This is a genomic window from Brevibacillus sp. LEMMJ03, from assembly GCF_007197875.1.
Classification (GTDB): domain Bacteria; phylum Bacillota; class Bacilli; order Brevibacillales; family Brevibacillaceae; genus Brevibacillus; species Brevibacillus thermoruber.
The window spans coordinates 1-115343 of the sequence record NZ_VKJN01000007.1; the positions used below are offsets into that span (position 1 = coordinate 1).

At 58.3% G+C, this 115343-nt stretch carries 108 protein-coding genes and 2 pseudogenes (1 of these 110 running past the window's edge); 12 read left to right on the forward strand and 98 right to left on the reverse strand.

The window, feature by feature from the left end; all coding sequences use genetic code 11:
• Positions 1 to 297: 297 nt before the first annotated feature.
• Genes FOI68_RS10485 through FOI68_RS24355 form a run of 3 tightly spaced genes read right to left on the reverse strand, consistent with a single transcriptional unit; the run spans position 298 to position 1312 of the window.
• A complete protein-coding gene (locus tag FOI68_RS10485) occupies positions 298 to 825 on the reverse strand; it encodes a Holliday junction resolvase RecU (RefSeq protein WP_370512119.1) in 528 nt (175 codons plus the stop codon).
• Positions 815 to 1132, reverse strand: coding sequence for a hypothetical protein (locus tag FOI68_RS10490; protein ID WP_143863133.1), 318 nt, complete (start codon positions 1130 to 1132; stop codon positions 815 to 817). The genes FOI68_RS10485 and FOI68_RS10490 overlap by 11 nt, the downstream gene beginning before the upstream one ends.
• A gap of 3 nt (positions 1133 to 1135) precedes the next feature.
• Complete coding sequence (locus tag FOI68_RS24355; protein WP_483296166.1) at positions 1136 to 1312, reverse strand: DUF6906 family protein; 177 nt, start codon at positions 1310 to 1312, stop codon at positions 1136 to 1138.
• A gap of 28 nt (positions 1313 to 1340) precedes the next feature.
• Between FOI68_RS24355 and FOI68_RS10495 the strand changes: the two are divergent.
• From FOI68_RS10495 to FOI68_RS10510, 4 genes and pseudogenes are all read left to right on the forward strand, one after another.
• A pseudogene (locus FOI68_RS10495) lies at positions 1341 to 1467 on the forward strand (BRO-N domain-containing protein); the annotation flags it as partial.
• Positions 1468 to 1531: 64 nt separating this feature from the next.
• Positions 1532 to 1738, forward strand: a pseudogene (locus FOI68_RS10500) (ATP-binding protein); the annotation flags it as partial.
• A 103-nt stretch (positions 1739 to 1841) separates the two neighbouring features.
• Positions 1842 to 2687, forward strand: coding sequence for a site-specific tyrosine recombinase/integron integrase (xerA, locus tag FOI68_RS10505; RefSeq protein WP_255433440.1), 846 nt, complete (start codon positions 1842 to 1844; stop codon positions 2685 to 2687).
• Between the two features lie 18 nt (positions 2688 to 2705).
• Positions 2706 to 3386, forward strand: a complete 681-nt coding sequence (locus FOI68_RS10510) for a helix-turn-helix domain-containing protein (RefSeq protein WP_143863137.1) — start codon at positions 2706 to 2708, stop codon at positions 3384 to 3386.
• A 109-nt stretch (positions 3387 to 3495) separates the two neighbouring features.
• Here FOI68_RS10510 and FOI68_RS10515 read toward each other — a convergent pair whose 3' ends face one another.
• The 4 genes from FOI68_RS10515 to FOI68_RS10530 all read right to left on the reverse strand — a co-directional run bounded on the left by FOI68_RS10515 (position 3496) and on the right by FOI68_RS10530 (position 11493).
• Positions 3496 to 3975 (reverse strand): hypothetical protein, encoded by a 480-nt coding sequence (locus tag FOI68_RS10515; RefSeq protein ID WP_143863139.1) that lies wholly within the window; start codon positions 3973 to 3975, stop codon positions 3496 to 3498.
• Positions 3947 to 6460, reverse strand: coding sequence for an Ig-like domain-containing protein (locus FOI68_RS10520; protein ID WP_143863141.1), 2514 nt, complete (start codon positions 6458 to 6460; stop codon positions 3947 to 3949). Before FOI68_RS10520 ends, FOI68_RS10515 begins: the two co-directional genes overlap by 29 nt.
• 201 nt (positions 6461 to 6661) lie before the next feature.
• Positions 6662 to 9838 (reverse strand): S-layer homology domain-containing protein, encoded by a 3177-nt coding sequence (locus FOI68_RS10525; protein WP_143863143.1) that lies wholly within the window; start codon positions 9836 to 9838, stop codon positions 6662 to 6664.
• A gap of 440 nt (positions 9839 to 10278) precedes the next feature.
• Positions 10279 to 11493, reverse strand: coding sequence for a TolC family protein (locus FOI68_RS10530; RefSeq protein ID WP_143863145.1), 1215 nt, complete (start codon positions 11491 to 11493; stop codon positions 10279 to 10281).
• 280 nt (positions 11494 to 11773) lie between these two features.
• On the opposite strand from FOI68_RS10530, the gene FOI68_RS10535 reads away from it, so the two are divergent.
• From FOI68_RS10535 to FOI68_RS24245, 3 genes are all read left to right on the forward strand, one after another.
• Complete coding sequence (locus FOI68_RS10535; protein WP_143863147.1) at positions 11774 to 12427, forward strand: YigZ family protein; 654 nt, start codon at positions 11774 to 11776, stop codon at positions 12425 to 12427.
• A 184-nt stretch (positions 12428 to 12611) separates the two neighbouring features.
• A complete protein-coding gene (locus FOI68_RS24240; RefSeq protein WP_370512120.1) occupies positions 12612 to 12806 on the forward strand; it encodes a hypothetical protein in 195 nt (64 codons plus the stop codon).
• 71 nt (positions 12807 to 12877) lie between these two features.
• Positions 12878 to 13123, forward strand: coding sequence for a hypothetical protein (locus FOI68_RS24245; protein WP_185973922.1), 246 nt, complete (start codon positions 12878 to 12880; stop codon positions 13121 to 13123).
• A gap of 31 nt (positions 13124 to 13154) precedes the next feature.
• Here the strand turns inward: FOI68_RS24245 and FOI68_RS10545 are convergent, their stop codons facing one another.
• From FOI68_RS10545 to FOI68_RS10875, 67 genes are all read right to left on the reverse strand, one after another.
• The gene (locus FOI68_RS10545) at positions 13155 to 17684 is read right to left on the reverse strand and encodes an S-layer homology domain-containing protein (RefSeq protein WP_143863150.1); all 4530 of its coding nucleotides are present in this window, start codon (positions 17682 to 17684) and stop codon (positions 13155 to 13157) included.
• A gap of 170 nt (positions 17685 to 17854) precedes the next feature.
• Positions 17855 to 18955: a glycosyltransferase family 4 protein gene (locus FOI68_RS10550; RefSeq protein ID WP_143863152.1), complete on the reverse strand. Its 1101-nt coding sequence runs from the start codon at positions 18953 to 18955 to the stop codon at positions 17855 to 17857.
• A gap of 16 nt (positions 18956 to 18971) precedes the next feature.
• On the reverse strand, positions 18972 to 19721 hold the full coding sequence (locus FOI68_RS10555; RefSeq protein WP_185973923.1) for a WecB/TagA/CpsF family glycosyltransferase: 750 nt from the start codon (positions 19719 to 19721) through the stop codon (positions 18972 to 18974).
• Between the two features lie 90 nt (positions 19722 to 19811).
• Positions 19812 to 20267, reverse strand: coding sequence for a 3-hydroxyacyl-ACP dehydratase FabZ (gene fabZ, locus FOI68_RS10560; protein WP_029100342.1), 456 nt, complete (start codon positions 20265 to 20267; stop codon positions 19812 to 19814).
• Positions 20268 to 20430: 163 nt separating this feature from the next.
• On the reverse strand, positions 20431 to 20949 hold the full coding sequence (locus FOI68_RS10565; protein ID WP_029100343.1) for a CDP-alcohol phosphatidyltransferase family protein: 519 nt from the start codon (positions 20947 to 20949) through the stop codon (positions 20431 to 20433).
• A 188-nt stretch (positions 20950 to 21137) separates the two neighbouring features.
• On the reverse strand, positions 21138 to 21386 hold the full coding sequence (locus tag FOI68_RS10570; RefSeq protein ID WP_035296066.1) for a DNA-directed RNA polymerase subunit beta: 249 nt from the start codon (positions 21384 to 21386) through the stop codon (positions 21138 to 21140).
• A gap of 28 nt (positions 21387 to 21414) precedes the next feature.
• On the reverse strand, positions 21415 to 22236 hold the full coding sequence (locus FOI68_RS10575) for a flagellar hook-basal body protein (RefSeq protein ID WP_143863156.1): 822 nt from the start codon (positions 22234 to 22236) through the stop codon (positions 21415 to 21417).
• Between the two features lie 17 nt (positions 22237 to 22253).
• On the reverse strand, positions 22254 to 23225 hold the full coding sequence (locus FOI68_RS10580) for a flagellar hook-basal body protein (protein ID WP_143863157.1): 972 nt from the start codon (positions 23223 to 23225) through the stop codon (positions 22254 to 22256).
• Between the two features lie 6 nt (positions 23226 to 23231).
• On the reverse strand, positions 23232 to 24248 hold the full coding sequence (mreB, locus tag FOI68_RS10585) for a rod shape-determining protein (protein WP_029100347.1): 1017 nt from the start codon (positions 24246 to 24248) through the stop codon (positions 23232 to 23234).
• A 115-nt stretch (positions 24249 to 24363) separates the two neighbouring features.
• Positions 24364 to 24648: a sporulation transcriptional regulator SpoIIID gene (gene spoIIID / locus FOI68_RS10590; protein WP_003388385.1), complete on the reverse strand. Its 285-nt coding sequence runs from the start codon at positions 24646 to 24648 to the stop codon at positions 24364 to 24366.
• A gap of 242 nt (positions 24649 to 24890) precedes the next feature.
• Entirely contained in the window at positions 24891 to 25631 is a 741-nt protein-coding gene (locus FOI68_RS10595; RefSeq protein ID WP_029100348.1) for a M23 family metallopeptidase, read from the reverse strand.
• A 94-nt stretch (positions 25632 to 25725) separates the two neighbouring features.
• On the reverse strand, positions 25726 to 26730 hold the full coding sequence (spoIID, locus tag FOI68_RS10600; RefSeq protein WP_143863159.1) for a stage II sporulation protein D: 1005 nt from the start codon (positions 26728 to 26730) through the stop codon (positions 25726 to 25728).
• A 169-nt stretch (positions 26731 to 26899) separates the two neighbouring features.
• Positions 26900 to 28225 (reverse strand): UDP-N-acetylglucosamine 1-carboxyvinyltransferase, encoded by a 1326-nt coding sequence (gene murA / locus FOI68_RS10605; protein ID WP_029100350.1) that lies wholly within the window; start codon positions 28223 to 28225, stop codon positions 26900 to 26902.
• A gap of 18 nt (positions 28226 to 28243) precedes the next feature.
• Positions 28244 to 28990: a YwmB family TATA-box binding protein gene (locus FOI68_RS10610; RefSeq protein WP_143863162.1), complete on the reverse strand. Its 747-nt coding sequence runs from the start codon at positions 28988 to 28990 to the stop codon at positions 28244 to 28246.
• Positions 28991 to 29129: 139 nt separating this feature from the next.
• A complete protein-coding gene (locus tag FOI68_RS10615) occupies positions 29130 to 29360 on the reverse strand; it encodes a DUF1146 family protein (protein ID WP_029100352.1) in 231 nt (76 codons plus the stop codon).
• 123 nt (positions 29361 to 29483) lie between these two features.
• Entirely contained in the window at positions 29484 to 31010 is a 1527-nt protein-coding gene (nuoN, locus tag FOI68_RS10620) for an NADH-quinone oxidoreductase subunit NuoN (protein ID WP_143863164.1), read from the reverse strand.
• A 3-nt stretch (positions 31011 to 31013) separates the two neighbouring features.
• The gene (locus FOI68_RS10625) at positions 31014 to 32549 is read right to left on the reverse strand and encodes a complex I subunit 4 family protein (protein WP_035296084.1); all 1536 of its coding nucleotides are present in this window, start codon (positions 32547 to 32549) and stop codon (positions 31014 to 31016) included.
• Positions 32539 to 34455 carry an NADH-quinone oxidoreductase subunit L gene (gene nuoL / locus FOI68_RS10630; protein WP_143863165.1) on the reverse strand — a complete coding sequence of 639 codons (1917 nt, stop codon included), beginning with the start codon at positions 34453 to 34455 and terminating at the stop codon, positions 32539 to 32541. Before nuoL ends, FOI68_RS10625 begins: the two co-directional genes overlap by 11 nt.
• 18 nt (positions 34456 to 34473) lie before the next feature.
• On the reverse strand, positions 34474 to 34785 hold the full coding sequence (gene nuoK / locus FOI68_RS10635; protein ID WP_029100356.1) for an NADH-quinone oxidoreductase subunit NuoK: 312 nt from the start codon (positions 34783 to 34785) through the stop codon (positions 34474 to 34476).
• Positions 34782 to 35291 carry an NADH-quinone oxidoreductase subunit J gene (locus tag FOI68_RS10640; RefSeq protein WP_035296089.1) on the reverse strand — a complete coding sequence of 170 codons (510 nt, stop codon included), beginning with the start codon at positions 35289 to 35291 and terminating at the stop codon, positions 34782 to 34784. The genes nuoK and FOI68_RS10640 overlap by 4 nt, the downstream gene beginning before the upstream one ends.
• A gap of 2 nt (positions 35292 to 35293) precedes the next feature.
• Complete coding sequence (nuoI, locus tag FOI68_RS10645; protein ID WP_029100358.1) at positions 35294 to 35707, reverse strand: NADH-quinone oxidoreductase subunit NuoI; 414 nt, start codon at positions 35705 to 35707, stop codon at positions 35294 to 35296.
• A 42-nt stretch (positions 35708 to 35749) separates the two neighbouring features.
• Positions 35750 to 36763, reverse strand: coding sequence for an NADH-quinone oxidoreductase subunit NuoH (gene nuoH, locus FOI68_RS10650; RefSeq protein WP_176703311.1), 1014 nt, complete (start codon positions 36761 to 36763; stop codon positions 35750 to 35752).
• Positions 36760 to 37908, reverse strand: a complete 1149-nt coding sequence (locus FOI68_RS10655; RefSeq protein WP_044898615.1) for an NADH-quinone oxidoreductase subunit D — start codon at positions 37906 to 37908, stop codon at positions 36760 to 36762. The genes nuoH and FOI68_RS10655 overlap by 4 nt, the downstream gene beginning before the upstream one ends.
• 3 nt (positions 37909 to 37911) lie before the next feature.
• Complete coding sequence (locus FOI68_RS10660) at positions 37912 to 38844, reverse strand: NADH-quinone oxidoreductase subunit C (protein ID WP_143863166.1); 933 nt, start codon at positions 38842 to 38844, stop codon at positions 37912 to 37914.
• Positions 38841 to 39359, reverse strand: coding sequence for a NuoB/complex I 20 kDa subunit family protein (locus tag FOI68_RS10665; RefSeq protein ID WP_029100362.1), 519 nt, complete (start codon positions 39357 to 39359; stop codon positions 38841 to 38843). The genes FOI68_RS10660 and FOI68_RS10665 overlap by 4 nt, the downstream gene beginning before the upstream one ends.
• Positions 39350 to 39721, reverse strand: coding sequence for an NADH-quinone oxidoreductase subunit A (locus tag FOI68_RS10670; RefSeq protein ID WP_029100363.1), 372 nt, complete (start codon positions 39719 to 39721; stop codon positions 39350 to 39352). The genes FOI68_RS10665 and FOI68_RS10670 overlap by 10 nt, the downstream gene beginning before the upstream one ends.
• A 256-nt stretch (positions 39722 to 39977) precedes the next feature.
• Positions 39978 to 40718 (reverse strand): DUF6042 family protein, encoded by a 741-nt coding sequence (locus FOI68_RS10675; RefSeq protein ID WP_143863167.1) that lies wholly within the window; start codon positions 40716 to 40718, stop codon positions 39978 to 39980.
• A 184-nt stretch (positions 40719 to 40902) separates the two neighbouring features.
• Entirely contained in the window at positions 40903 to 41307 is a 405-nt protein-coding gene (locus FOI68_RS10680) for a F0F1 ATP synthase subunit epsilon (RefSeq protein WP_029100365.1), read from the reverse strand.
• 27 nt (positions 41308 to 41334) lie between these two features.
• Complete coding sequence (gene atpD / locus FOI68_RS10685) at positions 41335 to 42744, reverse strand: F0F1 ATP synthase subunit beta (protein WP_029100366.1); 1410 nt, start codon at positions 42742 to 42744, stop codon at positions 41335 to 41337.
• Between the two features lie 47 nt (positions 42745 to 42791).
• Positions 42792 to 43655, reverse strand: a complete 864-nt coding sequence (atpG, locus tag FOI68_RS10690; protein ID WP_029100367.1) for an ATP synthase F1 subunit gamma — start codon at positions 43653 to 43655, stop codon at positions 42792 to 42794.
• Positions 43656 to 43730: 75 nt separating this feature from the next.
• Positions 43731 to 45242, reverse strand: a complete 1512-nt coding sequence (atpA, locus tag FOI68_RS10695; RefSeq protein ID WP_143863168.1) for a F0F1 ATP synthase subunit alpha — start codon at positions 45240 to 45242, stop codon at positions 43731 to 43733.
• A gap of 29 nt (positions 45243 to 45271) precedes the next feature.
• Positions 45272 to 45799: a F0F1 ATP synthase subunit delta gene (locus FOI68_RS10700; protein ID WP_143863169.1), complete on the reverse strand. Its 528-nt coding sequence runs from the start codon at positions 45797 to 45799 to the stop codon at positions 45272 to 45274.
• A complete protein-coding gene (gene atpF / locus FOI68_RS10705) occupies positions 45796 to 46299 on the reverse strand; it encodes a F0F1 ATP synthase subunit B (RefSeq protein WP_035296097.1) in 504 nt (167 codons plus the stop codon). Before atpF ends, FOI68_RS10700 begins: the two co-directional genes overlap by 4 nt.
• 260 nt (positions 46300 to 46559) lie before the next feature.
• Positions 46560 to 46781, reverse strand: a complete 222-nt coding sequence (atpE, locus tag FOI68_RS10710; protein WP_029100371.1) for a F0F1 ATP synthase subunit C — start codon at positions 46779 to 46781, stop codon at positions 46560 to 46562.
• Between the two features lie 48 nt (positions 46782 to 46829).
• Complete coding sequence (gene atpB, locus FOI68_RS10715) at positions 46830 to 47645, reverse strand: F0F1 ATP synthase subunit A (RefSeq protein ID WP_143863170.1); 816 nt, start codon at positions 47643 to 47645, stop codon at positions 46830 to 46832.
• Between the two features lie 73 nt (positions 47646 to 47718).
• Positions 47719 to 48087: an ATP synthase subunit I gene (locus FOI68_RS10720; protein ID WP_029100373.1), complete on the reverse strand. Its 369-nt coding sequence runs from the start codon at positions 48085 to 48087 to the stop codon at positions 47719 to 47721.
• Between the two features lie 11 nt (positions 48088 to 48098).
• The gene (locus FOI68_RS10725) at positions 48099 to 48308 is read right to left on the reverse strand and encodes an AtpZ/AtpI family protein (RefSeq protein WP_029100374.1); all 210 of its coding nucleotides are present in this window, start codon (positions 48306 to 48308) and stop codon (positions 48099 to 48101) included.
• A gap of 204 nt (positions 48309 to 48512) precedes the next feature.
• On the reverse strand, positions 48513 to 49703 hold the full coding sequence (locus FOI68_RS10730) for an acetyl-CoA C-acetyltransferase (RefSeq protein WP_035296101.1): 1191 nt from the start codon (positions 49701 to 49703) through the stop codon (positions 48513 to 48515).
• Between the two features lie 91 nt (positions 49704 to 49794).
• Positions 49795 to 50625 carry a malonyl-ACP O-methyltransferase BioC gene (gene bioC / locus FOI68_RS10735; RefSeq protein ID WP_143863171.1) on the reverse strand — a complete coding sequence of 277 codons (831 nt, stop codon included), beginning with the start codon at positions 50623 to 50625 and terminating at the stop codon, positions 49795 to 49797.
• Positions 50606 to 51334 carry an alpha/beta fold hydrolase gene (locus FOI68_RS10740; RefSeq protein ID WP_143863172.1) on the reverse strand — a complete coding sequence of 243 codons (729 nt, stop codon included), beginning with the start codon at positions 51332 to 51334 and terminating at the stop codon, positions 50606 to 50608. The genes bioC and FOI68_RS10740 overlap by 20 nt, the downstream gene beginning before the upstream one ends.
• Positions 51331 to 52530: an 8-amino-7-oxononanoate synthase gene (gene bioF, locus FOI68_RS10745; RefSeq protein ID WP_143863173.1), complete on the reverse strand. Its 1200-nt coding sequence runs from the start codon at positions 52528 to 52530 to the stop codon at positions 51331 to 51333. Before bioF ends, FOI68_RS10740 begins: the two co-directional genes overlap by 4 nt.
• Positions 52531 to 52535: 5 nt before the next feature.
• Positions 52536 to 53540 carry a biotin synthase BioB gene (bioB, locus tag FOI68_RS10750; protein WP_143863174.1) on the reverse strand — a complete coding sequence of 335 codons (1005 nt, stop codon included), beginning with the start codon at positions 53538 to 53540 and terminating at the stop codon, positions 52536 to 52538.
• A complete protein-coding gene (gene bioD, locus FOI68_RS10755; RefSeq protein ID WP_143863175.1) occupies positions 53537 to 54280 on the reverse strand; it encodes a dethiobiotin synthase in 744 nt (247 codons plus the stop codon). The genes bioB and bioD overlap by 4 nt, the downstream gene beginning before the upstream one ends.
• Positions 54281 to 54285: 5 nt before the next feature.
• Positions 54286 to 55656, reverse strand: coding sequence for an adenosylmethionine--8-amino-7-oxononanoate transaminase (gene bioA / locus FOI68_RS10760; RefSeq protein ID WP_035296108.1), 1371 nt, complete (start codon positions 55654 to 55656; stop codon positions 54286 to 54288).
• Between the two features lie 168 nt (positions 55657 to 55824).
• The gene (locus tag FOI68_RS10765; protein ID WP_035296110.1) at positions 55825 to 58974 is read right to left on the reverse strand and encodes a phosphodiester glycosidase family protein; all 3150 of its coding nucleotides are present in this window, start codon (positions 58972 to 58974) and stop codon (positions 55825 to 55827) included.
• 227 nt (positions 58975 to 59201) lie between these two features.
• A complete protein-coding gene (gene wecB, locus FOI68_RS10770; protein ID WP_143863176.1) occupies positions 59202 to 60350 on the reverse strand; it encodes a non-hydrolyzing UDP-N-acetylglucosamine 2-epimerase in 1149 nt (382 codons plus the stop codon).
• A 13-nt stretch (positions 60351 to 60363) separates the two neighbouring features.
• On the reverse strand, positions 60364 to 60993 hold the full coding sequence (gene upp / locus FOI68_RS10775) for a uracil phosphoribosyltransferase (protein WP_143863177.1): 630 nt from the start codon (positions 60991 to 60993) through the stop codon (positions 60364 to 60366).
• Between the two features lie 210 nt (positions 60994 to 61203).
• Complete coding sequence (locus FOI68_RS10780) at positions 61204 to 62454, reverse strand: serine hydroxymethyltransferase (RefSeq protein ID WP_029100385.1); 1251 nt, start codon at positions 62452 to 62454, stop codon at positions 61204 to 61206.
• A gap of 56 nt (positions 62455 to 62510) precedes the next feature.
• Positions 62511 to 63080 carry a TIGR01440 family protein gene (locus tag FOI68_RS10785; protein WP_035296113.1) on the reverse strand — a complete coding sequence of 190 codons (570 nt, stop codon included), beginning with the start codon at positions 63078 to 63080 and terminating at the stop codon, positions 62511 to 62513.
• A gap of 1 nt (position 63081) precedes the next feature.
• Positions 63082 to 63537, reverse strand: coding sequence for a ribose 5-phosphate isomerase B (rpiB, locus tag FOI68_RS10790; RefSeq protein ID WP_035296115.1), 456 nt, complete (start codon positions 63535 to 63537; stop codon positions 63082 to 63084).
• 168 nt (positions 63538 to 63705) lie between these two features.
• Positions 63706 to 64149: a low molecular weight protein arginine phosphatase gene (locus tag FOI68_RS10795; protein WP_143863178.1), complete on the reverse strand. Its 444-nt coding sequence runs from the start codon at positions 64147 to 64149 to the stop codon at positions 63706 to 63708.
• Positions 64150 to 64268: 119 nt separating this feature from the next.
• On the reverse strand, positions 64269 to 64829 hold the full coding sequence (locus tag FOI68_RS10800) for a manganese efflux pump MntP (protein WP_029100389.1): 561 nt from the start codon (positions 64827 to 64829) through the stop codon (positions 64269 to 64271).
• 54 nt (positions 64830 to 64883) lie between these two features.
• Positions 64884 to 65975 (reverse strand): L-threonylcarbamoyladenylate synthase, encoded by a 1092-nt coding sequence (locus FOI68_RS10805; RefSeq protein WP_143863179.1) that lies wholly within the window; start codon positions 65973 to 65975, stop codon positions 64884 to 64886.
• Positions 65976 to 66157: 182 nt separating this feature from the next.
• Positions 66158 to 67033: a stage II sporulation protein R gene (gene spoIIR, locus FOI68_RS10810; protein ID WP_143863180.1), complete on the reverse strand. Its 876-nt coding sequence runs from the start codon at positions 67031 to 67033 to the stop codon at positions 66158 to 66160.
• Between the two features lie 168 nt (positions 67034 to 67201).
• Positions 67202 to 68110: a peptide chain release factor N(5)-glutamine methyltransferase gene (gene prmC, locus FOI68_RS10815; protein ID WP_143863181.1), complete on the reverse strand. Its 909-nt coding sequence runs from the start codon at positions 68108 to 68110 to the stop codon at positions 67202 to 67204.
• Positions 68094 to 69170, reverse strand: coding sequence for a peptide chain release factor 1 (gene prfA / locus FOI68_RS10820; RefSeq protein ID WP_029100393.1), 1077 nt, complete (start codon positions 69168 to 69170; stop codon positions 68094 to 68096). The genes prmC and prfA overlap by 17 nt, the downstream gene beginning before the upstream one ends.
• A 278-nt stretch (positions 69171 to 69448) precedes the next feature.
• The gene (locus FOI68_RS10825) at positions 69449 to 69946 is read right to left on the reverse strand and encodes a sporulation protein (RefSeq protein ID WP_029100394.1); all 498 of its coding nucleotides are present in this window, start codon (positions 69944 to 69946) and stop codon (positions 69449 to 69451) included.
• Between the two features lie 104 nt (positions 69947 to 70050).
• On the reverse strand, positions 70051 to 70626 hold the full coding sequence (locus FOI68_RS10830) for a thymidine kinase (RefSeq protein WP_035296124.1): 576 nt from the start codon (positions 70624 to 70626) through the stop codon (positions 70051 to 70053).
• 175 nt (positions 70627 to 70801) lie between these two features.
• Positions 70802 to 71002, reverse strand: a complete 201-nt coding sequence (rpmE, locus tag FOI68_RS10835) for a 50S ribosomal protein L31 (RefSeq protein WP_029100396.1) — start codon at positions 71000 to 71002, stop codon at positions 70802 to 70804.
• Between the two features lie 109 nt (positions 71003 to 71111).
• Positions 71112 to 72377 (reverse strand): radical SAM family protein, encoded by a 1266-nt coding sequence (locus FOI68_RS10840; RefSeq protein ID WP_143863182.1) that lies wholly within the window; start codon positions 72375 to 72377, stop codon positions 71112 to 71114.
• Between the two features lie 70 nt (positions 72378 to 72447).
• Complete coding sequence (locus FOI68_RS10845) at positions 72448 to 73344, reverse strand: peptidoglycan DD-metalloendopeptidase family protein (RefSeq protein WP_143863183.1); 897 nt, start codon at positions 73342 to 73344, stop codon at positions 72448 to 72450.
• A gap of 116 nt (positions 73345 to 73460) precedes the next feature.
• Positions 73461 to 74735 (reverse strand): transcription termination factor Rho, encoded by a 1275-nt coding sequence (gene rho, locus FOI68_RS10850; RefSeq protein WP_029100399.1) that lies wholly within the window; start codon positions 74733 to 74735, stop codon positions 73461 to 73463.
• Between the two features lie 51 nt (positions 74736 to 74786).
• On the reverse strand, positions 74787 to 75749 hold the full coding sequence (gene glpX / locus FOI68_RS10855; protein WP_029100400.1) for a class II fructose-bisphosphatase: 963 nt from the start codon (positions 75747 to 75749) through the stop codon (positions 74787 to 74789).
• Between the two features lie 39 nt (positions 75750 to 75788).
• Positions 75789 to 77072 carry a UDP-N-acetylglucosamine 1-carboxyvinyltransferase gene (locus FOI68_RS10860; protein WP_029100401.1) on the reverse strand — a complete coding sequence of 428 codons (1284 nt, stop codon included), beginning with the start codon at positions 77070 to 77072 and terminating at the stop codon, positions 75789 to 75791.
• An 81-nt stretch (positions 77073 to 77153) separates the two neighbouring features.
• The gene (gene fsa, locus FOI68_RS10865; protein WP_029100402.1) at positions 77154 to 77798 is read right to left on the reverse strand and encodes a fructose-6-phosphate aldolase; all 645 of its coding nucleotides are present in this window, start codon (positions 77796 to 77798) and stop codon (positions 77154 to 77156) included.
• Between the two features lie 17 nt (positions 77799 to 77815).
• Complete coding sequence (gene fba / locus FOI68_RS10870; protein ID WP_035296127.1) at positions 77816 to 78670, reverse strand: class II fructose-1,6-bisphosphate aldolase; 855 nt, start codon at positions 78668 to 78670, stop codon at positions 77816 to 77818.
• A gap of 100 nt (positions 78671 to 78770) precedes the next feature.
• Positions 78771 to 79145 carry a response regulator gene (locus tag FOI68_RS10875; protein ID WP_029100404.1) on the reverse strand — a complete coding sequence of 125 codons (375 nt, stop codon included), beginning with the start codon at positions 79143 to 79145 and terminating at the stop codon, positions 78771 to 78773.
• Positions 79146 to 79306: 161 nt separating this feature from the next.
• On the opposite strand from FOI68_RS10875, the gene FOI68_RS10880 reads away from it, so the two are divergent.
• Complete coding sequence (locus FOI68_RS10880) at positions 79307 to 80101, forward strand: lipid II flippase Amj family protein (protein WP_143863184.1); 795 nt, start codon at positions 79307 to 79309, stop codon at positions 80099 to 80101.
• Positions 80102 to 80273: 172 nt separating this feature from the next.
• Here the strand turns inward: FOI68_RS10880 and FOI68_RS10885 are convergent, their stop codons facing one another.
• Positions 80274 to 81875, reverse strand: coding sequence for a CTP synthase (locus FOI68_RS10885; protein ID WP_029100406.1), 1602 nt, complete (start codon positions 81873 to 81875; stop codon positions 80274 to 80276).
• 210 nt (positions 81876 to 82085) lie between these two features.
• Complete coding sequence (gene rpoE, locus FOI68_RS10890) at positions 82086 to 82634, reverse strand: DNA-directed RNA polymerase subunit delta (protein WP_035296132.1); 549 nt, start codon at positions 82632 to 82634, stop codon at positions 82086 to 82088.
• A 399-nt stretch (positions 82635 to 83033) separates the two neighbouring features.
• Between rpoE and FOI68_RS10895 the strand changes: the two genes are divergently transcribed.
• A complete protein-coding gene (locus FOI68_RS10895; protein ID WP_370512121.1) occupies positions 83034 to 83513 on the forward strand; it encodes a cytochrome c oxidase subunit II in 480 nt (159 codons plus the stop codon).
• A gap of 22 nt (positions 83514 to 83535) precedes the next feature.
• Positions 83536 to 85233, forward strand: coding sequence for a b(o/a)3-type cytochrome-c oxidase subunit 1 (locus FOI68_RS10900; protein WP_143863185.1), 1698 nt, complete (start codon positions 83536 to 83538; stop codon positions 85231 to 85233).
• A 117-nt stretch (positions 85234 to 85350) separates the two neighbouring features.
• Here FOI68_RS10900 and icmF read toward each other — a convergent pair whose 3' ends face one another.
• From icmF to speE, 17 genes are all read right to left on the reverse strand, one after another.
• A complete protein-coding gene (gene icmF / locus FOI68_RS10905) occupies positions 85351 to 88602 on the reverse strand; it encodes a fused isobutyryl-CoA mutase/GTPase IcmF (protein WP_143863186.1) in 3252 nt (1083 codons plus the stop codon).
• A 39-nt stretch (positions 88603 to 88641) separates the two neighbouring features.
• Entirely contained in the window at positions 88642 to 89274 is a 633-nt protein-coding gene (locus FOI68_RS10910; protein WP_029100411.1) for a TetR/AcrR family transcriptional regulator, read from the reverse strand.
• 142 nt (positions 89275 to 89416) lie between these two features.
• Positions 89417 to 90364, reverse strand: a complete 948-nt coding sequence (gene meaB / locus FOI68_RS10915; RefSeq protein ID WP_035296138.1) for a methylmalonyl Co-A mutase-associated GTPase MeaB — start codon at positions 90362 to 90364, stop codon at positions 89417 to 89419.
• Positions 90365 to 90400: 36 nt separating this feature from the next.
• Positions 90401 to 91543, reverse strand: a complete 1143-nt coding sequence (locus FOI68_RS10920) for an acyl-CoA dehydrogenase (protein ID WP_035296139.1) — start codon at positions 91541 to 91543, stop codon at positions 90401 to 90403.
• A gap of 44 nt (positions 91544 to 91587) precedes the next feature.
• Complete coding sequence (locus FOI68_RS10925; protein ID WP_143863187.1) at positions 91588 to 92730, reverse strand: acyl-CoA dehydrogenase; 1143 nt, start codon at positions 92728 to 92730, stop codon at positions 91588 to 91590.
• Positions 92731 to 92761: 31 nt separating this feature from the next.
• Complete coding sequence (locus FOI68_RS10930) at positions 92762 to 93613, reverse strand: 3-hydroxybutyryl-CoA dehydrogenase (RefSeq protein WP_143863188.1); 852 nt, start codon at positions 93611 to 93613, stop codon at positions 92762 to 92764.
• Between the two features lie 78 nt (positions 93614 to 93691).
• Positions 93692 to 94870 carry an acetyl-CoA C-acetyltransferase gene (locus FOI68_RS10935; RefSeq protein WP_044898648.1) on the reverse strand — a complete coding sequence of 393 codons (1179 nt, stop codon included), beginning with the start codon at positions 94868 to 94870 and terminating at the stop codon, positions 93692 to 93694.
• A gap of 176 nt (positions 94871 to 95046) precedes the next feature.
• Entirely contained in the window at positions 95047 to 96303 is a 1257-nt protein-coding gene (ltrA, locus tag FOI68_RS10940; RefSeq protein ID WP_255433441.1) for a group II intron reverse transcriptase/maturase, read from the reverse strand.
• A 774-nt stretch (positions 96304 to 97077) separates the two neighbouring features.
• Complete coding sequence (locus FOI68_RS24250; RefSeq protein WP_143863259.1) at positions 97078 to 97269, reverse strand: sigma factor-like helix-turn-helix DNA-binding protein; 192 nt, start codon at positions 97267 to 97269, stop codon at positions 97078 to 97080.
• A gap of 327 nt (positions 97270 to 97596) precedes the next feature.
• The gene (locus FOI68_RS10955) at positions 97597 to 99669 is read right to left on the reverse strand and encodes a heterodisulfide reductase-related iron-sulfur binding cluster (RefSeq protein WP_143863191.1); all 2073 of its coding nucleotides are present in this window, start codon (positions 99667 to 99669) and stop codon (positions 97597 to 97599) included.
• A 290-nt stretch (positions 99670 to 99959) separates the two neighbouring features.
• Positions 99960 to 101318: a lysine 2,3-aminomutase gene (kamA, locus tag FOI68_RS10960; protein WP_029100420.1), complete on the reverse strand. Its 1359-nt coding sequence runs from the start codon at positions 101316 to 101318 to the stop codon at positions 99960 to 99962.
• 169 nt (positions 101319 to 101487) lie between these two features.
• Complete coding sequence (locus FOI68_RS10965; protein ID WP_143863192.1) at positions 101488 to 102960, reverse strand: sigma-54 interaction domain-containing protein; 1473 nt, start codon at positions 102958 to 102960, stop codon at positions 101488 to 101490.
• Between the two features lie 65 nt (positions 102961 to 103025).
• On the reverse strand, positions 103026 to 103421 hold the full coding sequence (locus FOI68_RS10970) for a hypothetical protein (RefSeq protein WP_255433430.1): 396 nt from the start codon (positions 103419 to 103421) through the stop codon (positions 103026 to 103028).
• 206 nt (positions 103422 to 103627) lie between these two features.
• On the reverse strand, positions 103628 to 104056 hold the full coding sequence (locus tag FOI68_RS10975) for a YwiB family protein (protein WP_029100423.1): 429 nt from the start codon (positions 104054 to 104056) through the stop codon (positions 103628 to 103630).
• A gap of 47 nt (positions 104057 to 104103) precedes the next feature.
• Complete coding sequence (locus FOI68_RS10980) at positions 104104 to 105348, reverse strand: MFS transporter (protein ID WP_044898643.1); 1245 nt, start codon at positions 105346 to 105348, stop codon at positions 104104 to 104106.
• A gap of 185 nt (positions 105349 to 105533) precedes the next feature.
• Positions 105534 to 106406, reverse strand: coding sequence for an agmatinase (gene speB / locus FOI68_RS10985; RefSeq protein ID WP_029100425.1), 873 nt, complete (start codon positions 106404 to 106406; stop codon positions 105534 to 105536).
• A gap of 21 nt (positions 106407 to 106427) precedes the next feature.
• Complete coding sequence (speE, locus tag FOI68_RS10990; RefSeq protein WP_029100426.1) at positions 106428 to 107261, reverse strand: polyamine aminopropyltransferase; 834 nt, start codon at positions 107259 to 107261, stop codon at positions 106428 to 106430.
• 300 nt (positions 107262 to 107561) lie between these two features.
• On the opposite strand from speE, the gene FOI68_RS10995 reads away from it, so the two are divergent.
• Positions 107562 to 109613 carry a transglycosylase domain-containing protein gene (locus FOI68_RS10995; protein WP_029100427.1) on the forward strand — a complete coding sequence of 684 codons (2052 nt, stop codon included), beginning with the start codon at positions 107562 to 107564 and terminating at the stop codon, positions 109611 to 109613.
• A 62-nt stretch (positions 109614 to 109675) separates the two neighbouring features.
• Here FOI68_RS10995 and FOI68_RS11000 read toward each other — a convergent pair whose 3' ends face one another.
• Positions 109676 to 109948, reverse strand: coding sequence for a hypothetical protein (locus FOI68_RS11000; protein ID WP_143863193.1), 273 nt, complete (start codon positions 109946 to 109948; stop codon positions 109676 to 109678).
• Between the two features lie 353 nt (positions 109949 to 110301).
• Positions 110302 to 110799: a YwhD family protein gene (locus FOI68_RS11005; protein WP_143863194.1), complete on the reverse strand. Its 498-nt coding sequence runs from the start codon at positions 110797 to 110799 to the stop codon at positions 110302 to 110304.
• A 258-nt stretch (positions 110800 to 111057) separates the two neighbouring features.
• Here FOI68_RS11005 and FOI68_RS11010 point away from each other — a divergent pair, with 258 nt between their 5' ends.
• A complete protein-coding gene (locus FOI68_RS11010) occupies positions 111058 to 111321 on the forward strand; it encodes a hypothetical protein (protein WP_029100430.1) in 264 nt (87 codons plus the stop codon).
• A gap of 66 nt (positions 111322 to 111387) precedes the next feature.
• Here FOI68_RS11010 and FOI68_RS11015 read toward each other — a convergent pair whose 3' ends face one another.
• The 3 genes from FOI68_RS11015 to FOI68_RS11025 form a co-directional block, all read right to left on the reverse strand.
• Positions 111388 to 111705 carry a hypothetical protein gene (locus FOI68_RS11015; protein WP_143863195.1) on the reverse strand — a complete coding sequence of 106 codons (318 nt, stop codon included), beginning with the start codon at positions 111703 to 111705 and terminating at the stop codon, positions 111388 to 111390.
• Complete coding sequence (locus FOI68_RS11020; RefSeq protein WP_143863196.1) at positions 111692 to 114271, reverse strand: lipase/acyltransferase domain-containing protein; 2580 nt, start codon at positions 114269 to 114271, stop codon at positions 111692 to 111694. Before FOI68_RS11020 ends, FOI68_RS11015 begins: the two co-directional genes overlap by 14 nt.
• A 66-nt stretch (positions 114272 to 114337) precedes the next feature.
• A protein-coding gene (locus tag FOI68_RS11025) for a hypothetical protein (RefSeq protein WP_185973925.1) crosses the window boundary here: on the reverse strand, positions 114338 to 115343 show its 3' end. It continues 1721 nt past the right edge of the window; only the last 1006 of its 2727 coding nucleotides appear in the window; its start codon lies off the right edge, out of view — the gene reads right to left on this strand; its stop codon occupies positions 114338 to 114340.

A 115343-nucleotide genomic window follows, 5' to 3' on the forward strand; every position in this document is an offset into this window, starting at 1 on the left:
TCTGTTACTGCAGAGTAGAGTTTGTACTGCGGTCCTTCGTCTATCACTTTTCGGACCGAGTGCCCGCGCCCTTCTTTGCCATTGGAGTAATGACCGCCGAGTACGATTTCCGATTTCTTCATGACTACTTCCTCCCGTTCCACGCCGGTCGGCCACCACCGACTTTGTAGTTGTTCACTCCTGCAGCCGTGCTGTTTTGCCGAATCCACTTATATACTTCCGTCCGAATGAATGGGAACGGCGTTGGTTTGCGTTTTGATTGTGGGTTGCTCATCTTCCACACTCTCCCTGACACTTTTATGCCGCGCCTTCGCCGATCAGCTTGTCCACATGGACCAGATAGTCCAAGGCTGACCGTTTGGTTTTCTCCACGGCGTAGGCGTAGTAGTCGAAGTGTTCCCGTGGGATACTCTTCCGACCGCCGTTCTGTGCATGCAGCAGGTAGTACCGAACGGTCGATAGTGGTACGAAAAGCACTTCATGCGACTTGGCAAACTCGATCAGAAAGAAGCAGACTGCCCCTTGTTTCTCGGCTTTCTCCAGATGTTCGATCTGGTGCTGCTCGATATTGTCCAACGGGAACCGGGTTTCCTCCCTGGTACTCTTCGCCTCGAAGTAGATGGCCTGGCCGCGGTAAACCCCGTCGTAATCGACCGTCGACTTCTTCTCAAAAGTCGCAAGGAAGTGGAAGCCCTGCCGGCGCAATGGCTTCATAGGCGTCGACCGCTTGTGTATCAACGCAATTCCGGCTTTCTCGTACTGAAGATTCGTGAAGTTCAGCAGGTCCTCAAAGGCTTGGCCGCGGTTGGCTTGGCTAACTTTCATCCTCATGATCTTCTGCCGGCCCTCCTTCTCCTGTTCCTCGTTTTAACCGCATTTGCTGCGCTCGTTCCCGTAGTGCCTGGCGTTGTTCATCGGTCAATTGCCGCGGCGCCGCGAAGCGAATCTGTTTCTCGGTCAATTCCGCCCGTACAGCCACGACCTCGCCGTCCTCCCCGGTCTCTACCGGTTGAATATCGACGATGGACGCCAGCCGCCGGATGTGCTTCGGAACGTTAGAGTATGCCGTCCATACGTCAGTCTCGCGGTTATAGACCAGTACGGTCTCCTGTTCCGCCATCGTGTACCTCACGCTCTACGCTCCTTTCTGAAACACTCGCACCGAGCCTGTTTGCCGGTGAACGATGACCATCTCTGCAGGAGTGTCCCTCTCAACAAACCAGTTGCTTGGATTCAGTTTGTGTTGCTCGATTACTTTCTTCTGGGCCCGTGTCGGGCGTTTTTTGGCTGCTTCATGATCGCTCCAAACAATGTTTGTATCAGGTCAAAACAGGGAGGTTTGGCTGGTTAACGAGCCGGGCCTGTACTCACTCATCTTGACCAGCCGTAAACCAGAGGCAAAAGCCTTCAAGCGCTGGATTACTCACGAGGTTATACCGGCGATCAGGAAGACCGGGGCATACGCTGTCGATCAAAGCAAAGTAGTCCCCCTCAGCGAACGCCAGGCGCTGATACAATCCCTCAAGCTGACGAGACAGGCTCCATCATCCTGACTTCCAACAAGTCGTATGGTTCGTGGGGAGAGATCTTCGGGGACTCTGTACTGGCCACAGCCATCCTGGATCGTTTCCTGCATCATTCCACCACAATCAATATCAAAGGGGAAAGTTACCGCATCAAGGAAAAGAAAAAGGCGGGGTTCTTCCGACCAGAAGGGCATGAAGACCCGAAGGAGTAGTTCATGTTTCCGCCCCCTAAGGGGCGTATAATAATTCTCTTACTGGGGAATTTTCGATTGTTTTTTTGAGGAGCTTTCTTTTGATCTTGACACATACTTGAAAGTGGAGGTGAATCGCAGCGGCGAAACCATAAAAGGATACGAGAAGGATTTATCTCAATTCCATCGCTACTACCTTTCCCAATGGAAGGTAGAACCCTTCGTCGATGAAATCGAAACGCATCATTTACGCACGTTTCTTCGCTTCTTATCCGAGGAGAAAAACTACAAGACCAACAGCATCATTCGGATGATCGCGACGTTTCGCTCCTTCTTCCGGTTCCTCGAACGGGAGGAGTACATTCAGAAAAACCCGAGCAACCGCCTCCAGGCCCCCAAGAAGCCGGAGAGCATTCCCAAATACCTGACCAAAGAAGAAATCGAGCGGCTTTTGTCCGTCATTAATCAAGACAAAGACAAAGGGAAGCGAATCTACACCATCATCCAGACTCTCCGATATACCGGCCTGAGCATTTCCGAACTGACCAACCTCAAGATTGAGGATGTCAATTTTGAGGAAGCGTCGATTACCGTATGGCACGGAAAGGGAGACAAATACAGGATCATTCCGCTGCATCCGGAACTGGCGCCGATTCTTCAAGAATACCTGGAGAATGCGCGGCCCAAGGTCAGCTCCCCCTATTTCTTTGTCACCAAGAAGATGGGGACAAAAATGACACCCGGCTATATTCGCCTGACGATTCATAAGATCGCCGAAGAAGCCGGGATTACCAAAAACGTCACGCCGCACGTCCTTCGCCATTCCTTTGCGACTTCACTCTATAAAGATCACGGCGTGGACTTGCTGCGGATCGGGAAGCTGCTCGGCCATGCTTCGCCGCGGGCGACCTCGATCTACACCCACACCACCCCGGACCATCTGCGGGAAGCATTGGAGAAATTATCGTAGGATGAGGAGGAAAAACATATGGAATCCAATGAACGTGTGGAAGTGATCATCGAATTGTTTCGGGAAGGACATTCAGCGGAAGAGATCGCCGATTTGCTGGGGTACAAAGGAAAAGGCGGTGTCAGCGGCTACATGCGGCGGCATGGCTACCGCTGGGATTGGACGATCAAAAACTACGTCCCTGATCCTTTGGCGAAGCGCGAAACATCTGAGAATGTAGCCGAAACCCCCATACTATTAGACCCCACTATAAGCAATTTGCAAAAAAGTGTAATAAATAGCCAGACCTTACCGGCAAGTAATGATTTACAGGCCAGCAAGGAACAGCATCTTGGAAATGGAAATATCTTTACAGAATCAAGCAAACCTTTGCAAGTAAATGACGAAAGCAACGTCATCGCGTTCCCGAATCAGACGGATCAAAGTTCCACTGCTACAGCGGCTCCCATCCTGCCGCCGGAGCTGGTGGAAGCATTGAAGGAGATTCTTCAAAACAAGGACCAATTGCTGAATATGATCACTGATCGACCGCAACCGCTACATATGAAACGGTACAGAGGGCCGGCTGTAACCAAAACCGTACAGATTCAGGCGCAGTTGTCGGAACGATTGACGGGATTCGTGAACAATACCGGTTACACGGTGAAAGACGTGGTGAATAAGGCAGTGGAGGAGTTTTTGGAGAGGTATGGGGGATAAGAGTCCACGTTCGGTCTCTTAATTTTATAGAGAAAAGAAAGAGCCCACCTCTTTCGAGGTAGACCCTTTCGAACATTCTCAAATGGAGACTAGCACCAACTTTGAGAATTTAGTTCAACGTAATAGTAACTGTTTTATCAGCAGCTGCACTATTTGCGGTGAAAATTACATCCGCGCTAGAAGCTGTGATTGTGTAACCAGCAACACCTGCACCGCTGTTCAGTGCATTGAATGCATCTGCAATGGCAGTTGCTACTTGTGCAGGAGTTTCCGTACCGTTCAAGGTAACAGTTGCTGTTGCAGTTACACTACCATCGGTGAAAGTAACAGTGTTTGTACCAGCAGCAGTTGCACCAGCTGTTACAGTCAACTTGTTAACTTCAGGTGTGCCAGCACTAGGAGCTACACCAGCTGTTACTTCGGAAGCAGTTCCGGCAGTACCAGTTGTATCAGTGTCAGTCAGACTGATGGTTACAGCTTGGTCAGCTGCGGCGGTATCAGCTGTAAATGTTACATCTGCACCAGAAGCTTCAATGGTGTATCCAGCAACACCTGCACCGCTATTCAGTGCATTGAATGCATCTTGCAATGGCAGTTGCTACATCATCAACAGTCTCAGTACCGGCCAAAGTCACGGTTACCGTTTCATTTACTACACCATCAGTGAAAGTAACATCAATGTTACCACCAGTAGATGGAGCAGTATCAACTGTCAGTTTATTCACTTCGGCAGTACCAGCAGAAGGAGCTACACCAGCTGTTACTTCAGAATCATCAGCGCTTACTCCTGTTCCGGAGTTGTCAGCGATCTTCCAAACTGCTTCAACTTTTTGCAGTGTTTTACCGAAGTTACGGTTAGCGTCATGACCATCGAACTCTGCGGCAGTCTCAACTTCAACCTTAGCAGTTGTGCTGGTCAGTGCATCTTTCAGGTCGATAACAGCAGTGTTTCCGGAGAAGGAAGCAGAATCAAGCGCAACCTTAGTTCCGTTTACGTATACGTTCAGATCGTTCTCATCCAGGGAAGCTGGAGAAGTAGCAGAAATCGCTTCGTTGAACGTTACTTTAACTGCTTCCAGACCAGTTACTTCTGCTTTCGCGATGTACGGTTTCACGTTCTCAGCAAACTTGATCAGCTTGCTGTACGCTTTAACATCTTTACCGTTTTTGTCCTTAATTCCGCTGATAGCAAATTCATAGTTGCCATCGTATTTAATCGCATCGTCATTCAGGGTCAAGCGAACAGTTTGCTTGTCACCATAGAACTCAGCGGATTTAAATACGTGTTGTCCTTCAACGGTATAGTTGTTTACATCTTTAGCGCTATCGCTTACTTCTGCAGAGAACTTCACGATCACTTGGTCTACAGTTTCACCTGTAGTGTCACCGTTGATTGCAGCTCCCGCAGCTGGTTCTGTAGCAGCAAGTACTTGAGTTTGTGCACTAGCAGCACCTACGGAGAAGGTAACTTTAGTTGCTACGTTGGTGTCACCGTATACGTCTGTAACTGCGCCAGCTGGCAGAGTCAAGGTGTAGGAACCTGCGCTCAGGCCAGTGATGTCGATAGCAAGTTCATCATCAGCAAGTCCACTAACACCAGACTGGATTGCGAATGCTGCAGCAGGAATCGTAGTGTCAAATGTTACACCATCAGTTACACGTTGAGCAGCTACAGCACCGGAGATAGACTTAGACGCAATCGGGTTAGCAAACTTAAACACGATATAGTTGGTACCAGCGATATTTTTCAGAGCCCCTGTAGTGGTAGCAAATGTCGGAGCTGCATCTTGGAAATCAATGTACTGAGTAAAGCTGGAATCAGTTTTCGGATTCGGGTTACCAGCTACGTCCTGGAAGTTCTTAATTGTTACTTTGTGCAAGCCTTTAGTTTGAGCACCGGACAACTGAACAATGAACTCAGTGTCATTGGAATCAGTTACAGGTGTTACAGCAGCAGGAGTTACGTTCGTATCATCAATAGCAACATTGAAGTATACTCCTGCACCTTGATTCTTAATCTTTTCGTTAAATTTAACTTTGAAGTAAGTACGGTTAACTGCAGTGATGCTATCAACAACTGGAGCTACAGTATCAGCTGCCGGTTTAAAGGTAGTTTCATACGGGTTTGGAGTAATAGCATTTCCAGCAAAGTCAACGATTTGGCTGTTAACAACCAGTTTGTATTCTTTTTTGTTGTCCAAACCAGCTACATCTACAGTGAAAGAAGTGTTAGTAGTGTTATCTGGAGTCAAAGAAACAGAAACTGGTGTCAAACCATCGTACACTTTAACTGCATTGTTAAGGTTAGTAAGGTCTACCGGCTCAGTGAATTCCACTTTGAAAGTGTTAGTGTCAACAAAGCTAGTAGCTTTCACTTGTGGGCGTACGGTGTCGGACAAGGAGATTACTTTAGAAAACTCTTCGATTTCATCTCCATTAGTGTCCAGAACATCATGAACATATACAGTATAGTTTGTTGCTACTTTTGTCAATGCAGTACCAGGTGCCAGCGTAAGGCGTACTGTTACACCATCTGCTTGCAATTTCGCAGAAGCGATGTTCAGAGCGCCACCACCAACAGCTGTGATGCTATAGTTACCCGTGTTTTCTGCAGTAGATTTGTCTACAGCAGTTCCATATTTAACATCAACAGTAATGCTGTTAATAGCACTTACGCTCTCAACTTTCAGCTCGCCAGGTTCCGGAGCCAGCAGGTCTTCATCCTCTTCAGGATTGTAGGAACCCGTACCATCTACGATGGTGTAAGGATTATTTTCAAAGTGATCCAGACGAGCCGGTTCCGTAACAGCGCTCAGTTCTTCTTCCGTTTGTGCGTTCAGAGCGCTCAGGAACGGTGCGGCTTTGCCATTCTCGTCAACAAAGGTAGTGCTGTCGAGATTGTCGATGATTTCATCCAGAGCCGTATCCAGGTGATTGAGGAAAGCATCGATGGAATAGTATTTATCTACATTGCCGCCAACGTAAAAACCAGCGTTCGGCTTAGCCATAGCGGAAGCGGCCATGCTAGCTACTACTGCTGTCGAGAGTACAGAAAGCACCAGCTTTTTATTCACGTACTACCCCTCCAGATTTTGATAGGAATTTTTGTCTTATATATTGAGAAACACTCTACGCTGGTAATCCTGATGCGTGTGTTTCTCCTTATCTGAGCATCTGTGTACGATCAACAGGCATTGAATCAGGGAGCAGAGGGGAATCCCTCTGCCCCTGGTCATTCCATGCCATCAACCGTAATTACGTGAAGCGGATCCGAATTACTCGGTAATTTCAATGGTGTGAGGTCCTTCGGATTTACCGTCTTTGGATGCTTCGATGACTGCTTCAGTCTCACCAGGTTTGCCCAGTACGGTTACTTCGAAGTCACCATTGCTATTTGCTGTAGCTTCGCCGGTACGAGTACCGATTGTCACCTTCACAGTTGCGCCTGCTGCGGCTTTACCGGTTACTTTGTACTCAGCCAGCATACCGCCGAGTTTCGGAGTTACAACCACGTCTACGGAATCTTCGTCAATCAGGTCGACGATCGGATCATTAGGACCAACTTTACCGGAAGCGAACTGCTTGAAGAAGTTCGTGGTGTATTCTTCTACCTCGTCATCATCGTAGTCTCTCTTCGCGTCATCTACGGAAGAAACTTTGATGACGTAATCCCATACGTTACCATCGTCGTCGGTTTCTACGAGGATTACGTAGTCGCCTTCGTCGATGCCGTCGCCTGCTTCCATATCATATGCGTTGATGAAAGCAGTTTTGGAGTTCAGGGTGAAGGTAGCTTTTTGGGTTTTACCATCTTGATCTTTGTACTCGAAGTAGAACTTGTTGCTGCCATCTTTCTTGTCGACGCGAGCAACCGTCAGAGCATGCAGAGATGCTTCTTCCAGCTCATCTTCAGTTGCCGGTGCGTATTTGCCGTCGCCGAAGAAGTCTGCGACATCGATGTCTTGAGCACCGTCAACTACTTCGACAACATCCTTGACGATGACTTCTTCACTGGAGTTCAGGCTGAACGCGATGAAGTCGCCGCGGTCGATGTTGCGATCCAGCAGATCTTCGAGATCGTCGTCCAGTTTGAAGGTTTTGGTCGTTACCTGACCGCTTTCGCCGTCTTTGGTAATAACCTCGATTTCGTCGTTGTCGCTGCGGCCGCCCAGTTGGGTAACCAGACCGTAGAGCGTTTTGCTGCCCAGGCCTTTACCTTCGACAACGAAGATTGCGTCTACTTCTTCTTCGTCTTCATTTACGGCATAGTATACATCCAGGTCGTTTTTGTCAGCGATGTCGGCAAACTTCGCTACGCCCGGATTTTTCAGCTCGTAACGTTTGCCGGTGATTTCGCCGGTCATGTCGAAGATGGCCGTGTCGGAAGTAACGGTGTAGAGACCGTCTTTATCCTTGATGGTTTCATCATCTTCGTCGGCAGCGTCATTCCAAGCTTTGTCTTGCAGGTGTTTCAGCTTGGTCGGGAGAACCTTGACTTTCTCTGCATCGCCTTTGGAATCCAGCGTTACTTCCAGCAGCAGGATGTCTTCTTTATCCGGGATGAAGTCTTTTTCGATGTCATCCGGATTGTTTTCGTACGTTTTGCCGTCTGCACGGTACACGTCTTCCGGTTTGATTGCGATATCCAGCTCTTTGCCTTTTTCGGTGATGATGCCGAATTCGTATTTGCCTTTATCGTACTCGGCTTTGCGGGTCAGGATAGCTTTGAAGCGGCGATCGTCCACGCTGTCCTTGGTTTCGATGTGGCGGATACGGCCGGATGCATCCAGGTACAGTTTTACTTCTTCGCCTTTCAGGTCGCGAACCAGATCCCAGTTGCTGGAGTTCAGTTCTTTCACATCTTTGTTCGCGTTGTCGGAGTAAGTGGAGCCCGGACGGAAACGATAGGACTTGCCGTCGATTTCCAGACGGTTGTCGCCGTCGTTGCGAACGATTACGCGTTCCACTTTACCTTCAACTTGCGTGCTGTTCGCGAATACCAGCAGCTTCTTCTTGTTGCCGCTTGCGTAGTAAACGCTGTACACGTCCATTTCTTTCAGGTCGGCCAGTTTCGCCGGTTTGTTGTCGCGGAATACCAGGAAGTCTACGCCCTCTTCCAGGTCTTTCAGCGCGGTGAAGTTGCCGCCATCCAGGTTCTCGATACGCTTCTTCTCGGCGTCGATTTTCTTGATGACTTCGGAACCGTATTTGTAACCTTCTTTGGTTTGGTTCAGCGTTTGGTCGTCGATTACGTGGATGTAGCTGATTTTGTTGTCCTTGTCCAGAACGACTTTGGCGGAGAAGGTGTAACCATCGTTCGCCTTGATGATTTCCTTGATACCTTTTACGTTGCTGTCATACGGCTGGAAGTTGAAGGTAACTTTGGTATCTTCGGTGAAACGATAGGTTTTGCCGCTGCCGTCCAGTTCGATTTCCAGATCGCTCAGATCGGAGGATTTGCTGATGTCATCCACATTGAACTTGGACTTGTCGTTCAGGTAGAAGGTACCCAGACGGTCCATAACCACTTCTTCGTCCTCGGAACCTTCCATCCACACAACGGTGTTTTCCTTGTCGTCCTTGATCCACACTTGTACGTGTTGACCAGCGTACTCGTTCGGGTTGATGCCGTCAGCCACTTTGAACGTGGTGCCTTTGGTGCCCATGCCGGCGTCTTTGCCGCTCAGGGTGATTTCGTTGGCTTTCATCGAACCCAGACCGATTACCGGTACGTTGGATACGATCGGCAGTTCGCCTTTGCTGTCGCGAGCCCACTCCATGTCGTATACGTCAACGTCCAGGTACTTGGTCAGCAGCGTATCGTCTTTCACTTCAAAGCGGATGTCGGTACCGAACTCAACTTGCTCCATCAGTTTCACGCGGAGCGCGTTGTCCATCATTTTGAAGATGTCGCCGCGAGTAGCCGCGTTGTTCGGAGCAGAGATGTTTTTCGCAATGTTCAGCTTGGCAGCTTCTGCGATCATGTTGTTCGGCCATACGCCTTTAACAGCCGGCTCGTAACCCAGAACGCGAACGATCATGGTTACGGCTTCCGCGTAAGTAACGTTGTTAGCAGGACGGAAGGTCTTGTCCGGGTAACCTTTTACGATTTCTTGACCGGATGCTACGTTAACGAAGCCCGCAAACCAGTCGCTCGGTTTCACGTCAGTGAAGTTGGACTGGAATTGAGCCAGTTTTGCACCTTCCGTCATGTTTTTCAGACGAACCATCAGGGTAGCGAACTCAGCGCGGTTGATGGTACGGTCTACACCGAAGTCACCGTTGCCGTAACCAGCAACCAGGTTCAGTGCTGCCAGGCGTCCTACTACTTTCTGAAGATCCGCATCCATTTTAGGAGCTTCGGTGTTGTTTGTTTCCTCGGCAGCGAATGCCATCGGTGCTACAGTAAGTGCGAGTGCACTTGCCAGTACGCTGTTAACAACCTTTTTCATAACCTTGGGTTCTCCTCCTCTGGAATAAACAAATTGTTCTTGGGGAATATTTGTTTTCGATCTATCTTTCTGTTTAAAGCCCGAATCCTGCAAGCGCGTGTCACCTCCTTTCGCAGGACTGCATTGACTTTTTTGCCCGAATAAATCTCTAGTATATTCAGTATTGTGTAAATGCGGCAATCCCTAGTGTAACACAGTTGCTAGAATTCGTGAATCTTTTTTACACAATTCCCCGTTTTTCGTGTGACATCCTATTAAACGCCTCAGATTTGAAAAAGTTGCGGTGCCTCCGAAAAAGTTTTTAAAAATTTTTGTGGCCGTTTTCCTCACTGGTTATGTATGTGGTGACATCCGCCACAACTCGTATTATAGGGCAGGTCGGACGGACTGTCACCCATGAATCTTTTTCCAATTTGTCCGGGAAGTTTACAACTCTACACTTACTTTCCTGTAGCTGTCTCGAAGTTCACGACAGCCAGGTTGTAGTCGCGCACGGCCTGTTCGTACTGGTTTTCCTGATCGGCGAGTGCTTCTTCGGCCTGAATGACTTCCAGCGTGGTCGCCAGACCGTTTTCATAGCGCAGGCTGGTCAGGCGATAGCTCTCCGCCGCCGCTTCCTTCGCCTTTTTCTTGAATTCGATGCCCAGCTTCGCCGCATTCAGGCTGTAGTAGGCTTCCGCCACTTCGCGGGAGATGGTGCGCTTCTGTTCCTCGATCGCCAGTTTTGCCTTTTCCACGTTGTTGCGGGCGATCTTGCCCGGGTAAGTGGACAGCGCGGAATACTCCTCGATCAGCTTTACATTCAGTTCGGCCAGATTTAATTCTTCCTGCTTTTGCGTGATTTCGATACGCTGCTGCAGCGCCTTCTCCTGTGCCTGCTGCAGTGTCATCGACGGGGCGGCCACCTGTTTGTTGTCGTTGGACAGCTTCCATTTCTTGTTCAAATCCACCCCGAGGAATTCGTTCAACTTCATGCGGGCGATCTCCACGTTGTTTTCCGCCGCCGCCAGCGCTGCCTGTGCGCCAGCTACGCCCATCTCCGCCTGCAGGATGTCCGTTTTCGCCTTGGTGCCAACGTCAAAATGAGCTTTGGCCACTTTGAGCTGGGTCTGGGCGCGCTCCAGGCTTTGTTTCTTCAACTCCAGGTCAGCTTGTGCATGCAGCAGGGCGTAATACAATTGTTGAGCGCCCAGCTTGATCTGGTTTTCCGTTGTCTGTACCGCCAGCTTGTTCAGCTTTTCCGTCATTTTCGCCTGCGCGCTGGACACGTATTTTTGCTTGGCGGCGTCCAGCGAACGGACGAATTCGGACGGGATCTCCGCCACCGTATCGTATGTAAGCTCGGCGTTGACGCTCGCGTTTTTCTCATCCAGGCGGGCCTGCTGCAGCTTGGGATTCGTCTTCAGCGCCTGTTCCACTGCTTTTTCCAGCGTCAGTTCCTCTGCGGCATCTTGCGCGGTTGGTTGAGTGGTTGTGTCGGCTTTATCGGTCTGGTTCGATGGAGTGGTTTGTGTCTGTGTCTGTGTCTGATTTGTCGTCTGAGACGCTGTCCCGTCGTTGGAGGACTGGGCCATGGCCCCTGCGCCGATCGACGTAGCTACAATCGCAGCCAGCGAGATGGTCAGCCATTTCTTCGGCGAATATGGAAAGTTCATGGTTCTACACTCCTTTTCGCTTTATTGTCGGTTCCGACAGTACGGAATCTTTCAGTTTGTCCCAAGATCACTATATCATAGTTGAATGTTTCGTACACGAAGAATATTCCGCATCCAGTTTTTTCCCCTTACAATTCACACTTTACCATGTATACACCTCCGCTCTTCCCGTTAGCACATGAAAACTGTCCCGTGTTAGTACGAATGAGCGGCGAAAAAATTTCACCATTCGCGAAGCGCGCGGGAACGTGCTATGCTAACCCTTGAGGTGATGTGTAAGATGCTGCGGCAGTACAAAACAGTCGCCGGGTACGGTGAAGGCGAAATCGTCATCGAGCGTTCCCGGTTTATCGGATATGCCCAACGCGTCACAACGGAAGAAGAGGCGGCCGCGTTTATCGCCATGATTAAAAAGAAGCACTGGGACGCGACGCACAACTGTTCCGCCTTTGTCATCGGCGAAAACGACCAGATTCAGCGCTCCAGCGACGACGGAGAGCCGAGCGGCACGGCCGGCAAGCCGATTCTGGAGTGCATCAAAAAGAACGGCGTCAAGGACACCGTGGTCGTGGTCACCCGTTATTTCGGCGGGATCAAGCTGGGGGCGGGCGGCCTGGTGCGCGCCTACACGGCCGGCTGCGTCACGGCGCTCAAGGCTGCGGGCATCGTCGTCCACACCCTGCACCAGCAGGTATCGGTTACCGTCGACTATCACTGGTGGGGCAAGGTGGAAAACGAACTGCGCCTCGGCCAGCACCGGGTCACCGCCACCGACTACACGGACAGGGTAACGGTTCATCTGCTGATTCCGGAAGGGGACCAGGACGCCTTTGTGGAACGGATGACCGATTTGACCAACGGACAGGCCGACATTGTGTTGGGGGAAAACGAGTACGTGGAAGTGCCGGTGGAGGCCGTTGGCAGCGACGACTAACCCGAATCAAAAAAGCTTGTGTGCCGCACTGACATTGTCTACGATGAGAGGGAAGCAAGAAACCAACAATTCGTAAAGGCGGGGAGCGCGGTGGGGAAAACGCTGGACGAGCTGTTTGACAAGCTGGATGCTGTTGCCGAGCGGATGGAGCAGGGGTTTCGGGCGATCGACAAGCGGTTTCAGGATGTGGACAGGCGGTTTGAGCAGATTGACGAGCGGTTCGAACAAATTGACAAGCGGTTTGAGCAGATTGACGAACGGTTCGAACAAATTGACAAACGGTTTGAGCAGATTGACGAACGGTTCGAACAAATTGACAAACGGTTTGAGCAGATTGACGAACGCTTTGAACAGATTGACAAGCGATTTGAGCAGGTAGACAAGCGGTTCGAACAGATTGACAAGCGATTCGAACAGGTTGACAAACGGTTTGAGCGGATCGAGGAGCGCTTGGACAAACACGAGCGCCGTATGATCAGCGTGGAGGAGATGACGGCCTCTCTCATCCAGATGGTCGGTCATACGAACGCCCGATTGGAAGAGGTGCAGGCGGACGTCCACGATCTCCACGCGGCGTTCAAACAAACCAACGAAACCGTGACCTTTCTGGACAAGAAGGTATGGGAGCAGGAAAAGCAGTTGTTCCTGCTGCGCGAGAGGCTGGACAAGTATCTGGACGACAAAAACAGAAGCTGAAGAGGGAGCTCCTCTTCAGCTTCTGTTGTTTTTACTGCTTCGGCAGTTTTTTCAGTTGGACCATGACGCGGATGGTGATGACCGCCATCTCGGCGCGGGTCAGGTTGGACTTCGGCAGGAAGCGGTACGTCGGCTTCTTGGCAGCCGGATCGTTCGGTTCGCCGGCCATAATCTTCGCTTTGGCCACCGCCAGTACGGCAGGCTGCGCATAGTAGCCCACGTCCTTGGCATCGGTAAACATTTTCGCCAGGGCCACTTTCGCAGCATCCGGCGTGCCCAACTTCAGGTTGAGCGCGCGGGCGATCATAATCGCCGCTTCTTCGCGGGTCAGCGGATCGTCCGGACGGAAGTAGCCCGGTTCCTTGCCGCGGACGATGCCGGCGCGGGCCGCCGTTTCAATGTATTTGTACTGGTAGTCCCAGGTGTCCCGTACCGGACGCACGTCGTTGAACGTCGGCGCGGATGGCGTGCGGCTGTCGACGTACGGACCGTCATTGATTGGCAGGTCGAGCGCCTTCACCAGCATGGTGGCAAACTCGCCGCGCGTGATGTCGCGGTTGGCCCCAAACGAGATGGCACTGTAGTTCGGCATGATCCCTTTGGCGTACAGCGTCTCCATCGCGTCACGCGCAAAGTCGTGATTGACCACGTCGTCAAACGACTCTTTGGTCTTCATGACCATGTAGTACCCAAATCCGGCAAACGGCACCGTGATGGTTTTCTTGCTCGTATTGACGACCCCGCCAAGGTTTTGCCATTCATCCCCATTGTGATAGTACACCGTCAGGATGTTGTTGGCCGCATTAACGATGGACGGGTCGTACTGGATCGTCAATGTACCCGGCTTGCTCGGAACCAGGTTGTCCTCGTAGCGATCCTTGAAGGTATCGATGTCGTCCCCGTCGCTGTAGTACGGATCGCGTCCGCCCGGCGCGTTTTTGTCACCGGCATCGATGTAGTAGAGCGGGCTGGCGTAGTTGAAGTTTTCATTCAGCGTCAGCTTGGACTTCATGTCATCGTCCGGAATCGCCACCTGGCCGGTCGTCCGGTCGGCAATGCCGAAGTACAGCTCCACATCGACAAAGATGTCCTTGGTCGGATTGGTGACTTCTTCGCCCTCCAGCTTGTTGGGCGGCGAAACCAGTACGGTGCCGGTCGGGAACTTCAGCTCCAGCTTCTTGTCAAAGACGCTGAACGACGTTTTCTTGCCCAGCACGTCGCGGTACTCGGCACCGTTTACGGACGAGTTGGCGTTGAAAATCTGAACCTCGTCGTTGTAGGACGTGCTGCCTACGAAGACGGTGTACTTGATCTTGTTCAGGCCCGCTTTCAACGGAACGGTAGCGGTAAACACGTAGTAGGATTTCGGGACCGGTTTGCCAAGGTCTTCATTGTACTCGAAATCCCGCTGCGTGGTGTTGGTTACCTTCGCTTCCGTTTTGCCGAACATCACCTTGGTCGCATTTTCGGCAAAGACCTTGATCGGCACGCTGTTGGCGTTTACGACGATGTACGGATCGCTCTCCTTGGCTTTGACCGGGGAGATAATCTCCCAACTGTTGGTGGTCTGGTCAATTTTCACCTCGTATCGGACCACCGCGCCATTGCCGTCCTCGGCCACGATCGTGTAGGTGGTGGTGCCGTTCTTTTTCAGGGTAAGCGGGAAGAGCGCCAGTTTTTGCTCCTGCTCGTCGCTTTTGGTTACCTCATCCTGAATTTGTTCCAGCAGGTCGCCGTAGTCGCTGCTGCGCATCTTGGCCCGGAACGACGTCTTGCTTTCCGCGTCGAAGTTGTACTCCTGGAAATCACGGCGAAGCCCGGAAGGAATCTGGTTCAGCGTGTCGTTGTAGTCCTGGTTGTCTTCCTTTTGTTCCCAGTCGCCGTTTTCATAGCGGAAATCGGCAATGCGCTTGCCGTTTTTCTCAATATAGACATGCTCCGCGTCCTTTACCGTAAACGAAAACTCGCTCAGGAACTTGGCGCCCGTCCTGTAAGCCGTATCCGTCGGTTGTTTGACCAGTTCGTTGTCCTTGCCGTTTTCACTGATTTTCAGCTTGACGTCTTCAATCGTCGGCGCTTTGGACGTGATGAACAGGATCTTGTACGTGAAGCTGACGGACGGCTCGGTGGTCAGCGTGATTTCCAGCGTGTGTTCGCCTTTGGACTTGATGTTGTTCTGCAGGGATGCCTTGCTGATCGTAAAGCTGTTGTTGGTCCCCAACGTCGGGGTAATCGGTGTTCCGTTCAGCTTGACTACAATGTTGCTGGACGTCAGGTCGTAGTTGTACACCTTCCCGCTCAGCGAAACGAAGTCGTCGTCACTCTTGATCTGATACCCGCTCTCAAAGCTGCGGACCTGTCCGGAACCGTCGATGTACGTCAGTTGGAGATACGGCGCAATCTGGATGTTCAGTTTGTACGTGACGGAAAGCGCCGTTGAGCCGTTGGTGTACCTGATCTCCAGATCCCCTGTACCCGCCGGCATGTTGGACAGGGTAAACTTGAACTGCGTAGCATTCAGCGCGTCCAGATTATAGCTGATCGGGCTGCCGTTGTACGTTACGGTGTAATCGGTCTGATTACCGCTCATGTTCACCGTCTTCAGGTCTACCGTAAAGGTGGCTTTCCCCAGCGGGTTGACCGTGTACTCGGATAGCTTGGTCGAGTCGATGTACGCTTCGACAAATCGCGGTTTGGTATCGTCCACATAGGTAAACCTGTACTCGTACCCGTTTACCTGATAGAACCCGGAATCCGTCTGTACGCCGGTTGTCGGATCGGTGGTGGTGTACTCGTAGCTCAGGGTAACCCGATAGGTGACGCCGTCTTCCAGAATGCCGGTGTCCGCACCGCCGCTCGCGATCGCGCCGGTGATGGCGTACTCGGTAAAGCCGCTACCCTTGTACGTTCGGGAAGCAGGCGTAATGTTGTCAACCGAGAACGTCCCCCCGGTTTTTTCGTTTTTGTACTCCAGCTTGAACTGCTTGATCGTTTGCTTGTCGGTCTCTTCAAATTGCAGCAGGGCCGTACCGCTGATTTGATACTTGTCGGTGTTCGGAGTGCCCGTTCCCGGCAGCGCAGCCACCTGGCCCAGCACCAGATTGGTCACAGGTGTCGGCGGTGTTCCCTGCTTTTGAATGGTTACGTTGTAGAACTGGTTGGCGGTATCCTGTGAACGGGACACCACATGGATCGTCCGGCTGATGACGCCCACTTTTTTGTTGTCGTTGTAGACGGTAAATTCCAGCCGGTTTTCTCCCAACTGCGAAGGCAGGTTGGCGGCGAATGCGCCGGACGTGACCCTCGCCTCCACTTCGTCGCCGGTGGTCACGTTTTTCACGACGACCTTCTCGGCGTTCTTCACCTTACCGTCCACATTCAGGGTCAAACGGTTGGTCGACGCCACCGTAATCAGCGTGGTGGCCGACGTGAGCGGCGTGTCGTTCACGCTGATGCTGTCGATATACGGCGTGTTGTTGTACTGCACGTAGAATTGATAGTGTTCCTTGGTGACGCTTCCCACCCGTTCATAGAACGAGATGACGTTCAATCCCGGCTTCAGGGGAACGTCCCAGAACGTAAAGTTGTTGGTGCCGCTCAGGGTCGGCGACGTGGAGCTGAGATCTTCCACGGTTTGTCCGTTGTTGGTGGTAATTTTCAGACGCAGGTTGGCGCCTGTCACACCCGCTCCGTAGATCCCGCGGAGCGTAATTTTGTTTTCCGCGTGCAGCACCGGATTGGTGACGCTTGTCCCCTGGTTCGGGTAATCGAGCAGGACAATCGGGCTGTTCTGCGGTCGATAATCGTAATACTGCAGGCTTTCATAGCCGGTGTTGACCGACACCACCTTGATGACGTTGATGCCGTTTTTCAGATCGATGGTGCCGACGGGAATCTCGGAGCCGTCGTTTTTGGCTGTCGGAGCCGTAATGGTCTGGACCGGTTTCCCGTCCACCTGCACTTCCAGCACGGGGCTGGGGTCCAGATTGCCGGGATCCGTGTATTTCACTTTGAGATTGGTCAGCTTGCCGGAATTGGTGACGAGCGCTTCACTGGCGCTGTTCCCGTTGCCCGGCTGGGACGGATTGGCCGGCGGGACCAGGTCGGACGGAGGCACGATCTGCAGCGTCGCCCCGGTCTGCTGTTTCACCAGCTTGTAGTACATGGTGGCTTTTTCGGAGCCAAACCATACTTCCACTTTGGTGACCGCGCCGTTACGATCAATAGTGATCGGCGGAAGCGTCAGGGTCTGTCCGACAAAGGCGGGGGCAGGATTGTAGACGACCTGCGTGCCGTCCACTGCCACGGCGACCGTGTTGCCGGAGGCGGCCGTATTGGTCAGGACGATTCCGTTGATCGTTCTGTTTTTGACCTCTACCGGATTGGAAAAAGTACCGAAGGCATTTGTCTCGGAGCTGTCCACCACGATGGACGACGGGTTGGCAATCGTCCAGGTTCCCGCGGCTGACGCGGGCATCGCCGGAACCAGACCGGTCACCAGCAGCAGCATCGTCAGACATACTGCGAGCCAACGCCGAAATTGCTGATACGTCTTCTGCAAAGTCTTCACCTCTCCACATGTTTTTCTGCGTGATTTTGTCCCCTGCCCGAGAGAGTAAGGGACGCCTTTCTCGTCATTTCTTTTATCGGAAAAACATCGGTTTGGCTTAAGGAATTTTGTTAAAAAGCGGAAAAAATCCCCTGCTGGTGATCCAGCAGGGGATTGCCTGTCTAGTGGCTTCGCCGTTCTGTATACTTGATTTTCAACCGTCGGACCGCGTTGATCAGCGGGCGGTGACGGCGGCCGACGAGACCGACCACCTCGGTGGCCACGTGCATCGCGAACAGCAGCACCGCCATCACGATAATGGTTGTCCATTTGGTCGTTTTCGTCAGCACGATCGCCATCGTGCCGAAGAAGATGCTGATCGAATAGATGGTCAGGACCGTGGCCCGATGCGACAGGCCCATGTTCAGGAGACAGTGGTGCAGATGCCCTTTGTCCGGGCTGGAAATCGGCTTTTTGTTCACGATCCGGCGAACGATCGCAAAGAACGTATCCCAAAGCGGAACGCCCAGCACCACAATCGGGATGATGAACGAGACGAACAGCGCCTCTTTGAAGCCCATGACGGACAGCGCCGCCAGGTTGAAGCCCAAAAACAGCGAACCGGTGTCCCCCATGAAGATGCGGGCCGGATGAAAGTTGAAGTACAGAAATCCCAGGATGGCTCCCAGCAGTACGAAACAGTAGATGGCCACGTTTTCATAGCCGGGGCCGTTCACCAGCGCCACGACCGCCATGGTGGCAGTGGCAATCGCCGATACGCCGGCGGAAAGCCCGTCCAGACCGTCGATCAGGTTGACCGCGTTGGTGACGCCGACGATCCAGAAGATCGTGATCGGGATCGCCAGCCAAAGCAGCCAGCCGCTGGTAAAGTCAATGCTGCCTTCGTACGGCAGGTTGACGACGCCGATTTTCAGGCCAAACGGAACGACGACCACGGCCGCCGCTGCCAATTGGCCGAGCAGCTTCCATTTGGGCGAAAGCTGCAGTTTGTCGTCCAGTATCCCCACCGTCATGACGATCGTCCCGCCGATGAAAATCCCCAGCATTTCCTTGAAACTGGAATACGGAACAAACAGGAAAAACGAGACGAGATAGCCCGCGTAGATGGCCAGACCACCCATGCGCGGCATGATCCGCGTATGCACCTTGCGCTGGTTGGGCGCATCTACGGCGCCGATGGATTCTGCCAGTTTTTTTACAAAGGGTGTGGCCGCAAAAGCCACGATCAGCGAAGTCAGAAACCCGAAAATCATCGTTGACATCGGCTGTTTCTCCTCTCTACGGGTACCTTTCGGAGCGGTTTTCCCCTTTTTCCTTCAAGACTGTCCACACAAAGCGCGGAATGGCCAACTGCCGCTTCCAGCGCGACGGCTGGGCCAGCAGCCGGTACAGCCACTCCAGATGCAGCCGCTGCCACAGCTTTGGCGCCCGCTTTACTTTCCCGGCAATGACGTCAAAGCTGCCGCCCACCCCCATCATCAGGGACGCCTGCAGTTGATCGCGATACCTGGCGATCCACTCGTCCTGCTTGGGAGAGCCCATCGCCACAAACAGCAGATGGGGCGCTTTTTCCGCAATCTCCCGCACGATTGCCGGCTCTTCGCCTTGTTGAAAATATCCGTCCCGATACCCGACGATGCGCGCACCCGGATACCGTCCCGCCAGCTTTTCCGCCGCGAGCCGATTCACCTCCGGGGACGCCCCCAACAGATATACTTTCCACTGGTGCCGGTCCGCCGCCGCCATCAGCGCTTCGAGCAAATCGACGCCCGTGACGCGCTCGCTGATCGGCTGCTTCGTCCACCTGGCCGCGTACACGATCCCGATGCCGTCGGGAACGACGTAGGCTTGTTCCAGGATGGTACGCAGCGAACGGTTTTCCCGCGCCAGCATGACGATCTCCGGATTGGCGGTGACGACGTGCGTCTTACGCCCGCTTGCGATCCGTTCGACAAGATCGGCGACCGTTTCGTCAAAACCGCGCGTGGAAAACGACACACCCAATATGTTTGCGACCTGTTTGGTCAATAGTTTCACCTTCATTGTCTAGACGCTATGCGTCTAAAAAAAGTTGCACATTAGCCATTCTACCCGAAAAGAAAGGCACATTCAAGAAATTCATGAATGTGCCTGCTTCGCGTCGACCAGAGCAAACATCAGCTCGCCCTCGACCGCGATCTTGTCGTTTACCCTCGCGATACCGCGACATTTGCTGATGGAGCCGCGCACGCGCGTCATCTCCACTTCCAGGACGAGCGTGTCGCCCGGCTTTACCTGCTCCTTGAACCGGAGGCCGTCAATGCCGGCAAACAGTCCCAGCTTTCCCTTGTTTTCTTCCATGTACATCGCCACCCCGCCCACCTGGGCCAGCGCCTCGACGATCAGCACGCCGGGCATGACCGGGTAGCCGGGAAAATGGCCTTGGAAAAACGGTTCGTTGATCGTTACATTTTTGATCCCCACGGCCCGTTTGCCCAGTTCCAGCTCGACAATCTTGTCCACCAGCAAAAACGGGTAACGATGGGGAATGATCGCTTGAATGTCGACCGCGTCCAAAGGCGTGCGCAATTCCATAAACACCGCTCCATTTCCATACTTTATGCGTTTCATCCGTGTATGAAGAACATACCGCAAACTGAGAATAAAGACAACCCCCCGTCTCCGACGTCAGACCGGGGTTAAGATAAAGGGGCACTTCCTCCATGAGGCGGAAGTGCTCTTTTCCATCCGCTTTGCATCACAACACGCGGTTCAGCAGCCGAAACTTCACCAGGTAAATGGCCGTGGTCACAAAGGAAAACGCGATCACGCTCCAGAGGATCAGTTCGCCGTACTGGTACCGGTACATGACCAACGGAAAGGCGATGTAAAACAAGACCGTGGTCAGCTTGCCAAACGCGTTGGCCGGCACTGTCTTTTTCCCGCGAAAATGGAAGAAGCCGGCGGCGATGATCATGCCCGCATCGCGCGCAAAGAAAAACAGGGCGGCCCAAAGACTGATCCGCTCTGTCAGAAACAACGAGGCGATCACTGCCATCATCATCAACTTGTCTGCCAGCGGGTCCATCATGATGCCAAACGTGGTCACCAGTTTGTGCTTCCGCGCAATGTACCCGTCCGCTATATCGGTAATTCCCGCCAGGATGAGAATGCCCAGGGCGATCTCCACATGGTACGGAAACGGCTGAAAAAAGACGTATAGGTACAAAGGGATGAGAACGATGCGAAAGACGGTAAGCGCATTGGGAAGATTCACGGATACCCCTCCGTATGAAGATCGTCACTCCCTATTTTCGCCACTTCATTATTATACTCTTAGGACAGCGGGCTCAACAAGAGCTGGAAGAATGAGCAAGGAGCGGCATCTTTTCCCGCCCCGGAACAAAAAGAAGAGGCCCCTCACCTCCATCGGATGGGGCCGTCTTCTGCTGCCGGATGTCTGTGTTACGTGTCCTGAAAAATCAGATCGTACATATGCTTGTAGGTGTTCAGATCAAACACTTCGGAAGCCGGTTTGTGTCCCAACACGCTGTATCCGATGACCAGACCGATGACCAGCGAGAAAAACATCAGAAACGGGATCAAGAGGATTTTTGCCAGTCGGAACGGCCACGCTTGACCGCCCCGGAGCTGCTCTCTCTCCCGGGCCTCCTGTCCGTCACGCGGGAAACGTTTTCCCTTTCCTTGGTCCATTGACGTCTCCTCCGACATTCCGAGTGGATTAGCGGCTGCGCAGGGAGTTGGCGATTCCCATCATCTGATCGGCAATCGCGATCGCGCGGGCGTTGAGCTGGTAGGCCCGCTGGACGTTGACCAATTGTGTCATCTCTTCCTGCAGATTGACGTTGGAGGCTTCCAGTGCTCCCTGACGGATCTTGGCGGCAGATTGTTCATACTTGGAGTACGGCGTCATTCCGGACGCAAGCTCCGCGTCGTATTCATTTTCCCCTACCTGTGTCAACTGGTCGGGGTTGGGTACCTTCCACACGCCAATCTGTCCCACCGTTGTTCCGTCGTTGGTGACGACTCCCTCGGGAGATACCTGCAGATTGCGAACGGGGCCCGTGATCATGATGGGGGTCCCGTCCACGTCTGTCAGCAAATCTCCTGCGGCATTATGCAGGACATACGAGCCCAGCTTGTCGTCGAACCGCACCTGAAAGGCTCCGTTTCGCGTAAAGCGGTACGTTTCCCCCACCATCGTCCCGTTGTTGTCGTAGAGAGGCCGGCTCACCAGGAAAAACCCTTCCCCCTCGATCATCAAATCCGTGGGGACATCGGTGATCTTGGCGCTGCCCGGGGCCATGTCCAGTTTGGTCAAGCCGATCCGCGCCCCGCTGCCGATGCGCAGCCCGGGCGGAGTCGAGCGCTGCTGCCTGTCCGCGGCCGGCTGTTCGTTCAGCGAATCGGACAGCAGTTCGGAAAACGACGCCGTGCGCCGCTTGTAGCCGACCGTGTCGATGTTGGCCAGGTTATTGGCGGTCGTGTCCAATGCCTGCTGGACGCTGCGCAGCGCCGCGCTCGAGATGTTCAGTGACTGCATCCACGCTACCTCCTATCTTACCCGTTTACCCGGCCGATTTCATTGGCCGCTTTTTCCAGCGTGCCGTCCACCGTGGTAATCACGCGCTGATTGGCTTCGTACGCCCGCAGCGCCGTCATCATGTCGGTCATCGTCTGGGCAGGGTCGACGTTGGCTCGCTCCAGCCAGCCCTGCTTCAAGCCGAATCGCCCTTCCACCGCCGGGTCGGTGTACTGGCCCTGCGCTCTCGCCGTCCGGTCATTCTGCAGGGCCTGCTCCAGATCCTCCGGCTGTCCGCCGCCTTCCCAGCGGTAGATGTTGGTGCCCTCCCGCACGAGCTGCAGCGGATTGGTCACCACTTTCAGGCCCAGCCGCTCACTGCCGCCGGGCAGCGGAAAGGCATTGCCCGCCTCGTCCGCACGGTACAGGGCGCCGTTGTCACCGATCTTCAACTGTCGGCCGGCGCTGTTCGCCGGATCGGCCGGATCGTTCACCCGGATGGCCCGGTTCTGGTCGTCCAGCACGTAGTAGCCGTCCGGCGTCACCAGGTAGCCGTCCGCATTGACGCTCCAGTTGCCGTTGCGCGTATAGCGGATCTGGTCGGGCTGGGCAGCCTGTCCGGGGTCGTCCAGTCTGGCCACGCTGAAAAACAGCCGGCGCTCATTGCCGTCCTGATCCGGCTGCAGGTTGTCCAGCAGCGCCACATCGTACGGATTGCGCGTCTCCGCAATATCGCCCTGGCGGAAGACCGGCAGCGCCTCCGACATGTAGACGCCGGTGTGCAGCCGGCCGATGACGGCAGGCTGTCCGCTCATGGTGGGCAGTCCTTGAATATCCGGTCCTTCCTGATCGCGGATGCGCGCAATCAACTGTTCCGGAAAGGCGCGCATTACGCCTACGTCCTGCTTGTAGCCCGGTGTGTTGATGTTGGCCAGGTTGTTGGCCAGCACTTCCTGACGCTGCTGCATCGCCAGCATGCCCGCAGCAGCCGTATACAAGCCTCTGATCACGCGGTATTACCCCCCGAAAAACTTCTTTTTCCGATACGCGGGCGCCTTGTCCAGATAGTCCAGCATCATGCCCGTCCCTTTGGCCACGCACATCATCGGATCCTCCGCCACCAGCACGGGAACCTTCAGTTCGTCGGCCAGCAGTTGGTCAATCCCGTGCAGCAGCGCGCCGCCGCCGGTCAGAAAAACGCCCTTATCAATAATATCGGCAGAAAGCTCCGGAGGTGTTCGTTCCAAAACGGATTTGGAGGCTTGTACAATAGCACTCACCGACTCGGCCAGGGCTTCCTGGACTTCGTACGAGTGGATGGTAATCGTCTGCGGTAACCCGCTCACCATGTCCCTGCCGCGAATGTCCATTTCGTCCTGGCGCCCGCCGGAAACCGTCCCGATCTGCATCTTGATGTCCTCGGCCGTACGCTCCCCGATCAGCAGCTTGTATTTGGTTTTTATGTACCGCATAATGGCCAGGTCAAATTTGTCGCCCGCTACTTTGATGGAGGAAGACGTGACAATGTCCCCCATGGACAGGACCGCTACGTCGGTCGTACCCCCGCCGATATCCACCACCATGTTGCCGGAAGGTTGAAAGATGTCCATGCCCGCTCCAACCGCCGCCACTTTCGGCTCTTCCTCGATAAACACCTCGCGCGCTCCGCCGCTGCGCTCAGCCGCTTCGCGGATCGCTTTCTGCTCCACCGAGGTGATGTTGGTCGGACAGCATATCAAAATGCGCGGGCGAGCAAACAGGCTTTTCCCGCCGATTTTGGCCAAAAAGTGTTTCAGCATGGCTTCCGTGATCTCAAAGTCCGCGATAACCCCGTCCCGCAAAGGTCGAATCGCCACGATGTTGCCCGGGGTGCGCCCTACCATGCGGCGCGCCTCGTTCCCCACGGCCAGTACTTTATTGGTCTGATTGTCGATTGCTACGACAGACGGTTCATCCAGGACAACGCCCTTGCCTTTCACAAAAATTAAGACATTGGCCGTACCCAGGTCGATTCCGATATCTTTGCCAAACATGAAAGTCCTCCCTGTTCCAGTTCATTCCTATCATTTATCATAGGCGGTTGCACGTGAGAGGACAAGGAAATTCTTCCTATTGTCAGGAAATATTTTCATCGCAAACCGGTACCGCTTAAACGCTCTCCTCCTGTTCCACCCGGACTTTTTTACTTCTCCGTTTGTATTTGATCTTGGTCGCTTCCCCTCCGCGGAGGTGTCTGATGGCCTTGTGGTACTCCAAAATTTCCTTTACCTGGTTCGCCAACTCCGGATTTATCTCAGGCAGCCGCTCTGTCAGGTCTTTGTGCACCGTGCTCTTGGAAACACCGAACTCTTTGGCGATCATGCGAACCGTATTGCGCGTCTCCACAATGTATCGACCGATCTTTATGGTTCGCTCTTTGATGTAGTCGTGCACGCTACTCGCCTCCCTGTATCAACATTGTCTGTTACAATATATGGGGGGGTGCGGACACATATTCTACGTTTCCAAGCCTGACAAGCCGGCACGACCGCATCTTTTTTCAAGAGCGTGTACACCCCGGCCGACAACACGCTTTCCCGGCGAACAGAAAGAAACCTGCAGAGACGTGGCCCTGCAGGTTTTTTGGCATGCTTTTGTGTTCGCTCCCGGATTGGGCGTTCGCGTCAGCGGACGGCTTACTGATGTTCCGCTTCCGGCTGGACGAGGTACTGCTCCGGATTGACTGGCTCCCCGTCCACGTGCACTTCGAAGTGGAGGTGAACGCCGGCGTCTTTTTCATAGACGTTGCGTCCGGCCGTTCCCAGCACCTGTCCCTGGGTGACCTGGTCGCCCGGTTTCACGGTGACTTTCTCCAGGCTCTGGTAGACCGTGACCAGCTTGTCGTCGTGCTCGATTTCCACCTTGAAGCCGACAAGCGGGTCGTTTTCCACCTTGGTCACTTTGCCGGCGAGCGCGGCGGTGACATCGAAGCTTTTGCCGTCGGTCGCCTTCAGGTCGATCCCGGTATGCGGGATGTACGTGTCCTTGTACGTGACGAGCGCCTTTTGCTGTTCGTCCTTGGACGCCTGTTCGTCATAGAAGCCCATCCCCTGTTCGTACTTCACACCCTTGCCGACCGGCCAGGCGAGCGGCTGCGGGTTGCCCGCCACCGGTACCGCGCCGTCCTTGCCGGCGGATTCATCGGCGGGAATGGCGGTGCCGTCCTGCGGTGTCGTGACGGCCACGCCGCCGTTGTCTGCGGTTTGTCCCGGCACCGTATCGGTGACGCTGCTCTGGTACCACATCACAATAGCGAGAATGATTGCTGCGGTGCCGATGTAGATTGCCGGAAACGCCCACTTCTTGCCCAACATGTTTTTCCAGGAGCTTGCCTTTTTAAATGGAATCGGTTGATTTTGATTTTTTTGATCTTCCATTGTATTCATCACCTCATCCCTCAGTATCGCCAGTTTTTTGGCGGATAAACCTGAGAGTGAGGGAAATCTTGAAAATTTGCGCAAAGCGGCGCGGCTAGCCTTTCAAGACGCTGCTGCAGTCCTCCAGCGAGATCCCCTGGTAAAAGTATTTGACGATCTGTTCCGCGTTTTTGCCCGCCTTGGCCATCCCGTTGGCTCCCCACTGGCTCATGCCGACGCCGTGCCCGTACCCTTTTGTCGTGATGTACACCTGGCCGCCCCGCAGTTCCAGGGAAAAGGCCGAGGAGTTGAGCCCCAGCCGTTCGCGAAACTCGCGACCGCTGAACTCCTTGCCGCCGATGCTGATTTTGCCCACGCGATTGCCCGTGGTCCGTTCCACGATCCGGTACCAGTTCCCCCCGGTAGCCGTCTCCTGCGCGATGCGCACCCCCAGTTTTTGCTCCAGGTCGGCCACCGTCAGCACCTGCGTCTTCTCGTAACTGGGCGACTGGATGTCCCAGGGGCTGGCGACGCTTTTCAAATAGGGCACCGGCTTTTCAAAATACTCGCTGGCGTTTTCGGTAAAGCCGTTGCTGGTGGAAAAAAACGTGGCGTCGATCGGTTCCCCCTGATAGGTGAGAACCACCCCCGCCGTCGCCTGCACCGCCTGCCGGATGCGCCCGTTTTTCCAGTCAAACTGCTCCTTCCACAGCTCCCTGCGCTGCTGCTCGTCCAGGTACGCCTGGTGTTTGACCGTATCCAATACCTGCGCCCCCGCCGGAACGTCGTCAAACTTCTTTTCGCTCAGCCGTCTGACGATGTAGGTGCGCGCTGCCATGGCCTGCGCCTTGAGCGCCTCCATCTCGAATTCGGCCGGCATTTCCGCCGCGACAACGCCCTCGATATACGTCTCCAGCGGGACGGTTTCCACCGTCTTTTTGTTGGTGCGGTACACCTTGACCTCGATCGGCGGACGGTTCGACGCCGGAGCGTGCGGGGCGACGGCAGCCACGTCGGCGCCGCCGTTAGACGGGGGAGAAAACAGGGACACCAGTGCGGCAGGCATCAACACGAGCAGGATCGGCAAACCGATGAACCAAACGATCAGGTAACGTTTCATGCGACAGCTCCTCCCCGTTTTGTGCTGGACAATTACAGTCTATGTACAAGCAGCGGGAGGTAGAACGAGAGAGTCAGAGAGACGGAAGTGCGCCTTTCTCGCCTGTACGGCACAAAAAAAGACTCCCCGCACAGGGAAGTCTCTCTGTCTATGCTTTTTTGTTCAGCCATCAGGCAAAATTGGGAGAAAAGCTGACTTTCACAGTCTCGGACGCCGCCGCTTCGCGAACATCCGCTTCCGGGGACAGCCGCTCGACGTCGGCGCCCAGTTGGCGCAACTTTTCCGTGAAGTTGACGTAGCCCCGGTCGATGTGGTGCAGGCCCGAGACCTCGGTCTCGCCCTCCGCCACCAGGCCGGCCAGCACCAGGGCCGCTCCGGCCCGCAGGTCGGTGGCCGTGACCTTGCTGCCGGTCAGCTTGGCACCGCCTTCCACAATGGCGCTCCGTCCTTCGATCTTGATATTCGCGTTCATCCGGCGAAATTCCTCGACGTGCATGAAGCGGTTTTCAAACACCGTTTCCGTCACGATGCTGGTGCCTTCCGATACCAGCAGGAGCGCCATCATCTGCGACTGCATGTCCGTCGGGAAGCCGGGATACGGCAGGGTTTTGACGTCAACCGCCTTGATCGGGCCGCTGCGGCGGACGCGGATGCCGTTTTCCTGCTCGTCCACCTGAACGCCCATTTCCCGCAGCTTGGCGGTGACCGATTTCAAGTGATCGCAAATCGCGCCTTCGATGAAGACATCGCCGCCGGTAATCGCCGCCGCCACCATAAACGTTCCGGCTTCGATCCGGTCCGGGATGACACAGTGGGTGCAGCCCTTGAGCGATTCCACGCCTTCGATGCGGATCGACCCGGTGCCGGCTCCGCGGATTTTGGCGCCCATGCCGTTGAGGAAGTTGGCCAGATCCACAATCTCCGGCTCTTCCGCGGCATTTTCAATCACGGTCGTCCCTTCGGCCAGGGCCGCGGCCATCATGATGTTTTCCGTCGCGCCCACGCTGGGAATATCCAGGTAGATTTTCGCGCCCTTCAACCGGCCCTCGACACTGGCTTCAATGAAACCTTGTCCGATTTCGATTTTGGCGCCCATCGCCTCAAAGCCCTTGAGGTGCTGGTCGATCGGGCGGGTACCGATGGCGCAACCCCCGGGAAGTGCGACGCGCGCCTTTCCCTGACGGGCGAGAAGCGGCCCCATCACCAGAAAGGACGCACGCATTTTGCGGACCAATTCATAGGAGGCTTCCACGCTCGTCAACCGGGAAGCCTGAATCGTCAGCACTTCGCGATCATATGTAAGGGAAATTCCCAACGATCTCAAGAGGTTGCATATGGTTCTGACATCGTCCAGAGCGGGTACGTCGTGAATGACGCATGTGCCCTTTTCTGCCAGAATGGATGCTGCAATGATAGGGAGTACGGCATTCTTGGCGCCGGAAACCTTGACCTTTCCCGCCAATGCCTTACCACCGCGGACAATGATTTTATCCAATGTGTACCCCTCCGCGTGCTAATATTCCGCTGTGATAATCGGTGTACCTACGGTGATCCACGTTCCAGATTGGCTGTCCCGGTGTGTAGCCACCTGTACATTCATCTTCGTTTTACCGTTTAACGCGATAAACGGTTTCCACGCCGGGGTGTACCCGGAGATGCTGACAACCGTCTCGTCCTGCAAACGTTCCAGTTCTTTTGCGTGGAGGGTGCGAAAAATCGACAAAATTTTACCCTCCTGTTGATCAACACTCAGTTTAACACTGTACATTCCGCGAACACAAGTGCTAATTTGCGGAATCAGGTCGGCTTTTATCAGGGCTTTGTCGAAGGCGTCCTGTATCACACCTATATATGGTAGGGAATCAGGGGCTCCGGTCAGAGACAGCACAAGATATGCATCATAGGCCCCCTGACGAGGGACCCCCGTGACCTGGAACCGTCCTTGTACCCCTTGCCGTTCAAACAGGACTTGGTACACATGGAGATTGGATTTCCGCGTCAGTTCGGCTTGCGGTACCGGAATGTCAAGTCGATGTGCCCATGCTTCGGCCAACTCTTTGATTTGCGCGGGACCAGATACCTGTCCCAATTCCGTGCGGATTCGCACCTGGATCGATACTCCTTCGGCTCCGGAGCCTTCCACCGCGTCGAGCAGCTGCGCCGCTGCCGGACGTTCCGGCTTCGCCTCTGCGGGCATCCGCCAAACCGTCACCCCCGCAGCCAACAGCAGCACGATCCACCACCCCGACCATTTCCCCATCGTCTTCCTCTCCCTTTTCACGCGCTTCTCTTTGTACCTCTTAGTTTGCACGGAAAATTGGAGGGATATACCAGCGGGCGTCGAGAGACTTCGTCCGTCGAACCGATACGCGGACCAGACCGCCTGCGTTCGGATGCGGTCAGGAGAAAACCTGTCCGATCATCAGGGACCAGCCCAGATAGTCAAGGAAAAAGCGGGCCACTTCGTATCCGATCACGAGCGACAGCAGGATTTGCAGCAGCTTGGCCTGCGCGCTGTCCGGTTTTTTCAGAAACAGATCGAAGCGAATGGCCTGCAGCCCCCACCAGCTCAGCGCGATGAAGAGCACAGTCAGAATGATGCTGACAACCCCGTAGATTTCTTGCTGCATGTTTTTTCCTCCTTCTCCTATATCGGCATACCCGCCCGGTTCCATAAATGCGGCCTGTGCAAAAAAAGGGGCGGCCTGTCGTGACAGCCGTCCCCTTTATTGTACCTGATGTTTGCCCGTCCATCACTGAAACTCTGGCGGCAGCATGTCGCCAAAGTTGAACGACGGATTGAACTGCGCCTGCAGATAGTTGGTGGCGACGCCCGGAAGCGCGCCGAAGAATACGGTGGCGGCGGCGAGGACCAGGACAAAGGCGCCGATGCCCTTTGGCACCGCGAGCGGCGCTTCGGTCGTGCCCGGCCGCATGTACATCTGCCGGATGATCCCGAAATAGTAGTAGTAGGACACCACGCTGGTCGCGATCATGATCGCCGCCAGCCAGTAGTTTTCCTGCGCGATGGCGCCCATGAACAGATAGAACTTGCCGAAGAAACCGGCCGTAATCGGTATCCCCGCCAGCGACAGCAGGAAGATGCTCATCGACACTGCCAGCAGCGGCGAGCGGTGGTACAGCCCGGCAAAGACCTTCAGCTCTTCGGTCTGCTGATCGCGCGTGACGACCATGATCACGGCAAACGCGCCGAAGATGACGAGCAGGTAGGCGAACAGGTAAAACATGACTTCGCCAAAGAACAGGGTCGTCGGCGGAACGAACGGCACCAGCAGGTACCCCGCCTGGGCGATCCCGGAGTAGGCCATCATCCGCTTGACGTTGGTCTGGCGCAGCGCCATGGTGTTCCCGATGATCATCGACGCGGCCGCCATCACGGCCAGATAGAGGCTGCCCTCTTCGAAAAAGAATCGGCCTGCCTCGCCGGGAACCTGGAAGAACGCGATCATCAGCAGGCGAAACACCAGCGCGAACCCGGCCGCCTTGGAGACGACCGCCAAAAAGGCGGTAACCGGCGTCGGCGCCCCCTGGTAGACATCCGGCGCCCACATGTGGTTGGGCGCGGCGGAAATTTTAAACGCCAGCCCCACCGCGAGAAAGGCAAACGCGGCGTACACGAGGAACTGGTAGCCTGCCAAGGACGCGTGAACCAGCCGGGAGGAAATCTCGTAAATGTTGGTGGTTCCCGTCAATCCGTACAGGTATGACATCCCGAACAGCGTGACCGCGGTGGCGATGCCGCCGGACACGACGTACTTGAATGCCGATTCGTTGGAATGCAGCGACGTTTTGCGCAATCCGACCAGCACGTACGAGGAGAGCGACAGCAGTTCCAGCCCGACAAACAGCGTGATCAGGTCGGCCGACGACGCCATCACCATCGCGCCGAGCAGGCCGGTCAGCAGCAGGTAGTAGTATTCGCCGCTGTGCTTCACTTCGCCCTGCTTCATGTAGGGAATCGACAGCAGCAGGGTAAAGGCCGCGCCCGCCAGGAACAGCAGCTTGAACGCATTGCCGTAGTCGTCGATCCGGATCATGTCCGCCATGTAGCTGTACGGTTTGTCGAGCGCATTCATAGTGACGAAGACAAACACGCCGGCCAGCACGACGCCGACCAGGGTCAGCCAGCCCAGCACCGTTTTGCCCAGCCGTTTTCCGGCAAACAGGTCCAGGAGAGACAGGAAGGTGGCAAAGCCGAGAATGATCCATTCGGGCAGAAGGTAGCTCCAGTCATACGAGAAAATAGTGTTTACGTCCATGGATTACCCTCCTATCCCCGTCACGATGGGTACGAGCGTTTTCAGAGTCTGCTGCATCGGATTGCCGAGCACCGCGGGATAGACCCCGATCAGGATGATGAAGCCGAGCAGCACCACCATCGGCACCACTTCCATCGGCTGGGCGTCGGCCAAGCCCTTCAGCCGTTCCGGCGTTGGGCCAAACGTCGTGCGCAGGATCGCCCGCAGCAGATAGGCGGCCGTCAACACGATGCCCAGCGTGCCGATCGCGGCGTGAACCGGCATGTCGCCAAACAACCCCAGGAAGGCGAAGAATTCGCTGATAAAGCCAGACATGCCCGGCAGTCCCAGGGAGGCCATCCCCGCCGTCAGCAGGATGCCGCTCACAAACGGCATCGATTTGGCCAGGCCGCCCAACTCGCTGATCATCGAAGTTTGCGTCCGTTCCCAGATCACGCCGATCAGGAAGAACAGCAGCGCGGAGATGAAGCCGTGAGAGACCACCTGGAACATCGCTCCCTGAAACCCGATCGTGTTCATCGCGGCAAATCCCAGCAATACGATGCCCATGTGGCTGATACTGGAGTAGGCCAGCACCATTTTCAAATCCTTCTGCACAAAGGCGAGCACCGCTCCGTACAGGATGTTGATCAGCCCCAGCACCGCCATCCACCCGGCAAACTGGTACGCCTGTTCGGGGAAAAAGCCGATGCCCATGCGCAAAAGCCCGTATGCCCCCATTTTCAGCAGGATGCCGGAGTGGATCATGACAATCGCCGGTGGCGCCTGCACGTGTACCTTCAACATCCAGGTGTGGAACGGGAACACGGGCAGCTTGACCGCAAACGCGATGAACAAGGCAAGAAACAGGCCGAAGCGGAACGCCGGCGTCATCGCGGCGGCGGCCGGATGGTCAGTCGATGCCAAAATCGTCGCGATCTTCTCCATGTTCAGCGTTTGCAGGAAGACAAACAGCACGATGAAGGCGATCAGCATGACCGCGGACCCGATCCCGTTGTACAGCAGGAACTTGTTGGCCGCCCGTTCACGCTCTCCGTAGCCCCAGATGCCGATCAGGAAAAAGGTCGGCACCAGCGTCAGTTCAAAGAAGATAAAGAACAGAAACAGGTTTTGCGCGGCGAATACGCCCAGCATGCCGATCAACAGCAGGTGAAACAGGATGAAGTATTCCTTCAGCCGTTTTTTGACCTGCCAGGAGGCGACCGCCGCCAGCGTGCCGACAAGCGCCGTCAGGACGATCAGCGGCATCGAGACGCCGTCCACACCCAGCTCGTAGGCGAGGTCAAACGTAAACATCGCCCCCCCTTGGGCGAACCCGATCGGGATGGAAATCCACTTGGCGCTCTCGACAAATTGCGGCTCCGCCGTCTCGTAGTTGAAGGCGGCGAACAGCATCAAGGACAGCGCCAGCGGCAGCAGCGTGCCCAGCACCCCAATCTGTTTGATCACACCGCCCTGATGACGCGGGACGAACGCCAGGATCAGGATGGCCAGCAGCGGCGAAAAGACGATCAAACTAAGCAGGATACTATTGACCAAAGAATCCACCTCCCTGCGCCGTCAGGCTGATCGCGACAACCAACAGCAGCAAGCCGAACAGCACCACGGCCCCGTACGACTGCACCTGGCCGTTTTGTGCCCGGGCATGCAGCGAGCCGATGCCTCTGGTTATTTTCGCGGTCAGGGCCACGAGACCGTCCACCACGTACCGGTCGAACAGATCCAGCAGAAGTCCGAGCCAACCGAGCGGACGGACGATGACGTAGTGATACAGTTCGTCGATAAAGTATTTGCGGTAGGACAATTGATACAGCCACGGCATCGCTTCCGGGATGGCGTCCGCCGGAATGTAGCGCTTGCCGTACATCAGATACGCCAGCACAATGCCCAGGAGCGAGACCAACAGCGCCACGATCTGCAGCCAGGCGGCGGCATGGCCCGTTCCCTCGCCAAATGCGGCGGTAATGGCCGCGCCGGTTTCGCCGGAAAGCAGCCATTTCGTCAGATACGGGGCGTACGGCGTGTTGACAAAGCCAGCCCCGATGGCCAACACGGCCAGGATCAGCAGCGGGCCGGTCATGACCCCCGGCGATTCGTGCCCATCGTGCCTGCCCCGCGGCTCCCCGGCAAACGTCAGGAAGAACAGCCGGAACATGTAAAACGCAGTGAAGAACGCGGCGATGATCGCCAGCCACAGCAGGTCAAAGCGGTGCGCCTCGTACACGGCGCTGAGAATCGCTTCTTTGGACCAGAAGCCGGCAAACGGGAAGATCCCCGCTATCGCCAGACAGCCGATCAAAAACGTCAGCGCGGTCACCGGCATCTTTTTCCACAGACCGCCCATCTCAAACACGTCCTGGGTATGTACCGCGTGGATGACACTGCCGGCCGCGAGGAACAGCAGCGCCTTGAAAAACGCGTGCGTCATCAGGTGGAACGTCCCCGCCACATAGCCGGCCGCGCCGGCCACCCCCAGCGCCAGCATCATGTAACCCAACTGGCTGACCGTCGAGTAGGCGAGCACCCGTTTGATGTCGCGCTGCGTCAGGCCGATGGATGCGGCAAAAATGGCCGTAAAGCCGCCGACGTAGGCCACCACGTCAAGCGCCGTTTCCGAAGCGAGAAACAGCGGATACGTGGCCGCCACCAGGTAAACGCCGGCCGCCACCATCGTCGCTGCGTGGATCAGGGCGGACACCGGCGTCGGCCCTTCCATCGCGTCCGGCAGCCAGGTGTGCAGCGGGAACTGACCGGACTTGCCGACCGCGCCGACGAAGATCAGGATCGCCGCCAGCGTAATCATCCACGGCTCCAGCTTGCCGAGCGCAATGCTGTCAAAAATTTGCGTGAACTCAAAGCTACCGGTCCACCAGAACAAGAGGCAGATGCCGATAAACAAGCCCAGGTCGCCAATCCGCGTGACGATGAACGCCTTTTTCGCCGCCGCCTTGGCCTCCGGCTTGAAGTAGTAATAGCCCACCAAAAGGAACGAGCAGACCCCTACCAGCTCCCAGAAGATGTAGACCTGCAGCAGGTTGGGCGAGATCACCAGGCCCAGCATGGAAAAGGTGAACAGGGCCAGGTATTGGTAAAACACGGGGAAACGCTCGTCTCCGTGCATGTATCCCTTGGAATAGATTTGCACTAGCAGGCTGACCAGCGTGACGATCACCAGCATCATGGCATTCAGTTGGTTCACTTCAAAGCCCATGGTGATGACGATGTCGCCCACCTGCAGCCAGTCGAGGGAGAACGTGTAATCGGACGCTCCCTCCTGAAACCTCTGCCAGAACGTCAGCGCCGCCACCCCAAACGACACGGCGGTCAACAGGATCCCGACGGCGGCAGCTCCTTCTTTCAACTGACGGCCAAACGAGACGATCACGATGAAAGCAAGAAGCGGAAACAGAGGAATCAGCCACGCGTATTGCATTAGGGTATCCATCTTTGTCCTCCTTTTCGTCTAGCGTTTCATCGAATCCATCTCGTCCACGTTGACGGTCTCCTTGTTGCGGTACAGCGCGATGAGGATCGCCAGCCCCACCGCCACTTCGGCTGCTGCCACCGTCATCGTGAACAGGGTGAAGATCTGCCCCGTCACGGCCGGGAACAGCCCGTACTTGGCGAACGCCACGAGGTTGATGTTGACCGCATTCAGCATCAGTTCGATGGACAGCAGCACAATGACCGCGTTTCGCTTGGTCAGCGCCCCGTACAATCCGACGCAAAACAGAATCAGGGCCACCAGCAAATAGGAGGTAATGTTTACGCTCATTCGCTGTCCCCCTCCTTTTTCGCCATGATGATCGCGCCCACCAGCGCCACCAGCAGCAGGACGGATACCAGTTCAAACGGAATGACGTACTTCGTGAAAATCTCCACGCCGAGCTGCTTGACGCTGGCCGTCTGCGCTGCGGCTCCCTCCGGCGGCGCCGTCCACACGGTCTTTTGGATGCCCCAGAACATCAGGCCGAACAGGCCGGCGACAAACACCAGGCTGAAGATGTTCTTCCAGGATCGTCCCGTCCCTTCGTCGGAAGCGTCGTGTTTGGTGAGCATGATCCCGAACAGCATCAGGATGGATATGGCGCCCGAGTATACCAGCACCTGGGCCACGCCGACAAACTCGGCCCCCAGCAGCACGAACAGGCCGGCGATGCTGATAAACGTGATCCCGAGCGAAATGACCATGTGCACCACCCGGGTGAAGCTGATCATGAAGACCGCGCCGCCGATCGTCAGAAGGGAGAGGATGAAAAAGGCCAGAAATTCGCCGGTCATGACTAATTCTCCTCCCTGACGTTGGTATTGTTGTCGTCCAGCCATTTCAGGTCCTTGTACAACTCGTCCCGGCTGTACACGGCCAGCTCGTAGTTGTTGGTCATCACGATCGCTTCCGTCGGGCACACCTCCGTACAGAGGTCGCACAGGATGCAGATTTCGAAGTTGATGTCGTAGGTGTCGATGATTTTCCCCTTTTTCTCCGGATCGGGATGGGGTTTGCCCGTCAGCTGGATGCACTCCGTCGGGCAGATGCGCGCGCACTGGTTGCAGACGATGCATTTTTCCGGCGAGAAGTGCTGAATGCCGCGAAACCGGGGCGGCATCGGAAAGGGCACGTCCGGGTAGAAATGGGTCACTTTTTTCTCGGTCAGCTTTTTAAACGTATACCCCAGGCCTTTGGCCAGTCCTAGCATGTGTGTCACCCCTCTGGACAAGATCGTGATACGGCTCGGCGTCTAGGAGAACATGCCGTTTTGGAAGGAAATCACCACGGCGGTCAGCAGGATGTTCAAGAGCGCCAGCGGCAGGAGTACTTTCCAGGCAAACGACATCAACTGGTCGACGCGCAGACGGGGGAACGTCGCACGCACCCAGAACTGGAAAAAGACGTAGAGCGAGAATTTGAGAACAAACCAGACAATTCCCGGAATGAAGGAAAGACTCGGATGGATCGGCAGCCAGCCGCCCAAAAACAGGATGGTCACCAGGGCGCCCATACCGAACATGTAGACGTATTCCGCCAGCATGAACATGGCAAAGCGGAACCCGGAGTACTCCACGTGGTAGCCGGCCACCAGCTCCGATTCGGCCTCCGGCAGGTCGAACGGCGTGCGGTTCAACTCCGCCTGCGCCGCCACGATGAAGACCGCAAAGCCGAGAAACTGCGGCACGATATTCCACACGTCCTGCTGCGCCAACACGATGTCCCGCAGGTTCATGCTGCCGGTCATCAGCACAACCCCCACCACGGACATGACCAGCGGCACTTCGTAGCTGATCATCTGCGCGGCGGAGCGCAATCCGCCGATCAGCGAATACTTGTTGTTGGAAGCCCAGCCTGCCGTGATCACGCCCAGAACGGTGATGCCGGACAAGGCGATGTAGTAGAGCAGGCCGATGCCCAGATCGGCAAAGCGAATGCTGTCCGTAAACGGCATGACGGCCAGGACGCCAAACGCGGGCGCATACGCCAGAATGGGTGCCAGCGTAAACAGCGCCTTGTCGGCGTGCTGCGGCCTCGTGTCTTCCTTCAACAGCAGTTTGGCCACGTCAGCCACCGTCTGCAGCAGACCCAGGGGGCCGACGCGGTTGGGACCAATCCTCAACTGCATCCAGCCGATCACCTTGCGTTCAAAATAGATCGCGTAGGTGACGAACCCCAGCACGACGAGCAGCAGCGCCACCGCCGCCAGAGCGAACCAGAGCGCGGTGCCCCATGAGGGCGTTTGTTGCAACAGATCGCTCATCAGCAGTCAACCTCCCCGAGCACGATGTCGATGCTGCCCAGGACGGCCACCATGTTGGCGATGTTTTCGCCCTCCAACAGCTTGGGCAGGATCTGCAGATTGTGGAACGACGGGCGGCGGAACTTCAGGCGCCACGGCTTATCCTTGCCGGTGCTGGCGATGTAGCAGCCGATCTCCCCGCGCGGCGACTCGATCCGCACGTACGCCTCGCCCGCAGGCGGACGAATGACGCGGGGCACTTTGCCCATGACTTCTCCCTCGCTGGGAAATTGATCGAGCGCCTGCTCAAGAATGCGCAGCGACTGTTCGATCTCCGCCATCCGCAAGTGATAACGCGCCAGGCAGTCGCCTTCGGTAGCTGTCGGCACGTCAAATTCGAAACGGTCGTAGATGCAGTACGGCTCGTCTTTGCGCAGGTCCCACTTCACCCCGGTGGACCGCAGCATCACGCCGGAAAGCGAGTAATCCAGCGCGGTCTTCTGGTCGAATTTGCCGATTCCCCGCAGCCGGTTGATGAAAATCTCGTTGCCAGTCACCAATTTGTGGTAATTGTTCAATTCCTTTTTCATGTATTGGACAAACTCTTTTACCTTGTCGATCCAGCCCGGCGGCGCATCCCACTTCACGCCGCCGATGCGCATGTAGTTGAACGTCATTCGCGCTCCGCACAGCTCATTGAACAAATCCAGGATGCTTTCCCGGTCGCGGAAGGCGTACAGGAACGGTCCCATCGCCCCGATGTCCAACAGGTACGTCCCCCACCAGACCAGGTGGCTGGCCACGCGGTTCAGCTCCATCGCGATCAGCCGCAGGAATTGGGCCCTCTCCGGCACTTCCACGCCCATCATCGTCTCGACGGCGTGACAAAGGACGTAGTTATTGGTCATGGCCGATACGTAATCCATCCGGTCGGTATAGGGAATGATCTGCGTATACGTCAGGTTTTCCGCCAGCTTTTCCGTCCCCCGGTGGAGATAGCCCATCACGGGAGTCGCTTCCTTGATGGTCTCCCCGTCAATCTTGACGACCAGGCGCAATACGCCGTGGGTACTGGGGTGCTGCGGTCCGACGTTGAGGAGCATTTCTTCCGTCCGGATGCCCGACTCAGGAGATGTCGTGGCATTCGTCAATAGGATGTCGCGGGTCATCTGCTACACCTCCTCGTCGTACTGCACGTAATCTTTTCTCAGCGGATAGCCGACCCACTCGTCCGGCAGCAAAATTCGACGCAATTCGGTATGTCCCGGGAAATAAATGCCCAAAAGGTCGAATGTTTCCCGTTCGCTCCAATCGGCACCGCGCCAGATGTCCATAACAGACGGAACACTCGGTTGTTCGCGGTTGGTTTTGACCTTTACCGCCAGGCTCTGCCGATTTTTGTAGGAATAGAAATGATAGTACACTTCCATGCGGTCTTCGTAATCGACGCCGTGCAGATCGGACAGGTAGTCGAACGCCAGCGCCTCGTCTTCTTTCAGAAACCGGGCCACTTCATGCCAGCGCTCATTTTTCACCACCAGCGTCGGAACGTCTTTGGACAGCTCGTTGATATAGGCTGCTTCCAGCACGTCCGCACCGAATGTTTCGGAAATACGGGCCACGTATTTGTCCAGATACGGCTGATTTTTGGAAGGCGGTTTGGGCGCTTCCGCTGTCTCGTCCGCTCCTGCCGCCCCGCCGGCCTTTGCCTTCGCCGCTGCGGCTGCTGCCGCCGCTGCTTTTGCCTTTGCAGCCGCTGCCGCTTTCGCCTTCGCGTCGGCATCGTCGCCTGTCGTCTCCCCTGCTCCGCCGGCCTCTGCCGCTTCTCGCGCGGCCTTTGCCTTCGCCGCTGCGGCTGCTGCCGCCGCTGCTTTTGCTTTCGCCTTTTCCTCCGGCGTCATTTCCGAGACGGGCTTGGACGCGGCTGGCTGAGCTTCAGACGTTTCGCCGCCTGCGGCCTGCGCATCCGAAGGGGCTGCCGCTGTTTGCTCTGTTCCCTCCGCCTGCTGTTCTTTCGCTTTTCGCAATGCCTCCGCCTTGGCACGGGCCTCTGCCGCAGCCTTCGCTTTTTCTTCCGGCGTCGGTTTGCGCTTTTCGTCGCTCATTGGCTGGTCACCCGCTTTCCGGTCTTCGCCTCGTAGCGAATCTTCTCCTGCAGCTTGTTAATGCCGTAAATCAGCGCTGCGGGGTTGGGCGGACAGCCCGGAATGTACACATCGACGGGCACGATCTGGTCTACGCCTTTCACCACGCTGTACGACCTCACGTACGGCCCGCCGGCTGTGGCACAGGAGCCCATGGCGATGACCCATTTGGGTTCCGGCATTTGGTCGTACAATCTGCGCAGCAGCGGCGCCATTTTCTTGGTCACCGTGCCAGCCACGATCATCACGTCGGATTGCCGCGGGGAGGCACGGAAAATGACGCCAAAGCGGTCAAGGTCGTAGCGGGAGCCGCCGGTTCCCATCATCTCGATGGCACAGCAGGCCAACCCAAACGTCAGCGGCCAGAGGGAATTGCTCCTCACCCACCCCTTGATCGTTTCCAGCGTCGTAAACATGACGTTGCGATTCAGTTCTTCCTGCAGTTCAGGCGCGATGCTCGTGAGATCTAGTTCCATTCCAGCACCTTCTTTCTCCAAGCGTAGATCAATCCAACCACCAGCAAGGTAATAAAAATCACCATCTCCACCAGGGCAAACAGGCCCAACTGGTTATAGGCGACCGCCCATGGATAGAGAAAGAGGGTTTCCACATCGAAAATGACAAACAGCAGGGCGAAGATGTAGTACTTGACGTTGAAGCGCACCCAACTGTCCCCAACGGGAATGTTACCGCTTTCATAGGTGGCTTGCTTTTCCGGCGTCGGCTTCTTGGGACGCAGCAGCGGTCCGATGATGCTCACGGTTGCCACCGGCAGCAGTACCCCAAGGATCAGGAAAATCGCCACAATCACGTAATTGTTGGTGTAGACCTCACTCACCGACGTTCCCTCCGCTCTGTGAAAAATATGAAAAATTTCGAACGTGATGCCGATTCAGCGACGCTGGTCTTTTTTCGTGCAGCATCCGGAAGCAGGTCACGCTGTTGATCCAATCTGACACTGTTAGAAAAAAATACCTCCATCATTATAGCAAATCGCCAAACGGGTGTCTAACGAAAGCCTCCCTCCCCTTACAATAAAAGGAAAAAACTTAGGGAATCGTCCCTAAGTTTTTCCAATCCACAAGAATCCGGTTTTATTGAACATTCGAGGAGAACTCCTGCCCGAGGAAATCCTCGTAGATGCGCTCCCATACGACCGTGAAAGTTATCGGCTGGTCGTCCGAAATCTCCAGCAAGTTGTCAATCGGCTCTTCCATATACGGCGTCAGCTTGATCAGCACTTCGGTCAGCATTGCGTCATTGGTGTTCAGCATCTCTTTCAGTTCTGCCTTGGTGTAGGTAAAGGTGTTTTCCTCGTGCTCATGCAGCTTCAACACCAAACGGCTGAACATCGGATGGACCAATGCCTCCAGCTTGATGTGTGTCAGGGCAAACTGTTCCGCCTCGGTCAGTTGGAACAAATCCATCGTGTCCGGAAACGGATAAACGGGGATGTCCCACACGTCGCCCTTGTCCAGAACCAGCCCCCACTTGGTCAGCAGTTCGATGGCCTCCTCGCGGGATGTCGGGTACTGATAGCCGGAGCGCTCCAGGAACTCCTTGTGTTTCTCCACGTGCGCCACGTAGGCGTTGTAGTCTTCTTCCGACTTGAACTTTTCCTTCTTCGGCGTGGAAAACACGTGCTGCAGTCCTTTGAAGCCGTCCAACTGCTTCTTCATTTCTTCCTTGCTTTCGCATTTGGTTACCACGTAGCACAGCGCTTGAAACAGGACGTTCATGTCATGAGACAGCACGTTGTACCAGCCGTTTGCCGTATATCCGCTGGGAATGACTACGCCTGTTTGGTTATTGCGAATATCGCGAATGGTTTGCATGACTTACACTCTCCTTCTTTCCGATCGCCAGTGCCGTCCCGCCTATTCGACTTTCCGGGCAAACGGCACGCCTCGGCAGAGCATTAGGTTTATTATAACGGAAACAACAGGTCTGTACCAACTGGAAAAAAATCGGCCCGCTACAGGAAAAATCCCCGCAGCCGGGTGGCGCGGGGATGTTTGCTTACTGGTTGTTGGTCACATCGAGACGAGCCATGGCGCGCTGCAGGGCGCGTTCGGCACGGCGAATGTCGAGGTCCGGATGTTTGTCGATCAAACGCTTTTCGGCGCGTTCTTTCGCCGCCTTGGCGCGCTCCACGTCAATGTCCTCCGGAAGTTCTGCCGTCTCGGCCAGAATTGTTACCTTGTCGCCGCGAACTTCCATGAACCCGCCGCTTACGGCCATGCGAATCTCTTTCTCGCCTTCTGTCTTGATCCGAACAGGCGCTATTTTCAGCGGGGTTACCAGCGGCATGTGGTTCGGCAAAATACCGAGATCCCCCTGCACGCCTCGGGCAATGACCATGCTGGCTTCGCCGCTGTAGACAACCCGTTCAGGAGTTACGACTTCCACTGTCATCTTGCTCACTTACTGGTCTCCCCTTTCCAGGGTGTCTTACGCCATGGTCTTCGCTTTCTCAACCGCTTCCTCAATCGTACCAACGTAGAGGAATGCCGCCTCAGGCAGATCGTCGTGCTTGCCTTCCAGGATTTCCTTGAAGCTGCGGACCGTTTCCTTGAGCGGGACGTATTTGCCCGGGAAGCCGGTAAACTGCTCGGCAACGTGGAACGGCTGGGACAGGAAGCGCTGGATGCGGCGGGCGCGGGCTACGATCAGCTTGTCTTCGTCACTCAGCTCGTCCATACCCAGGATCGCGATAATGTCCTGCAGTTCCTTGTAGCGCTGCAGAATTTTTTGCACGCCGCGCGCCACTTCGTAGTGCTCTTGTCCGACGATGTCCGGGGACAGCGCGCGGGACGTGGATGCGAGCGGGTCAACCGCAGGGAAGATACCCAGCTCGGCGATGGAACGCTCCAGGTTGGTGGTGGCGTCCAAGTGTGCGAAGGTCGTAGCCGGAGCCGGGTCGGTGTAGTCGTCCGCCGGTACGTAGATCGCCTGGATGGACGTTACCGAACCTTTTTTCGTGGAGGTAATGCGCTCTTGCAGCTGACCCATCTCGGTTGCCAGCGTCGGCTGGTAACCTACCGCGGACGGCATGCGGCCCAGCAGCGCGGATACCTCGGAACCCGCCTGGGTAAAGCGGAAGATGTTGTCGATGAACAGCAGCACGTCGCGGCCTTCTTCATCGCGGAAGTACTCCGCCATGGTCAGACCGGTCAGCGCCACGCGCAGACGCGCACCCGGCGGTTCGTTCATCTGACCGAACACCATCGCGGTTTTCGGCAGAACGCCTGCGTCTTTCATCTCGTGGTACAGGTCGTTCCCTTCACGCGTGCGCTCGCCTACGCCGGCGAATACGGAGATACCGCCGTGCTCCTGTGCGATGTTGTTGATCAGCTCTTGGATGGTAACGGTTTTCCCTACGCCGGCACCGCCGAACAGACCGATCTTGCCGCCCTTGATGTACGGTGCGAGCAGGTCGATCACCTTGATCCCGGTTTCGAGAATTTCTACGGTCGTCGCTTGTTCCACAAACTCCGGCGCTTTGCGGTGGATCGGGTCACGGCGCTCCACTTCGCCCAGTTCCTTCAGGTCGATCGGTTCGCCCAGCACGTTGAATACACGGCCCAGGGTTACCTGACCAACCGGTACGGAAATCGGAGCACCGGTGTCAATCGCTTCCATGCCGCGCACAAGACCGTCGGTGGATGCCATCGCAACGGTACGTACGCGGTTGTCGCCCAGGTGAACCGCAACCTCAACGGTCAAATCAATGTCGCGCTCACCCGCGTTTTGCGCTTTGTGTTGAATCTTGATCGCATTGTAAATGGCAGGCAGGTGTCCGCGTTCAAACTCGATGTCTACAACGGGACCCATTACCTGAACCACGCGTCCTTTCGCCATCTTACTTCTTCCCTCCTGTGAAACTGATTTGGGCGTTTACCTAGACATTACGCTTGCGCATTCGCACCTGCGACGATTTCGGAGATCTCTTGGGTAATGGCCGCCTGACGGGCACGGTTGTACTCCAGCGTCAGTTTGTCGATCATGGCGGTTGCATTGTCCGTTGCGTTGCCCATCGCGGTCATGCGGGCTCCTTCCTCGGACGCCTTCGCATCCAGGAGCGCGCTGTACACGAGCGTTTCTGCATATTTCGGCAGCAGCACCGACAGCACTTCTTCGGCGGACGGTTCGTATTCGTAGTTCACCTTGCGCTGTTCCCCGCTCTCCACAGCGTTCAGCGGGAGCAGGCGGGTGACCGTCGGCACTTGCGAAATGGCACTTTGGAATTCATTGTAGCAAAGGTACAGCTCGTCGATTTTTTCGTCGGCAAACATCTGAACCGCCGCGCTGGCGATTTTCTTGATGTCGGCAAACGTCGGGTTGCCCGGCAGTCCCACGACCTCATCGATGACCGGGTAGTTGCGCTTGCGGAAAAAATCGCGCCCTTTGCGCCCCAGCACAAAGATGGCGTATTCGTCCTGCGATTTGTGCTTTTCCTTGATGGTCTGGAGCACTTTCCGAATGATGTTTCCGTTATAGCCGCCAGCCATGCCGCGGTCCGAGGTGATGACGATGTACCCGGTCTTTTTCACCGGCCGGGATTCCAGCATCGGATGTTTTACCGCAGTCGTGCCGCTCGCGATGCTGGCAATGACCTCCCGGATCTTGCGCGCGTACGGACGTGCCGCTTCCGCTTTCTCCTGGGCGCGGCGAAGTCTCGCTGCCGCCATCATCTTCATCGCCTTGGTGATTTGACGCGTATTCTTAAAGCTTTTGATACGGCCTCGAATTTCGCGTATTCCTTTAGCCACTCACTTTTCACCACCTTGGGGGTGCATGCCGAACCGCAGACGGCCGGCATGCAACCAATCTCATTCTATATCCGCTTAGCGGCTAACCGAAAAGCCTTTTTTGAACTCTTCGATCGCTGCGTTCAGTTCTTTTTCATCCGGAAGCTCTTTCGTCGTGCGAATGTGTTCCAGCAGTTGCGGCTTGTTGGAATCGAGGTAGGAGAGGAATTCCTTCTCGAAACGGCGTACATCCTCTACCGGAATATCGTCGAGATAGCCTTTGGTTGCCGTGTAGATGATGGCAACCTGCTTCTCCACCGGCATCGGATCGAATTGATTTTGTTTCATGATTTCCATCAGGCGCTGACCGCGGGTCAAACGGGCCTGGGTCGCCTTGTCCAGGTCGGAACCGAACTGCGCAAACGCTGCCAGCTCGCGGTATTGGGCCAGCTCCAGCTTGAGCGGACCGGCTACCTTTTTCATCGCCTTGATTTGCGCCGCGCCACCTACGCGGGATACGGAAAGACCCGTGTTTACCGCAGGGCGCTGACCGGCGTTGAACAGGTCGGTCTCCAGGAAGATCTGACCGTCGGTGATGGAGATCACGTTGGTCGGAATGTACGCGGAAATGTCACCCGCTTGCGTTTCGATGAACGGCAGTGCGGTCAGGGAACCGGCGCCCATCTCGTCGGAGAGCTTCGCAGCGCGCTCCAGCAGACGGGAGTGCAGGTAGAAGACGTCACCCGGATACGCTTCGCGGCCCGGAGGACGGCGGAGCAGGAGGGACATTTCGCGGTATGCCGCCGCTTGCTTGGACAGGTCGTCGTACACGCAGAGGACGTGCTGTCCTTTGTACATGAAGTATTCACCCATGGTTACACCTGCGTACGGAGCCAGGAACAGGAGCGGAGCCGGGTCGGACGCCGTCGCGGACACCACGATGGTGTACTCCAGGGCACCGTGCTTGCGCAGGGTTTCCACGATGTTGGCAACGGTCGATTGCTTTTGGCCGATTGCCACGTAGATACAAATCATGTTTTGGTCTTTTTGGTTGATGATGGTGTCCAGCGCCACAGCCGTTTTACCGGTTTGACGGTCACCGATGATCAGCTCGCGCTGACCGCGGCCGATCGGAATCATCGCGTCGATCGCCTTGATACCGGTTTGCAGCGGCTCGTGAACGGATTTACGCGCCATAACACCAGGGGCCGGGCTTTCGACCGGACGGAATTGCGTCGTGTTGATCGGGCCGAGGCCGTCGAGCGGCTGACCGAGCGGGTTTACCACGCGGCCGAGCAGCGCTTCGCCCACCGGCACCTCCATGATGCGGCCGGTGCGCTTAACGGTGTCGCCTTCCTTAATGTCGCGGAACGGACCGAGAATAACGACACCCACGTTGTCCTCTTCCAAGTTGAGTACCATGCCCATGACGCCGTTTTGGAACTCGAGCAGTTCCCCCGCCATGGCTTTTTCCAAACCGTGAACGCGTGCGATACCGTCACCGATCTGAATGACCGTGCCTACGTCCACAACTTCGATTTCAGATGTAAAATTAGCGATCCGCTCTTTGATGAGGGAGCTAATCTCTTCTGGTCTGATTGCACTCACTATTATTCACCCCATTCATCCAAACGATCTTATTGCTGATGCGCGAAGTGTTCCAGTTTCGTCTTGATGCTGCCGTCGTACAGCCGGTCGCCGATCTTGATCACGACGCCGCCCAGGATGGACGGGTCCACGACCGTTTGCACGCGCAGCTTTTTGTTCAGCTTTTGTCCGAGCTTTTCCGCCAGCTCCGCCTGTTCTTCGGCACTCAGCGGTTTGGCGCTGGTCACGGTCGCTTCGGCGATGCCGCGCGCGTCGTTGGCCATCCGCACAAAGGAGCGGTAGATGTCCACCAGTTGCCCCTCGCGTCCGTTGTCGATCAGGACGTTGAGGAAGTTGTGCGTCTCTTCGCTCACATGGCTTTTGAACAGGTCGTCGGCCAGCGATTTTTTCGCCGCACGCGCGATGTGCGGGTGGAGCAGGATCTTGCTCAGATCGGTGTTCTGTTCAATCGCGTCCACGACCGCCTTCAGATCCGCTTCAATCTGGTCGAGCTTCCCACGCTCGCTGGCTACTTCAAACAGGGCGCGAGCGTAGCGCTTGCTTACCGCGCCGCTCATAGGCGATCTCCCACTTGAGCGAGGAATTTGTCAACAGTCGCTTTTTGCGTCGCTTCATCCAGTTCTTTCTCGATGATCTTGGACGCGAGCAGAACGGACAGACCGGTCATTTGGTCGCGCAGTTCCGCTTTCGCTTTCTCCACTTCACGCGCCAGTTCCGCGCTTGCGTCCGCTTTCAGACGTTCAGCGGCAGCTTGGGCGTCAGCCACGATTTTGGCTGCTTCATCGGACGCCTGCTTCGTCGCGCGGTCGATGATCGATTTGGCTTCGAGGCGAGCTTCGTCCAGCACGCGGCGCTGTTCGGCCAGCAGTGCTTCCGCTTCTTTGCGGCTGCGCTCAGCCGTGGTGATTTCGTTTTCGATATGCTGACGACGCTTTTCCATGACAGCCACGATCGGGCCCATGGCAAATTTGCGAACCGCCAGCAACAGCAGCAGGAATACGATAGCTTGGGTCAAGAGCGAGCCCCATTCGAGGGCTACGGCACCAAAGTCGAGCATTCGTTTCACTCCTTCCTTGCAAACAGGAGAATGTATCTCTACGGGTAAAGCCGTTTGTTTCCGCAAGAAAACGTGGCATCGCCACGCACCTGGCGAGGCGAGCCGCGCAGCGACGCACAAGATGTGCGAGTGTCGGCGGTGCGCCGTACGGGACGTCGCGCTCAGCCGACACCGGTGTCAATGGGAACGCGTTCACCGCCCATTGACCAAAATAGAGGCGAAGGTCAAGCCCCCGCCTATCGTTTCGATTGTTCGCTCGCTTACAGACGACCGAAGAGGATGAAACCAATCGCAACCGCGATAATCGGAACCGCCTCGACGAGACCGAGACCGAGGAACATCAGACCCATCAGGTTACCGCGTGCTTCCGGTTGGCGAGCTACGCCTTCAATTGTACGGGAAATTACCAGGGAGTTGCCGATTGCTGCACCCAGAGCAGCCAGACCAAATACGATACCGATTGCAAGAGCCAAACCTTCCATTGTAAAAATACCTCCTTAGTGTTGTGAAAAATAAACATCTACTGCGAATTAATGTTGGTCATTCACTTGTTGAGAAATGTACACCATCGCCAGCGTGGTGAAGATAAAGGCTTGGACCGAGCCGACGAATACGGAGTAGCCCAGCCACAGGAACAGCGGAATGCTGCCGAAGATCCCCACGCCAAGCAGGAACGCGATGAGAACCTCGCCCGCGAAGATGTTACCGAATAGACGCAACGGAAGCGTCAGCGGCTTGATGATGAACTCTTCGAGGATGTGAATCGGGTTCAGGAACGTGTGCTTGAGCCAGCCGCCAAAGCTCTTCTTCATCCCCAGGTAGTGGGCGTACAGAAGAACCACCAACGCCAGCGCAAAGGTTACGCTCGGAGTGGCGGTCGGCGATTTCCACCAGCCGATGGAGGCGCCGTGGCCGTGAGGATCGTTAATCTCCTCCTCCAGCTTCGCCAGCTTTTCCTCCTTGGCCTCTTCCGTCGTGGAGAGCGTCAGCATGTCTTTGACGGTATCGCTCACATACTGGTTCTTCTCAGGATTGTTGTGAATCGCCGTGTTCACGTTGAACAAGAGGCCCAACTGGTTCCCGATGAAGATGTAGAGGAACAGCGTCAGCGCCAGCGAGACAAAACCGGCGGCCTTTTTCGGCTCGATGTAGCTTTTGGTGATGCCGGTGACGAAGTCGACAATCCACTCCATCACGTTTTGCCTGCCTCCGGGAACGCCAGAGGTGAGGTTGCGGGTCATCCCGATGCAGAAGAACAGCACAATCAAGGCTGTTACCACAATCGCAATGATGGTCGAGATGTCAAACACCATGCCCAACCATTCGAATCGCAGAGAGTAATGCATGTATTTCACCCCTTTCTTCCGCGCGAATCTGTTGCACCAGCAAATCAGAACGAAAAAATGCTTGCCAACCTATCTATTTGAAGGAGCGATAAACAAAAAAGAAGCCTAAGACTTGAAAGAGGAAAAGGCCGATCAGCACGCCAGAGAGCACAAACAGGTGGGGAAAGCGGATTGTCATAAAGACGGCAAATCCGGCCACGAGAAGGCGCTGCAGCATGCCGGTTCCTTTCGGCCGCACGTTCGGATCGACAGCCATCTGGCCGATCCGCCAGGTTTTGCTGGCCAGCAGCGTGCCGCTGAGGACACTTCCGCCCATACCAAGCAGGAGGCTTTGCAAAAACATTCGATACTGAGGCAACAGGGCCCAGAGTATCGCAACCAGGGCCATACAAACAAAAGCATAGCGGAAAGCCGCTCGCATAGCCGAAGTAAACGTTTGCATGTTCAATCTCCCTACAGGTAACCGCGGACTATGCGGTAGACGCTGTACACGCCTATACCCAATCCGGCGAGCAATCCGATCATCATGAACCACGGTTTGGTGGCCAGCAGGCTGTCGACGTACCTGCCCAGATAGACGCCTGCGATGACGCAGACGGCCAGATCGGCGCCGATCAGGCTGACCAGCGTGATGGCCCGCCACGGATTATCGATTTTCGGCACTGGACCGCCCCCTTTCATACACAAGGAGAGGGCAGGTGTCAAGTGCCCCTTTGCCCTCATCCATATTAACGAAGATTTATTCCCTTTGTCAACGTGCGGCTCGTTCTGTACACAAAGCGTTCACATTTGAAAACAACGAACGTTTTCTTACAAAAACCGCCAAGTTGTACGTCACCGGGAGCATGGAAACCGAGGTCTGTCCGCTTACAGTTTCTCGACGACGGTGGCCACCCCTTGTCCGCCTCCGATGCACAGCGTCGCCAATCCATATTTTACCCCCGGGCGCTTGTGCAATTCGTGAATCAGCGTGACCAGCACGCGCGCACCGCTGGCGCCGATCGGGTGTCCGAGGGCGATCGCGCCGCCGTTTACGTTCAGTTTGTCGCGCGGGATGCCCAGCGCCTTTCCGACCGCCAGCGACTGGGCGGCGAACGCCTCGTTGGCCTCGATCAGATCGATCTCGTCCAGGGAGAGTCCCGCCTTGGCCAGCACCCGCTGCGTCGCCGGTACGGGTCCGATGCCCATGATGCTGGGGTTGACCCCGGCGCTGGCGTTGGCGACGATCCGGGCCAGCGGCTTGACGCCCAGCTCGGCCGCCTTTTCGCCCGACATGATCAACAGGGCGGCTGCTCCGTCGTTGATGCCCGACGCGTTGCCCGCGGTCACCGTTCCGTCCTTTTTAAAAGCCGGCCGCAGCTTGCCGAGCGACTCCACGGTCACGCCCGCGCGGGGAAATTCATCCACCTCAAACAGGACCGGGTCCCCTTTTTTCTGCGGAATCGGCACCGGCACGATCTCGTCGCGAAAACGCCCCTCGGCCAGGGCGCGCTGCGCTTTTTCCTGGCTCCAGGCGGCAAACTCATCCTGCTCTTCCCGGCTGATCCCGTACTCGGCACAGAGGTTTTCCGCCGTGATGCCCATGTGATAATCGTTGAACGCGCACCACAAGCCGTCGCGGATCATCGAGTCGACCACCTTTTGATCGCCCATCCGGTAGCCGCTGCGGGCCCCTTCCAGCAGGTACGGGGCCTGGCTCATGTTTTCCATGCCCCCGGCCAGCACCACGTCGGCGTCGCCGCAGAGAATCGCCTGGGCGGCCAGGTGAACCGCTTTCAATCCGGAGCCGCATACCTTGTTGATCGTCATCGACGGCGTCTCCTGCGGCAGTCCCGCGCGGATCGCCGCCTGGCGCGCCGGATTTTGTCCCAATCCCGCCTGCAGCACGTTGCCCATGATCACTTCGTCCACCGCTTCCTTCGCAACGCCCGCCCGCTGCAAAGCCGCCTCCAGCACGACGGCTCCCAACTGCGGCGCGCTGACGCCGGACAGCGATCCCTGAAAACTGCCGATGGCCGTGCGCACTGCGCTGGCGATCACTACCTCTTTCTGACTCATCTGGATCACTCCTTGGAAAACAGGATGATGGTTTTCCTCATACAATTCCCTTTTTTCGCAAAATATCCTGCCGTTCCGGGCGAACCGATTTTTACCTTCCCTCGGGCCGTTCAGCCGCCGCATAGACCAGTTCGTACGTGACGGGAATGCCCTCCGCTCCGCCAAAACGGCTCCGGTACGCCTCCATCATTTCCGTCAGCAGCCGCCGCTGTCCCAACCCGGCGCTGTCCGACGCCGGACCGGTGCTGGCGCCGATCCCCTTGACCGCGTGCAAAAACGAGCGCACGTCCGGATAGTGGAGCCGCACCTCCCGGGTACGTACCCGCACGCCGGCAAAACCGGCCCTATCCAGCATCGCCCGCCACTCGTCCGGCGTGCAGAATGACAGCCCGTGCCGCTGCGGCTCCCGCTGCAGCTTGCGGTATGCCGCCGCGAACGAGTCGTGCAGTTCCCAAAACGTCCGCGGCCCAAAGGTGGCAAAGCGCAGCGAGCCGCCCGGCCGCAGCAGCCGGTACAGTCCCTCCACCGTCCTCTCCGGCTGCCGCAGCCATTGAAAACAGGCGCTGGAGACGATCAGATCGGCCCACTGCTCCGCCTGCTGCCAGACCCACTCCTCGACGTCGGCCAGCACAAACCGGCACGTCTGCCCGGTCGGGCCAAGGCGTCGCCGCGCCGCTTCCAGCATGCCCGGCGCGATGTCCAGCGCCAGGTACTCCGCGCTGCCGCAGCGGCCGCTGAGCAGGCTGGTCAAACCGCCCGTTCCGCAGCCTACTTCCACCACCCGGCGAACCGACTCCGCCGGCGGCATCTCAGCCTCCAGCGCTGCCGCCAGTTCCGCCGCCATCTCCCGCTGCACCAGGGCGTACCGGTCGTAGGTGTCGGCCTTTTCACTGAACCGTCTGCTAACTGCTGCTTTCCACACCGTGTTCCACCATCCTTTTGATCGCCTCCGCCACCGCCTGACGATGGACGAGCGGCAGCGCGTGGCCGCCCCCGTCGATTGCCTCCAGCCGGGCCGCCGGTATCCTCGCGGCCAATTCCTCCCCTGCCGCGAACGGGCAGATCCCGTCGGCCGTCCCGTGAATCACCAGCGTCGGGCAGGTGATGCTCCCGAGAAGCGGACGGAGGTCTTCCTCGCGCAGGTAGGACAGTCCGGCCGCGAGTGTCGACAGGGGCCATGCGTCGCAAAAAGAGACGGACGGATCGGCACGGTCACGCTGCCGCTCCTCCGCCGTACACATCGACTGCCAAAACGTCCGCATCACGCCCGTCCGATCCGCGTACAGCGCCCGCTCCATCCGCTGCACCTGCGCGTCCAGCCAGCCGAGCCGCCGCTCCTCGCGGGGACGGACAAACCGCGCCGTCGTGCCGATCAAGACGAGCCCCGCGGCCAATCCCTCGGCCGCCAGCCGCTGTGCCAGCATCCCGCCCAGCGACCAGCCGACCGCGATCAGCGGCAGGGAAGCGGTCGATAAGGCCGCCTGACGGGCGATCTCGTAAAACGCTTCAGGCCGGTCCGCCCTGGACAGGTCGGGGACGGTGTGCTCACACTCCGGAAACTGGCTGCGCATGCCGCGCCACGCCTCGTTGGACATCCCCCACCCGTTCAGCCACAGCATCGCCGCCTTCATCCCGTCTCCTCCTCCCGGGCTGCCGCAGCGAACTGCATCTGCCGAATAACCTCCTCCAGTTCCTCACGCGTATGCGTCGCCATCAGGGAAAAACGGATGCGGGCGGTGCCTTCCGGTACGGTCGGGGGGCGGATGGCGACGGCGGCGATCCCCCGCTCCTCCAGACGTTGACTCAACCGGAGCGCCTGCCTGTTGTCGCCGACGATCCACGGAATGATCGGCGAGTCGCCCTCCCCGACCTCAAAACCGCACGTCCGCAGCCGCCGGCGAAACCAGGCGCTGTTTTCCCTGAGCCGGGTGCGGCGCCAGCCTTCCTCCTGCACCACTTCCAGCGCCCTGCGGACGGCGGCCACCACCATCGGCGGCAGCCCGGTGGAGTAGATCAGCGGGCGCGTCTTCGTGACCAGGTAGTCGATCAGCACGCGGTCGGCGCAGACGTAGGCCCCGTACACGCCAAACGCCTTGCTGAACGTGCCCATGATCACATCCACCTGGTCGTGCAGTCCCAGTTCGTGACACAGCCCCTCCCCCCGTCTGCCTCTCACACCGCCGGCATGGGCCTCGTCCACCATCAGCATCGCGCCGTAGCGCGCTTTGAGCTCCACCAGTTCGCGCAGCGGCGCCGCATCTCCGTCCATGGAAAAGACGGCATCGGTGACGATCAGGGCGCGGCGGTGTCCGGCGTGCTTTTTCAACAGGTGCTCCAGGTGCTCCGGATCGTTGTGGCGGTAGCGGTAATGGCGGGCGCGGCTGAGAATGATGCCGTCGACAATGCTCGCGTGGTTCAGCCGGTCGCTGAACACCGCGTCTTCCCGCCCGACCAGCGCGGCGATTACCCCCAGATTGGCCATGTAGCCGTTGGCAAAGACCAGGGCCGCTTCCCGCTGCTTCCATTCGGCCAGACGTTCTTCCAGATCGGCATACCAGCGGTGATTGCCGCAAATCAACCGGGAGGCGGCCGCTCCCGCTCCCCATTGTTCCGCCGCCTGACGGGCGGCATCGGCGATCCGGGGATCGCCCGCCAGGCCCAGGTAGTCGTTGGAGGAGAGGTTAAACAGCCTCCTGCCGCCAACCGTCAGCCATTTGCCCCCTTCCTCCCCGCGGTCGTCCACGATGCGCAGGCACCGGTTCAGGGACTGCTGCCGGAGCGCATCCAGCTCCGCTTCCATCCAGTCGCAACGGCCGGTTCTGTTCATCCGCCTCACTCCTGCAGCGCGCAGCTCTCAATCTCGAAGCCGAGATCTTCTATCATCTGATGGTCGGTCGTAATCTCCTGGCCGGGCGTGGTCAGGTAATCGCCGACGAAAATGGAGTTGGCCGCGTACAGGGCCAGCGGCTGCAGGGTCCGCAGGTTGACCTCGCGCCCGCCGGCGACGCGGATTTCCTTGGTCGGACAGACAAACCGGAACAGCGCCAGCACTTTGAGCGCACGCAGGGCCGGCGTCCGCCCGTATCCTTCCAGCGGCGTGCCGGGGATCGCGTTGAGGAAATTGACCGGGATGGAATCGGCGTCCAGCTCGCGCAGCGCATACGCCATCTCGACGATCTCCTCGTCGCTCTCTCCCATCCCGATGATCACCCCGGAGCAGGGGGACATCCCCGACTGCTTCACGGTTTCCACCGTTTCCACGCGCTGATCGTAGGTATGGGTCGACGTGATGTTGCTATAGTTGGCGCGGCTGGTATTCAGGTTGTGGTTGTAGCGGTGGACGCCCGCCTCCGCCAGCCGGGCCGCCTGTTCCCCGCTCAACAGGCCGAGACACGCGCAGATTTTCAGCGGCATGGTGGCGCGAATCTCCCTGACCGCCTCGATCACCTGCTCCAGCTCCTTGTCCGTGGGGCCCCGTCCGGAGGCGACGATGCAGTAGGTGCCGGCCTTGCGGTTCAGCGCCTCACGCGCTCCCGCCAGGAGGGTCTCCTTGTCCAGCAGCGTGTACTTTTGGATCGGCGCGCTGGAGACGATCGACTGCGAACAGTAGCCGCAGTCTTCGGGACACAGCCCGCTCTTGGCGTTGATGATCATGTTCAGCTTTACCTTTTTCCCGTAGTAGCGCTTTCGAACGCGAAAAGCGGCGTGCATGAGCGGCAGGATGTCGTCATCGTCCGCCCGCAGCACGGACAGGGCCTCCTCCCGCGACAGCCCCTCCCCGGCCAGCGCTTTTTCCGCGTAATCCGTCCAGTTGACGGCCGTCCCCACTCGATTCATCGGCAACCCTCTCCTTTTTGCAGCATGCTTTTCTCCACCCAGCCGCGAATGCGCTCCACATCTGCGTGGCGGCGTATCGCCTCGATCACATCGGCCCGGGTAACGTTCCCTTCCAACCAGGGAATCTGCCCGAGCACGGGCACATAGCCGAATCGTTCAATCATGGCCGCGTTGCTTTCCACGCTCCGGTCGCCGTCGCCCGTGCGGCAGCCGTTCAGGATGACCCCCGCCACCGTGATGCCCCGCTGTCTGGCGTACTCCACCGACAGCAGCGTGTGGTTGATCGTCCCCAGACCGGCGCGGCCCACGAGCAAAAGCGGCATGCCGAGGCGGGCGGCCAGATCAATCATCATTTCGTTCCTCGTCAAGGGAACCGCCAATCCGCCCGCTCCTTCGACCAGCAGCGCGGTATGCCGCCGTTTGAGCGGCTGACCGGACGCGATGATCCGCTCCAGGGAAAGGCTGACGCCCGCCGCCTCGGCGGCAAGCAGCGGGGTCAGCGGCGCGGGAAAGGAAAACGGGGCGATCTCGTCACAGGCGTCGGCTACGCCCGAAAGCGTGCGCAGGCGGTACGAATCCCGCTCTTCTTCCGTTTCTCCCCCCGATTGGACCGGCTTCCATACCCCCAGATCCAGGCCGTCCTCGCGCAGGGCGGCGGCCAGTCCGCCCGTCACAACGGTTTTCCCCACCTCGGTGTCGGTGCCGGCGACGAACAAGCCGGCGAAGCATCCGTCTCCCATCCGTGTCACGCTCCTTTGACCGCGGCTGCCGCGGTGACGTCCTCGATCGATTCCGCCAGAATGCCCACCATCTCCGCCAGTTCGTCCTCCGTGCTGACCAGCGGCGGGATCAGCACGACGACGTTCCCCAGCGGCCGGGTCAGCAGCCCGTTTTCCCGCGCCCGTCGGCAGACCCGGACGCCGATCCGCTCATCCCAGTGATACGGCTCTTTGGTCTGTTTGTCCCGCACCAGTTCGATGCCGACCATAAAGCCTTTTTGCCGCACCTCTCCCACGTGGGCAAAATCGGACAGCGGCGCCAGCAGCTTCGCCAGGCGGCGCGATTTTTCCGCCACTCCCTCGACGATCCGCCGCTCTTCCATCAGCCGCAAGTTGGCCAGGGCGACGGCGCAGCCGAGCGGATTGCCGGTGTAGGAGTGACCGTGGAAAAACGTCTTCTGCTCCTCGTAGTCGGCGTAAAAGGCGTCGTACACCCGGTCCGTGGTCAGCGTCGCGGCAACCGGCAGATAGCCGCCGGTAATCCCTTTCGCTACCGCCATGATGTCCGGCGTCACGCCTTCGTGCTCGCAGGCGAACATCCTGCCGGTGCGGCCGAAACCGGTAGCCACTTCGTCGGCGATCAGCAGCACGCCGTAAGCCCGGGCCATATCGGCCATCTGCTTCAGGCAGCCGTCGGGCATGATGATCATCCCGCTCGCCCCCTGGACGATCGGCTCCACGATCAGCGCAGCGATCTCGTCCGCCTTCTCGTCCAGCAGCCGCTCCAGACAGGCAAGCGTCTCTTCGGCGGCGGACCGCTCTCCCTCGTGACGATACGGATAGGGGTACGGGATCGTATACGAGGAAAAGAGCAGCGGCCGGTACACCTCGTGGTACAGCGGAATCGCCCCGACGCTGACGGCGCCGATCGTATCCCCGTGATAGGCGTTGTTCATGGTGATAAAGGAACGCTTGCCGGTGACGCCGATGTTCTGCCAGTACTGAAACGCCATTTTCAAGGCGATCTCCACGGCGGTCGCCCCGCTGTCGGAGTAGAACACCTTGGTCAAGCCGTCGGGCGCGATGCGGACAAGCTGCTCCGCCAGCAGAATGGACGGCACGTTGGCCATGCCCAGCAGGGTGGAGTGCGCCACCTGCTCCAACTGCTCGACAATCGCCCGGTTCAGCTCCGGCACGTTGTGGCCGTGAACGTTCAGCCAGACGGACGAAAACCCGTCGTAATAGGCCTTGCCGTTCACGTCAATCAGCTTGATCCCCTCGCCCCGCGCGATGATCAGCGGGTCTTCCGCCACGTAGTCCTTCATTTGCGTGAACGGATGCCAGAGATACTGCTTGTTTTTTCGTGCCAATTCTTCGTAGGTATGCGTATGCGACAACCCGGTCCCCTCCTTCGGCACAAATATTCGGAAAACGATTTGTTAACCACAATTGTATTTTAGTTAACAAATTTCCGCAAAGGATTTTTGGGGACCCCTCCAAAAACAGGACAAAAGACCGGGCCCTTCCCTCGGGAAGAACTCGGTCTTTCGTCGAAATTCGAACTTTTATTTTTTCTGCAGAATCCGGTACAGCGCCACGACGCAAACCGCACGGGTGGTCGGCTTGTTCGGCTCAAACCTGCTGCCGACCGGGTCGATCAGCCCCAGCCCGACGATGTTGGTAATCGACGAAGCAGCCCAGGCGGGCCATGCCTGCTTGTCGGAGAGCGCCTTGGCCGTCGTCCCCTTTTGTTTCAGCACGCGGTCGAGGATCACGGCCGCTTCCGCCCGGGTCACCGGTTGGTCGGGACGGAACGTCTTGTCCGGGTACCCTTTGACCAGCCCTTTGGAGAGCGCCACCTGCACCGCCCCCTGCGCGTACGCCGGGATTTTGTCCTTGAAGGTGAGCTTCGGCGAGGACGGCAGCTCCCACTCGAACGTCCGGGCCAGCAGCGTGACAAACTGGGCGCGGGTCAGCGGGACCTCGGGGCCGAACGTGGTTTCCGTCAGCCCCTTGACCAGTCCTTTTTGCGCCATGTAGGTGATTTCCGCCTTTGCCGGGTGGTTGGCGATGTCCGTGAAGGCGACGCCGCCTCCGTCCAGGTAGTACGGGATGTACGTGCCGTAGGCGTTCACTTCGTACACCCACTGCCCCTTCGCGTTGACGGTGCCGGGGATCTGGTCAAACGTCTTGTTTGCCTCGTTCACGTAGAGCAGGCCCACGCCTTTGCCCGGCAGCCACTGCTTCGGCGTCAGCGTCAGCGTCACCGGCGACGTGGAGATTTGGTCCTGCTGGCCTTCCTTCAAAGCGCCCGGCTTGATGGTAAACGAGTAGTCGGCCGGCACGTAACCGGGGAGCGGCTGCTGCACGATCGAATTGACCTTGATCGAGGCCGACTGCAGGAATGACGCCGTACGCACGAACGAATAGCCGAGGTCCAATTCGGCGCCCAGGGAAAGGGTTCCTGGTGTCTCCGGCGCCACGTCCCTGCCGGACGGCTGACTGCCGGCCGTGCTCGGCAGGAGCAGGGAGACCTCGTCGAAGTAAAGCGTTCCCTTGTCGTGCCGGTTGCCGTCATCGGGGCGGTCAACGACGTAGATGCTCTTCAGCTTCAGCGGGTAGGCCGCATTGGCCGGGAAGTACCCCTTGACCTGCTTCCATCCGCTCCAGTCGATCGCCTGGGCCAGGTCGACGTAGACGGTCTTGCCGTTGGCGTCGATGACCTCCGCGCGCAGCCAGTGCTTGCTGTTGTCTCCGTACACCCACAGTCCCATGCCGATCGGTTTGCCCGGAATGGTCACCGGTTGGGACCCGACGCGGCCGTAGGCGATGCGCAGTTCGGTCGCCGGAGCGCCGGAGAAGTTGTAGACCAGCTTGGCTGCCTTGCGGGTGCGGAAGACCGGATCGGATACCGCCGTAAACGATCCGCTGTTGCTGATCGAAGCCGGCACGGCCGCATGGTGCATGCCCGTCTGGTTGTCAAAGGTAAGCCACGGCTGCTCAAACTGCCCGACGACGAACGGCACGCTGGTGGTGACGCCGTCGTACGATACGGTCAGCGTCCCGCTGCCCGGCTCTTGTCCCGCGACGAGCTGCAGCTTGTCGTTTACCGTCGCGGCTGCCGAATTGACGCTGGTCTGGACACTGAGCGGGGTCGCCTGGAGAAGCTGTCCCTTTTTCGTCTTGATCTTCACGTCCAGGGTAAGCGCCTGTCCGGGCGCGATGGTGATCGGATTGGGCGAGACGACGATCTGCTGCACCTCGCTGCCGGAGATGACGTGCACCTCTTTGCTCGACGCCACGCTGCCCACGCGCGCCGTAACCGACACCTGTCCCGAACGGGTCGGGGTGAAGCGCTGGCCGTTAAACGATCCCGCGTCCCCTGCCTCCCAGACGATGGTGGACGGGTTGACTGCGTACGGCTGGTAGTGGGTGTCGTACGCCTTGGTCGTAAACTCCGCCGTTTGGCCGATCAGCATCTCTGCCGGGCCGAAGATCCGGAAGCCGGCCAGTTCTCCCGGCGGCGCCGTGTTGTACACGGCCAGTCCGGTCGGGACCCGCCGTTCCGCGCCGTCTTTCGGCTGGTTGGCCAGGCTGGCGTGCGTTTCGCCCAACATGCGCACGGCCAAGGTGGTCGAACCGCCGCCGTCGAAGTTCACCGCGCGCCAGGAGCCCAGTTCGGCCATGATCTTGGCCAGTTCATCCAGATAGACGCCTTTGCTCGCGTCCACCGTCACCATGTACAGCGTCTTGCCGTCCCGGGAGACGCCGACAGCGGTGCGGGCGTTGATCGAGAGAATCGATTTGTCGGCCGGGAACGAGGGGAGCGGTTTGCCCTGATCGACCAGCAGCACGTTTCCTCCCACCGCCTGTACCCAGTCCTGATTGAGCGGTGTCGTCTGGTACTCGACGGTCGCCCTTGACCCCACCGGGAAGTTTTGCTTCAGGAAGTTGGCCGCCGCGCCGTGTCCCCACAGCACGTAGCCGTTGTACGGTATGTAAAAGCCGGGTTGGTTGATGCGCACTTCCTTGGCCACGTTGTCCACAAACAGCACTTCGACGACGTCCTTGTAGCCGGGAATGGCGCCGAGGCTGGTCTTGCCGAACGCCGGCGTATACAGGTTCAACTGGTTCTCGTGACTTTTCCGCCCTTCGCTGGGGTTGTATTCTTCCTTGTTGAGCCCCTGCAGCGGAAACGAATTGCCGTTTTGTGCCGTCACTTTTCCGGTAAAGCCGAATTTTTCGATGGCCGCGTTTTTGTCGCTGGTAATCCCCAGACTGTACCAGTAGGAGATGTGCCCCATCGACGAGATCAACTGCTTGTCCTTCATGACAATGCCAAACGGCGCGCCCCGTTTGGTCATGTTGAAGAAGTCGGCGTTGATGGCCGCAATGGCGCCGGTCTCCCGGGCCATCTGGGTAACCGTCTGCCGCTCGGTCAGCTTGCCGTTGGTGCCGTAGACCGGCTTGACCTCCACGTAGGGATTGTTCAGGTCCACCTTGGTCACCATGACGGTGATCTGCTGGCCTCCGAACGACTTCGTATATTTCTGCAACGTGGTCCCTTCCCCGATCGGGGTCTCCCACATCATCTGCAAGGCGCTTGTTTCCGCCCTCGCCTGTGCCACTTGGACCGCAACCGGCGCAAACGGAACAAAAGCTCCCCACGCTACCGCGGCAGCCGTGAGAAGCGAGACAACCTTCCGCCCTCTCATGTTGGTAACTCCTCTCCTATCTCTCTTGTTTCATACTGTCTCAGCTACATAATAGACGCGCGAGAAAGCGGATAGTTTCATATTTTTGGGCACATTCTTTGCTGGAAATACTGACCATCGGGGAAACCTGCCGCACCGCCCGTTTTAGCGGGCAGCAAAAAGGAGGCGTTTCATCAACGCCTCCTTGCGATCGCGAAAACGGTGTGTGGGTGAGCAGTCCCCCGGCGTCAGGAGCCGGGACGGAACGGTTCCGGCCGCTCCGCTCTGCGTCCGAAGTGGTGCAAAATCGCCTCGACGATCCGGCGGGAAGCCTCCCCGTCTCCGTACGGATTGGCGGCGCGGGCCATGGCATCGTACGCGTCGGCATCGCGCAGCAGATGATCGGCCATGGCGTACACCTGGTCCTCGTCGGTTCCGGCCAGCTTCAGCGTGCCGGCCGCGATTCCTTCCGGCCGCTCCGTCGTGTCGCGCAGCACCAGCACCGGCACGCCCAGCGAAGGCGCCTCCTCCTGGACGCCGCCGGAATCGGTCAGAATCAGGTGGGCGCGGCGGGCAAAGTTGTGGAAGTCAAAGGCGTCGAGCGGTTCGATCAGGTGAATGCGCTCGTGTCCCCCCAGCACGTCCTGCGCCACTTCCTGCACAGCCGGGTTGAGGTGGACCGGATAGACGACGGCAATGTCGCCATGTTCGTCGACCAGCCGTCTGACCGCGCGGAAAATCCGGCGCATCGGCTCGCCCAGGTTCTCCCGCCGATGGGCGGTCATCAGCACCATTTTCCGGCCGGCCACGCGCTCCAACACGGGATGGGTGTAATCGTCGCGGACGGTTGTTTTCAGCGCGTCAATGGCCGTGTTGCCGGTGATGTAAATCGCCTCTTCCGGCTTGTTTTCACGCCGCAGGTTCTCCGCTGCCCCCTCGGTCGGCGCAAAGTGCAGATCGGCCATCACGCCCGTGAGCTGCCGGTTCATCTCCTCCGGGAAGGGGGAGTACTTGTCCCACGTGCGCAGGCCCGCTTCCACGTGGCCGATCGCCACCTGGTTGTAAAACGCCGCCAGGCTGGCGACAAAGGTGGTGGTCGTATCGCCGTGCACCAGAACGATGTCCGGCTTGACTTCCTTCATCACGCCATCCAGCTCTTCCAGGGCGCGGGTGGTAATCTGCACCAGCGTTTGCCGGTCTTTCATGATATTCAAGTCGATGTCCGGCCGGATGTCAAAGATCTCCAGCACCTGGTCCAGCATCTGCCGGTGCTGGGCGGTCACGCAGACAATCGACTCGATCTGGTCCCCATGCTTGTTCAGTTCGTGCACGAGCGGCGCCATCTTGATGGCTTCCGGCCGCGTGCCGAATACGGTCATCACTTTCAGCTTCTTCATCGGATTCCCTCTCCTACTTCGTCCCAAACAGGCGGTCGCCGGCGTCGCCCAGGCCCGGCACGATATAGCCGTGATCGTTCAGATACTCGTCGATGGCGGCGACGTAGATGTCCACGTCCGGATGCTCGTCCTGCACCAGCTTGATGCCCTCCGGCGCGGCGATCAGACACATCAGCTTCATGTTTTTCGCCCCGCGCTTTTTCAGGGCGGTAATGGCCGCTGCGGCGGACCCCCCTGTCGCCAGCATCGGGTCGATGACAATCAGTTCACGCTCGGCGATGTCGGACGGAAGTTTCACGTAGTATTCCACCGGCTGCAGCGTTTCCGGGTCGCGGTACAGGCCGACGTGGCCCACCTTGGCGGCGGGAATCAGTTTCAGCAAACCGTCCACCATGCCCAGACCGGCCCGCAAAATCGGCACCAGCCCCACCTTTTTGCCGGAAATGACGCGAGCTTTACAGGTCGCCACCGGCGTTTCGATGGTCGTCTCCTCCAAGGGCATGTCGCGGGTAATCTCATATCCCATCAAGGTTGCCACTTCGTCTACCAGTTCGCGAAATTCCTTGGTCCCCGTGTGCTTGTCACGGATATAGGTCAGCTTATGCTGGATCAGCGGGTGGTCAAACACGTATACGCGGCTCATGCATGTTCCTCCGTTTCCCTATCAATACATCCTTATCATCATAGCGAAGGAGCGTGTCCACGTCAATTTGCCCAATCTCCACGATCTTCCCCCTCTTCACGGCCATCCCCCGGCCGGCCGCGGCGTTCCCGCCAAGCAAACAAAAACAGACCTCACGGATCGCTCCATGAGGTCTGCTTCCATTTTTTAATCCCGCCGCCGACGGGGCAGTCAGATCGTCAGCCCTTCGTACATCGGAAAGCGCTGGCACAGAGCGGCGACGCGTTGGCGCGCCTCTTCGTGCTTGGCCGCGTCTTCCGGATGCTTCAGGGTGAGCGCGATGATCGACGCCACTTCCTTCATCGCCTCTTCGTCGAAGCCGCGGCTGGTGACCGCCGGCGTTCCCATGCGGACGCCGCTGGTGACGAACGGGCTTTCCGGATCGTACGGAATCGTGTTTTTGTTGGTGGTGATGTTCACTTCGTCCAGCAGGTGCTCCGCCACTTTTCCGGTCAAGCCGAGGTTGCGCACGTCAACCAGCACCAGGTGGTTGTCCGTGCCGCCGGAGACCAGCGTCAGCCCTTCCGCTTTCAGCGCTTCGGCAAAAGCCTGGGCGTTGTTGATGATCTGCTGCGCGTACGCTTTGAATTCAGGCTGCAGCGCTTCGCCGAATGCGACTGCCTTGGCCGCGATCACGTGCATCAGCGGACCGCCCTGCACGCCCGGGAATACCGATTTGTCGATCGCCTTGGCAAACTCTTCCTTGCAGAGAATCAGGCCGCCGCGGGGACCGCGCAGGGTTTTGTGCGTCGTGGAGGTGACAAAGTGCGCATACGGCACCGGATTGGGGTGGAGTCCCGCCGCCACGAGACCGGCGATGTGGGCCATGTCCACCATGAAATACGCGCCGACCTCGTCGGCAATTTCGCGGAACTTGGCAAAGTCGATCGTTCGCGGGTACGCGCTGGCGCCGGCGACGATCAGCTTCGGCTTGTGCTCCAGTGCCTTGGCGCGGACGTCGTCGTAGTTGATCAGGTGGGTATCCTTGTCCACGCCGTACTCCACGAAGTTGTACAGCGTGCCGGAGAAGTTGACCGGGCTGCCGTGCGTCAGGTGTCCGCCGTGGGAGAGGTTCATGCCGAGCACGGTGTCGCCCGGTTTCAGGATGGTAAAGTAGACCGCCATGTTGGCCTGCGCCCCGGAGTGAGGCTGCACGTTGGCGTGCTCCGCCCCGAACAGCTCCTTGACGCGGTCACGGGCGATGTTTTCCGCGATGTCCACATACTCGCAGCCGCCGTAGTAGCGGCGGCCCGGGTAGCCTTCCGCGTACTTGTTGGTCAGAACCGTGCCCATCGCTTCCATCACGGCGCGGCTGACAAAGTTTTCGGACGCGATCAGTTCAATCTTGTCGCGCTGCCTGCCCAGCTCCAGTCGAATCGCTTCCGCCACCTGCGGATCCTGCTTGCGCAAAAACTCTAGCATGGTTGTCTCCTCCTCTTTACACTCAGGGATATTGGTAGGAATACCGCTTGCCCGACCTAGGTACAGCTCTCCGACGACGGTGTTCGTTCGTAGACCGCCCGGGCTCCGCCGATCAGCTTGGGCCGCGTCCGCGCTGCGGTGACATGGGCTTCCCCCACTGTCCGGCAGGAGGGGCGAATGGGGACGGCGACGTGTCTCAGGTGCATCCCGATCAGCGTGTCGCCAATGTCGATGCCGGCGTGGGCGCGAACGTGCTCCACCACGACGGGATCGGCCATGTGGGCGTACGCGTGTGCGGCCATCGAACCGCCCGCCTGCGGCACGGGGACGACCGTCACTTCTTCCAGACCGTAGCGCTCCTGCGTCTCCCGCTCCACGACCAGCGCTCTGTTCAAATGTTCACAACATTGAAAAGCCAGCGCAAAACCGCGTTTTTCCTGAACGGCGCGAATGCCCCGGTAAATGGCGTCCGCCACCTCCCGGCTGCCCGCTTTGCCGATCTGCTTGCCCAGCACCTCACTGGTGCTGCAGCCGATGACGAGAAGCTGGCCCGGCCGCAGCTCGGCCAACTCCGCCACTTCAGAGACGAGCGCGCTCACCTGCCGTTCGATTGCGAGCATGTCCACCTTACTTCACTCCCGCATGTTTGGCTTCAATCGCTGCAATTTTTTCCACGCGGCGCGCGTGACGCCCTCCCTGGAACTCCGTCTCCAGCCAGATTTTGACGATGTCCAGCGCCAGCCCCGGACCAATCACCCGTTCGCCCAAGGCCAGTACGTTGGAGTCGTTGTGCTCGCGGGTCGCCCGCGCGGAAAACGTGTCGTGCGCCAGTGCGCAGCGGATGCCGGGCACCTTGTTGGCTGCGATCGACATGCCAATGCCTGTCCCGCATACCAGGATGCCGCGGTCAAATTCCCCGGCCGCCACTTTTTCCGCCACTGGCAGCGCGTAGTCGGGATAATCGACCGAATCTCCGCAGGTGCAGCCGAAGTCTTCAAAGGAAATGTTCATCGAGGTCAGCAGCCCCTTGATTTCCTCCTTCAGTTTGTACCCGCCGTGATCGGCGCCAATCGCCACTTTCATCCTGCCATCCCTCGCTTGTGTCGTGATCTTCTGCCATTATACATCAGAATCCGCATCGTAAAAAGTGAACATTTTTTAGTGGGAAACAAAAAATGTTCGCCCTATCATGCAAAAGAAGGCCCTGGCCCACTGCCAGCACCTCATCCCTTCACAATATGCGCCGCAACGTCAGCCTGTGAACTTGTCAAACAGCCGGTCCAGCGACTCTTCGATTTCCTCCGCGCATCGGCGGTAGTCCTCCACCGTACCGCCAAACGGGTCGGCGATGTCGCTCATCCCTTCCACGCCGACAAATTCCCGCAGTGTGAACACTTTTTCCGCGGCACCGGGAAACATGCCCTGAATCATCGCCTTGTGGCCCTGCGTCATGGTCAGGATCAGATCGGCCCAGGCCACCATTTCATCGTTCAACCGACGGGCCTGATGATCGTGTTCGATGCCCCGTTCCGCCAGCACCTGCAGGACCTGCGGAGAAGCAGGCTGACCGTCGAACGCGGCCACTCCCGCCGAACGGACTTCCCACTGGCCGTCCGCCGCCTTGGCCCTGAACAGCGCCTCCGCCATCGGACTGCGGCAGGTGTTTCCCGTACAGACAAACAAAATTCTCTTCACGTGTCTCTCCCCCTTTCCGGCGGCGCTGCTGCCTGAACAACCTTCCCGGCGAGCGATTTCAGGATGGCCCGGGAGTTTCCGCGCACCCGCCCGTTTGCTACTGCCGCCGGCGACCGGCGTCACAGCATGAATTTCAGACCAAAACCAAGCAAAATCAGTCCACCTAATACTTCGCTGTACTCGCCCAGCCATCCTCCCATCCTTCGCCCGATCATCAGGCCGCAGTACGCCATCATGCCGCCCATGACGCCAAACAAGGTGACCGCGAGCAGTTTGTTTACCTCCATCAAGCCAAAGGAAAAGCCGACCGTCATCGCGTCCAGGCTGACGCTGACGGCAAACAGCAGCAGTCCCAGTCCTTTCGTGCGCAGAATGCTCTTTTCCTCGCCCTGCACAAACCCGTTCCACAGCATATGCGCACCGATGGCCATCAGTACCGCACCGCCGATAAACACCGCAATATCCCCGACCAACTCGGACAAATACACCCCGACGGCGATCCCCACGAGGGGCATGGCTACGTGGAACAACCCGATGGTGATGCTGACTTTGACGATTTCTCTGAGGCGCATGCCCACCATCCCCACGCCCACCCCCAGCGAAAACGCGTCCATGCTCAGGGCAAAGGCAATCACCAGCAGGGTTAAAAATTGTCCCCAATGAAATATGGTCAGGTCCACGCCGCTCCCCCTCCTGTCTCTTCACCTTATGCGGACAAGAGGGAGTTTAGACGTTTACACGGACAGAATGCGTCCGCCCGCCGCTTTTTCCAGACGGTTCATGACCGCCATTCCCAAGCCGGAGCGGGAAAACGTTTCCCCGACGATAAACTGTACCTGCCGCTCGTCGAACTGCCGCAGCACCGCGTACAGCCGCTGCGCCACTTCACCCGGTTCCGCCCGCGATCCGACGGAGAGAACGACGTCGGCTTCGGGACGTTCCCGCCAATACGGAGCCGCCTCCGCGCTGGCCAGCACCCCGGTGCGCAGCCCGCGGCGCTTGGCCTCGGCGAGCATGCCGCTCATTTTTTCCCGGACGCGCGGCTCTTCTCCTTCGACGAGCCACATCTCGCCCTCCGGAGCGTAGTGGGCGTACTTCATGCCGGGCGAGCGCGGCGTTTCCGCCGAACCGGCGGAGAAGGCGGGGTCCAGCTTCACGGGGCCGATCACCGCTTCCAACTGCTCACGGGTGACGCCTCCCGGACGCAGGATGATCGGCGGCTCCACCGTAACGTCGATGACCGTCGATTCCACCCCGACACCAGTGGGGCCGCCGTCCAGCACGCCGGCGATGCGGCCGTCCAGGTCGGCCAGGACGTGCGCGGCCGTCGTGGGGCTGGGGCGGCCCGAACGGTTGGCGCTGGGCGCGGCCACCGGCACGCCGGCCTGGCGGATGAGCGCCAGCGCGGCGGGATGGTTCGGCATCCGCACGCCGACCGTGTCCAGCCCGGCAGTCACCAGCGAGGCCACCCGGTCCGTCTTGGGCAGGATCAGCGTCAACGGTCCGGGCCAAAACGCGTCCATCAGCCGGCGGGCCTTCTCCGGCACCGCTTCGGCAACCGTCTGCAGTTGTGCTTCGTCGGCAATGTGGACAATCAGCGGGTTGTCGCCGGGTCTCCCTTTTGCCAGGAATATTTTTTCCACAGCGTCGTCCGACAATGCATTCGCCCCCAACCCGTAGACGGTTTCCGTGGGAAAGGCGACGACCTCCCCGTCGCGGAGCAGGTGGGCGGCATCCACAATCTGTGAACAACCCTGCCAATTTTCCACAGCGTTCTCCACATGGTTATTCACAGTCCATAGCTTTGTTACCCGATGCTGTTCCATCTTGGCGAATATCCTTTCCTTATGCTCGTTTCACAACAATTTGTGCCTTTAGTATAGAGGTGATGATACAAGTTTTCAACAGGCTGTGGGTAACCTGTGAATAAGTTTCTCTTTTTTCAGAACGTTTCATCGCCGATATGCAAAACGACACCGCGGCGTGACCGGGTGTCGTTTTCTCGTGATCAGGAGAAGAGGGCCGTCAGTTTTTCCCAGAGGAAAAAGCGCACTTCCACGTTCGGCTGAGCGGCCGTCGTCTCCCTGTCGTCTGTCGTCTGCCGTTCTTCGCCGGCCGGCTGCCGCTCCACTTTCGCGACGTGACCTGCGGCTTCGTACGGATTCGCCGCTTGATCCGCTGCCGGTTGATCCGTTCGGCCGGCCGTTTCCGCATCGCCGAACCAGCGGGCTTCCAGGCGAGCCTGACGCCGTTCCTCGAAGGCGTCCCGTACGGCGTCGACGTCAGCCATTACGGCCGGTAGCGTCGGCTGCTCTTCCGACGCCTCCGCTCGTCCGTCGGCATGTCCTGACGGAGCGGGCTCGGTTTGGGGCGCGGCGGACGCCGCCTGGACCGCATCGCCGTTGGACATGTCGATGAAACAAAGCGGCGGAAACAGGACGCACCACCAGTTTTGCCCCTTCGCTTCGCCGATGCGGACGCGGAGCGCCTCGTAGTCCCCGGCGGGGTACACGTACGACCCGTACAGTTTGGTCGGGAACGGAACGCGGCCGAACTCAACCACGGCCGGGTAGGCAAAGCCCCGCTCCCGGATCGTCTTGTCCACAAGCTGCTGCAGTTCCGGCAGCCGGGCCGCCACCACCTGGCGGGCCTCCTCGTAGGAGCGGATCTCCGTGACCCACTCGTTCATCTGTGCGACAATCGCGTCGCGCACTTCCCGTTTCAGCCATTGATCCTGCAGGGAATCGCTGTTGGCGATAATCCGCAGCCGGATCGACTCCTGAGGGATCGGCCCGTTGTCCAGCACATTGGCCGCCGTAAGCTGTCCCTCCCAGCTCATCATCAACATCAAAACACTGAATGCCGCCAACCAGAACCGCTTCATGTTCATCCTACTCCCTTTCTCATACGGATGCTGCGAATCTCTTTTTCTAGCAACCAGTATGGACGGAATCTAGCGAAAACATACGCGGTTCTAACGAAACACATCGCGGTTCGCGACGGTTGCGAAACGAACGGCAACAACAATCGTGCTGCGCAAGTGACACGCGTCTCAGCGCTGAGAGGCGGATGAACCCGCCCGCCCGACGACGACCCGCTCGATCCCCGCCAGATCGGGGACGATCTCCACCTCGTCGATCACGCCGGAAGCCTTCATCAGGCCAGCGACGTCACGGGACTGATGAATGCCCACTTCAAACGCGACGAGACCCGGCCGTTTCAGCACCGCAGGCAGCGCCTCGCACAGGCGGCAGTAGCAGTCCAGTCCGTCCGCCCCTCCATCCAGCGCCAGCCGGGGTTCGTACGCCCGCACTTCCGCGTCCAGCGTGTCGACCACGGCGGTCGGAATATAAGGAGGATTGGAGACCAGAATGTCCACCTGCAGCCCCTCCGCCACCAGCGGCTGGACGAGGTCTCCCTGCAAAAAGCGGACGTGGGCGCCCAACTGTTCCGCGTTTTCGCGGGCGATGGCGGTCGCGTCGGGTGAAAGATCCACCGTGCTCACCCGCCAGTGCGGCCGTTCGCAGGCGAGCGTGACACAGATGGCTCCGCTGCCCGTGCCGATGTCCGCAACGGTGAGCGGCTGCTCCACCGGCCAGATGTCATCGGCCCGCCGCAACACCTGTTCCACCAGAATCTCCGTCTCCGGCCGGGGAATCAGCACACCCGGACGGACGCGAAAGGGACGGCCGTAGAACTCCTGCGTGCCGATCATGTACTGGATCGGTTCGCGGCGCGCCCGGCGCCGGCACAGGCCGATCAGGTGCTCCAGGGCGTCGGCGGGCATCGGTTCGCCCAGGGAAATCAAATAGCGGGTGCGGTCCCACCCGAGGCAGTGGCGGAGCAGCAGCTCCGCTTCAAACGGCGGATCCGCCACGCCCGCCTCGCGTAAAAAGGAAGAAGCCCGTGCCAGGGCTTCCCGTACTGTCGTCACATCCGGCCACTCACGCTGTGCTTGCATGGCTCTTCAACAGCTCCGTCTGTTCGTGCATGATCAGGTTGTCGATGACTTCGTCCAGTTCGCCTTCCAGAATCGATTCCAGACGGTGCAGCGTCAGACCGATGCGGTGATCGGTGACGCGGCTCTGCGGAAAGTTGTAGGTGCGAATCCGCTCACTGCGGTCGCCCGTCCCCACCAGGCTCTTGCGGGTGGCGTCCTGCTCCGCCATCTGCTGCTGCTGATAGTAGTCCAGCAGGCGGGCGCGCAGTACGCGCAGCGCCTTTTCCTTGTTGGAGTTCTGCGACTTTTCGTCCTGACAGGAGACCACGATGCCGGTCGGAATATGGGTCACCCGCACCGCCGACTTCGTGGTGTTGACGCTCTGCCCGCCAGCGCCGCTGGAACAGAACGTGTCGACGCGGATGTCTTTTTCGTTCAGTTCCACTTCCACTTCTTCCGCTTCCGGCAGCACCAGGACCGTCGACGTGGAGGTGTGAATCCGCCCGCCCGACTCTGTGGCCGGAATGCGCTGCACGCGGTGCGCGCCGCTTTCAAACTTCAGCTTGCTGTAAGCCCCGCGCCCGCTGACGGAAAAGACGATTTCCTTGTAGCCGCCGATGTCCGTCGGGTTGGCTTCCAGCACTTCCACCTTGAAGCCGTGCCGCTCCGCGTAGCGGGTGTACATGCGGAACAAATCGGCCGCAAACAGCGCCGCTTCGTCGCCTCCCGCCGCCCCGCGGATCTCCATGATGACGTTTTTCTCGTCGTTCGGATCTTTCGGCAGCAGCAGGATTTTCAAACGGCCCTCAAGCTGTTCCTTGCGCTTGCTCAGATCGGAAATTTCCATCTTTACCATTTCGCGCATCTCGTCGTCCAGCTTTTCCTCCAGCATCGCCTTGGCATCCTCAAGCTGGCTTACGACCGATTTATATTCACGGTAGACGACCACGGTCTCTTCCAAAGAGGACTGCTCCTTGGACAGTTCGCGCAGTCGTTTCGTATCGTTGATGACGTCGGGGTCACAAAGGAGATTGGTCACTTCTTCATAACGCTCTTCAACCGCAGATAAGCGCTCGAACACTGCATTTCACCCCACCGTTAAAATACTGTCTATTATAACAGATAAATTATAGAGGCAGATGTGGAAAAAGTCAAAACGGCTTCTTTTCAAGGTGATGATTGGAAAAAGCGTGCCGCAGCAGCACGAAAGAAACGGCAAAAGCAGGCAAACAGGCCCGGCATGGCCGAGCCTCCAGACTGAAGACAAAGCGATTGCATCGAAGGAGAAGCATGTTTCCAGGCAGCGCAGTTGGTGAGCTCTGCCGGACGGAGCTGACCGGCGCAACCTCGGACGGGGAATCAGCGATGGTATCCGTCGTTTGAGGTGATGTGAAAATCGTAGCGCGGCACTTTTTGACGCAGGGCGGCGATTACCTGCTGTTCGATGGACCGGGCCTGGGCGGCCGTCACGTTGGGGATCAGATCCAACGTAACATATGCGTTTCCGCCGCTCAGGGTGATTCGCGCGTTTTCCACGCCCGGCACTGATTTGGCCATGGCTTCCATGTTGTCCATATCGATCTGCGTGGAACGCACGTTGGAGTGGCCGATGATCACATTGGGGTTTTGGTTGCGCCCCATCAAGCCGTCCCGGTCTTCCAGCGGAGACGCTCCCCGGTCGATGATGTCCCCGTCCCGGTCGCTTTTGATGGTCGCGTGCTGCTGTGGATCGTAACTTTGCGCGCCGTAGCTCCGCTCCTGCGGCATCGTCCGGCCGCACCCGGCGGTCAGGGGGGATGCCAACAAAACTGCGGCCAGCACGCCCAGGGTACTTTTCCAAAAGGACTGGCATCGCATAAAAAAGCCACCTCCTGTTTGCCTTATTGTGCGCATCGCAGGCGACGGCCATTCACAGGCAAACAGGGGAGGCCTTCACGAGAGCCCTCAAGCGGGGGCCATCCTCAGTACGCAGCCGGCGGGTGGTAGTAGTGGCGGCGGCAGACGCTGCTGTAGGTGTCGTTTCCGCCGATCTCGATCGTCTCTCCGGTGTAAACGGGGCGGCCGTCCTTGAACTTGAGGATGTGGGTCGCTTTTTTGTTGCAGTAGACGCACACGGTCTTGATCTCCTCGATCTTGTCCGCTTCGCACAGCAAATGGGCACTGCCCGGGAACAACTGGTTCTTGAAGTCTTTCAACAGCCCGTACACGATCACCGGGATGTCCAGCTCATCCACGATTTTGACCAACTGCTCCACATGCTGTTTGCCGAGAAACTGTCCCTCGTCCACCAGGACGCAGTGCGGCCGGCTCTCCTCCCCGGCGACGATCGCAAAGATGTCCGTATCGTCGCTGATCGGAATGGCTTCCCGGCTGATTCCCACACGCGAAGCCACCTTGCCGACACCGTATCGGTCGTCGATGGCCGGGGTAAACACCAGCACTTTTTTGCCTGACTGCTCGTAGTTGTGAGCCACCGTCAATAACTGGATTGATTTGGAAGCATTCATCGCCCCATAGCGAAAATAGAGTTGTGCCACCTGTCTGTCTCCCTTTGCGTTCATTTTCCCTTCCGGCGATGCCGCGCGGGCTCCCCCGTCTGCGTCATTCGTCCGGGCTTCTGGCTCTATTGTAGGGGTACATGCCGCAGAACGGAACGTTTTTTGCCGAAAAAGCAAAAACCAGGCAGCGATCCTGCCTGGTTCTTCTTCCCGATTAGGAAAGATTGTATTTGCGTTTGAAGCGGTCTACACGGCCGCCGGCATCTACGAATTTTTGCTTACCGGTGAAGAACGGGTGGCAGTTGGAGCAGATCTCCACGCGCAGCGCTTGCTTCACGGAGCCGGATTCGAATTCGTTGCCGCAGGCACACGTTACTTTCACAATGTTGTAGTTCGGGTGAATGCCTTGTTTCATCCTAATTACACCTCTTTTCCGCCCTGAATCGTTTGCCGAAACAGAGTTATATACAAACACACATACAAGATAGTAGCACGGTTCGGACCGAAATGCAACAGATTCGCGGTTACGCCATGTTTTTCCGGCGGCGCAGCTCCGCCGGCGGCACGTGCGTAAACGAGCCGATCACCACGTCTGGCAGCTCCTGCTGATAGATCTCGATCGCCTGCTTCATCCCGAACACTTCCCCCTTGGCCGGCGGAATCATCGCCAGGTAGCTCTCCGGATCGATGTTGAGATTGCGCAGTTGGATCAGCTTGATGCCAGTCCGGCGGATGAAGTTGATCATCGCCTCCATCTCCTCTTCACGGTCAAAGACCCCCGGGAAACAGAGGTAGTTGATCGACGTGTACACGCCCTTGGAAGCGGCGTACTCCGCCGAGCGGGCCACGTTTTCCAGCGTGTAGTGGCGCGGCCGGTAGTAGGCGTTGTAGTGTTCGTCGATGGCGCTGATGATGCTGATCCGCATCAGGTCCAGTCCGGCGTCCACGATGCCTTTGATGTGGTCGGTCAGCCCGGCGTTGGTGTTGATGTTGATGTAGCCCATGTCGGTCTGCTCGCGGACGCGGCGCATCGCCGGAATGATGATGGAAGCCATCGTGGACGGCTCCCCTTCACAGCCTTGGCCAAAGCTGATGATGCTCTCCGGTGTCTGCAGGTGATGGAGCATCACCTCCACCAGCTCGTCCTCCGTCGGCTTGAAGTTCATCCGCGTCTGCGGAGACGGGAAGCCGCTGTCCTCCGGCTGTTCGGAAATGCAGCCGTAACAGCCGGCGTTGCAGGTGTAGGAGACCGGCAGACTGCCCTCCCAGCGGTTGAAAAAGTTGTTGGAGGCGGTCAGGCACTCGTATTCCAGCGCACAGTGGGAGAGGTGGCGCAAAATCCGGTTGTTCGGAAACAGCTCCAGTGTCCGTTCCACCCGCTGGCGAAGCTCGTCCATCGGAAAGTTGAGCGGGTTCCATTGGTACGGATCATCGCTCTGCCGGCCGGCCACCCAGAAGCCGCCGTCTTTCCACACCACGGCCGTATAGCCGAACAGAGGGAGCTTGCTGTTTTTGTCGGTCTTGATGTAGCCCGGCAGAAGCAGCCGGGTAAACCCCTGGGGAATCAAGGCGCCAACCGCCGTGTACCCGTCCAGCTTCACCATCTCGCCCGTGTCCGGGTCCATGCCGATCGGCACCGTGTCCGGCAGGCTGACCAGCGTCGCTCCCTCCGGCAGGGGAATCAGTTCGTCTTCCAAAATCTCCGTCAGGATATCGCCGTTACGTGCCACCGCGAGCAGTCCCGGGTGGTCGTAGACGTTGCCGTTTTCGTCTGCGTATACCAAATACATCGAAAAATCGCCTCGCTTTGTTCGCTCAGCCCATTGTAACGCAACGGCACGTCAAAGTAAATGTGAAGGGTTACCTGCTCAAGTAGCGCAACGGATTGATCGGCACATCGTCCTGCCGCACCTCGAAGTGCAGATGGTACCCGGTGGAATCGCCGGTTCGCCCCATGTAGCCGAGAACCTCTCCCCGCTCCACATACTGGCCCGGCGACACGAGAATTTTGCGCATGTGGGCGTAGTAGGTTTGCAGCCCGTCTCCGTGATCGAGAATGACCATAAAGCCGTAGCCGGGATGGCCGCCCCCGGCTTCCACGACGACGCCTTCCTTGGCGGCGTGAATGGGGGTCCGCCCCTCGTCCTGGTTCCACATGTCGATTCCCTTGTGCATCTTCCCCCAGCGTGTGCCGAAGCCGCTGGTGACGGTCGCCTGCTTGACCGGCCAATCCAGCGCGCGGGAACGGCTTGACTGGCGGCTGGCCGCCTGCACCACGCCGCGCCGCTTCTGCCACTCCTTCGCCGTCACCGATTGCGAGTCGGTGACAGGGATCTGGATGGTTTGGCCGATGTAGAGGTTGTCCGACATCAGCCGAAGCAGCGGATTGCGCTCCAGCAGCAGTTCCTTGCTTACGCCGTACCGGCGGGCAATATCGTCCAGGGTCTCGCCGCGGCGGACGGAATGGGTCACGTCGCCCTGGCTGAGTTTCAGCTTCATGCCGATTCCCACGAGGTTGGGGTTGGCCATCCTGTTCAGTTCCACCAGTTGTTTCAGGGACAGGCCGTACCGGTGAGCAATGCCGGACAGCGTGTCGCCCGGCTGAACCGTATAGGTCATCACATCGCTCCGGTTGGCCGGGGTCGGCTTGGTCAGAGAGGCGTAGGGATTAAACGCCTGAAACAGCACCTGTTCCGCCACCGCCTGCTTGATCTCTTCCCTTCCGCCCCAATCGGCGGGCATCTGCGCGAACTCCACAGCCGCTCCTCCTTTCTGCGGTTCCGCCTTTGCCATGGGCGCGGCGGCCGCCGCACGTTCCAGAAACTCTGCTTTTACCGTATGCCTGGTCCCGAAAAAAAATGACGGCGAGTTGGTTACCCCGCCGTCACGTTTGCTTGTTTTCCACGAATTTTATTGGGTTCAAACGTCTGCAAAAATTCTTCGTTGGTCTTGGTCTCCGCCAGTCGTTTGAGGAACGAATCGACGAATTCCGGCGTTTCGTTCATGCTTTTGCGAATCGCCCACAGCTTTTCCAGCTCTTCTTTGGAAAGCAGCAGCTCTTCGCGGCGGGTGCCCGAGCGGCGAATGTCGATCGCCGGGAAGATGCGCCGTTCCGCCAGTTTGCGGTCCAGGTGCAGCTCCATGTTGCCCGTCCCTTTGAACTCTTCGTAAATCACGTCGTCCATGCGGGAGCCGGTCTCTACCAGCGCGGTCGCCAGGATGGTCAGGCTGCCGCCCTCCTCGATATTGCGGGCCGATCCGAAAAACCGCTTGGGCCGGTGAAACGCGGCCGGGTCGATCCCGCCGGACAGCGTCCGTCCGCTGGGCGGAATCACCAGGTTGTAGGCGCGCGCCAGACGGGTGATGGAGTCGAGCAGGATGACGACGTCCTTTTTGTGTTCCACCAATCGTTTTGCCCTCTCCAACACCAGTTCCGCCACTTTGATGTGGTTTTCCGGCAGCTCGTCAAACGTGGAGGCGACGACCTCCCCCTTGACGGAGCGCTGCATGTCGGTTACCTCTTCCGGCCGTTCGTCGATCAACAGGACAAACAGGTGAATGTCCGGCCGATTTTCCGTAATGCTGTTGGCGATCTCTTTGAGCAGCATGGTTTTTCCCGCTTTGGGCGGCGCCACGATCAAGCCGCGCTGGCCAAGCCCGACAGGGGCGATGAGGTCCATCAGGCGTGCGGAAATGCGCTCCGGGACGGTTTCCAAAACGAGTTTGTTTTGAGGGTATAACGGTGTCAAGGCGGGAAAGTGAAGGCGTTCGGCGGCTAATTCGGGGTCTTCTCCGTTTACGGCTTCCACCTGCAGCAGCCCGAAATACCGTTCGTTTTCCTTGGGCGGCCGCACCTTGCCGGATACCAGGTCCCCCATCCGCAGATCAAATCGGCGAATCTGCGACTGGGAGATGTAAATGTCCTCCGAGCTGGGGAGGTAGTTGATGGGGCGCAGGAATCCGTAGCCCTCGGGGAGGATTTCCAGCACCCCTTCCATAAACATCAGACCGTCCCGTTCCGCCCTGGCTCGCAGGATGGCAAAGATCAGTTCCTTTTTCTTCAGTTGGGAATAGTACGGGATCTGGTATTCCTTTGCCAGCTTGTACAGTTCGGTCAGCTTCTTTTCTTCTAGTTCGGAAAGTAACATGATTCCACCACTCTTTGTTTTCTCTTCATCTATTCTCGTCCGATCGCCGCCTTACAATACCAGGCGGGGTTTGCGCTCCAAGCGGTGGTTTCCTTCGATAAAGCGGACGGTTCCCGTTTTGGCCCGCATGACGACGGAATGGGTCGTGGCGCGCATGCCCTGGAAACGCACGCCCCTGAGCAGCTCACCGTCGGTAACGCCGGTGGCGGCGAAGATGGCGTCATCCCCCTTCACCAGGTCGTCCATGTACAGGACCTGATGGGGATTGGCCAGTCCCATCCGCTTGCAGCGTTCGATCTCCTCTTCGTTTTGCGGCAGCAGCTTGCCCTGAATCTCGCCGCCGAGGCATTTGAGCGCAACGGCTGCCAATACGCCTTCGGGAGCGCCCCCGGATCCAAACAGGATGTCCACACCGGTATCGGGAAACGCCGTGTTGATCGCCGCGGCCACGTCCCCGTCGGAAATCAGCCGAATGCGCGCCCCGGCTTCCCTGATCTCGTGGATGATCCGTTGATGGCGGTCGCGATCCAGCACGATCGCCACCAGGTCGCTGATGTCCTTGCCCTGGGCCTGGGCAACCGCCTTCAGGTTGTCCCTGATCGGGGCGTTGATGTCCACTTTGCCCACCGCTTTCGGGCCGACGGCGATCTTCTCCATGTACATGTCCGGTGCATGCAGCAGGTTGCCGCGGTCGGCAATGGCGATGACCGAGATGGCTCCCCAGGTCCCTTTGGCGACGATGTTGGTGCCCTCCAGCGGGTCGACGGCCACGTCTACGGCCGGTGCGACCCCCTGGCCCAACCGCTCTCCGATGTACAGCATCGGCGCTTCGTCCATTTCCCCTTCGCCGATGACGACGATCCCGTCCATCGGCACGTTTTCAAACTCTTTGCGCATCGCCGTCGTTGCCGCGTCATCGGCCTCGTCTTTTTTGCCAAGGCCCATCCAGCGGGCGGACGCCAGCGCTGCCGCCTCCGTAACACGTACCAGTTCAAGCGTAAGACTGCGTTCCATTCTGGAAGACTCCTCTCCTGGCAATTGGTGAACGTGCGGTTACCGTGGGTGGCGCTCCATGCGGGGCAGACCGATCCGTTTCACATCGGCTCCCAGGCTTTGCAGCTTGCCCACCAGATTTTCGTAACCGCGATCGATGTGTTCCAATCCTTCCAGCTCCGTCGTGCCCTGCGTAGCCAGGCCGGCAATGACCAGCGCCGCGCCCGCGCGCAGGTCCGAGGCGACCACTTTGGCCCCGTTCAGCCGACTGCCGCCCTCGATGACCGCCGAGCGCCCTTCCACTTTCAGATTGGCCCCCATGCGGCGCAGTTCGTCCACGTGGCGGAAACGGGCGCTGTAAATGTTGTCCGTCACGACGCTTGTGCCTGCGGCCAGCGTCAGCAGGGTCGTGATCGGCTGCTGCAAATCGGTCGGAAAGCCGGGGTACGGGCTGGTTTTCACGTCGATGGCGCGATAGAACTCCCGCCCGTTCACCTGAATACAGTCGTCCATTTCCAGCACTTCCGCCCCGATCTCCCGCAGCTTGGCGGTGACGGACTCCAGGTGTTTGGGGATGACGTTTTCCAAGGTAACGCTTCCCCGTGTCGCGGCAGCCGCGATCATGTAGGTGCCCGCCTCGATCCGGTCCGGGATGATCGTGTGGCGGCAGCCCCGCAGGCGCTCCACACCCTCGATCCGGATGATGTCGGTGCCGGCCCCCTTGATTTTGGCGCCCATGTTGTTCAGCAATGTGGCGACGTCGACGATTTCCGGCTCCCGGGCAGCGTTTTCAATAATCGTCACGCCCTCCGCCTTGGACGCAGCCAGCATGATGTTGATCGTCGCTCCGACGCTGACCAGGTCCAGGTAGATGCGCGCGCCTTTGAGGCGGCCGTTTTTGGCGCGAATGGTCATGACGCCGTTTTGGTTTTCCACCCGGGCTCCCAGCGCTTCAAAGCCCTTGATGTGCAAATCGACCGGACGCGGGCCGAGGTCGCAGCCGCCCGGCAAACCGACGCGGGCCTCGCCGAATTTGGCCAGAAGCGCTCCCCACAGGTAGTAGGACGCCCGCAGCTTCTTGATGCGTCCGTTGGGCATCAGCATCAGCTTCATCGGACGCCCGTCCACTTCCATCCAGTCGTCCTCGAACAGCACGTCCGCACCCATTTCCTTCAGCAGCTCACAGTAGATTTCCACGTCCTGAATATGCGGCAGATTTTCAATCACCACCGGCCCGTCTGCCAGGAGCGCGGCAGGAATCAGGGCAACGGCGCTGTTTTTGGCTCCGCTGATGGAAACCGAACCCTCGAGTCGCTTCCCACCGTTGATGATCAGCTTTTCCATGCTTAGCTCTCCTCAGGCGTAATCGGGAAAGAAGCACCTTCCCCAACGGAAAAGGTGCTTAGGCCTTTTACACATTCGTTCTTACTTTTGCATGCTTGCCCAGTCCGCGAGAAACTTCTCCAGACCGCTGTCGGTCAGCGGATGAGCAATCAGTTGTTTGAACACTTTGTAGGGGATTGTGGCGAAATGAGCGCCGCGGCGCGCCGCTTCCGTCACGTGAACGGGGTGGCGGACAGAGGCGGCGATAATTTCCGTCTCCAGACCGTGAACGGAAAAGATTTCGGCAATGTCTTCGATCAACTGCATGCCGTCGTGGCCGATGTCGTCCAGACGGCCCAGGAACGGGGAAACGTAGGTGGCGCCGGCCCGTGCCGCCAGCAGCGCCTGGTTGGCGGAGAACACCAGCGTGACGTTGGTGCGGATCTTCCGCTTGGCGAAGTGCTTGACAGCCTTCAGGCCTTCCGCCGTCATCGGGACCTTGATCACGATGTTCTTGGACAGGGAAGCCAGCTTCTCCCCTTCCTCGATCATGCCCTTGGCGTCCGTGCTGATCACTTCCGCGCTGATCGGGCCGTCCACGATGTCGATGATTTCCTTCAGCGTTTCGATGAAATCGCGCCCTTCCTTGGCAACGAGCGACGGGTTGGTCGTCACGCCGGACACCACGCCCCACTCGTGAATCTCGCGTATTTCTTCGACGTTAGCCGTATCAATCAAAAAGCGCATGATGTGTACCTCCTTGGTTACGCGCGGTTGCTGCTTCCGAACAGGCGCATTTTCCCTTTGACGACTTCCTTGATCGCTTCGCGGGCCGGTCCCAAGTATTTGCGCGGGTCAATTTCGTTCGGCTTGGCAGCGAGGATTTTGCGTACCGTTTCGGTGCATGCGACTTGGCTTTCGGTATTCACGTTGATTTTGCCGACGCCCAGGCTGATCGATTTCTTGATCGCTTCGTCCGGTACGCCGGAGCCGCCGTGCAGCACGATCGGAGCGCCGATGTTGCTTGCCACTTTTTCGATGATGTCAAAGCGGATTTTCGGCTCCCCTTTGTACATGCCGTGTGCCGTTCCGACAGCAATGGCCAGATAGTCTACTTTGGTTTCTTCCCAGAAGCGGATCGCTTCTTCCGGATTTGCCAGGGTAGCGTCTTCTTCATCCACGGACAGGTCGTCCTCTACCCCGCCGATGGTACCCAGCTCGCCTTCCACGGAAACGCCGACCGCATGGGCAGCTTCGACAACCTGTTTGGTCAGGCGAATGTTCTCTTCGTACGGATGGTGGGACCCGTCGAACATCACGGAAGAAAAGCCGGCACGGATACATTTCATCACGATGTCAAAGTTGCTGCCGTGGTCCAGGTGTAGGGCAACCGGAACACCTGCGCGCTCCGCCGCCGCCTTGGCCATCGCCACGGTAAACTCGAGCCCCATGTACTTCAGCGCGCCTTCGGATACGCCGAAAATCACCGGGGATTTCTCTTCGATCGCTGCCTCCGTAATCGCTTGCGTGAACTCCAGGTTGTTGAGGTTGAACTGTCCGACAGCGTATTTATGCTTCTTGACGTCTTCGGTAAAAGCGGTCATAGGTACCAGTGGCATTGATAATCCTCCTTAGCAGACTCTGTAACGTGGCCTATTATACCACATGAATCCGCGCGTTAACAGGTACGCTTGTCCGGGGTGTCAATCCCGGGTGTCTCTAACAAGCCAACTGCTGGTGCACGGCCATGCGCAGCTCGTCGATGTCAAACGGCTTCGTGAAGTGAGTCAACGCTCCCAGCTGTGTCGCTTCTTTGATCATGTCCAGCTCGCCGTAAGCGGTCATCATGATCACCTTGATGTCCTGGTTGATCTTTTTGATGTGCTTCAAAATCTCAATGCCGTCCATGCCGGGGATTTTCATATCGAGGATCACCAGATCAGGCGACTCCTTTTCCACGATCTCCAGGGCCATTTTGCCGTTGGCGGCCTGGAACGTTTTGTAGCCTTCCTTGCCAAGCACCTCGTACAGCAGGATGCGAATGCCGTACTGATCGTCCACAACCAACACTTTTTTCTCCCGTTTATCCTGCATGGTTTCCTATCCCCCTGCTCAAAAGACCGTTTTACTTAAATAACCTTGATTCGCCTAAAATCAGGAAAATCCTGCAACGGCAGGTGGAAAATTTCCCGCGCAGCCGCTTTCGAGTATAATGGAGAATGACCATTCGACGCATGCAAGGGGACTGAACCCGTATGAATACGGTTTGGCTGATTTGCCTGTTTACGTTTGTAATCCACGCCACGGAGACGCTTTCGTTCGCCATTCGCCTGGCCGGCGTGCAGACGGCGCGGCTGGCCGTCGCGCTGTCTCTGACCGGCATGGTTCTGCTCGTCTCCCGCACCGCCAACCTGATGCAGAGTCCGTTTACCGGCGGACTGATTGACCGGGCGGCCGTCAGTCATGCGGACGTGGCACCCGACCTTCACATGATCATCGGTGCCGCGTCACTGGGCACGCTGGCGGCCATTCTCTTGTTTCCCACCTGCATCCAGCTCTCGAAGCGGCTGATCGCCCACCTGGAACTGGCCGGTTCCATCCCGCAGATGCTGCGGACGTCCGTCACGGTCCACAGCATTCGCCACGTCCGGCATCACATCCGCTTCCCCCGCTGGCGGGCGCTGTCGCGGTCTCGCTTCCGGGGCATTCCCAAACGGCTGCTGCTGCTCAACTGCGTCGTCACCGGCATCTACACTTCCAGCATCCTGTCCGTCCTGTACGCGTCGCTGCTCGCGCCCGCCTTCAAGGCGACGGTGCTGATGTCCTCGGGCCTGATCAACGGCTTTGCCACCATCATCATGGCCGTTCTGGTCGACCCGCAGGTGGCGCTGCTGACGGACAAGGCCCTGCAGGGACAAGCCCCGACCGAGTCGATCCGGGACACGTATCTGTGGCTGATGGTGTCCCGCTTCTTCGGCACGATCCTGGCCCAGTTCCTGCTCGTGCCGGCGGCCCACTGGGTGGCCTGGCTGGCCCCGCTGTTCCATTAGCGGTCGCCTGACCGGCGGGACGGGACTGGCGCCGGACGAAACCGCCCAACGGAAGAACGGTTCGGGCCCAACCGGGACAGCGCTCCCGCCCTTTTTCGGTCCTGGACAAAAAGACGCACCCACGGAGAAGTCCGAAGGTGCGTCTTTTTTGTTTGGGCCCGGCCCGCGCCGCTTAGCGCTTGTGAGCCAGCGAAGCCTTCACAAATTCGCGGAACAGCGGCTGCGGACGGTTCGGACGGGAGGTAAATTCCGGATGGAACTGCGTGGCCAGGAACCACGGATGGTCCGGAATCTCCACGATCTCCACCAGACGGCCGTCCGGGGAGGTGCCCGCAAAGCGCATGCCCAACTGGGCCAACTGATCGCGGTACTCGTTGTTCACTTCGTAGCGGTGACGGTGGCGTTCGTACACCAGCGTGCTCTGGTACGCCTTTTCGGCCAGGCTGCCCGGCTCCACTTTGGTCGGTCCCAGGCCGAGACGCATGGTGCCGCCTTTGTCCTCGATCTCTTTCTGTTCCGGCAAGAGGTCGATCACCGGGTATTTCGTATCCGGATTGATCTCCGAGCTGTTGGCGCCGTCCAAACCGGCCACGTGGCGGGCAAATTCGATGACGGCGATCTGCATGCCCAGACAGATGCCCAGGAACGGCACCTTGTTTTCGCGGGCGTAGCGGGTAGCGGTAATCTTTCCTTCGATGCCGCGGTCGCCGAATCCGCCCGGCACGAGAATGCCATTTACGTCGCCCAGCAGTTCATGCACGTTTTCCGGCGTCACTTCTTCGGCGCTCACCCACTTGATCTCCACGTTGCTGTCGTTGGCATAGCCGCCGTGGTAGAGCGCCTCCGCGACGGAGAGGTATGCGTCGTGCAGCTCCACGTACTTGCCGACGATGGCGATGCGGGTGGTGTGCGACAGGTTTTTGATCTTGTTGACCAGCGCTTTCCACTCGGTCATGTCCGCTTCCTTGCAGGTGAGTCCCAGGTGGCGGCAGACGTAGTCGTCCAGACCCTGTGCCTGAAGCTGCAGCGGCACGTCGTACAGGGTTTCGGCGTCTACGCATTCGATCACCGCGTTTTTGTCGATGTCACAGAACAGCGCCAGCTTGTCCTTCATCTCCTGGGACAGCGGGTGTTCGGTGCGGGTGACGATGACATTGGGCTGGATGCCCAGGCTGCGCAGTTCCTTGACGCTGTGCTGCGTCGGCTTGGTTTTCATCTCGCCGGCAGCCTTGATATACGGGATCAGGGTGACGTGAATGTACATGACATTTTCGCGGCCGATGTCGCTCTTGATCTGGCGGATCGCCTCCAGGAACGGCAGGCTCTCGATGTCGCCCACGGTGCCGCCGATCTCGGTGATGACCACGTCGGCGCCGGTTTCACGTCCCGCACGGAAGACGCGCTCCTTGATCTCGTTGGTAATGTGCGGAATGACCTGAACGGTGCCGCCCAGATAGTCGCCGCGGCGCTCCTTGGCGATGACGGCGGAGTAGATTTTCCCGGTGGTCACGTTGGAGTTGGCGCTCAGGTTGATGTCAATGAAGCGCTCGTAGTGCCCCAGGTCCAGGTCCGTTTCCGCCCCGTCGTCGGTGACGAACACTTCGCCGTGCTGGTACGGGCTCATCGTCCCCGGGTCGACGTTGATATATGGGTCAAATTTTTGGATGGTTACCTTCAAGCCTCTGTTTTTCAGGAGTCGGCCCAGAGAAGCCGCAGTAATCCCTTTTCCCAACGAGGATACAACCCCGCCTGTCACAAAAATGTACTTCGTCATGATTTACGTCCCCTCTTTCCCCTGTTCCTTGATGAATGTACTGATAAACAACGATGAAGACGGCTCCAAAAAAAGAAAAAACAAAAGCGGTTCCCACCCCGATACGGCTCGGGCAGGGGGCACTTTTGTTTTGTAGTTTCCCATATTTAATCCTTCTTCATGTGAAGCCCAAGGAGTATTTTATCTGTCTCTCAAGCGGAAGTCAAGATTCTAAAAATCCTCCGCGTCTTCGTCCACTTCCGCGATGGCATCCTCGCTGTCCACGTCTTCGTCTTCAAACAGGTCTTCGTCTTCCACGATCTCTTCTTCATCGTCCAGTTCGGGGTCGAGATCGTCATCCAGCGCCGCGTCGTCCAGGAACTCTTCGTCGTCTTCGAAGATGGCGATTTCGTCCTCTTCGAACTCTTCGACGATGTCTTCCTCGATCTCGTAATCGTCGAAGTCGTCGTCGAGGAGCACCTTCTTCTTCTTGCCGCCCTCCTGGGTTTCTTCCACGGCGTCTGTCGGGTACCACCGTTTCAATCCCCAGGTGTTGTCGCCCAGGCAGACAAACCGGCCGTCGATGTTGATTTCGGTATATACTTGGGCAATAATGGCCATCTTTTGCTCTTCGGTCATTCCGCGCAGGGCAGCCAATTCGTCCATCAGCTCGCGGAAGTTGTACGGCCGATTGGTTTCGCGCAAAATCTCGTACGCGATGTCAACCAATGCCATTTCACTCATTTTTTCACGGTCCATATGTGCAAGCAATTGACTCACCCAGGGCACGTCCTTTCATTGGAAAACTTGGCGTTCGTTCAGTCAAGGCTCTCGCCGTACGGCCGAGACCTTGGTCTCGTTCAACGGTAAATAGGCTATCTTACAGTATTCATTATTTTAGACAAAAATGCAAGGAATTCAAACGGTTTTTCTGACGCCCCGAGACGTCACGTCATCATTCAGAAGGACAGGAAGAGGAGGAAAAATCATGCATAGTTATCCAATATGTGGGACATACCTAACATCGTAACTCGCAGGAGCGGAGGGGTGGCAGTGAAAGACGACAGACAGTTGGCCGGCAGCTTCTTGTTGGTGATGGTTTTGGGCGCCCTGATGATTGTCGGGTGGGTCAGCATTTTTGAACTGTATCTCAGTCGGCAGTAGGAAGGAGACAGGACGGTGCAGGGAATTGATTTGCCTCGTTACGAAAAGATCTGGTTGTGGTTCGGCGTCATTACCCTCATCATTTTTCTGCTCGTCACCGGGATCATGGCTTTCGCGATGGACAGGCACCCGGCTGACGGTCACGAGCGGACGGTCGCCCCGGACCAGGTATTGAGCACGGCGCCGTTTGACAAACCGGGCGTCTATCCTGTCGGGGACAAGGAGTATCAGGTCGTCATGGTGGCCCGGGCCTTCAACTACCTGCCGACCGCCCCGACCGTTCCGGCGGGATCCACGGTTCATTTTCGCGTGACCAGCCCCGATGTCATTCACGGCGTTGCCATACCGGGAACCAACGTAAACCTGATGGTCGTGCCGGGGCATGTCACGGAATTTACCTATACCTTCAAGAAGCCGGGAGAGTATTTGCTTTTGTGCAACGAATACTGCGGCATCGGCCATCAGGTCATGATGGCCAAAATGGTGGTTCAATAAAACACGGGTGGAGTTGTTGGAGATGAGTGACTTGCAAACCACCGGCTTTGGCGGTGCCACAGTCGGCAACAGCGATTTTCGCTTTCAGCGCAATGACCAACTGCTGATTCAGGCCCATATCGGCTTTGCCTATCTGGCCCTGCTGCTTGGAGCAGTGGCCGGCGTGCTGCAGACCCTGCAGCGGACCGGCGTGATTACCTTGCCGTCGGCGCTGGGCTACTATCAGCTGCTCACCCTGCACGGAGTAAGCCTGGCCCTTGTCTTCACCACCTTTTTCATCATCGGGTTTCTCTTTTCGGGCGTGGCCAAAACAACGGGAGGCGAGCTGACACCACAGGAACGGGCATGGGGATGGACAGGCTTCGGCCTGATGGCGGCGGGTACCGTTCTTGCGCTCATTCCCATCCTCACGAATGACGCGTCCGTGCTCTACACCTTTTACGCACCGCTCAAAGCCTCCCCGCTGTTCTACGTCGGCCTGACCGCCGTCGTGGTCGGAAGCTGGAGCAGCAGCGTCACCGTCTTTTCCGCCTTCCGCAGATGGAGGCACGCTCATCCCGGCGAATCGTCCCCGCTGTTTGCCTACATGGCTGTCGCGACGATGATCTTGTGGGTCATCTGCACCCTCGGCGTCGCGATCGAAATGCTGTTCCAACTGATTCCCTGGTCGATGGGGTGGACAGAACGGGTGGATGTCAGCCTGAGCCGGACGCTGTTCTGGTATTTCGGTCACGCCCTGGTCTACTTCTGGCTGCTGCCGGCCTACATCTATTGGTACGTCAACATCCCCCGGCTGGTAAAAGGGCACATCTTCAGCAATTCGCTGCCCCGGTTGACGTTTATCCTCTTTATCCTCTACTCCATACCGGTCGGGCTGCATCACCAGTTCAACGAGCCGGGCATTGATTCCGTCTGGAAGTTTGTGCAGACCGTTCTCACCTTTTTCGTGGTCATCCCCTCGTTTTTAACGGCATTTTCCCTTTTGGCCACGTTCGAATTGGCCGGCCGCTCCCAAGGGGGAAAAGGGCTGCTGGGGTGGATCACCAAACTGCCGTACAAGGACGTTCGCTTTCTTGCGCCGTTTCTCGGCATGATCCTGTTCGTTCCGGCCGGAATCGGCGGGATTATCAATGCCAGCTATCAATTAAACCAGGTGGTTCACAACACGTTATGGGTAACCGGCCACTTTCATCTTACCCTGGCCTCCAGTGTCGTCCTGACGTTTTTTGGCATATCCTACATGCTGATTCCGGTGCTTCGCGGCCGGACGCTGACCCGGGCAATGAATCATCTGGGGATCGTCCAGGCGTTTACCTGGGTGATCGGGATGGCGCTCATGTCGGGCGGGATGCACGCTGTCGGGCTCCTGGGGGAACCGAGGCGAATCAGTTACACGACGTACGGCGACCATCCCGTTGCCCAGATGTGGATCCCTTACCGTCAGGCGATGGCGCTGGGCGGGGGCATCCTGTTCACGGGGATTGTGCTGTTTCTGATTATCGCCACATACCTGTGGTTCTTTGCGCCGAAAACGGAAACCCCCAACGAATATCCCATCGGCGAGGTCACCCCTGATCAACCCAAACCGCCGTTTTTTCTGGAACGCTGGTCCATCTGGATCGGTGTGGCCGTCGGCTTGATCCTGTTTGCCTACACGATGCCCTTTGTGCAGTTGTTCATCCACCCCGCTCCCGGCGCGCTGCCGATGCGGACGTGGTAGCAGCTTGGCCCGGCTTTTTACCGGCCGGGCCTGCATCCACCTCGACACTCCCCGGCATCGGAACGAAAAAAGGCCCGCCGCACGGAAGCAGCTTGCTTTCGCACAGCGGGCCCACGTTTACATATTCCGCCGATACTGTCCGCCCACTTCGTACAGCGCGGCGCTGATCTGTCCCAGCGAAGCCACCTTCACCGTCTCCATCAGCTCGGCGAAGATATTGCCGCCGGACATCGCCACTTCCTGAAGCCGCTTGAGCGCGGCCGGTGCCTGCTCGCGATGCCGCTCGTGGAAGGCGCGCAGGTTACGGATTTGCTGTTCTTTTTCCTCTTCCGTCGCGCGCGCCAGCTCGATCTCGTAGTCCTCTTCCGAGGCGTTCGGGTTGATAAAGGTGTTCACCCCGATGATCGGCAGTTCGCCGCTGTGCTTCTTCATCTCGTAGTACATCGATTCGTCCTGGATCTTGCCCCGCTGGTACTGCGTCTCCATCGCGCCGAGCACGCCGCCGCGCGCGTTCAGCCGCTCAAATTCCTGCAGCACCGCTTCCTCCACCAGATCGGTCAGCTCCTCGATGATAAACGAGCCCTGCAGCGGATTCTCGTTTTTCGCCAGCCCCATCTCCTTGTTGATGATCATCTGGATCGCCATGGCGCGGCGGACGGAGTTTTCCGTCGGCGTGGTGATCGCCTCGTCGTAGGCGTTGGTGTGCAGCGAATTGCAGTTGTCGTAGATGGCGATCAGCGCCTGCAGCGTGGTGCGGATGTCGTTGAAGTCCATCTCCTGCGCGTGGAGGGAGCGTCCCGACGTCTGGATGTGATACTTCAGCTTTTGGCTGCGCTCGTTGGCGCCGTAGCGGTTTTTCATCACCGTCGCCCAGATGCGGCGTGCCACCCGGCCGATCACCGTGTACTCGGGATCCAGTCCGTTGGAGAAGAAGAACGACAGATTGGGCGCAAAGTCGTCAATGTGCATGCCCCGGCTCAGGTAGTATTCCACGTAGGTAAAGCCGTTGGCCAGCGTAAACGCCAACTGCGTGATCGGGTTGGCCCCCGCCTCGGCGATGTGGTACCCGGAGATGGAGACGGAGTAGTAGTTGCGCACCTTGTGGTCGATGAAGTACTGCTGGATGTCGCCCATCATCCGCAGCGCGAACTCGGTGGAGAAGATGCAGGTGTTCTGCCCCTGGTCTTCCTTCAGGATGTCCGCCTGCACCGTGCCGCGCACCGTGGACAGCGTGTACGCCTTGATCTGCTCGTACTCGTCCGGCGTCGGCTGCCGTCCCTCCCGCTCCGCGAATTTCTCCACCTGCTGGTCGATCGCCGCGTTCATGAACATGGCGAGAATGATCGGCGCCGGACCGTTGATGGTCATGGAAACGGAGGTGGTCGGCGCGCACAGGTCAAAGCCGGCGTACAGCTTTTTCATGTCGTCGAGCGTACAGACGCTGACACCGCTGTTGCCGATCTTGCCGTAAATGTCCGGGCGGTAATCGGGGTCTTCGCCGTACAGGGTCACCGAGTCAAACGCCGTGCTGAGCCGCTTCGCCTCGTCGTTTTGCGAAAGGAAGTGAAAGCGCCGGTTGGTTCGCTCCGGCGTGCCTTCCCCGGCAAACTGCCGCTTCGGGTCCTCTCCCTCCCGCTTGAACGGAAAGACGCCCGCCGTATAGGGAAATTGGCCCGGCACGTTCTCTTTGAGCGACCATTTCAAAATTTCGCCCCAGTCTTCAAATTCAGGCAGGCATACTTTCGGGATGCGGGTGCCGGAGAGCGACTCCGTGTACAGCCTGGTGACGATCTCCTTGTCGCGCACCTTGGTGACAAACTGATCCTGCCGGTACAGTTCCTTCAGCTTCGGCCAGTTGTCCAGGATGCGGCGGCACTCGGGATGCAGCTTGCCTTCAAAATGCGCGATCTGCTTATCCAGCACGCGGGCCGCCTCGGCCGCATCCGGTTCGCCCGACGCCAGCAGCGTCTCCTTGGCCCCGTGCAGTTGATACAGCTTGCGCGCGATCGACGACTGCTCCGCGGCGAACGCCCGGTACGCCCGCACCGTGTTGGCGATCTCCTGCAGATAGTTGACGCGCTCCGCCGGGATCAGCGCCGTCTTGTGCATCTTGACCGGCGTCGCGTCAAGATGTTCCACCGGCCAGTCGACGCCTGTTTTTTCCACGATCTTGCGCATCAGGGCGGCAAACAGCACATTGGTGCCCGGATCGTTGAACTGGCTGGCGATCGTGCCGTACACGGGAATCTGCTCATCCGGCACGTCAAACAGGTTGTGGTTGCGCCGGTACTGCTTGCGCACTTCCCGCAGCGCGTCCTCCGAGCCTTTCCGTTCGAACTTGTTGATCGCCACCAGGTCGGCAAAGTCGAGCATGTCGATCTTTTCCAACTGGGAGGGGGCGCCAAACTCGCTGGTCATCACGTACAGCGCGACGTCGCACACGTCCGTCACCTGGGCGTCTCCCTGCCCGATGCCGCTGGTTTCCACGATGATCAGGTCAAAGTTGGCGGCCCGGGCCACCCGGATCGCGTCCTTGACGGCGGCCGACAGTTCCGAGCCGGACCGGCGCGTGGCCAGGCTGCGCATGTAGACGCGCGGCGTGTTGTTGGCGTTCATGCGGATGCGGTCGCCGAGCAGCGCCCCGCCCGTCTTTTGCTTGGACGGGTCGACGGACAGGATCGCGACGGTCTTGTCGGCATAGGTGCGCAAAAAGCGGCGGACCAGTTCATCGGTCAGCGAACTTTTTCCGGCGCCGCCCGTGCCGGTGATCCCCAGCACCGGCACCGTGCGCTCCGGCTCCGGCAGCCCGTCCGTGAGCCGCCCCTGCCACTCCGGCTTTTCCACGGCGTACTCCGCCACGGAAATCAGCCGCCCGATCGCCTGGTGCTGCTGCCGGCGCAGTTCCTCCACCTCGCCCGTCAGTTCCTTTACCGTGGGGAAATCGGTCTCCCGCAGCATGTGGTTGATCATCCCCTGCAGCCCGAGGCGTCGGCCGTCGTCAGGGGAAAAGATCTTGCAGACGCCGTACGCCTCCAGCTCGCGGATTTCCCGTGGAACGATGACCCCGCCTCCGCCGCCGAAGACGCGGATGTGTCCCGCTCCCCGCTCGCGCAGCAGGTCCACCATGTATTTGAAAAACTCGACGTGACCGCCTTGATAGGAACTGACGGCGATCCCCTGCACATCTTCCTGGATGGCGGCGGTGACAATCTCGTCGACGGAGCGGTTGTGCCCCAGATGGATCACTTCCGCCCCCGACGCCTGCAGGATGCGGCGCATGATGTTGATCGACGCGTCGTGTCCGTCGAAGAGGCTGGCAGCCGTGACAAAGCGAACCTTGTGTTGCGGACGATACACTTCCGTTTCCATCGTTCCACTCTCCCCGAATATCAAGTTAACCATCCTCGTTTACTCGGAGACGCTGACTTCCCTCAAAAGCAAAGCCGTCTGTTTCTCGGTGAACTCCTCCAGCGTGTAGTGCCGCTTCAACGCCCAGCGGCGGAACACCCACATTTCGCCCAGCACCATGATGTTGTCGGCCATCAGCTTGACGTGCTTCTCGTCGATGCCGATGGACCCGTCGGCAATGCCTTTGCGCAGAATCTCCTCGAAAATTTGCGTGATTTCTTCCTCGCGCTGCAACACGTAGCGCAGCGTCTCTTTCGGCAGCGACTTGGACTCCTGGTAGATCAGCAGGACGCGGTCGCTCATCTGGTCCATCACGCGGAAAAAGCTCTTCAGCGCCAGCTTCAGGATTTTCAGGCCGGTGCCGTTGAACGTGATCGCCTCGCGCAGGCGGCTCTCCACTTCCGCATGGATGGCGTCGCACACCAGATAGAGGACGTCTTCCTTGGATTCGATGTATTCGTACAGGGTGCCGATGCTGAACCCGGACGCACGGGCGATCTCCCGTGTGGTCGTCTTGTGAAACCCTTTGTTGATGAACAGATCGACGGCCGCTTCAATAATCTGCTCCCGCCGCTTTTCGATCAGCTTGGGGTCCTTTACCAGGGACGGAATGGTTTTTCGTTTCTCAGACACGATTCCTTCCACCTTTCCAACCGACTGAGCGTTTGGTCAGACAACATTTGGAAAAAGAAAGACCGCAGCGCTCTCTTCGTATCATATCCCGTATATTATACGTCGAGAGAACGCCGGACGCCAATCTTTCTTTTCCTCCCGCTCAGGGGGTTGGTCCCCACCACTCACGGACGATGCGGTCGGCTGCGGAGTACGGGTCGGCTTCCCGCGCCGCCACCCGCTCCAGTTCGTCCCGGTACCGGCCTGTCTTGATGCCGCCCAGCAGCCGCTGGTAGAGGGAATCGCGGACGATGTCCAGCACCTCCTCCTGCAGGTGGCGGGAGCGGCGTACCTGCCCCTCTCCGCTCTCCTGCAAAAAGCGCTGGTGCTGCCCCACCTGCTCCCACAGCTCAGCCATTCCCTGGCCGCTCGTGGAGACCGTCTGGACGATCGGCGGACGCCAAAGCGCGTCATGCTTGGCCAGATCCAGCATCTGTTCCACTTCGATCCGCAGCTTTTCCACGCCCGGCAGATCGGCTTTGTTGATCACGAACAGATCGGCAATCTCCATGATGCCCGCCTTGAACGCCTGGACCGAATCGCCCCCGCCGGGGGTGAGCACCACCACGGTCGTATCGGCGATGGTCATCACGTCCAGCTCCGACTGCCCCACCCCGACCGTCTCGATCAGGATGACGTCACAGCCGTACGCGTCCAGCACCCGCACGGCGTCCCGCGTGTTGCGGGAAAGGCCGCCGAGGCTGCCGCGCGTCCCCATGCTGCGGATAAACACGCCGCTGTCCAGTGCGTGGTTCTGCATCCGCACGCGGTCGCCCAGAAGCGCGCCGCCGGTAAACGGGCTGGTCGGATCAACCGCCACCACGCCGATTTTCAACCCCAGTTTGCGCAGGTAGCCGATCAGGCAGTCCACCAGCGAGCTTTTGCCCGCGCCCGGCGTTCCGGTAATGCCGATCAGCTTCGCCCGGCCGGTGTGGGGAAACAGTTCCCGCAGGATCCGCGACCGCTCCGGATAGTCGTTTTCGATGCAGGTGATGGCGCGGGCTGCACCGCGCGCGTCGCCCGCCAGGATGCGCCGTGTGATCTCATGCATGAAAAGCCCTCTTCTCGCCCTGTACTTTGCCGCCTCTTACTCTTTCAGCAGGTAGTTGCTGATGACGACCCGCTGAATCTCGTTGGTGCCTTCGTAAATCTGGGTGATCTTGGCGTCGCGCATGAAGCGTTCCACCGGATACTCGCGGGTGTATCCGTAGCCGCCGAAGACCTGCACCGCCTCCGTCGTCACTTCCATCGCGATGTCGCCGGCAAACACCTTGGACATCGCCGATGCCTTGCCGTAGGGCAGCCCCTGGTCTTCCAGCCATGCCGCCTGGTAGGTCAGCAGCCGCGCCGCCTCGATTTTCGTCGCCATGTCGGCCAGCTTGAACTGAATCGCCTGCAGCGACGCAATCGGTTTGCCGAACTGGTGCCGTTCCTTGGCGTACGCCAGCGCGTGATCAAACGCCCCCTGCGCGATGCCCAGCGCCTGGGCGGCAATGCCGTTGCGCCCGCCATCCAGCGTCATCATCGCGATCTTGAATCCCTGTCCTTCTTCCCCGAGCACGTTTTCCACGGGGACGCGGACATCTTCAAAGTTGACGGCGAGCGTCAGCGACGAGCGAATCCCCAGTTTCTTCTCCTTTTTGCCCATCGTGAAGCCGGGCGTGCCTTTTTCCACGATAAAGGCGGTGATCCCCTTGTGCTTCAGCTCCGGATTGGTCAGGGCAAAGACGATGTAAATCTCCGCCTCGCCCGCGTTGGTGATGAAAATCTTGGTGCCGTTCAGCACGTAGTGATCGCCGTCGCGCACGGCGGTGGTGCGCATCCCGGCGGCGTCGGACCCGGAGCCGGGCTCGGTCAGGCAGTAGGCACCCAGCTTTTTGCCTTCCGCCAGCGGCCGCAGGTACTTCTGCTTCTGCTCCTCCGTGCCGAACTTGTAAATCGGCCAGCTCGCCAGAGAGACGTGGGCGGACAGCGTGACGCCGATGGAGGCGTCCACGCGGGACAGCTCCTCCACGGCAAGCACGTAGCTGAGGTAGTCGGCTCCCGCGCCGCCGTACTTCTCCGGCCAGGGAATGCCGGTCAGCCCCAGCTCCGCCATCTGTTCAAAAATGGACCGGTCAAAGCGCTCTTCCTCATCGCGCTCCGCCGCTGTCGGCGCCACCTGGTTCTCCGCGAAGTCGCGAATCATTTTGCGGAGCATTTCCTGCTCTTCCGTCAGTTGAAAGTTCATGTTCCCCACTCCCCTGCGTCATGGTTTTTCGTGCGTCCCGTTCCTCATGTGGACAGTAGATGTTTGGCGATCACGATGTGCTGAATCTGGGTGGTTCCCTCGTAGATTTGCGTCACCTTGGCGTCGCGGAACAGCCGCTCCACCGGATACTCCCGGGTGTAGCCGTATCCGCCGAAGATCTGCACCGCCTCTGTGGCATTTTTCATCGCCGCATCGGAGGCGAACTTTTTGGCCATGGACGCTTCCATGCCGCACGCAAGCCCGCGGCTGCGCAGGAAGGCGGCCCGGTAGACCAGCAGCCGCGCCGCTTCCGCCAGCGTCGCCATGTCGGCCAGCTTGAAGGCGACCGCCTGCTGCTTGATGATCGCCTGGCCGAATTGCTGCCGTTCCTTGGCGTATTCGATCGCGTACTGGACGGCCGCTTCGGCGATGCCCAGCGCCTGCGCGGCGATGCCGATCCGGCCGGAATCCAGGTTGGCCATGGCAATCTTGAAGCCGCTGCCTTCCTGCCCGAGCAGGTTTTCGGCCGGCACCCGCGCGTTGTCGAAAATCAGCTCCGTCGTATTGGAGCCGAACAGCCCCATCTTCTTTTCCTTTTTGCCGACGATAAAGCCTGGCGTATCCTTTTCCACGATAAACGCGGAGATGCCCTTTCGGCCCTGGGCCGGGTCGGTCACGGCAAACGTGATGTACAAGTCGGCCTCGCCGCCGTTGGTGATGAACACCTTGCTGCCGTTGAGGATGTAGTCATCCCCTTTGCGGACGGCCGTCGTGCGGATATTGCCCGCATCCGATCCCGCCTGCGGCTCGGTCAGCGCAAACGCGCCGAGGTATTCGCCGCTGGCCAGCTTGGGCAGGTATCTGCGCTTCTGCTCGTCGCTGCCGAAATACAGGATCGGATTGGTGCCGACAGAGGTGTGCACGGAGAGAATCACGCCCACGGTGGCGCTTACTCTGGAAATCTCGTGAATCGCCAGAATGTACGAGATAAAGTCGGCCCCCGCACCGCCCCACTCTTCCGGAACCGGGATGCCCATCAGGCCGGTTTCCCCCATCTTTTTCACGATGTGGCGGGGGAACTGTTCCGTCTCTTCCATGACGGGAACGAACGGAGCGATCTCCTTTTGGGCAAAATCGCGCACCATCCGGCGCATCATCTCATGCTCGTCGCTGAAACGGAAATCCATCGCCGTCCTCCCTTTCTGCCGCGTTCGGATTCTAGTTGTAAACGTAAAAGCCTCGTCCCGATTTTCGGCCGAGCCAGCCCGCCTTGACGTACTTTCGCAAAAGCGGACACGGCCTGTATTTGGAGTCGCCAAAGCCCTCGTACAGCACTTCCATGATGTACAGGCAGGTGTCCAGCCCGATGAAGTCGGCCAGCGTCAACGGCCCCATCGGATGGTTCATGCCCAGCTTCATCACCTCGTCAATCGCTTCCGGCTCGGCCACGCCTTCGTACACGCAGTAGATCGCCTCGTTGATCATCGGCATCAGCACGCGGTTGGAGACGAATCCGGGAAAATCGTTGACGCTGACCGGCACTTTCCCCATCTGTCTGGCCAGGTCCTCCGTCAACTGGTACACCTCGTCCGCCGTCTGCAGGCCGCGGATGATCTCCACCAGCTTCATCACCGGCACCGGGTTCATGAAATGCATGCCGATCACGTTTTCCGGCCGTTTGGTCACCGCGGCGATTTCCGTAATCGGCAGTGAGGAGGTGTTGCTGGCCAGCACCGTGTGCGCCGGACAGATCCCGTCCAGCTTGCGGAAGATTTCCGCTTTCACGTCCATGTTTTCTGTAACCGCTTCCACGACAAAGTCGGCGTCACGGCCGTCCGCCAGATCGACGGAGAGCGTCAGGCGGGAGAGCACCGCTTCTTTGTCTTCCGCACTCATTTTGCCTTTTTCCACGCTGCGGGAAAGATTGTTCTCGATCGTTCGCCGGCCGCGGTCCACAAATTCCCGCTGGATGTCGTTGAGAATCACCCGGAACCCGGCCTGCGCCGCCACCTGGGCGATGCCGCTGCCCATCTGTCCCGCACCCACGACCATGATGGTTTGCATGTTCATAAACAGGTCCCCTTCCTCGTGGCAATGCCTTCGTCGATTTTCTTCACGCGCCAAACACATCCGGGTCCCCGCAGGGGGCTAGAACACCTTGATCAGAATCGCGTCTCCCTGGGCCGCTCCGCTGCAAATGGCGGCAATGCCCAATCCGCCGCCGCGGCGCCGCAGTTCGTACACGAGGTGCATGACGATTCGCGCCCCGCTCGCCCCGATCGGATGGCCGAGCGCGATCGCCCCGCCGTTGACGTTTACCTTTTCCTCGTCCCAGCCGACGATCTTGCCGCTGGTCAGGATGACGGCGGCGAACGCTTCGTTTACTTCGAACAGATCGATCTCGTCCAGCCGCGTGCCGGTCTTCTCCAGCAGCTTTTGAATCGCCAGACCCGGCGTGGTGGCGATGTACGGCGCCTCCGCGCCCACCTGCGCGTGTCCCAGAATGACAGCCAGCGGGCGAATCCCCAGCTCGGCCGCCTTTTCCTCCGCCATCAGCACCATCGCTGCCGCGCCGTCGTTGATGCCGGGCGCGTTGCCGGCGGTAATCGTGCCGTCCTTTTTGTACACCGGCGGCAGTTTGGCCAGACCCTCCAACGTCGTGTCGGGACGCGGCGCCTCGTCTTTGGCTACGATGACCGGTTCGCCCTTTTTCTGCGGAACCGGCACCGGCACGATCTCTTCATCGAACAGTCCGGCCGCCGCCGCCCTGGCCGCCCGCTGCTGGCTGCGCAGCGCCCAGCGGTCCTGCTCCTCGCGGGTGATGCCGTACTCCTCCGCCACGTTGCTGCCGTGGACCGCCATCGGCACCTGGTCAAACGGGCAGGTCAGCCCGTCGTGCATCATCAGGTCGCGCACTGCCGCGTCGCCCATGCGCAGGCCGTACCGCGCGTTCGGCAGCGCATACGGCGCGCCGCTCATGCTCTCCATGCCGCCGGCCACGATGATCTGCCCGTCTCCGGCGCGGATGATCTGGTCGGCCATGGTGACCGCCCTCATCCCGGAGGCGCACACCTTGTTGATTGTCTGGCTGGCCACGTTCCACGGCAGTCCCGCCTTGCGGGCCGCCTGACGGGAGGGCACCTGCCCCGCTCCGGCCTGTACGACCATGCCCATGATCACTTCGTCCACCTGCTCGCCGGACACGCCGGCCCGCCGCAGCGCTTCCTTGATCGCAATGGCACCCAGATCAACCGCGGAAACGTCTTTCAGCGCGCCGCCAAACTTGCCAAACGGGGTGCGTGCCGCCCCCGCAATTACCGTTTTCATGTCGGCTCCTCCTCGCTGCATGGCATTCATTTCAAAATGATCGAGCGATCGCTCATTTTTGCTTACCTTCATTTTGCCGTCTCCCGTCAGAATAGTCAATGAAATAATCGAGTAGGAGGGGGCGGCTAACCCCCGTCCTCTCACACCACCGTACGTACCGTCCGGTATACGGCGGTTCATGTTGTGTAACGAAGCTCGTCAAATCGTGCGACTAGGCTTGTGAGTCCTTGGCTTTGCCAGTAAGCAAGGCCGAGGGCTCTATTCAGTTGAGGAGTGTTAGCCAGTCTCCAGTAACCTTTTCTCGAGCCACTGATGTTTCTGGCTAAATCTGCGGGGATACCAAGGGAGGTAAGCCTCTTCCTCTTGGTTTGCGGTTTCTTCCACTGTTTGAGAAGACACATCCTCAGCCTTCTGCGCAGCCATTCATCCAGGCTTTGGAACACACTTCGTGTGTCCGCGATTCGGAAATATCCGCTCCAGCCGTTTAGGTATTCATTAAGTTGCTGGATTCGGAGTTCCATGGAGTAGCTACGGCTCCGGCGGGTAAGTTCGCGAATTCTCTGCTTGAACCGCTTTACCGTCTTCTCGGCCAGCCGCAATTTGGGATCACGGTGAGGTGTGAAAGAGAAGCCTAGAAACTTACGTTTCCATGGTCGATCCACCGCACTTTTCTCCCTGTTTACTTTCAGCTTTAGTCGTCCTTCCACGTATCGAGTTACACTTTCCAAGACCCGTTCTCCCGCTCGTTTCGTCTTCACATAGATGTTACAGTCGTCGGCGTACCGGACAAATCGATGACCACGGCTTGAAAGTTCTTTGTCCAGATCGTCCAACATGATGTTGGCGAGTAGTGGGCTGAGCGGTCCCCCTTGCGGGGTTCCCTCGTCTGTGGCTACACAACATCCATTTATCATGACTCCGGCTTGGAGGTAGCAGCGAATCAGGCGTAGCACCCGTTTATCCTTTACCTTCTTTACCACTTTTGCCATGAGGATGTCGTGGTTCACCCTGTCAAAGAACTTTTCCAAGTCCATGTCTACGACGAAGCGGTAACCTTCTCGAATATACGATTGGGCTTGACGTACGGCGTCCTGTGCCTTACGTCCAGGGCGGAACCCGTAGCTTTGCGGAGAGAATGCAGGATCAAAAATGGGTGTCAGAACTTGTAGAAGAGCCTGTTGGAGCAGGCGGTCTAACACCGTCGGTATCCCTAACAACCGAACGCCGCCATCTGGTTTCGGGATTTCGACTCGACGGACAGGCTTCGGCTGGTAGGTTCCGTTAAGGAGTTGATGACGGATTTCTGGCCAGTGATCGAGCAGATAAGGACGAAGGGATTTTATCTCCATGCCGTCGATCCCGGCCGCTCCTTTGTTCCTCTCCAAACGGCGAAGCGCCGAGAGTAGGTTCCCTCGGCTTAACACCCGCTCCATCAGGTGATTTGAATCGGCTTCGCGGGTTAGCTTTCTGGTTTGTGCCGGAGGAAAACTCGGCACTTCTTCAGTCCCCCATGGATTCACCATTTCCTCCTGAAGAGAGCTCCCTTGCGGGATATTCGGCTGTCTATGCCTTCCTCTCGAACTTGCCATAAGCAACCCTCACAATCATGTTTGGCCCTTCCCTGCTCGGACGTCTCCTCGCAGGTACTATGACCTCTGCTGACTCCTGCCGGTTCAGCCACACCTTACGGTGTGGGTTACCGATTGCAATCGGCGTGTCCAGCAGGCCTCCCCGGGTAAGGACGTTGTCTTTCCCTCCATCCACCTGCTTCATTTACTCTCGATAGCCTTTGGCAACAAGGACTTTGTCTTGTTCGGCAGACTCATCCAACTATCGCTAGCCTCCTATGAAGTTCGTGTTCCTCAGGCCGGAGGTTTGCCGCGGACTTCCTTCAGATTCCACCTCGCGGTGGACACCCTTGTCGTAAGCTAATGGCTACTGTTGCCTTCGCCACTCGGGACTTGCACCCTATAGACAACGCCCATGCCGGGCGCACCGAAAAAAAGAACGCCTGACTTTTCTTGTCAGTCAGGCGTCCTTTCGTTATTGGATGGGCAACCAGCTTACCTTCCAGATGTTGTTTTTGTCTTTCCGCACGCGAAACCCAAGCGGTTCCCGGTTCCTTTTTGGGCTAGATAAAGCAATTCGTAAACTCGTGATCAGATCGTTCGTTTAACTGAGTGCTGGCTTTCATAAAAGCCCCGCTTTCAAACAGAAATGAGTTTTTGACGAAGCTGCTGTAAATACTTTGTTTTGCACACGTTCACTCGTTTCTGTGAAATGTTAAGTTGCTTCGCCACTTCTCTTTCGGGTATGCCCTCAATCACCACCTTTTGAATGATAAAACGTCCTCGATCAGGAAGACAAATCCGGTCAGCCAGCTCCCTGAATTCCCGCAGCTCTGTTCCTACCCGTCCATTTCAACCGCTCCTTCAACTTATTTGGGCGAAGTGCAGGTTGGTGCAGACGACTCGAAGGAAATGATCTTTGTAGCAGTGGACAACTGCCGGATCAGCATGTCAAACACCGCTTCCGCTGTCTGTTCCAAACGAACTTCCAGCCAAACGTAAGAAAACCCACCCGGCAAATGCTAAAGCTGCCGGGTGGGGCCTTATACTTTCTTCGTTCCGTCTTTGCTTTAACGAACTGAACATTTCCCGCCAGCAAAAAAACCCCGCCCTTCTGACAGGGCAGGGATTTACACAGTAGAAACGCTTCCCGCCGGATTAAATGGCATCGGCGAGAATCTCCGCAATGTCGCGGGTTTTGACCTGATCCTCCATCTCTTTCATCTTGACGCCGTCGCTCATCATCGTCAAACAGTACGGACACGCGCTGGCAATGGCCGTCGGATTTACTTCCAGCGCCTGCTCGGTGCGGGCCACGTTGATGCGGGTGCCTTCGTGCTCCTCCATCCACATCAGGCCGCCGCCGGCGCCGCAGCACATGCTGTCGCAGCCGCTGCGCTTCATTTCCACGATCTCCACGCCCGGGATCGCCGTCAGGATCTGACGCGGCTTGTCGTAGATCTCGTTGTAGCGGCCCAGGTAACAGGAGTCGTGGTAGGTGATGCGCTCCTTCACTTCCTTGGTCGGCTTCAGGCGCCCTTCCTTGACCCACTGGGCAAGCAGCTCGGAGTGGTGATACACTTCCGCCTCCAGGCCGAACTCGGGGTACTCGTTTTTAAAGGTGTTGTAGGCGTGCGGGTCGCAGGTGACGATCTTCTTCACGCCGTAAGCCTGGAACAGCGCGATGTTCTCCTGCGCGAGCTGCTGGAACAGAAACTCGTTGCCGATGCGGCGGGCTGTGTCGCCGGAGTTTTTCTCCTCGCTGCCGAGAATGGCAAAGGTCACCCCGGCTTCGTGCATCAGCTTGACAAACGCCTGCGTAATCTTCTGGCTGCGGTTGTCAAACGAGCCCATCGAGCCGACCCAGAACAGGTACTCGAATTCCTCCACCTGCTGCACGGTCGGCACGTCGTACTGGCCGTTCAGCCCTTCGATCCACTTCAGGCGGTCCTTGCGGTTGATGCCCCACGGGTTGCCCTGCCGCTCGATGTTGTTCAGCGCCCGCTGCGCCTCCTGCGGCATGCTGCCCTCGGTCATCACCAGGTAGCGGCGCATGTCGATGATTTTGTCCACATGCTCGTTCATCACCGGGCACTGGTCCTCACAGTTGCGGCAAGTGGTGCAGGCCCACAGCTCCTGCTCGGTAATCACGTCGCCGATCAGGTTTTTCTCGTAGGCGACCGCCGCCGCTCCCTCGGCCGCTGCCGCCACTTCCGACGCCTGCAGTGCCAGTTGGTTGGCGGTCGTGCCGGCAAAGGCGAAGCTCGGCATCCACGGTGTGCGGGACGTGATCGCCGCCCCTTTTTCCGTCAAATGATCGCGCATCTTGGTGATCAAATCCATCGGGGAGAGCATCTTGCCGGTGCCGGAGGCGGGACACATGTTGGTGCAGCGGCCGCACTCCACACAGGCGTACAGGTCGATCAACTGCGTCTGGGTGAAATCCTCGATCCGGCCGACGCCGAAAACTTCCTGCGTCTCGTCTTCAAAGTCGATGCTGGACAGCTTGCCGGGCGGATCCAGTTTTTTGAACCAGACGTTGACGGGCGCAAAAATCAGGTGAGCGTGCTTGGACTGCGGCACGTACACGGCGAATGCCAGCAGGATCAGCAGGTGCAGCCACCAGAACACGTAGAACAGCGCGGCCGCCGCCGTGTCGGAGATGCCGGCGAACGCCATCGCGATCAACGACGAAATCGGCGCGTAGCCGGACGGCTCGTGCCCCAGCCAGAGCTGCTCAAACGCGAGCGACAGCAAAACGGTCGCCATCAGCGTGGAGATGAACAGCAGCACCAGCCCCGATTTGAAGCCGCGCTTCAGCCGCTTCAGCTTTTCGATGTACCGGCGGTAGAACGCGAAGCCGACCGCCGCGAGAATCAGAAAGACGGTGATCTCCTGCATCAGGCTGAAGTACTTGTGAGCGCTGCCAAACGGCAGTTCAAAGCCCTTCACCAGTCCTTTGACGATCAGTTCGATGGCGCCAAACTGCAGGATAATGAAGCCGTAAAACATGACGACGTGCATGATGCCGCTCTTTTTGTCCTTCAACAGCTTTTTGTGAAAGACGACGTTTTCCAGCAGCAGATTGAGGCGCGTGCCGAAGTCGTCCTTGACGTCCGGCTTTTTGCCCAGCTTGATAAACAGATACCGGCTGTATAGGACGTGGCAGACCAGGTACAGACCGTAAGCGAGCACCAGGAAAAACGCGATCAGATTGAGCAAGGCCAGCAAGGTGTTCAGCTCCCCCTTTTTCCATGTTCGTCCGTTGTTTTCTATCTTATCAGAATCGCAAGAAAAAATGAATGACTATTCACTCATTATGTTGATTCCTGCACAAACGCGCTTGTCGAACCGCGGCAGCCTGTCCAGACTGAGCGTTCGTTCAGAATCGTATGCCCTGATCTTAACACAGATTGGTCCGCTTCGTCACCTGCAAATCTCCCCCACGCAAACAGCCGCCGGGGTATGCCAGCAGTCCCTGGTTTCCCCGGCGGCCTTGTCAGCCCTGCGGTCCATCCGGCCTATTTGCCGGACACCTCTTTGTGTTCCTGTTCCCCCTGCTCTTTCTTTGCTTTTTGTTCCTGCCGGATGTCCGCCAGCGATTTGACCTTGGTCGCCTTGATCCGCTTGTTGCGCGGCAGGTCGGCCGGCTCCAGGTTGTCGGCTTCGTCCTTCATCAGCGCGGCGATGCCGACGGCTTTGCCCTTGGCCGCCCGGCAGTACTCACAGTTCTCCTCGTCGTGGGCATGGTAGTTTTTCGGCTCCGGATACGAGGTGATCACGCCCTCAAAGTTGCGCAGCACCACTTTGTCGGCCGACTGCGAAATGATGTAGTTGGGCATGACGGGAATCTTGCCGCCGCCGTGCGGAGCGTCCACCACGAACGTCGGCACCGCATAGCCGGAGGTATGGCCCCGCAGGTGTTCGATGATCTCGATCCCTTTGCTGACCGGCGCGCGGAAGTGGCCGATCCCCTCGGACAGGTCACACTGGTAAATGTAGTACGGCCGGACGCGAATCTTGACCAGCTCGTGCACCAGCTTTTTCATCGTATTCGGACAGTCGTTGATGCCCGCCAGGATGACCGCCTGGTTGCCGAGCGGCACGCCGGCGTTGGCCAGCATCTCGCAGGCCTGCTTCGCTTCCGGGGTTATCTCCTTCGGGTGGTTAAAGTGCGTGTTGAGCCATACGGGATGGTATTTTTTCAGGATGCTGCACAGGTTTTCCGTGATCCGCTGCGGGAATACCACCGGAGCGCGCGTGCCGATGCGGATGATCTCCACGTGCGGGATGGCCCGCAGGTTGCTCAGGATGTACTCCAGGATGCGGTCGTTGATCAGCAGGCCGTCTCCCCCGGAGAGGAGCACGTCGCGCACTTCCGGCGTGCGGCGGATGTAGTCGATACAGGCGTCGAGCTGCTTTTTCGGCACGCCCATGCCGATCTGGCCGGAGAAGCGGCGGCGCGTACAGTAACGACAGTACATCGAGCACTGGTTGGTGACCAAAAACAGCACCCTGTCCGGGTAGCGGTGCGTCAGGCCCGGCACCGGCGAATCGGTGTCCTCGTGCAGCGGGTCTTCCATGTCGTATTTGGTCCGAACCATTTCGGAGGAAAGCGGAACGGACTGCATGCGGACCGGATCTTTCGGATCGTCCGGGTCCATCAGCATGGCGTAATAGGGCGTGATGTTGAGCGGGATGGTCTGGTTGGAAATGCGTACGCCCTCTTCCTCCTCCGGTGTCAGGTTAATCACCTGTTTCAATTCATCCACGGTCCGAATGGTGTGGGTGAGCTGCCACATCCAGTCGTTCCACTGTTCCTCGGTGACGTCTTTCCACAGTTCAATCTGGCGCCAGTCGCGTTTGGCCGCTACGGTCATCCTTGTCATCCCCCTTTGCGTTGTGTGAAGAAACGCATGTATTCCTCACCAACAGAGGGGATGCAACACTCATGCCAATCAAATCAAAAGATTTTGAATATAGAAAACAAAGCGACAACAGTCGTTTTCTCCATCTGAGGGAGCGTTTGTACTGCCGAAAATCCGGCACTTACCGTTCGCCCGCTCCCCGCTGCGAGAGCTTGTACTGAAGGGTCTGCCGGGGAATGCCCAAGAGCCGGGCCGCCCTCAGCACGTTGCCGCCGGTCGACTTCAGCGCGTCGGCGATCATCCGCTCCTCCACCTCCCGCAGCACCTCCGGCAGCGTGCGCTGTTCCGCCGCCCACGCCTCGACGGGAGGAACGCCCGATCCAATCTCCCCCGGTCCGGTCTCGCCCGGACCGCTCTCGCCCGTCGCGTTCACCGGCGATCGCTCCGCCAGATGCGGCGGCAGGTGTTCCCGTTCAATGACCGTTCCCTCCACCATGTTCATCGCCGCCTCGATCACATGCTCCAGTTCGCGGACGTTGCCGGGCCAGTCGTACTGCCTGAACAGGTCGGCCACCTCCGGACTGATGCCCTGCACCCGCATCTGAAAGCGGCGATTGTACTTGTCGAGAAAATGGCGGACGAGCAGGTCCACGTCCTCCCTGCGCTCCCGCAGCGGCGGCAGCTCGAAGGAGACCACGTTGATGCGGTAGTACAGGTCCATCCGCAGCGCGCCGCGCCGAACCAACGCCAGCGGCGGTTCATTCACGGCGGCGATGACCCGCACGTCCACACGCGCGGCGCTGCTGCTGCCGATCCGCCGGATTTGCCCGTCCTGCAGCACGCGCAGCAGTTTGGCCTGCAGGTCGAGCGGCATGCTGTTCAACTCGTCGAGAAACAGCGTCCCGCCATCCGCCAGTTCAAACAGCCCCGGTCTGTCGTCGGCTCCGGTAAAGCTGCCCTTGGTCGTGCCAAACAGCAGGCTTTCCAGCAGCGAAGCCGGCAGGGCCGCGCAGTTTTGCGCGATAAACGGCTTGCCGCTGCGGGACGACGCCTGGTGGATCGACTGGACGAACAGTTCCTTCCCCGTCCCCGTCTCCCCGTAGATCAGCACCGGCGACGAGGTGCGGGCCGCCTTCCGCGCACGGTCTTTCAACCGCATCATCCGCTCGTTTTGCGTCAGGATGTCGGCAAACTGAAAGGAGAGCCCGTCCCACTCGCCCGACCTGCTCCGCTTGGCCCGCTTCGGCTTGCTGATCTGCGCCTGCAGGTCGAGCAGCCGCTCCGACAGCTCTTTCAGCTTGCGGATATCCTTGGCCACCTCTACCGCCCCGACCAGCCGTTTGCCCACCCGAACGGGCAGCGTCGTGTTGACCGTCTCCACCCGCATCCCTTTCCAGTTGGTGTAGGTCTGCGGCTGGTTGTAGATCGGCTCGCCGCTCGCAATGACCCTCAGCAGTGTGCTGGAGTGGCGGTCCAGCGAGGGAAACACCTCCAGCAACGGCTTTCCCAGCACTTCGTCAGGCGTCAGCCCGTCCAGTCTGGCCGCCACGTGATTGTAGTAAATGGTGATGCCGTTCGCATCGACGACGTGGATGCCCTCATCGATCGTTCCCAGGATGGCCTGCAGCATTTCCACCGTTTCGGACATCGGCATGGGGAGTAACAGCCTCCTTTCGAACATGCTGCCAAAAAATCATCACTGTGCCGAATTTTCGGCAGTTACCGCTGCCGTTCCACCTGCACCGCGATCATCAGCGTGTAGAGCAGATGGCCCAGCAGCCAGAGGAAAAAAGCAGCCCACGACATGGCGGCACCGCTGAGCAGACTGAACGGCAGATAGGCCGCGGCAAAGGCGAGCAACCAGTACAGCAGGTATTTGATCCTCCGCTCGCCGCGGATTCGGGGATAGAAGTACATCATGAAAAGCGCGACGATCGCGCTGACCAACAGGTGGATCAACAGCTCGACAACGGACGGCAGTCCCTCCAGGCCGGGGACATAGCTGACGTCGATCAGGACGGCAAGCGTCGACGTTTGAAACAGGCCGTCTCCCAAAGCCAGAAACGCGGCCAGAACGAGGCCGGCCATGCCTCCGGTTGCGAGCGCAAACCTCACGATGCCCCTCCCCTTTCCTGCCGTGAATTACCCTTATTGTACGAAAAAACCACCCCGACCGGCTACAGTCAACGCATCGCCGGGGACACCCCGCCGCTGTCCGCGCCAACGCCCGTCCGTTTCGGCCAGAACCGCCGGACAGCCACCGAACGCGGCCGCACCCCAACACAAAAACCGCCCTGACATCAGGGCGGTTCCGCCGATTGTCATCCGCTCGCGGAGGGCCACTCCACGTTCAGCGTCAGTTCGTGCTCGCCGACGTACTGGCCGTTCAGCCACAACTGGTAGGCCACCCAGACCTGCGCCGGCCTTCCCTGTTCGTGCCGGATGCGCAGTTTGCGCGTGTGGGTCTCCATCGAAAACAGCCCGTAGGGACTCCGGTAGGTCGTCTGGTGGCTCGTGCCCTGCTGAAACTGCTGTTTCGTCTGCACGTCGCCTTGCCTCAGCAGCGTGACCGTTCCGTCGCCCAGCTTCAGCGTCGTGCTCACCTCGCCGGCCCCTTCCATCTGCTCCTTGTAGGTCAGATACCAGCCGCCTGTCTTTTCCACGCATCGGCCCGCATAGCGGTAGACGGTTTCCTCCCAATCTCCTCCCGTGCGCTGTCTGGCTGTCAGGGTGATGTGCACGTCTTGCATGGATCGTCCTCACTTCCCGTTCTGCTTGTACCCGTCCATTGTACGCCTCATCGCTCTTCGGTTGCAACCGCCGTCTGACCGGCCGCGTCGTGCAGCAGATAGCGCATGGTTCCCACAATCCCCGCGGCGGCGAGCAGCAGCAGCCCGGCGAGCACGAGGTACCCCATCCCGGCCCCGGTCCGGTCAATCATCCACGTAAACACTCCGATCAACAGCAAGCGCATCATCATCCCGATGGAATTGAAAAAACTCATGACCCGCCCCATGAATGGCTTCGGCACGACCGTCATGTACAGCGACTGCCGGATCAGCCGGACGGAAGCATTGCACCAGCCGAATATCATGTATGCGCCAACCAGGGCCCATCCGTAGGGCAGCGCCACCATGACCGCCATGACGAAGGCAAACAGCAGCGTGCTGCCAACCATCGCAGGCAGTTGGCCGAACTTCCTTGCCACGGCGGAGACCAGCAGCCCGGCCGCCACCGCGCCGATGGCGTATGCCGTTTCCCCGAGCGAAAACACCGTCACGTCCGCTTTCAAGGTCTGATTCACGTAGACAGGCTTCAACAAGTTGCCGGCCATCACCGCGATAAACGGCATCAGCGCCGCGATGCCAAAGAGGAGAAAGCCTCGTTTTTCCCGAATGTAACGCCAGCTTTGGAGCAGTTGGCCCACCCAGTTGACCCCCCTGTTGTTCCGGGCTTCCCGCTCCAGGGTAAAGGTGTAGGCCATGGTGGACAGGAGACCGCAGGCAGCCAGATACGTGCAGGCGTTGATCAGCAAAACGACATGCAGCCCGTATGCCTCCAGCAAAAATCCCGCTATCCCTCCGGCCAGCACGGACGCCGTCTGTCCTTCAATCTCCAGCAGGCTGTTGATGTCGTTGTAGTGCCTCGGCTCAAACCCTTCCTGGACAAGCGCCGACTGCGCCGGGTAGTGAATCTGGAACATCAGGGTCGTCACCAGGTAGACGGCGATCAGCATCCACTCGGCGTACGGCCCGAAAAAGCCCCACACCGCGAGGGCGGCAAGCACGGCAAAGCCGATCGCGTGCTCCGCCAGCAGCATCCGCTTGCGGGAAAAACGGTCGATCAGCGTCCCGATATACGGGCCGACCACAAACATCAGCACGGCCGAGACGAACATGGTGGAGCCGAGCAGCTCCGCCGACCCGGTCGTTTCCACCAAATACCAGGCGATGCCGATCATGGTCATCCCCTGGCCAAAGCCGGAAAACAGGTTGGAGAAAAACAGCTTGCGAAACTGACGGTTGGCAAACACTTCTCTCATGGGACGCGGCCCCCTTGGAATGTATGTCGCAAGGATTCGGTATTATCATACGGAATATTTTAAATTTTGTAAATAAAAATGTTTCATAATAGTCCCAGAAGCCGCGTGTCGTCGGGTGTGCTTCCGCCCAACCGGACAAAAAAACGCCCCCGGCGCGAAACCGGGGACGCTTGTGGTACCGTCTGTTATTTTACAAAGCCCAAAATCAGCTCGCGCACGATCTTGGACGCCACAATCTGGGTCATCTCGCTGTGATCGTAGACCGGCGCCACTTCCACCAGGTCGCAGCCGATCACGTTGGCGCCGTTTTTCGCCATGTAGTGGATGGTCTCCAGCAGTTCGCGGGAGGTGATGCCGCCCGCTTCGGTCGTGCCGGTTCCCGGCGCGTGCGCAGGGTCGAGCACGTCGATGTCGATCGTCAGGTAGATCGGACGGTTGCCGATCGTCGGCAGCACCTGTTTGACCGGCTCCAGCACGTCGTACTTGTACAGGTGCATGTTTTCCTTCGCCCACTCAAACTCTTCCTTCATCCCGCTGCGGATGCCAAACGAGTAGACGTTTTTGCCGCCGATCAGATCGCACGCCTTTTTGATCGGCGTGGAATGGGAGTACGCATACCCCTCGTAGTGGTCGCGCAGGTCGGTGTGCGCGTCAAAGTGGAAGATGACCAGGTCGCTCTTGTACTTTTCATAGACGGCCTGGATCACCGGCCAGGTCACCAGGTGCTCGCCGCCCAGACCGATCGGGAACTTGCCGTCCGCCAAAATTTTGCTGACGAACGAGCGGATGGCATCCAGGCTGCCCTCCACGTTGCCGAACGGCAGGGGAATATCCCCCGCGTCGAAGTACTTCACTTCTTCCAGCAGCCTGTCCAGGTACGGGCTGTACTCTTCCAGGCCGATCGAGACCTCGCGGATGCGGGCCGGGCCGAAACGGGAACCGGGACGGAAGCTGACCGTCCAGTCCATCGGCATGCCGTAGATGACCGCCTGGCTCTCCTCGTAGTTGCCGTGGCTGCGGATAAAGACGTTGCCGGAATACGCTTCGTCAAAACGCATGGTGTTCCTTCCTCCCAGTCCTTAGTCGCGGGTCAGCTCAGCCACGAAGTTGGGCAGCTTGAACGCGGCGTAGTGAACCTCCGCATTGTAGTACTTGGTGTTCAGATCCTTGATCTTGCTCGCATCCACTTCCAGCGGATCGTACTGTTTGGAGCCGATCGTAAAGCTCCACAGACCGGACGGGTACGTCGGGATGCTGCATGTATACAGACGGGTTACCGGGAAAATCGATTTGATATCCTTGAACACGCGTTTGATCAAGTCGCGGTTGAACCACGGGGACTCGGTCTGAGCCACCATGATCCCGTCCGGTTTCAACGCGTCGTAAATGCCTTGGTAAAATCCTTTTTCAAACAGGCCCACGGCCGGTCCGACCGGCTCGGTGGAGTCGACCATAATCACGTCGTACTCGCCTTTGTGGTCGTGAATGTGCTTGATTCCGTCAATCACCTGCACGTCCACTTTCGGGTTGCCGGACAGTTCGCTGGCGATGGCCGGGAAAAACTTTTTGCAGGCCTCGATCACGCCACCGTCAATTTCCGCCAATACGGCTTTTTCCACGGAGGGGTGTTTGACGATTTCGCGAATGGCACCGCCGTCGCCACCGCCCACGACGAGCACCTTTTTCGGGTTCGGGTGGGTGTTGAGGGCAACGTGGGCGATCATTTCGTGATAGACAAACTCGTCCACATCAGTGGTCATGACCATGCCGTCGAGAACGAGCATGCGGCCGAACTGTTTGGTGTTGATGATGTCCAATTGTTGGAATTCGGTTTTCTCGCTGTACAACGTCTCGGTGATCTTTGTCGTAATACCGTGATTTTCCGTTTGTTTTTCGGTGTACCACAGTTCCATGTTCATGATTATGTACCCTCCTTAACTAACCGCATTGGTTGGAAGAACCCGGCCGACGCCGGTTTGGCAGGAGATAGCGGGCAGTCCCTGCCGAAATGGTCCAGACCGCTGCCATTCGTATCTGCCAAGAAAATTATAGTGGCTGCCTCTCAAAATGCAAGCAATTTTTGCGAGACTCGCTGCCCGGCGCGGACGTCAAGTTTATCCAGCGCGACTTTGTCCCATACTAGACAGTAACCCTATCGTTTGGTTAGTATGTCCCAATTCGGAAAAAAATGAGGGGAAAGGACTAGAGAGGACATGGAAGTGATCCGGGAAGCCCCGCTGCTCCGCTATTTGCGTTGGGCGAAGAAATTCGTAAAATTGCTCATACTCAGCCTATTGTGCTGTTCCTTTGCCATCCTGCTGCTGATTCTCTACCTCCGTTCGCAGCCGCTGCCGGCGGTCTCGATCAATCAGACGACGACCATTTACGCCGGAAACGGCGAGGTGCTGGATACGCTGCACCGCGGCCAGAACCGGTTTGTGGTCCCGCTGAAGGACATCGCCCCCTCCCTGGTGCAGGCGACGATCGCCATCGAGGACCGTTCCTTCCGCGAGCACTACGGCATCGACTGGCTGCGTCTGGCCCGGGCCGCCTACGTGGACGTGATCCACATGGAAAAGCTGCAGGGAGCCAGCACGATCACGCAGCAATTGGCGCGAAACCTGTATCTCACGCTGGACAAGACCTGGGAGCGCAAGATCAAGGAGGCGCTGTTGGCCATCCAGTTGGAGCTGAATTACAGCAAAGACGAGATTCTGGAGATGTACATGAACCAGATCTACTACGGCCATTCCGCTTACGGCGCCCAGGCCGCGGCGCAGACGTACTTCGGCAAGGACGCCAAGGATCTGACGCTGGCGGAAAGCGCCTTGTTGGCCGGCATCCCCAAAGGCCCGTCGTACTACTCTCCCTTCGTGGACTTTGACAAGGCCAAATCGCGGCAGCAGGTGATCCTCCAGGCCATGGTGCGCTCCGGCTACATCACGCCGGAACAGGCGGAGCAGGCGTATGCCGCGCCCATCAAGCTGAAAGAGCGCGGCACCGAAACCGCCACCGAACAGGCCCCCTATTTTCGCGATTACATCGCCAACCTGGTGAAGAACAAATACGGCATCGACGAAGAGACCTTTATCCACGGGGGGCTGAAAATCCACACGACCCTGGACCCGGTGATGCAGAAAAAAGCGGAGGACATCATCGCCAAGGTGCTGCCGAAAGACAAGCCCGACCTGCAGGTGGCACTGGTCGCCATGGACCCGGCCACCGGCCAGATCAAGGCGATGGTGGGAGGACGGGACTACCGCAAGAGCCAGTTCAACCGGGCATTGGGCATGCGGCAGCCGGGCTCCTCGTTCAAGCCGATCCTGTACCTGACCGCCCTGCAAAACGGCTATACGCCGCTGACGCTGATGAAAAGCGAACCGACCGTGTTCACCTACGACAACGGCAAGACCTACATCCCGAAAAACTTTGGGGAGCGCTACGCCCACGCCTATATCAACATGCGGGAGGCGATCAAGACCTCGGACAACATCTACGCGGTCAAGACGATCGACCACCTCACCCCGCAAAAAGTGGTGGAACAGGCCCGCAACCTGGGGATTACCAGCAAGCTGCAGGCCGTTCCCTCGCTGGCGCTGGGCACGTCGCTCGTCTCCCCGCTCGAATTGAACACCGCCTACGCCGCCATCGCCAACAAAGGGGAACGGGTCAAGCCCATTGCCATCACCCGGATCGAAGACAGCCAGGGCAACGTGCTCGTCGAGGAAAAAACGGAGAAAACCAGAGCCGCCGATCCGGTGGCGTCGGCACTGCTGATCAACTTGATGCAGAGCGTGTTTGAACCGGGCGGAACCGGCTACCGGGTGGCAGGCGAACTGAACAGGCCCGTCGCGGGCAAAACCGGCTCCACCGATTACGACGCCTGGCTCAGCGGATTCACGCCGCAGTTGGTCACCACCGTCTGGCTGGGGTACGACAAGAATCAAAAAGTGGACGATGTGACAGAAGGCTATCTCTCCAAAAAAATTTGGGCGCAGTTCATGGAAAGCGCGCTGAAAGACCAGCCTCCCGCCTTGTTTGACATGCCGGCGGGGGTGGTGTCGGTGTACATCGATCCGGCATCGGGCAAGCTGGCGACGGAGCACTGCCCCAACCCGCAGTTGTTCTACTTTGCCAAAGGAACCGAGCCGCAGGAGTACTGCACCGATCACCTCCCCAACCATGAAACGCCCACGCCGCTCCCGCCGCCGGACACTCCGTCGTTCTGGCAGCGCATGGGCAGTTGGTGGAAACCGTCGGAGTAGGCACGGAAAAGGGCTGTCCCAGCAGGCAGATCGATTCTGCCGGGGACAGCCCCTTTTTGCCGTCAGCGGGCCGATTCGTCGCCGCCGCCCACGACGCCGTTGCCGTCGGCGAACACGTGGTCGTTGCAAATGGTGATCAACCCGGCGCTGTCAAGCTGCTCCAGCACTTCAAACAGACTCTCCCGTTTTCCGGCCGGCAGCTTGCGGACAAAGTCGTTGATTTCCTGGGGAGACACGTGCGTGCGAAAATGGACGCCGCCGTGCCGCACGTAATGGTTGTCGTCTGCCTGAGCGTCGTTCTCCGGCAGGTCTCCCCCCTGTATGCGGTCGGTCATCTTCAACGCCCCTTCCGTCAACAGTTTGGCCGTACCTTCCTAGTCTCCCGCGTCCGCGGACAGGGAATGCGCTGAAAAATGCCCCAACAACGTCATGGATCAGCAGCGAACACAACCCAGCAAGCGTTTTCGTAAAAAAAGACAAACAGGAAAAGAGTGACGGGCTCTTTCCCTGTTTGCTGACCTAGTGTACATGTACACAGCTATGGAAATAAGTTTACCTGACTTCAATACGGCTAACAATTGATTTCACAATTTGTTCACAATCCGTTCAAGATTTCCAGCTTCGCCCAAACAAACGGCAGGATGGGCGGAACCATTTGGCTCAACCATGCGCTTGCACGGCGTACTTTTTAGGCCAACGCCTGCTTCAGTTCCTCGCTGGAATTCTCCCACATCGCCGGGTTGTGTTCCATCAACAGCTTTTTCAGCGCCGCTTTTTCCGTGTCGTTCAGCTCCGACACCATGATGCGCCGTTTCATTGAGTAGTCCATCCGGTTGACATGGTCGGCCAAAATCTTGTATCCGCGCCGAGCCTCCCGGTCAATCTCCATGTAGCAGGCGGTTACCCCTGCGTAATACGGTCCCGAATCGTTGCGGTCGACCGTCACCCAAACCACCCAATACGGCTTGCCGTTGGGGACCTCCTCCTTGTTCGTCGTCCACTTGATGCCTTTTTCCACGGCGCTTTTCGCATGCAGTGCGCCCATGTCGATGTAGGCCTTGTCCCCGTCAATGATGACGGAGGAGACGGCGCTCAGGTCAAGCACCCCCTGCCCAAAACCGCCGTGCACGTCCGTTTTCCCGCTCATGATCGTAAAACCGCCTGATTTGCTGTCAAAAATGTCCACGTGATCCACCTCTTCTGACCCGAATCTTCTTACAGCATATTCTACCCGGAAACGGTGTGAGGCGCAATTTTACGACGCGCCCGGCCGTTTGGGCCCCTCTCTGTTTGGGCCCCTCTCCACTGTCCTTCACATGGAACGGACGCAAACGGGAGACACTACAAACGGAGCTTCTCTCGAGGCTTCTCTCGGTAAACGCCGCTTGCAGCCATCCGGATTTTTCTGAAGCGAATTCCGAAGCGAAAAGGAGTGACCGTACGGATGAACGATCGTCCGAGAGATCGGGACATTCAGCTCAACAGAGAGCGTCAATTGCAGGAACCGTATCCCGCTGCCGCACGGGTGGTGGATCAGGTCGTGCGCGCGAAGGCGGCGGAGTCTCCGGCCCCTCCTGTTCCGGAGGAAGCTGCCGGCGGCGTGGACGGACTGAAGACCGGCGTTCCCAGCAATTACGAAGCCAGTTTGGGCGGCGAGCCCGCGAGCCTGACCGCTTTTGAAGTGAAAAAGTCGCCCGGCCGTTTGTAGCCCTGTCTCAAAGCTCAAAGGGAATCTGTGGACGGTGTAGCCGACGACCGGCCCTTCATGAGTCTTTCATGAGTCCTTCCGTCTCTTTCCTTTCAGCGCTCGCACCGCCCTGCCGATCAGCCAGATCAGCAGAGCCGTGCTCCAGGCGCTGTGAAACGCCATGCAGGCGATGATCGGCCAGGAATTAAACATGGTGTACTCGGAGAAGCGCAGTTGGAAATAACAAAAGGTCACAAGAAAGGTAACCGCCATGATCAGCCAGATGCGGATGCCGAAAAGAAAGCTCAGGTATCCGGAAATCAGCAGACCGATCAAGGGTCCCCCGAATTCCCAGGCGGGAATGATCAACATAATCAGGATGAATATGCCGTCAACGCTCATCATTTTCTACTCCTTCCACATCTTCCAGGCGGTCTTCAACAAGCCGGAACAGTCGGCCCGTTTCCTGCCGATCGTCCGATGAAAACCGCTGGATCAGCAGCTTGGCCGAGGAACTGCTCCGGGAACGCGGCAGTTCCTGAAAGAGCGGCTTCTCTCCGTCCAGCACATGAACCACCACGATGTTGCCGTGGTACTCGACGCGCAAGTCGTCCCACACCTCTTTTTTCTCGGGGGTAATCCGCATGGACCTGCCGGACTTGGAGACGATCACTTCGGGAAATTCACCGTCTTCGCGAGACAGGATGTAATAGAGGTAGGAAGAGGTTTTCTGCGGAGTCCGCCGCATCCCGTTCTGCACATCCTCAATGCCGATCAGCAGATGGCCCACCTGCTGAATAACGTACGGATTAAGCGGCAGCTTGGCATGTTCCTCCTTGACGTAATACTGTTTCTTGATGTCTTTTTGGGCGTAGTTGGCGCTCAGGTAGGGAACCGTTCCATCCCCCACCCCGAGGTCAAAATACGGTACCAACTGACGGGAAACGGGATTCATGACATATCCCAGCAGGGTCGTTTGTCCATGTCCGACGATGGAATACTGAGGGACATTGATTGTCTTGTTGTCCCACTTTTCATGCAATTGCCCCGCGTTTTTGACCAGCGGGTCATAGTCAAGGCGGATCTCCTGGTCTTGCAAAAATTCTTCATAGGAGTACGGGTGAACCACGTCCTTTTTGAGAAACGCAACCGTGTCGAAGTACTTTCGGGAAGGAAGCAGTTCGTATACAGCGGGAGCGTATGCGGAGATGACTTTCCCTGTTTCTTCGTGCAGGAAGGGGATGCCGAAGTTGTAGCCGTATTTGATCGCCTGATATGCGCGGGGCGATCCCAAAAACGGGGTGCCCATGTAAATGATACGCTTTACTTTTGGCTGATAGGATACGTTGGACAGGAGCGTCTCCCGGACCAGCAATCCGCCCATGCTGTGGGCGACCAACTGTACCTGGCTGGCTCCAGACTCCTTTAGGGCCTCGTCTATTTTCTGCTTTAAAAATTTGGCGTTATCCGCGTTGCTGTACCGCCAATCGTAGGGCATGGCAAAAAGCGTCCGGTTTTTCCTGTACCCCATTTTCTCCAGATGCTTCGCCATGCTTGCATACTGCTCCACTTGTTTCTTGATGACATCCAGGTCCAATTTGGTGTACGAAAGATATTCAATGGCGCGAAACCCGCCATCCGCCCGTTCCGGAAACACTTTGATACCCGGTTGGCGGGGCTGTACGTTTACGCTGCCGTTCTTGACGGGTTCCAGCGACAAAATCCTGCGATGCCGCGGGTCTCTGATGCCCACGCCCATATCCCACAAGCCCAACCATATTTCCGAAGTCTTCCCGTCCTCCTCCACCTCCAGCCGGGAACCGCCGATACCAGGAATCAGGATGACCGGAATCGTAGAGGTCGAGATCGACAGCTTGTAGGCGTGCGGCTTTAGGGCGGAACGGCGGCTGGCCGAGACTTTTACGAAGTAGGTGCCGGGGTCGCCGTTGTACACGATCAGCTCGTCCGCATTCCTGGCCTTGTCCGATTTGGCCACCAGCTTGTTCTCTTGGTTGTACAGGTACAAATCCAGGTCCATCCCCTCGGGAATATCGCTGAGCGCTGCCCGGATGGTGGAAGACCGCTTTATCGTTACGCGGTAGAAATCGACATCGTCAAGCTGATGCAAATTGGCCACGATGCTTCCTTGCACCATCGGTTCGCGGGCGTCTTTCGGCGTGTCGTTCGGTTCGTACTCGTCCGGCTTGCCTTCCGATCCGGCAACGAAATCCGCCCTCAGGCGATACTGAAAGGTCTTGTTGAATGTCCCCCGGCTTCCCTCCACTTTCACGTAGTACCACTTGTTTTTTTCGACGGCGACGTCTTCCACCCGCTGCTCGTCACTTCCCGGATGGTCGGAACGACCCAGCTCGCGCTCTTCGCCGTCGAACACGTACAGGTAATAATCTGTCTGGTAGGGGATGTCGAAGAGCGAGAACGCGATCGCCCCGTTTGCGGGAGCTTTGATTTTCCACACATCCACGTCACCGCTTTTTCCAATCCGGCCATACGCGTCCTTTCCGGTAAACATCCAGTCCGCTTTGGAAAAGGTGTCATTGGGCTCCAGTTCATACGTCGCGGGCAGCCCCCGCAGCGCCGCTTCCGGCGGCTTCGTCCTGCCGGAAAAGCGCCGGTAAAACGTCTCTTCCTGCTCCTGCAGGTCGCTGTCCGCCTGCTCGTCCGGCTCGTTATTACCATCTTCGACCTCTTCGCCCTCATTCCCTGCGTCCAACTCCTCCTCTCCCGTCACTGGATCGGAGTTTTCCACTTCCATTCCTTCCCCCGCATGCGGGTCTTCCCCACCGTCGTCCTCCTGTTCTTGCAGCGCGATCCATTCGCTCTCGCGGGGCTTGTCCCCCGCCTCATCCGCAAGCGCAGCGCTCTGTTTGGCCAAACCGGCCGGAACCACGCTGCTCAACAGCAGGACAGCCAGCAGCAGCACATGTGCCATCCGGCGCAACGTCTCCCCCATAAAAATACCCCCTTGCCTGTTTCTTCCTATACGGTAGGAAAAGACAGCGAGGGGGAGCAAGTAAATTTACCGCGTGGTATGGTTGCGAATGCCCTGGCGTTCCCAGGCGTTGGCGATAATGCGGAACGGTGTCCGATAGTCCGCCTGATCATGCCCGGCGAGCGTCTGTTTGTTCGGGAAGGCAAAGCCCTTCACCGCTCCGAACCGAAAATGAACGTGAAAGTAAACGGCGTAGCTGGCATCCTTCTGAAAGCCGCGCTGTTTGTCTCCCATCAGGGGCGTATCGACGCCGGTTTCCCTCATGCCCAGTTTGGGCACCATGTAGGACGCCCCCTGCCATGCCGTCGGCGACGACTGCTGCAGTCCCAGGGTGGACTGAAGCGGCGTGCTTCGCCTCCCCGTTTCCGAAATCCATGCTTGCGCCGCGGTAATCTCCGGATAGTTGCCGCTGACCGGATGGCGGTGACGCGTTTCCAGGACGAGACTGGTCAAGATGCGCTCGCCGGCGTAAAAATCATCGGGACGACTTTCCGGATATCGGTCCCGCCCGTGGTACTCCGCCCATTCGGCGGTGTGGCGCAGCAGCCCTTTGGCGTTGGGTTCGAACACCTCAAACTCGCGCTCCCCTCCTTTTACCGTGATCGTGTAACGTCCCGTCATGTTTTGGGTCAAGCTGTGCGGCTCGCACGTTTCGTTCCCGTCGTCGTCCTCCGTGCAGCTCTCATACGACACGTCAAACCGGATGTGGTAATCCATCGTGATGACAAACCCGTTTATCTCGACTTTGTATTTTTGCGCGTTTAGCACCTGCCGCCACGTCGTTTGCGTCGGGACAACGGTTCCGGTGTAGAGATAGTCTCCGCCGGTTCCCGCGCTGCTCACCTGCCACTGTTGGGGTGTGCCGGGACCGGTCACCTTCAGGTCCAGCATGGCCGAGTTGTACACGGCGAGGCTTTTCGCGTCCGCGATCCATCCGGGCGTCGCCGTCACGGTTACGCCTTTGATTCCGTCACCGCTGATCGACTGCTCAAGCTGTGACTTGTACAAGGTGATGTTTTGGTTGATCTCCTGC

Coding starts and splice junctions, on each gene's coding strand:
- FOI68_RS10485 (WP_370512119.1), bottom strand. CDS start 825: ATGAAAGTTAGCCAAGCCAACCGCGGCCAAGCCTTTGAGGACCTGCTG.
- FOI68_RS10510 (WP_143863137.1), top strand. CDS start 2,706: ATGGAATCCAATGAACGTGTGGAAGTGATCATCGAATTGTTTCGGGAA.
- FOI68_RS10525 (WP_143863143.1), bottom strand. CDS start 9,838: ATGAAAAAGGTTGTTAACAGCGTACTGGCAAGTGCACTCGCACTTACT.
- FOI68_RS10530 (WP_143863145.1), bottom strand. CDS start 11,493: ATGAACTTTCCATATTCGCCGAAGAAATGGCTGACCATCTCGCTGGCT.
- FOI68_RS10535 (WP_143863147.1), top strand. CDS start 11,774: ATGCTGCGGCAGTACAAAACAGTCGCCGGGTACGGTGAAGGCGAAATC.
- FOI68_RS24240 (WP_370512120.1), top strand. CDS start 12,612: ATGTGGACAGGCGGTTTGAGCAGATTGACGAGCGGTTCGAACAAATTG.
- FOI68_RS10550 (WP_143863152.1), bottom strand. CDS start 18,955: ATGTCAACGATGATTTTCGGGTTTCTGACTTCGCTGATCGTGGCTTTT.
- fabZ (WP_029100342.1), bottom strand. CDS start 20,267: ATGGAATTGCGCACGCCTTTGGACGCGGTCGACATTCAAGCGATCATT.
- FOI68_RS10570 (WP_035296066.1), bottom strand. CDS start 21,386: ATGGACCAAGGAAAGGGAAAACGTTTCCCGCGTGACGGACAGGAGGCC.
- FOI68_RS10575 (WP_143863156.1), bottom strand. CDS start 22,236: ATGCAGTCACTGAACATCTCGAGCGCGGCGCTGCGCAGCGTCCAGCAG.
- mreB (WP_029100347.1), bottom strand. CDS start 24,248: ATGTTTGGCAAAGATATCGGAATCGACCTGGGTACGGCCAATGTCTTA.
- FOI68_RS10595 (WP_029100348.1), bottom strand. CDS start 25,631: ATGGAAGATCAAAAAAATCAAAATCAACCGATTCCATTTAAAAAGGCA.
- spoIID (WP_143863159.1), bottom strand. CDS start 26,730: ATGAAACGTTACCTGATCGTTTGGTTCATCGGTTTGCCGATCCTGCTC.
- FOI68_RS10610 (WP_143863162.1), bottom strand. CDS start 28,990: ATGGGGAAATGGTCGGGGTGGTGGATCGTGCTGCTGTTGGCTGCGGGG.
- FOI68_RS10615 (WP_029100352.1), bottom strand. CDS start 29,360: ATGCAGCAAGAAATCTACGGGGTTGTCAGCATCATTCTGACTGTGCTC.
- nuoN (WP_143863164.1), bottom strand. CDS start 31,010: ATGGACGTAAACACTATTTTCTCGTATGACTGGAGCTACCTTCTGCCC.
- nuoL (WP_143863165.1), bottom strand. CDS start 34,455: ATGGATACCCTAATGCAATACGCGTGGCTGATTCCTCTGTTTCCGCTT.
- nuoK (WP_029100356.1), bottom strand. CDS start 34,785: ATGAGCGTAAACATTACCTCCTATTTGCTGGTGGCCCTGATTCTGTTT.
- FOI68_RS10640 (WP_035296089.1), bottom strand. CDS start 35,291: ATGACCGGCGAATTTCTGGCCTTTTTCATCCTCTCCCTTCTGACGATC.
- nuoI (WP_029100358.1), bottom strand. CDS start 35,707: ATGCTAGGACTGGCCAAAGGCCTGGGGTATACGTTTAAAAAGCTGACC.
- FOI68_RS10655 (WP_044898615.1), bottom strand. CDS start 37,908: ATGACCCGCGACATCCTATTGACGAATGCCACGACATCTCCTGAGTCG.
- FOI68_RS10660 (WP_143863166.1), bottom strand. CDS start 38,844: ATGAGCGACGAAAAGCGCAAACCGACGCCGGAAGAAAAAGCGAAGGCT.
- FOI68_RS10665 (WP_029100362.1), bottom strand. CDS start 39,359: ATGGAACTAGATCTCACGAGCATCGCGCCTGAACTGCAGGAAGAACTG.
- FOI68_RS10675 (WP_143863167.1), bottom strand. CDS start 40,718: ATGCAAACCATTCGCGATATTCGCAATAACCAAACAGGCGTAGTCATT.
- atpD (WP_029100366.1), bottom strand. CDS start 42,744: ATGGCGAAAGGACGCGTGGTTCAGGTAATGGGTCCCGTTGTAGACATC.
- FOI68_RS10700 (WP_143863169.1), bottom strand. CDS start 45,799: ATGAGCGGCGCGGTAAGCAAGCGCTACGCTCGCGCCCTGTTTGAAGTA.
- atpF (WP_035296097.1), bottom strand. CDS start 46,299: ATGCTCGACTTTGGTGCCGTAGCCCTCGAATGGGGCTCGCTCTTGACC.
- atpE (WP_029100371.1), bottom strand. CDS start 46,781: ATGGAAGGTTTGGCTCTTGCAATCGGTATCGTATTTGGTCTGGCTGCT.
- atpB (WP_143863170.1), bottom strand. CDS start 47,645: ATGCATTACTCTCTGCGATTCGAATGGTTGGGCATGGTGTTTGACATC.
- FOI68_RS10720 (WP_029100373.1), bottom strand. CDS start 48,087: ATGCAAACGTTTACTTCGGCTATGCGAGCGGCTTTCCGCTATGCTTTT.
- FOI68_RS10730 (WP_035296101.1), bottom strand. CDS start 49,703: ATGAGTCAGAAAGAGGTAGTGATCGCCAGCGCAGTGCGCACGGCCATC.
- FOI68_RS10740 (WP_143863172.1), bottom strand. CDS start 51,334: ATGAAGGCGGCGATGCTGTGGCTGAACGGGTGGGGGATGTCCAACGAG.
- bioF (WP_143863173.1), bottom strand. CDS start 52,530: ATGAACAGAACCGGCCGTTGCGACTGGATGGAAGCGGAGCTGGATGCG.
- bioB (WP_143863174.1), bottom strand. CDS start 53,540: ATGAATCGAGTGGGGACGGCCGTCAACTGGACGGATTACGCGGAAAAA.
- bioD (WP_143863175.1), bottom strand. CDS start 54,280: ATGGGAGACGGATGCTTCGCCGGCTTGTTCGTCGCCGGCACCGACACC.
- FOI68_RS10765 (WP_035296110.1), bottom strand. CDS start 58,974: ATGAGAGGGCGGAAGGTTGTCTCGCTTCTCACGGCTGCCGCGGTAGCG.
- wecB (WP_143863176.1), bottom strand. CDS start 60,350: ATGAAGAAGCTGAAAGTGATGACCGTATTCGGCACGCGGCCGGAAGCC.
- upp (WP_143863177.1), bottom strand. CDS start 60,993: ATGAGCCGCGTATACGTGTTTGACCACCCGCTGATCCAGCATAAGCTG.
- FOI68_RS10780 (WP_029100385.1), bottom strand. CDS start 62,454: ATGCTAGAGTTTTTGCGCAAGCAGGATCCGCAGGTGGCGGAAGCGATT.
- rpiB (WP_035296115.1), bottom strand. CDS start 63,537: ATGAAAGTGGCGATTGGCGCCGATCACGGCGGGTACAAACTGAAGGAG.
- FOI68_RS10805 (WP_143863179.1), bottom strand. CDS start 65,975: ATGGAACAGCATCGGGTAACAAAGCTATGGACTGTGAATAACCATGTG.
- spoIIR (WP_143863180.1), bottom strand. CDS start 67,033: ATGAAGCGGTTCTGGTTGGCGGCATTCAGTGTTTTGATGTTGATGATG.
- prmC (WP_143863181.1), bottom strand. CDS start 68,110: ATGCAAGCACAGCGTGAGTGGCCGGATGTGACGACAGTACGGGAAGCC.
- FOI68_RS10825 (WP_029100394.1), bottom strand. CDS start 69,946: ATGCGATGCCAGTCCTTTTGGAAAAGTACCCTGGGCGTGCTGGCCGCA.
- rpmE (WP_029100396.1), bottom strand. CDS start 71,002: ATGAAACAAGGCATTCACCCGAACTACAACATTGTGAAAGTAACGTGT.
- FOI68_RS10840 (WP_143863182.1), bottom strand. CDS start 72,377: ATGTATTTGGTATACGCAGACGAAAACGGCAACGTCTACGACCACCCG.
- rho (WP_029100399.1), bottom strand. CDS start 74,735: ATGTTACTTTCCGAACTAGAAGAAAAGAAGCTGACCGAACTGTACAAG.
- glpX (WP_029100400.1), bottom strand. CDS start 75,749: ATGGAACGCAGTCTTACGCTTGAACTGGTACGTGTTACGGAGGCGGCA.
- FOI68_RS10860 (WP_029100401.1), bottom strand. CDS start 77,072: ATGGAAAAGCTGATCATCAACGGTGGGAAGCGACTCGAGGGTTCGGTT.
- fsa (WP_029100402.1), bottom strand. CDS start 77,798: ATGCGCTTTTTGATTGATACGGCTAACGTCGAAGAAATACGCGAGATT.
- fba (WP_035296127.1), bottom strand. CDS start 78,670: ATGCCACTGGTACCTATGACCGCTTTTACCGAAGACGTCAAGAAGCAT.
- FOI68_RS10875 (WP_029100404.1), bottom strand. CDS start 79,145: ATGCAGGATAAACGGGAGAAAAAAGTGTTGGTTGTGGACGATCAGTAC.
- FOI68_RS10880 (WP_143863184.1), top strand. CDS start 79,307: ATGAATACGGTTTGGCTGATTTGCCTGTTTACGTTTGTAATCCACGCC.
- FOI68_RS10885 (WP_029100406.1), bottom strand. CDS start 81,875: ATGACGAAGTACATTTTTGTGACAGGCGGGGTTGTATCCTCGTTGGGA.
- FOI68_RS10900 (WP_143863185.1), top strand. CDS start 83,536: ATGAGTGACTTGCAAACCACCGGCTTTGGCGGTGCCACAGTCGGCAAC.
- icmF (WP_143863186.1), bottom strand. CDS start 88,602: ATGGAAACGGAAGTGTATCGTCCGCAACACAAGGTTCGCTTTGTCACG.
- meaB (WP_035296138.1), bottom strand. CDS start 90,364: ATGCATGAGATCACACGGCGCATCCTGGCGGGCGACGCGCGCGGTGCA.
- FOI68_RS10920 (WP_035296139.1), bottom strand. CDS start 91,543: ATGAACTTTCAACTGACGGAAGAGCAGGAAATGCTCCGCAAAATGATT.
- FOI68_RS10925 (WP_143863187.1), bottom strand. CDS start 92,730: ATGGATTTCCGTTTCAGCGACGAGCATGAGATGATGCGCCGGATGGTG.
- FOI68_RS10930 (WP_143863188.1), bottom strand. CDS start 93,613: ATGAACATGCAAACCATCATGGTCGTGGGTGCGGGACAGATGGGCAGC.
- FOI68_RS10935 (WP_044898648.1), bottom strand. CDS start 94,870: ATGAAAACGGTAATTGCGGGGGCGGCACGCACCCCGTTTGGCAAGTTT.
- ltrA (WP_255433441.1), bottom strand. CDS start 96,303: ATGGAGCGGGTGTTAAGCCGAGGGAACCTACTCTCGGCGCTTCGCCGT.
- kamA (WP_029100420.1), bottom strand. CDS start 101,318: ATGACCGTAGCGGCCAAACGCGACTGGCGCCAGATTGAACTGTGGAAA.
- FOI68_RS10965 (WP_143863192.1), bottom strand. CDS start 102,960: ATGCCGATGTCCGAAACGGTGGAAATGCTGCAGGCCATCCTGGGAACG.
- FOI68_RS10975 (WP_029100423.1), bottom strand. CDS start 104,056: ATGCAAGACGTGCACATCACCCTGACAGCCAGACAGCGCACGGGAGGA.
- FOI68_RS10980 (WP_044898643.1), bottom strand. CDS start 105,348: ATGAGAGAAGTGTTTGCCAACCGTCAGTTTCGCAAGCTGTTTTTCTCC.
- speB (WP_029100425.1), bottom strand. CDS start 106,406: ATGCGTTTTGACGAAGCGTATTCCGGCAACGTCTTTATCCGCAGCCAC.
- speE (WP_029100426.1), bottom strand. CDS start 107,261: ATGGAACTGTGGTACACCGAAAAACAAACGGAAAATCACGGTATTACG.
- FOI68_RS10995 (WP_029100427.1), top strand. CDS start 107,562: ATGGAAGTGATCCGGGAAGCCCCGCTGCTCCGCTATTTGCGTTGGGCG.
- FOI68_RS11000 (WP_143863193.1), bottom strand. CDS start 109,948: ATGACCGACCGCATACAGGGGGGAGACCTGCCGGAGAACGACGCTCAG.
- FOI68_RS11010 (WP_029100430.1), top strand. CDS start 111,058: ATGAACGATCGTCCGAGAGATCGGGACATTCAGCTCAACAGAGAGCGT.
- FOI68_RS11015 (WP_143863195.1), bottom strand. CDS start 111,705: ATGATGAGCGTTGACGGCATATTCATCCTGATTATGTTGATCATTCCC.
- FOI68_RS11020 (WP_143863196.1), bottom strand. CDS start 114,271: ATGGGGGAGACGTTGCGCCGGATGGCACATGTGCTGCTGCTGGCTGTC.